The sequence below is a fragment of the Caballeronia sp. SEWSISQ10-4 2 genome (genome assembly GCF_030464885.1).
GTDB lineage: Bacteria > Pseudomonadota > Gammaproteobacteria > Burkholderiales > Burkholderiaceae > Caballeronia.
Genome location: NZ_JALPRJ010000004.1, coordinates 1 through 115,343 on the forward strand (window position 1 = coordinate 1; position 115,343 = coordinate 115,343).

Below are 115,343 nucleotides of genomic sequence, written 5' to 3' on the forward strand. Positions count from 1 at the left end.
CATCGTTCGTCTCGTTGCCTGCAGCATAGCAGGCAGCCTCATTGCGACAAAGCCGTTTGTCGCACCCTACCGCAAGGGTGGCGTTCACGTAAAGAACGACTCACTCGATGCCGAAGCAACCTGCGAAGCGGCAAGCCGTCCCCACATGCGTTTCGTGCCGGTCAAATCACCCGCGCAGCAAAGCGTGCTGGTGCTCCACCGGATGCGCACAGAATTTGTCGAGGAGCGTACCGCGCTGGTCAACCGCCTTCGCGGATTGCTGGCCGAGTTCGGCGTGTTTGTGCCGCAAGGTATCGGCCAGTTGCGCAAGCATTTCGTCGACCGGGTTGAGGATGGCAACAATGAGTTGGCAGGGCCGGCGCGCCAAGCCTTGATGCATGGCTGGGCGCAATGGCAGGCGCTGGACGAGGAGATTGCCTGGTTTGACAGGCAAATTGCCGAGCACGCAAACCACGACCCGCAGGCGCAGCGTTGCATGGACGTATGCGGTGTAGGCCGGCTGACGGCATCGGCCGCAGTGGCGACGGTGGTGGATGCACGGCAGTTCAAAAACGGGCGGCAACTGGCTGCGTGGTTGGGCCTCGTGCCCAGGCAGAAGAGCAGCGGCGGCAAACAGCGGCTCGGGTGCATCACCAAACAAGGTGACGACTATCTGGGAACCCTGCTGTTTCAGGGCGCACGCTCCGCGGTCGTGACGGCGCACCGACGCAACGACCGGCTCTCACGCTGGATCGTCCAGTTACAGGCACGCGTGGGCTACTACAAGACATTGGTCGCCGTGGCCAACAAGCACGCGCGTATCTTGTGGGCGGTGCTTGCCAAGGGCGAACGGTTCGATCCGTCCTACGCGCCCGCCCGCACCAGAATGGCGGCGGGCGCGTGAAGCAAAAACGGAAGATGCCATCTCACCATGAATTGACTTTGTAGTCGAAGACGCAACAGGCAAGGATAGCGACAGGTCAGACCGGCAGCGGGCGAACTCGAACACCCATCAGGCGCTACATCACATGTATTCGCCGTATCCCGGATGGAGTCCTGCTGCGCGGTTACTATCCGGGCCCGGGCATAGCAACCACGTGCCCAACAAGGCCGTTTATAGGTGCGCAGTCTGTCTCGCCGCCGTCCGTGTCCCTGTGGTCTCGACTGGCAATGCAGGAGCTCAATGAATGATTTACTAAACCCAGCTTGCAAAAACGGGGAGGTCTTTATAGGTGGGTGTATTTCACGGCAACCCTGCACCCATGGTGGCCATCGGCATGTTTTCGGGCTATTGCGGTACGCTTCTCACGCCCATGGCCGCGAACTACAACATCGTTCCTGCAGCGTTGCTCGAACTTTCGTACAAGTACGGCGTCATCAAGGCGCAAGTCCCGACGGCGCTCACCATGCTGGTTATCAATATAATATTGCTGAACACTTTCATGTTCTTGTAAGAGGGGTCGTCAGTTGTCGCCGCTCGTACGTGGATTTACGCGCTGGTGGCGACTCTCTGACCGGAGGTTCGCTGCCAAAAACGTTTCAGGCGTCGTTCGTTGAGGTGCAGATGAACCTGAAGTTTCTCGATACTTTTATCTGGGTTGCGCGCCTGCACAGCTTTAGTCTCGCCGCTGACAAGCTGCATTCAACGCAGGCCGCCATATCCAGCAGAATCGCCGTGCTTGAAGAGGAACTGGGCGCTCGGCTCTTTACCCGCGACCCCAAGGGCGTCACGTTGACGCGCGAGGGAGAGCGGGTACTCCAACATGCCGAACAGGTGACGCAAGCCATGCTGCGCCTGCGTGCTTCGCTGCAGGACCAGACCCTTGAACACGGCTCCATTCGAATTGGCGCCATGGATAGCGCGGTGCATACGTGGTTTGTCGATTTTGTTATTGACGTGACGCGCAAATATCCCAACCTCGATATTTCGGTGACTGTCGATACCGCGCTTCATCTCAACGAGCACTTGCGCAAAGGAATGCTCGACGTCGTATTTCATACCGACCTGCTGCGCGAAGAAACCATCCAGAGCGCGGAACTGCTGCAACTTCCGCTTGCATGGGTGGCATCCCGCAACTTCAACCTCAGCGAGCTTGGCAATGAGGGGCCGACCACCGCATTGCGCTTGCTCTCACGCGGTCGGCTGATCACGTTCTCGCGTTATTCGCGGCCTCACCAGGACCTCGTGCGGATGCTTCAGTCGCAGGGCATGGAGTCATCGCAAATCAGCACGGTCAATTCAGTGGCGGCCATGATCAAGCTGATACAAAACGATTTTGGCGTGGCCGTCATGCCACCTGCGCTGGTTCAGGCCGAACTCGCGAGCGGTGCGCTCAAACTGCTGACCAACGTTATTGCACCGCCTCCCATGCCTTTCGTGATGGCGTGGCGCACGGGCTTTGCGTGGCCGGACCGGCTGATCGATATTGCCGTGGAAACCGTGCGGCAGTATGTGGACCGCATTGGCGAATACGGACGTCCGGCGAACAAGCCTGACTAAGCTCCCGAGTGGAACCGCGTCAATAAAGGCGCGAGTTCGAGCCGTGATCTGTTTTGATCTCTTATCGCTTCCTTTCTGAAGGCTTTCGCGCGCGAGCGTGTCTTTGGAACGTCTCTGAAATGAAGCCGGCCGCATAAAGTTTTTTTGTGCCGCTCACTTTTATTTCTGATTCGATTTGTTCCCCAAGCCCGGATAAAAATGCCCTGTCCATGTTATCTGGATGGGTAGCAGAGCCACATGCCAACGACTTCTAAAGACCGGAAATGGCCGGGTCACTCACATGAAAAAAAACATCATCGGGGCGGGCGCAGCATTGCTTTGCGGCAGTACATATGCGCAATCCAGCGTGAGGCTGTACGGACTCATCGATCAGTCGATCCGATACCAGAGTTCGTCCAGCACGTCGTCGCATAGCTTTGTCGGCGTGAACGAAGGACCGATCAATGGCAATCGGTTCGGTTTCAAGGGAAGTGAAGACCTGGGCGGTGGCCTTGCGGCCATTTTCGACTTGCAGGCGGGTTATAACATTGCCAACGGTAAGAGCGACCAGCAGTCCCAATTGTTCGGCCGCTATTCGTGGGTCGGCCTGCAAAGTAACACGTATGGCTCGCTCAAGCTCGGCCGACAGTACGGCGGCATGTTCAACTTCTACGCGTTCCACTTCGATCCCATTGGCGGCGGTAACATCAACAGCACCGACTGGGAGCTTTTCATTACGGGTATCCGCTTCGATAACACCGCGCAATACGACACGCGGGTCGGACCGATCAGCATCTCGTTGCAGCACTCGTTCGGCAACCAGGCCGGAAGTTTTGGAAGCGGTGGCACGACCTTCGGCTCGGCCATCTACACCTTCAGCACGGGCAGCGTAGGCATAGCGGCAACGCAATCAGAAGACGCGGGTGGCCGGAAGCTAAGAGTGGGATCGTTCGGCGGCACGGTGAACGTGGGTCAGTTCGGCCTTTATATCTACGGGATCGACGCCCAACGCGACGCCGGCTTTTCCGTTGCGGGGACGAACACGGGCGGCGCGTTGTCAAACGCCAACATTGTGAGCAACGCGATCACCGCGAGCGGCCCGCAGACCGACAAGCGCACCGATCTTTTTGCGCGTGTCGGTGCAACTTATCAGCCGGGTCCGTTATGGAAATTCATTGTGTCGTACGCGTACGATCATGCGAAGAACGCAGCTCCAGGCAGCAACGGCACGATCCAGACCGTCTGCGGCATGGCGGATTACATCCTGAGTAAGCGTACTGACGTCTACCTGGAGATCGACCGCAGCCATCTCAGCGGCGCTTCTGTCAATGATCCCAATGGGCCGCTGACATTCTCTGGCGAGCGCAATAACCTTGGTGCCGGCCTGAGCCTCCGGATGGTCTTTTAGTTCGGAATGTCTCATCGCTGGACGCGCAGCGGCAATCGCAAACATAAAACGCGCCGGCAGATTCCGCGCCCATGAACCGAGCCGCATTCCTAAAGCGCGAGAATACATGTTGCTCCTGCTGGATCTCGCCCGGGTGCCTTCCGTCTACCAGCTTTAACACCATGCAGTTCATCGCCGAATCCGCCAGCGATTTCGTCGAAGCCCTGCGCACTCAAGCAGGAAGCGTTTCAGATCGCAATTCAGACTGGCGGGTTGTGTTGTTAAAGACAGCGCGCGGTTTTAACTGTCGGTTATGCGCCGCTTTTTCGAGGCAATGGAATATTCACTGAAACTGAATTGTTAAGTGAGGGTGGGACATCGTCTGCGCGGCGACCCGCAATGACAACATGGCTCATGGCGTGATCTCATCGCTCGTGCCTGCGCTGCATCTGACAGGCACTTTTCAAGATTGGTCGGGAGGGGAGGATCGGCTGGAGCAGTCACGGCGAAACTTTTATGACGAGCCTTTGCGGGTAAACCTTTGGCCCGCAATGTGGTTTTTACAAGAGATATCCAACGGTCCTCGGACTGGAGGTGGCATCGTGCTTATCGCTGTCTTGACGAAAAATCGCTTCCTGATGAAGGCCATTGCAACCCGCTCGGTGCAATCCGGCGACCTTGCTGCTCGTCACTTCGAAACTACTGTGGATTTGATCCGGCACATGCTGCATCGCGAAGCGATCGATTTGGTCGTCGTCGACGCGGACACGCATCTGGATGCAATTGGGCGGCTTTCCACATGGAAGGAAAGCCAAGGGCGCAAGGACTTCGCGATCCTCGTGATCGGGCAGTTGCTGCGCCCCGAGTTTATCGCTCGCGCGCTAGAACTAGGTGGCGACGATTTCGTTACCGGCACGTTCGACATCGACGAATTCGCGGTGCGCGCAGCGCGCTGTCACTCCCGCCTGAATACGTCCGTAGCGCAGGCATTTCGGGTCGAACTGGCTAACTACGTCCTCGACAAGCATTTGCAGCGCGTGACACTCGACGGCACAACGTTGCTACTGAGCCCGCAGGAGTTTGAACTCGCATGGTTATTATTCTCCCATCCCGGCGTACTGATAAGCCGGCTGCGCATCGCAGCCGTGATCTGGCAATCAAATGCGATGCAGAACGACTCCGCACTCGGCAAACAGATCCATCGCTTGCGCGGCAAACTAAGAATAGGTAAGGACGGCCCTGTGGTGCTGCGTGCCGTCTATTTGTCTGGCTATCGGCTTGAAGTCGTTGACAACGGTCGTACCGCTCGGGACGTACAAGTGTCGACAATCGCCGATTGTCTTCCGACTTGTAAATACCACTGCTGACCACACATGTGCGCGTGACATAGAGTTAGTCGGGCAAGCTTTACCTGCAAAATCTCCGAAAGCTTCGGTTAAATTTCGAAGATAAATCTGTTTCCTGACTGTGAGCATTCGTAATTATTTTGTAATTTAACGCGTTACAAAAGTCGTATCCGCCGTCAACGTCCGCTATTTCATCGCTAATTTCTATAAGATACTTTCAATAATATAAATTAGTCGAGCCGTGTTGAAACATTTGGTAAAAACAATCATGCACAGACTTTAACGTATTTACACTAATAGGACGATTTCGACGACAGCCGCATTTATGAATGATTTCGGCCATATAAATATGAAACTAGCGGTCATTACGCGTGATGACGAACTATTCCATTTTGTGCGGAATTGTTTTCCTGAAGATTGTCAATGCACTCAATTCGATCAATCCGCTTCTATGATGCCGGCCTTTTCGAGTAATGAATTTAGTGGACTGCTGCTTGATTCTGACCTCAGCCAGGAAGTACAGAGCAGATATCTCAGCCTGGAAAACCGCCGCGTGCCATTGATTGTGTTCGGCGCACTACGGCAACCGCAATTCATGACCTGCTCGCTCGAGGCGAGAGCGGACGAAATTGTGCTGCTACCGCTCGACGCGAGCGAGTTATACCTGCGCACGTTGCATACGCTCAAACGATTTAAGCGAGTGGCCTCCGACCCTCGCGATCTTGAAGTGAGTTTCGCCAACTACCGGCTCGACCGGCGGGGAGGGACGGTCACGCTGCGCGACAATTCGAGCGAAACTAAGGTGCGCCTGACCTCGCGGGAGTTCGCGATTCTATGGGCGTTATCTGTCGCTCCGGGAAATTATCTGAGCCGTCAGCAAATCGCATCGGCGATCTGGGCTAGCAATGAGGATATCGTTGGCCGGACGCTCGAACAGCACATGTATACAATTAGGAAAAAAATGAAAATGAACGAGGAATCCGGCGCGCGGATCCGATCGATATATGCATGCGGCTATCGGCTAGAATCGAATTAGCGGTGATTGGCTGCGTGTTTGGAACAATAGGCGACGAGTTTCTCTATGTCGCCATTCTATTATTTCGGCAATTTCGACTTACGGAAAATCAATTTGACCTGCCCATTTTGGCTGATTTTTCTGCATGATAATTAGCGCAGGCGCCCCGATGCATTGACTTGATGGCGGCAATTAATTACCTGCGCTCAGCTTTACGCCGCTATCCACCCATCCTGCCGCGATCCAACGCTGCAGGACGCGAGCTACTTGCGCGGCATATTGGTCGCGCAACGCGGGGGTTTCGGAGTGGTACGCGCCGACTGCCGTCCACGTGTCGCCGTATTTCAGCATCATCCGGCGTAGCTGCCACGCGGCAATGTAGACGTTTTTGCACGGCTCGAGCAACGTGAGCCTGTCAACACCGTAACGCGACAGCTCGGGCAGGTGAATGGAGTTAATCTGCATCACGCCGTAGTCGACTGAGCCGTCCCTGTTCACATGCGTCGCGTCGGGTCGATTGCGCGATTCTTGCCAGGCGAGCGCGCGCAACACGGTCGGGTTGACATACTGGTAGGCGGCGGCATCGTCGAAGCAATCGGCGCGGGCCGGTAGTGAAACGCACGCCATGCAGCCGGCGAGCGCCACGCTTGCGACGAGTTCCGACGGACGGGCACGCGTCATGTCGGCAGTGCCGAGCGTTCCGGCGAAGCATCCAGCAGTTGCCGCAGATGCTGCATCGACGCGATCACCGCCGCGAGCGACTCCACGGTGAGACCCGCGACCGCCAGCACGCGGAGCAACAGAATTCGCCCATGCGCATCGCCGCCGATGGCTGTCGCGCAGTCGGCGAGCAGTGCGCCGGCGGCCTGCAGGATCGTGACCACGCCGGGTTTCAGCAAGTGATCGAGCTTGACACTCGTTTCAACGCTGATCAGCACACCCCATTCGCCGCCTTGCATGCGGTTTAGCCAGGTCGGGCGCACGGACGTCAGCGCGCCGCTTAGTGAAATCGCGACCACATCGCCAGCAGAATCGGAATCGATCACGAGCAGATGCAGCGCATCGAATGCGGCTTTGATCAGCCGTAGCACGTCGGGCCTGGCTTCGGCGCGCGTTGTTGTTGCCGCTGTCGTTGCAGCCGGTGCTGGGTTTGCCCGCATGCGGAACGAATCGGAAAGGGCACTCATGGCGTGGCCAGGCAGACTGCTCCGCGCGTGAATGAAATGGGCGGCCTGTGCCGGCGCCGAACTGTCACGATCACGCGCGCAGCCATACGTAGGATCCGCTGGCGAGGTTGTCGAACATTTCGTCGGATGAGGAAAGAATGTTGTGCTGCCAGTAGCGCCCATGCTCGGCGTAGTGGTCGAGCAACTCGCCGAGCCACGGGCCGTCGAGGTCGTCGCTGAGCGGCACCCGTACGATCAGCACGATGCCGCCGGTGTCGGCGTCCAGTCCGAGCTGTGCCTGATCCTGGGCGTAAATGCACAGGTTCGCTTCGAGCAGCAGCCTGAAGATCCGCAAGGTTCGTCCTGCGGAGACGATCCCGTATTCGATGTGCAGATAGATTGCCGCCTCGTCCTGCTCGTAGAAATCAATGGCGACGGTGAAACCGTTGACCTCGAGTTGTCCCGCTTCGACGATATCGTCGGGGTTGGGCACACCGAGGTGCTGGCACAAGTCCACGATCAGATGATTGCGCTGTTCCAGACTCATGGCCGTTATGTTTTATCGGATTGTTCGATGGCGGGAAGAAGGGCGAAGGGCCGGCCGCAGTGCGGTGCCCTTCGCAGGTATAAGTCCCGGGACAATGCCTGGCGTACTGTCGTACCCCCGGCATTCCGGCGCCGCAAGCTCGATTAGCCCTGCGTTAAGCTCTTCATGTTCTTCGGACCCGCTTCTTTCAACTGCGCATAGGTCGTTGCCAGGTTGATCTGGTTCATTGCTTCTGCCGCTGCGTTGATCTGTGCAATCGACGAAGCCGTATCTGTTCCCGTGTTGCCTGCTGCGCTTATCGTGTCGCCCACCGCCCCAGCGACGTTTGCACCGGTATTTGCTGCGCCTACTTTCGACATGATCGATCCTTGTTTTGATGGAAATAGAAAGCAACCCAAGATTGGGCCAACTACTCCGCGACCGACCGTTCGGCCACCGGATTCCTGCGTGAGATGCGCGCTATGTTTTGTCTCATCCCAATGTCTATATCGATCAGACCATTCGGCCCGATCTCTGCCGTGTCGCTCAACTGCGTCGGTCTTGCAGACGCAAACAGAGTTCCGCCGCCGCCGAGAGGCCATCGGCGACCGTGTGGGCCGACGAACGGTTGCGCGTGTCGTCCGCGCCTTGAGACCCGCTCACCACACTGGCAACCGTCACCCTCAGGCTCGCAATGACCGCGGCGACGCGCGGATCGTGCGGGTCTTCGGCGGTGATCCGGCCGATTCTTTCCAGCGCCTCGATGGCGTCCGTGGTCATCGCGGAATACATATTCATTTCTCCGTGGCGGTGTTCGAGTTCGCCGGTTTCGAGCCTGCGTTGTTCAAGTCGGTTGCTGCGGGAAGCTCCGCGAAACTTTTGGTTCCATCGGCGAGTTCTACATACCTGAGCGATTCCGTCGCAAGCATCGAACTGACGCTTGTGTCCGGGCTCGCACGTTCCTTCAAGTCGAATGCAACGCGTTTGATCGACGACCCGAAATCGATGCGCGCGCGCTCGGCCCGTTGCTGCACGTTCTGCACGTCGCGCGCTATGCCTGCCACCCGAAACGTGCCGTCGCCCGCATACGTCACGCTCACCTCGGGTTCTCCCAACGACGACTGCAATTCATCCGCCACGTCCTGCGCGATCGTCAACCGGCTGGCAATCTCCAGATTCCTGTAGCGCTCCAGCACGCCCGCCACGCGAGTCTTGTCGTTCGGCGTCGCCACCATCCCGGTCACGAGCGTTGTGTCGCCGTTACGCGCCACATGCACATCCTTCATGCCGAGCTTCGCGATCGCGTCGCCGAAGCTGACCTGCTCCGCTGAGCGCTGCAATGCCTCCGGGCTGCGCATCGCCGCCGCACTCGACACCTGACCCGGCGCGACCAGGATCGCGACGCCGCCAAGCGACGCCGCGGCTAGACCCAGCGTGCTCCAGCGCATCCATCTGCGGTACGGCGAGCGCCTGACCGGCGCTTTACGTCGTTCGGCAGCTACGCGCTCCGACTCCAGCATGCGGCTCAGCAGATCCATATCCGTCGGCCACACCGCATCGCAGGGACCGACGCACAGTACGACTTCGTTCATGCGGCGCGGCACCAGGTTTTGCAAATGCCGCGCGGTACGTCCGCGGCCGATTGTGTCGAGCGTTACGACGCCGTCGTCGCGGTAGTGCAGTTCCATTGCGTTGCCGTTCCAGTCGCTCAGCTGAATGTCCGCATCGGCTTCGCGTCCAATCCGGTAAGCGCCTGGATCTAACTCTAACCGTGCCCCAGCATGGCTTCCGGTCAAAACACGAATTTGCTTTTTCATAACCGAAGTTCCCGATTTTTTGCGCTAGACCGCAAGCTGCGCGGAGTAGCCCGCGATCACTTGCGAGCGCGCGACAGCTGGTCCGATATGGGCGGTAAGACGCGGACGATGCAACTGCAGCAACCACAGCGGCAGAAACAGGTGGAAGCGTTCGATCTGGCGAGCTTGAAGGGCATCGGCCGGCAGACGCGTAGCGAGCTCGGGCGCGCCCGCCTGCTGCAACACGTCGATCAGTTGCGTGCGAACCGCGGCAAGCGTGGTGCGTGGCGCCTTGTTCGTCGTGCGTTGCGAGCAATGCGTGAGATAGAGCTGCATCAACGTCATTGCGCGTTCCACCGGATCGGGCGCGCTTGCACCGGTGGCCGCGGCGATGCGGGTCACGCGCGCGAGTTCGAGCAGACGTGCCTGCGTCCACGGCAGGTCGGCGTGCTTCGCCATTTCAGCGAACACTTGAGCGGTCTGCTGCATCGCCACGCCACGCCGCACAGTGGCGCCGCCCGACTTCGGCTTCGAAAGACCTTTGCCGTCCGGCTGTCCCTCGTGGTTCGACTGCGAGCCGCCTTTCTGGTCTCCACCTTCGCGCGAGCCGACCTTGACCACCAAGCTCTTCGCTTCGCGCGCGTAGGCCTGCAGCACCATCGTCTCGGTTTCCAGCGCCGCTTCGCCCTGGCTTTCCTCGGGATTCTCGACATCGCCTTTGCGGCGCGACGTCTTTCGTTTGGAACTTGTCTGGAATTGGTGATGCTTGTGCACCAGCTCTTCGAGCTCGGCGCTGTGATGCGCTTCCCCCGGCTCGATCGCCTGACCCATGCGCCTGCGGCGGTTCGTTTGCGCGTTGGCCGCCTGCGTGGCCGGGTTGGTTGTTTGCGGGTGGACCTGGAGGTGCGGGTGGCGGTGAACTTTCATTGGAAAATCACCCTCGTGATCGATTGCGCGAACTGCAGGATCGCGGAGGCGCCCCACGGCGCGAACGCGAGAATGACCCCCGTCACGATGATCAGCTTCGCCACCTGCGAGATGCTGCTGTCCTGAAGCGACGTAATGGCCTGCAGAAACGAGATGAGCAGACCCGACACCGCGGCCGTCGCGACGACAGGCAGCGAGATCAGCAGGCAGAGCGTCAGCGCGCTCGTGGTGAGGCTCACGATGTTTTCGTAGTCCATGGCATCACTTGTAAGTGGAAACGAGCCCATGCAGCAGCATCGACCAGCCGTCCATCACGACGAACAGCATCAGCTTGAACGGGATTGCGATGTTGGTCGGCGTGACCTGCGAGAGTCCGAGCGCCATCAGGATGTTGGCAATCACGAGATCGATCACGATGAACACGAGGTACAGCAGGAAACCGATCTTGAACGCCGCGGTCAGTTCGCTGACGGTGAACGCGGGGGCGAGTACGATCAGATCGTCCTCATGCACCTTGTTGGCGAGATTGGGCGGCCAGATTTCCTTGACCGAGCGCATGAAGAACGCTTTTTCACGCGTGCCCGCGTGCTTGACGAGAAACTGCCGGAACGGCTCGCGGACCGACTCGAACATCTGCATCACCTGGCCGGTGCCGTCCTCCTGCGCTTTCTGTGCGGACTCGTACGCCTGCATGCCGACCGGCGCCATCACGAAGCACGTGATGATCAGCGCAATGCCGTTGGTGACCGTGGCCGGCGGGACCTGCTGTGTGCCGAGCGCATTGCGCAGCAGCCCGAGCACGATCACGATCTTCGTGTACGACGTGACGACCATCGCGACGAACGGCAACAGCCCGAGCGCCAGCAGCGTGATCAGCAGGGAGGCGATGTTCAGATTGGGATTCATGCGGTGTCGGGTCGCCTTGTGCTTACGCGCTGCCGATTCGGGCGATCTGCAAACCGAGATGCTCGCCGATCGCCACCAGCCGTCCGGTGCCTATCGTGCGGCCGTGCACGACGAGCCGCACCTGCGCGTCTTCGACTGCGATCGGCAATTCGAGCAGATAGCCGGGCTGCAACGTCGCGAGTGTGGCGAGCGGGAGTTCGAGCGTGCTGATCTCGAGTTGTACGGGTACGTCGAGTTCGCTCAGGGCGTCGAGCGCGGGTTGTTCCGCGCGAATGTCGCTATTGGTTTGCTCCTGTTCGCGCCAGACGGCGTCCGCGTCGGTCGGCGTGTCGTAGGCGGTTGAGTCGTAAGCGCTTGAGTCGAAGGCGTCTTGGGTCATAGTCGGTTCGGTGACAAAGGTGATATGGCTGCCCTGAATGTCGACAGACGCCGCGAGCCGTAGGCCGGTACGCGCGCCCCACGAGATCAGCGCGGTCATCGGTTGCCGGCTCGCGGAAGGATGCGTGACATTCCAGCCCAGCAGCACGTCGCGCGGACGTAGCGCTTTCAGTATCGCGGTAGGGCAGGTGCGCCGCGCCACGCACAAGCGGCCGGGCAGATGGACATAGGCAAACGCCGCAAGACGGTCGGCCGGTGCGTGTTTATTCATTACGGTATTCACTGCGGCATTCGCCACGGATCTGGCCTTCAGTTCGTCGATCAGCCCGACCGGTACGCTCGTGATAACGCATTGAAGCGGTGGCGTCGCGCGGTTGAAGATCAGCGGCAATCCGCTCTCCAGCGCCCGCTCGCCGGCTTGCGAGTGGTCATCGCGGACATCGCAAGGGACGAGGTCGGCCACGCGTAACGTGTCGAGGCCTTCGCGCCGCGCGGTTTCCAGCCACGCGTTCAGCCACAAATTGATCAGCGCGACGCGTCGCGCCGCATTGTCGTCCGCCGCGATGCTCTCCAGCGCAGGAAAACGTTGCGCATCGAAGCGCACGTCGAGCGTGCCGTAGTCGCTGATCAAACTCAGCTGCGTGGGGCAAACGAACGCGTGGCCCGGTTTGCTCCGCCCGCCCGCCGCTGCGGGCATTACACCGGACAGACCGAACGGCGCGTGTTCCGGCGCCTCGCATAGCAGCCGCGATAGCGCCGCCAGCGGCGGCGAGTAGCGTATGAGGCGGTGTGTCAGCTCTTCGAATTGCTGCATCGCGATTTGATCCATTGTGCAGAGCGGCTTCCGCTATGCGGTCACCTCAATGCTTGTCGGCCTTTTTACGCGCGATTCGAGCCGCGCAGCCAATCCGTTGGCATGGGTATAGATTAGGGCGCGTGAAGCGGGCACGGGACTCTGGAAGCGAAGCGACAAGCGCGACCGCGAAATGGCCATGTGCAAAGTCGTCTCGTCGAGAATCTTGGGATCGAGCCTTATCGTGACCGCCTGGTCGTCCGGCGCTGCGCGGGTGAAGTTGATCAGCGACGTGAGGTGGGCGGTGAGCAGGTCGAGCCGCGAAGGGTCGTCGTCGTTCGGTGTATCGGCGGAAGGCATGCGGCTGTCGGCGGCCGCATCGGTATGCGGTGTCAGCGGCCGGCTGCCGCGCACGGAAAAGGACGGCGCACGGTTTGCGGCAATACGATGGTTCGCCGCTAGTCGTTTTTCATGATCGGTCAGCGGCAGCGCGTGAATTTCGTCGTGCTGTGCGCCTGGCTCGGCGTCGGCCGCGGACTCGCGCGGAATAGGCGGGTCCGCGTCGTATCGCTCGGAACAGGCTGGTGCATTGGCCTGCCCGGGCGGGGAAGGCAGGGGCGTAGGCTGCGCAAGCTGCACAAGCGGCAAGCTCTCCGCGGCGGCTGCCGGCGCGTTGCCGTCTTCGTTGTCGGTCAAGATCTCATCCCCGTCATTCGCCTGTACGATCTCGTTCTCGTCCGGTCGCGACGCCGACACCGCTGTCATCAGACTTCTGAAACGCGCGCTGCGGGCCTGATCCGGCGGCGGGTCGCCGGGCGCCGTCGCGGGGGAAAGAATTCGCAGAGGCCGCAGATGAATGGGTTGGTTCAACATTGCGGCTCCGCGTTCGTCAAAGTGGATCGGATTGAAAAAGATCAGAGCGACAAGCTGCCGAACAACTGCAGATCGATCTCGCCGTTGAGTTCCTGAAACGAATACACGTCGAGCCAGTTCAGCCTGCGCTCAATCATCCGGCGAAAATAGCGGCGAATGTCGACGGCGGTCACCACCGCGAGATTGGCGGGCGGCGTGCCGGTCACCATGTTTTCGAGGCTCTGGATGATCATCTCGACCTGACGCGGTTCGAGCGTCAGGTAATTGCCGGCGGGCGTCGGCTTGATCGCTTGCCGGATCGTCTGTTCGAGTTCCTGATCGAGCACGATGGCCGGCATCTTGCGCAAGCCTTGTGACGCGCGATGGCCGATCATGCGGCCCAGATCCGCGCGGACGTATTCGGTCAACATGATCAGGTCCTTCTCTTTCGGCCCCCACACGACCATGCTTTCAAGGATCGAGCGGATATCGCGGATCGGAATTTGCTCTTCCAGCAGACGCCGCAACACCTCCGCGATACGCTGCACCGGCAGCGCCTTCTGCACTTCGGCGACGAGACCGGGGTAGTCGAGTGTCACGCGCTCTAGAATCCATTGCGTCTCCTGCACGCCGACGAAGAGGCGCGCCTCCTGCCGCAACAGCCTGATCACATGCGTACCGATCGCGCTTTCGATATCCACGGTTCCGGGCGCGCCGTCGGGCGACGTGGCGAGCGTGTCTAGATCGGCAGTGTCCACCGGTACGTCATGAATCAGTACGCTGTAGCCGAGGCCGGGCAATGCATCCGAGGCCCAGAACACGATCCCCGGAAATGGCAAGCCGAGTTCCTCGACGACTTGTTGCCGGCCTTTTTCGAACACCTCGTTTAGATGCGCCGAATCGAGTTTCGCCGCGAGCCCGCTGGAGAGCTTCACCGCAAGCGGCGCCGCGAACGCGGGCGCGACGCGCAGGATGCTGTCCGCGGCTTTCTTGATGCCGTCACGCTGCAACGAAGGCAGCGCTTCCTGGGCGGCGGTGCGGCCCGCGCCGCTCTTACGCCGCACCAGATGGCCGCCGCCGAAAATAAACGCGGCGAGCAGCACGAAGATCGTCGACGGAAAGCCCGGCACCAGCGCGAAGCCGCACAGCAGCACCGCCGCGGTAGACAGCGCGCGCGAACTGGTGCTCAGTTGCGACGCGATATCCATGCCGAGCGAGCTCGGCTTGTCATGATCACTCGCGACGCGCGTGATCATGACGCCGGCTGCCACCGAAATCAGCAGCGACGGAATCTGCGACACCATCGCATCGCCGATCGACAGCACCGAGAAACGCGCGGCCGCCTCGCCGGCGGTCATGCCGTGGTAGGACGTGCCCACCACGATCCCCGCGAAGATGTTGACCATTGTGATGATCAGCCCGGCGATGGCGTCGCCCTTGACGAACTTCATCGCGCCATCCATCCCGCCGTGCAACTGGCTTTCGACCGCCAGCATCGCGCGCCGCTCGCGCGCCTCCTCGGCGGTGAGCGAGCCGGCGCGCACGTCGGCGTCGATCGCCATCTGCTTGCCGGGCATCGCGTCGAGCGTGAAACGCGCGCCGACTTCGGCGACGCGCTCCGATCCTTTCGCGATCACGATGAACTGGACTGTCGTGATGATCAAGAACACCACGAGACCCACCACGAGGTTGCCGCCCACCACCAGTTCGCCGAAGCTCTCGATGATATGGCCGGCATCCGCATGCAGCAGAATCGATTTGGTCGACGCAATATTCAGCGAGAGCCGGAACAGCGTGGTGAACAACAGCAACGACGGAAACGACGACAGCGTGGTCGCGTTCGGTATGTACATCGTCGCGGTCAGCAGTACGACGCTGAGCATGATGTTGACCGCCAGCAGAATGTCGATCAGGAATGTCGGCAGCGGCAGGATCATCAGCGCGACGACGGCGACGATCAGCGCGGCGACGCTGACTTCGCCGGACCGGCCTGAAAGCTGAAGCTTCATGATGCTCATGCGTAACCTTTGAGTGCGGCAAAACAGGGAAGGGAACGAGCGCGAACGGCTGCGCGAAAAGTCTTCATGCGGCGCCTGCCTGACTGATCTGGTTCGCCCACACCAGCACTTCGGCGACGCTCTCGAACAGCGCATCGGGCACCGCGTCGTGCAACGGCACCTTGTACAGCGCGCGCGCGAGCGGCGGATCTTCGATCAGCGGAATGCCGGTTTTCTCGGCCGCGCGGCGAATCGCGAGCGCGTCGCCGTCCACGCCTTTCGCGATGATGCGCGGCAGCCCGTGTTCCTCGGGCGCATAGCGCAGCGCGACCGCGAAGTGGGTCGGATTGACCACGACGGCCTGCGCGCCTTGAATGCGTTTTTCCGGGCTCGACTGCGCGTCTTCGCGCGCGATCTGCTTGCGCTTGCCCTTGAGTTCGGGGTTGCCCTCCGACTCCTTGCCTTCGCGCTTGATCTCGTCCTTGCTCATGCGGTGATCGCGGATGAAGAGCCAGCGCTGGATCCCGTAGTCGGCGGCGCCGAGCACGATGTAGGCCGCGCCAGAAATCGCGAGGAAGCGCCAGATCATCGTCCACGACACCTGCACCACGTCCATCAGCGGCTGGTAACCCACGCTCGCGATCAGCGGCACGAGGCCCGTCACCGCCTTGTAGAGCACGACGATCAGCAGGCTCGCCTTGAGCGTCATCTTGATCAGATCGATCACCGATCTGACCGAAAAAATCCGCTGCAGTCCCGCGCCCGGATTGATCGCGGACATCTTCAGCTCGATCGGCTTGAACGAGATGTTGACGCCGGTCTGCAACAGCAGCGCGCAGGCGGGCGTCAGCAACGCGACTCCCAGCACCGGCAGCAACAGCAGCGCGGCTTCCTTCGCCACGGCGAGGATCGACGCGAACGGCGCGAAATCCGCCGCGCTCGCGCGCTTGACGTCGAGGCCCATGCGCATCATCGCGCGCAGATGGTCGCCCATCCCGCCGCCCGCCTGCGAGAACGCGAGCGCGCTCGCCACGAGAAGCGCGCCGGCGGCGAGGTCCGTGCTCTTCGGCACCTCGCCGTCGCGCCGTGCGTCGCGCAGTTTCTTGTCTGTTGGGGCTTCGGTCTTTTCGTCCGACATGGGCGTCGTTCCTCGATGCGGCGTGGCCGGGCTGGGCTGGCTTGCGTTGCGTTGCACCGGTTCCGAACGGTCCGGCCACGTGATTCTGCGGCGGCGCGGCAGCGCGAGCGCCGCGACAAGCGAAGCGCGCGGCGCTCGCGCGAACTTCGGATAAACGGCGGCGTGGCGTCGACGGGAAGCGCGCGAGGCGGGCTTCGCACGGCGTGCTGCGTGCGTCGGTTCGCTCCATGGCGAGCCGGTTCGCTTACGACATAGACCACCGTGCGCCAGTGTCGCTAACGTAGCGCTTGAACGAACCCGACGTTCGTCCATTTCCGTAGCTTCAGCAGCATTCGTAACGAGCGTGCGCCGTTAGTCCTGCTGCCGCTCTCTGGGGGAAACGTGTTGAATCTGACCGCCTGTCCTGACAAGCTTGTCTCGGCGCTGATAGAACTGCTGGTGACCAGCGTGAACAAGGGTTACCTCGATGAATCCGAGCGCCTGCTCGCCGCGCTGCAAGTCATGCGGCCGCGCTTTCGCGAACTGCAGGTCTACGACGTGTGGCTACTGATCGCCCGCAAGCAGTTCACCCAAGCCGCGCAGATTCTGCGCACGCTGGAAGGCCAGACGTTGCAACAGCCGTTCAATGCGTATGTGAGCGCGTTGATGGCGATCTGCCTGTTCTCGATGAAAGATCCGAGCTGGCGCATCTTCGCGAACGAGGTGGTGTCCCGCAACGAAGACACCGAATCCATCGCGCTCGTCAATCTGCTGATGGGCAACAAGCCCGAGCCGCGCATGAGCGAGCCGGTCGAGCGCCCGAGCGTGCAGCAGTTTTCCCATTCCCACTTTCTGCGAGCCTGACACCATGCTGATTCCGCACTCGGCGATAGCGCCCGTTCACGCAATCGAAACCGCCGCTCAGGCCGCGTCGAGGGCCGGCACCGCGACCGCCGAGGCGGTGCCGCAGGTGGCGCCCGCAACGGACGAAGCCGCCGCGAAGTTCAAGGCGCTGATGGACCACGCGAAGCTGGGCGCGGACGCCGGCGTGAATGCGCATCCGCACGACTCGGCGCTCGCGAAGATCGTCGCGCAGCAGGACGGCGTGGTCGGCGACATCGCGCAGGATATCGAGCGCTTCCAGAAGGACGCGCCGACGCTGAACCCGACCGAGTTCGCGGCGCGCTCCGTGGAATTGCAGTTCAAGATGGCGGAGATGATGACCACCATCGAGATGGGAGTGGGCTTCGCGCAGGGCGGCAAGGGCGCGGTCCAGAACTTGATGAAGAATCAGTGAGGCCGTGTGATGCGATCGTTATGGACGCGTAAATCGGTGCTGATGATGCTGGTCGTCGCCGTGCTGCTGACCGGCTGCGACAAGCAGCTGTATGCGCAGCTCTCCGAGGCGGACGCCGACGACATGCTGTCGGTGCTGATGCAGGCCGGGCTGAGTCCCGACAAGAGTTCGCCGGACGGCGGCAAGACGTGGACCGTGACGATGCCGGGCGACGATTTCGCGCAGGCGATCGAAGTGCTGCACGCTCACGGGCTGCCGCGCGACAAGTACTCGAATCTCGGCGAGATGTTCAAGAAGGACGGGCTGATCTCCACGCCGACCGAAGAGCGCGTGCGCTTCATTTACGGCGTGTCGCAACAACTGGCGTCGATGCTCACGCGCATCGACGGCGTGGAATTCGCGAACGTGCAGATCGTGCTGCCGAACAACGATCCGTTGTCGACGTCGATCAAGCCGTCGTCGGCGGCGGTGTTCATCAAGTATTCCGCCGATGCCGACGTGAGCGCGCTCACGCCGAGCATCAAGAATCTCGTGGTGCATAGCGTGGAAGGGCTCACGTACGACAACGTCAGCGTGACGCTCGTGCCCGGCACCGCGGCGACCACGCGCGTGCACTCGCGCACGCCATCGCCGTGGCTTCTGTGGGGCGTGCCGTTGCTGGCGGCGCTGGTGGCGGGCGGGCTGATGTGGTGGTTCCGCGCGGCGCTCGGCGCGTCGCTGAGTCAGGTGTTGCAACGCACCCGCGCGAATCGGCCGGCTGCGGCGGCCAATGCGCCCGCGCCTTCGTCAGGGACAACGACGTGAGCGCCGACGTGGCCGACGCGGTGATTGACGACGTGGCCGACGCCGTGACCGACCTCGGCGAGCCGGCCGCCGCCGCCACGCTGGCGCCCGTCCTCGACGCGTTGCGAGCGTACGACACGCGTCTGCGCCGGCTCGATACCGAGTTGCGCGGCGTGCTGCCCGGCTTGCCGCCGCCAGCCGCCACGCAGGGCGCGGGCTTCGTGTGGCTGCGCGAGCTGCTGTGTCCGCGCCGCGTGCCGGTCGACGCGTTCACGCGTCCCGGCAACCGGCTCGGCGTGCTCGAACCCGCGGCACTGCGCCGCGTTCTGGCGGTGCGTGCGCTGTATGCGCGCCGGACCGCGGTGCGCCGCTGCATCGACCGCCCTGCGCTCGCCGCGATGCGCGCCGCGGTCGGCGCCGCTTCGCTGCACGCGTTGCAACGCGCCGATGCGCGTGACGGCGAAAGCGCGTTGCCGTTGCCGGCCGCGCTCGACGCGGATGCGCTGGTCCGCGAAGGTTTGCTGCTGTTGCGCGCGGACGGCTGCGTCGACGACCCCGGCATCTGGCATCTGATGACGTTACACATCGCGGGCGACTGGCAGCGCGTCGACGCAAACCTGCTGACGCCCGGCCTCGACGGCGCGCGCTTTCTGGAACGCCTGACGGCGCTCGTATCGGGACTCTCATGGTGATCTGGCTCGATCATGCGGCTCGCGACGGTTGGTCGCTCGGCCTCGATCAGGATGTGCTGAGCGGCGACGACTTCGCCACGCTGATGGATCTCGACGCAACGCTCGCGCAGGCGAGGGCGGACGCTGACGCCCTGCTGAGCGCGGCGCGCGACGAGGCGTCCGCGATTCTGCTCGACGCGCAGCAGCACGCCGACGCGCTCAATGCCGAACTCGACGCGAAATTCGCGAGCAGCGGCCGGCTGGGGTACGCGGCCGGCTTGCAGCGCGGCATCGACGAAATGCACCGGACAATTCAGGAACACGTTCGCGGCGAACAGCACAGCGCGCGCCTCGCGCAGGAACGGCTCGCGGGTCTGGTGATGAAGGCGGTCGAACAGGTCGTGCTGGAAAGCGATCGCGACGCGTTGCTCGCGCGTGTCGGCGCGACCCTGGCACGCGTGATCGACGGCGAGTCGTATGTGACGCTCACCGTATCCGCAGACGACCATGCCGCCACGCGCCGGATGTTGACCCAGATCGCGGAGCACGCGGGATGGAGCGGTGGTTTCGACGTGCGGATCGATCCGGCCGCCGCGCCCGGCACCTGCCTGTGCGAGTGGGACTGCGGGGTGCTCGACGCGAGCCTGTCCGCGCAATTCACGGCACTGCGCCGCGCATTGAACGTCAGCGCACGCAGCGTTGCCGCGTCCGTGGAGCAGGGCGCGGAGCAGGCCACGCATGTCGCGCCGCCCTCGGCTGCCCAGCCGCCCACATCCCAATCCGGCATCGAGGCGCAAGCCCGGCAAGCCGTTGTCTATCCCGACGGAGCACGCGCATGAGCACAGGCATGGACTTTCTCGCGCAACTCGACGCGTCGCTGGACGCGATTCCCGCCAGCCGCCAGGTCGGCAAGATCGTCGAAGCCTCGGGAACCCTGCTGAAGGTGGGCGGCATCGATCCTTCGCTGGGCGAAATCTGCGAGTTGCGCGACGGCGCCGGCAAGCGTCTGCAACTCGCGGAAGTAGTGGGCTTCGACCGGCAGTTTGCGCTGCTCGCGCCGTTCCGCAGCACGGTCGGCCTGTCGCGCACCACGCGGGTTCACGGCAGCGGCAAACCGCTCTCGATCGGCGTCGGACCGGGCTTGCTCGGGCGCGTGATCGACGGTCTCGGCCAACCGATCGACGGCGCGGGTCCGATCGAGGCCGTGGCGCAGGCGTCGGTCTACGCCTCGGCGCCCGATCCGATGACGCGCGCGCTGATCGAGGTGCCGTTCGTCACCGGCATTCGCGCGATCGATGGCCTGATGACGCTCGGCGAAGGGCAGCGTCTCGGCATCTTCGCGCCGGCGGGTGTCGGCAAGAGCACCTTGCTCGGTATGCTCGCACGGGGCACGAGTTGCGACGTCAACGTGATCGTGCTGATCGGCGAACGCGGCCGCGAAGTGCGCGAGTTCATCGAATTGATTCTCGGCGAGGCCGGCATGGCGCGCACCGTAGTGGTGTGCGCGACCTCCGACCGCTCGTCGATCGAACGCGCCAAAGCGGCCTACGTGGGTACGGCGGTCGCCGAATATTTCCGCGACCAGGGCATGCGCGTGCTGCTGATGATGGATTCGCTCACCCGCTTTGCCCGCGCGCAGCGCGAGATCGGCCTTGCAGCCGGCGAACCGCCGACGCGGCGCGGCTTTCCGCCGTCCATCTTCGCCGAGTTGCCGCGCCTGCTCGAACGCGCGGGCACCAGCGCGACGGGCTCCATCACCGCGCTGTATACCGTGCTCGCCGAAGACGAGTCCGGCAGCGACCCGGTCACCGAAGAGGTGCGCGGAATTCTGGACGGTCACCTGATCCTGTCGCGCGAGATCGCCGCGCGCAACCGCTATCCGGCGATCGATATCCTGAACAGCCTGAGCCGCGTGATGCCGCTGGTCGTCACCGACCCGCATCGCGACGGCGCGGCGCGGATGCGGCAACTGATGGCGCGCTACGCCGAAGTCGAGACCTTGTTGCAGGTCGGTGAATATCAGAGCGGCAGCGACCCGCTCACCGACCAGGCGATCGAACAGCACGACTGGCTGGAGTCGTTTCTCAGCCAGAAAACCCATGAATCCGTCGATGCCGGCCACACTTCGGCGCTCGTCTGCGAGTTCAGCGGCCAATGAACCAGCGCATGCGGGCGTGGACCGTGATTGTCGGCATCAAGGCGCGCGCGCTGAAAAAGGCCGAGGCGGCGATGACGCAATGCGCGTCGAACGTCGCCGCCGCGCAGCAGGCGATCGCGCAGGCGGATGCGGCGCGGGGCGCGGCGGTGGCGAAAGCCGCCGAGGCCGCCGCCGGGCTGGCCGAAGCGATGCGCCAACCCGGCGGTTTTTCGGCGGCGACGTATCTCTCGCATGAGGCGTCGCGCGCGGTGCTGGTTCAGCACGTCGGCAGCGCCGACGCGAATTGCGCGGCGGCGCTGCAGCATCTGCACGAGCAACAGGCCGCACTCGACGACGCGCGCCGCGCCAGCGCGCGCGCGCAGACCTCGCTCGATGCCTGCCGCGATCTGCGCACGAAGTTGCAACAGGCGTTGCAGCAGGCCGCGGACGCGGAAGCCGACGACGAAGCGGCCGAAACCGCGGCGGGGCGTCAATTGCGCGCGCGCCGCAAGCGCGCCGCCGAGGCGGCGCTGGCGGTAAAGGCCGCGCGGACCCGAACGCGCGGTGCCGCGGCATGATGGATCTCTCGCCTCTGCTGACTGCGCTGACCGGCCTGCACGCGAACGTCGAAGCGCTGCTCTATATGTTCGCGCTGTCGAGCATCCGCGTGATGGTCGTGTTCCTGATACTCCCCGCCACGAGCACCCAGGTGTTGCCGGGCCTCGCGCGGGCGGGCGTGACCTATCTGCTGAGCGGCTTCATTGCCGCATCGCAAACGCCCGACGCGTTCGACCACCTGAGCCCCGTCGCCTTGCTGATGCTCACCGGCAAGGAAGCGTTCATCGGTCTCGTGATCGGCTACGCCGCCTCGACGATCTTCTGGACCGCGCAGGCAGCGGGCGCGCTGATCGACAACCTGGCGGGGTTCAACAACGTCCAGATGACCAATCCGATGCAGGGCGAGCAGAACACGCCGGTCTCGAACGTGCTGATTCAACTCGCTATCACGCTCTTCTACGTATCCGGCGGGATGACGATGCTGCTCGGCGCGTTGTTCGATTCTTACCGCTGGTGGCCGCTCGCGTCGACGCTGCCGCCGGGCGTGGTGACCGCGGGCACCGCGGCGATGGACTTTATGATCTACCAGGGTAATACCGTGCTGGCCACGGCGATCAAGCTGTGCGCGCCGGTGATTCTCGTGCTGGTGCTGATCGACATCGGCCTCGGCGTGATCGGGCGCGCGGCCGACAAGCTCGAACCTACCTCGTTGAGCCAGCCGGTGCGCGGGATCGTCGGCGTGCTGCTGCTGGTCGTGCTGGTGACCGTGATTGCGTCGCAGGTCCGCGCGACCCTGAATATGCGCGGATTCGCTCCGGCCATCTCCGGCCTGCTGACTAATCAGGTCGGCAAACCGAAATAACGTGCATTCAAAAGTCGATAAAAAATTAAAAAAAGACGATAAAAAGTTCGACTCGAAAAAATAATCCCGTCCGTTTCTAAAATATCGCGAATTGCAGTGCGGGAAATGCACCTTTATTCTCGCAGACCCTTGTCCCGCATGGCGGTCCAGGCACATCAATATGACGTTTTCAAGCTTATCCGGAACGGGAATAAAACTTGAGGATTCAGGGCAGGATTGTTGAGAATTGGGATTGTTCATCTGCGTAGTCTTGAAGGCACGCGCTCGCTTGACGTGCAGTTTTCATTCCTGCACTTGCGAAGAGCGATGACTGCTTTCTTTTCAAGGGCTACCCAATGGTAATCAAGATCTATTTTGCGCTGGCCGCGGCACTCGCCGCGAAAGCGACCTTGCCGCGTTATGCAGCGGCGCTGCTCGACGGCGATCCGGAACGCGCTTACGACAGCGTCTCGGACGTGTCGGATCGCGGCAGCCGGCAACTGATCGATGGCGACGAGGGTCGCCTGCTGGCTGTGTCGGACGCGCTGTTGCTGCTCGACCGCGACGAAGATGCCGAGCAGGAATATCGCCGCGCACAGAAAGCCTGCCGCAGCGACGACGATCGCCTGCGCGTGATGTCGTGCCGCAATGCCGGTTGGCAAGCGCTCAAGCGCGCGCGCTATTTCGCGGCCCATAGCTGCTTTGCGCGGATTGTGAGCGACGTCGGCGCGACCCTCGAACAGGCGATCGAGGCGTCGATGGGCGTGGGCATCGTTCATCATCTGATGGGGCAGCAGCGGCATGCGGCCGAGGCGCTGGAGCACGCCGCGCAACTGGCGAGCGAGGCGCTCGATCCGTTGTGGAGCGACACGATCGCGCTGCTCACGCTGGACTGCGCGGTTCGTATCGAAGTGTGCGGCTCGGCGCAACTGGCCGATCATGCTTTCTGGCAATCCGGCCGCGAGTCCGACGCGTTCCTGCACGGATCGGCCGCGCAGCGCCTCGCGCCGGAATCCTTGCACATGCAGCGCGCACGGCGGCCGCTGATCGACAACCATCTCGACTATCTGCGGCAGTTGCTGGCGGTGGCCGACGGCAACCCGGCTGCGTCGTTGCGTCTTGCGGCCATCGCCGCCGACGGCGCGCTCTGGCCGGGCCGCAACGTGCCGGCCGAAGCGAAGATCGCTGCCGTGCTGGCCGCGCTGAGCGGCGGCTTCGGAGCCATGGCCGAACGCCTGCTCGACACGATGACGAAGCGCGAAATGGACGGCATCGCGCCGCGCTGGAATCTCGATCTGCTCTATGCGCGAGCGAAAGTGGCCGCGCAGCGGGGACACATGCAAAGCGCGCTGCAACTGTATGCGAGCTACTCGCGCGAGGCGCTGCATTGCCTGCGCTCGGAAGCGGTCCAGGCGCCCGTCGCCGGTTCGCGGCGCAGCACGGGCGCGCCGACCACCGACGACATCGCGATGCGCCTGCCCGCGAAATACCGGCGCGCTTACCGCTACATCGTCGAGCACATCGCCGAACATGGACTGACGACGCGTGAAGTCGCCGCTCATATCCAGGTCACGGAACGCGCGCTGCAAATGATGTTCAAGCATTCGCTCGGCGTCTCGCCCGGCGCGCTGATCCGGCAGATGCGTCTGGAAGGCATTCGCGACGAACTGCGCACCGACGCGCGCGGCGGCGTGACCGTGCTCGACACCGCGCGGCGCTGGGGCGTGAACAGCCGATCGACGCTAGTGAAGAGCTACCGTAAGCAGTTCAACGAATCGCCGTCCGAGACGCTCAATGGTTAAGCGCCCCCACTCGCACTCCGATCGCGCCGCCACGCCTGGCGGCCGCCCGCGTGGCCGCTTCATGCTCGGCGCACTGCGCGGCGCGGTCCTCGCGCTGTGCACGCTGAGCGCCGCGTCGATGGCCGCGCCGATGCCGTGGCAAACCACCCAGCTCGACTACGTCGCGGACCATAAGGACCTGAAAGACGTGCTGCGCGACGTCAGCGCCAGTTCGGGCGTGCCCACCTGGATTTCGCCGCAGGTGCAGGGCAACGTGTCCGGCCATTTCCAGACCAGCCCGCAAGCGCTGCTCGACCGCCTCGCGGGGACCTTCGGCTTCGTGTATTACTTCGACGGCGCCGTGCTGCGGATCTACGGCGCGAACGAGATCACCAGCGCGACGATCGGCCTGACCGAAGCAAGCACCGCCGAATTGCGCGCGTCGCTGGCGCGGCTCGGCGTCGCCGACCGGCGCTTTCCGCTCCACTTTGACGACAGCTCGCGCACCGTGATCGTGTCCGGGCCGCCGCGTTATGTGGAACTCGTGACCGACGTCGCGCATCTGGTCGACGCCGGTCATACGAGTCAGCAGGCTGATCAGGTCGTGCGCCTCTTTCCGCTGCGCTATGCATGGGCGAGCGATCACCAGGTGTCCATCGACGGCCAGTCGATCACTATTCGCGGCGTGTCGACCATCCTGCGTAGTCTTTACGATCCCGACGCGCGCAACCCGTCGGATTCGCAGACGGCGCCGCAGTCAAACTCACACCGGCTGCGCTCGGTCGGCGACACCGACGGCGGTTCGCCCGACGGCGGCAGCCGTCCGCGTCAGGCACCGGCCGTGAACGACGGCGGCAGCTGGACGACCGGCTTGCAGGGTCTCGTCGGCGGCACGCCCGCCGATGCGACCCCGAGGGGGCTCAATCCACCGTTGCCGCGCGGCGTGCAAGGCGTCGGCGACGCGTCGGACGCCGCCGCGTCGGACAACACCGCGCGCCAGATGCAATGGAGTGGACAACCCGGCGATCGGCCGGTAATCCAGCCCGATCCGCGCACGAATTCGATTCTGGTGCGCGCGCAGCCTCGCCGGATGGCGGCGTTCGCGTCGTTGATCGCGTCGCTCGACACGCGCCCCGCAGTACTCGAAATCGACGCGAGCATCATCGAAATCACTGACGACGCATTGCAGCAGCTCGGCGTCGACTGGCGGGTGCACGACAGTCACGTCGATTTCGAACTGGGCAATGGGCTGAATGCGCAAGCGGGCAATCCCGGCTCGCTGAATCCGCAGGGTTTCAACAACCCGAACAATACGAGCACGCTCGGGGTGCTCGGAACGCCGGCAGGCGGCGTGTTCACCGCGGTGATCGGTGGGGCAGGCAAGTACTTGCTGTCGCGCGTGACGGCGCTCGAACAGACCAATCAGGCGACCATCAACGCGAGCCCGAAAGTCGCGACGCTCGACAACGTTGAAGCGGTGATGGACAACAAGAAGACGTTTTACGTGCCGGTCTCCGGCTATCAGTCGGCGGACCTGTACAGCATCTCGGCGGGCGTGTCGCTGCGCGTGCTGCCGATGATCGTGCGCGGCACCGACTCTACGCGCATCCGGCTGAACGTGCATATCGAGGACGGGCAACTGACATCGGACACGGTGAGCAATCTGCCGGTCGTGTCGAACAGCACGATCGATACGCAGGCGTTGATCAACGAAGGCGAGAGCCTGCTGATCGCGGGCTATGCGGTGGATCAGCAGACCAACGGGACGACCGGCGTGCCGGGCTTGTCGAAGATTCCGTGGATCGGCGGACTGTTCCGCTACAAGAGCAACCAGGGGCAGAAGTTTCAGCGGCTCTTTCTGGTTACGCCGCACGTGATCAACGCGCCGGCCGAAGATCTGCCGGGCTGAGGGAGGTGAGCAGGGCAAAGCGATGCACGGTCCGGCCATTGGAACGGTCGGGCGGTGCATCGTCATCCTGACGACATCGACGACTTCGGTAATGTTGGTGTTCGAGGCGGAACCGTTTAGCCGTCGTCGTCATCGTCTTTTGCGTTGGCCCAGCCGTCCTGGCCGCTCTTGAGGATCTGTTGCCCGACCTGGACGATGAAATTCTGCAACTGGGTGTTGAGATCGCCGCCACTGCCGCCTGCGGCCGCGCCTGCCGCCGCTCCCGCACCGGCGGCATCGCCGACGCCGTCCGATCCGTGCGAGCCGGAGGGCTTGTGTCCCGACGAGGGCGGCTCCGGCGAATCCGAGCCGTGTGTTGAAGTATGCGAGCCGCCCGATGACGAGTGGCTGCTGACATGCATGTTCATAGTGGTTTTCCGGTCAGTTGACGTGAGTGCTCAACATAGCTCTGACGTCTTTTGTCACACGCGCCGTTAGCGAAGCCCAAGCGCCGCACGCGAAATGACGCGCAAATGAACCGGCTCATCCATACGGCTGATTTGTCCGGACGGCTTCGTAACTCGGTCGGCGCTTTCGGCTTCGTGTGTATGGCCAATCGACTCACGTACCTAGAATCTGCTCGACCGACTCTCGCTCAGCTTGCGTCGTCGATCGCCTTTTAACGCCATCTGATCGAGGAAACTCAATGGATACCCGGATAACTGCGCCGCTGCAAAGCGGTGTTGCGAGCATTAAAGAGTCCCTGCAAGGCATCGGTGCGGAACTGCAGGAGGACCAGGAAAAAATCAAGGACATGCTGGGCAATATTTTCGGCGGCGCGCATGCCCAGACGCTGAACAACGACCGTTCAGCCGAACCGCATCTGCAAGTGCGCGAAGGAACCGTGTTGGCGTCGCAGCAGCCCGGCGTCAGTATTCCGGCAAACCAGTTGCCTGGCAAGAACGGCTTTATCGATCCTTCCACGGCCGAAAAGTCGATCGACTCGTCGCTGCAGGCGCCCGGCGGCATCCCCGCGGAGGATCTGCCAGGCAACCACGGCTTCATGGACCCCGCCGCAGCCGAACGCGCGGTCAACGCGTGGTCAACGCCCGCACCGGCGGACTCGACGACGACCGACCCGAGCGCGTCTTCCGCTGCGCCGCCCGCCTCGGGCAGCACGGGCGGCACCGGCAACCAGCCCGCGCCGCCCCAGTTCGTCAACGGCATGGTCAATCCCGACTATGTGTCCTACCTGGAGGCGCAGTCGGCAGCGGCGGCCGCCGCGGCATCATCGGCAGCGGCATCGGCGGAAAATCCCGACGAATTGACCGACGATCAGATCGCGACGCTCTCGGTGCTCGACCGCCACCAGGGTGCCATCAAGGGTTCTATGGCAGATCTGCAAAAGCAGATCGACGATCCGAAAACGCCGCCCGACCTGAAGCAAGCGCTGCAGAACCTGAAGAACGATCCTGATCTGCAGTCGAAGCTCGATGCGGCATCCAACGGCAAGCACGACGACAAGTTCTCGCCGAACGACGTGACGAACCTCGTCAAGAAAAACCCGGCGGTGCAGGCGTACAACGACCAGCAGGCTGACGGCTTCGAACAGAACTACATCCCGTCCGACAACACCGATCCAAATGCGCAACCGCGCGAAATTGACGCGAACGACGCGATGCGCGAGTTCTATCGCTACTCGGACAATCTGCCGAAGAACCTGTCGCCGCAGGACCTGCAGAATATCGTCGACGGCACCGGCGGCGAGGGCAAAATGCCGCCGCAGGTGATCGCGGCCGCGAAGTACTTCCTTGACAATCCGTCCGCATGGCAGACCATCGCCGGGCCGTCGGGCAAGGTGTCACGCGGCCACATGGAAGACGCGATCTCGAGCCACGTCAGCCTGAACGACGATGAGAACGCGACCATCAGCACGATGCAGGCGAATCAGAGCACGTTCTTCGGCGGCGGCAATCTCACGCGCGACAAGCTCTCGCAGATCGCAAACGACCCGAAGAACAGCCCTGAAGTGCAGGCGGCGGCAAAGCAGTTGCTCGGCGACCCGATGCTGTTCGGGATGCTCGACAACGGCAAGCACGGCAATAGCGGCAGCATCCTGCACGGGGCCGACGACGGGAAAATCGGCGGCGGCGACTTCTCCGCATGGGTGAAGAACTCACAGACGCTCGGCAAGCCTGCGCCGCCGACGCCGCCCACGCACACGCCGACCGCGCCAGCCGACGTCGCCGCCACCCAGGCCATGGAAGCGGGCGAAGCCGATCAGCCAGACCAGAAAAAGGAGAAGGGCGGCGGTTTGCAGAAGTTTCTCCAGGGCCTGCTGCACATCCTGTCAAAGATCGCCGACGTGTTCTCGACGGTCCTCAGCGCGCTCGCCAAGATTCCAGGTATCGGTGAAATCTTTGCCGGCGCGTCGATTGCGATGGAAGGCGTGTCCGGGCAACTGGAAGTCGGCGCGGTCGCGGTGGGCGGCGGCAGCAAGACCGACATTGAAAACGCCGAGAAGGATGCAGCGATCGGTCTGGCAGGCGCTGCGATCGGCACGGTAACGGTGCCGGGCATGGGCGGCGCGATCGTCAAGGGCGCGGAGAAGGGGGTCGAAGCGGGCGTCGAGACGGCCGCGGAGAAGGCGGGTTCGTCGGAGATCAAGGACGGCGTCAAGGACGGCTTGAAGGATGCGGCCAAGGACAACGCGAAGGACGCGGTGTCGGGCCAGGTTCAGGGCGCGGTCATGCCGCAACAGAACCAGAATCAGAAGCAGAGTGAACCGGTGCCCGCCTGAGTAGCGTAGTAGAAAAGCGCGGTTCAGCAGTCAGAAAAAGCATTGCCGCCAGACAGGCGGCAATGCTTTTTTTACGGGCGTTTTTTAAGGCCGGTGACGAGCCGGCCGGGCAGACGTTCAACGCCGGGATGCTTCGTCATCCAGACGATCCGCCAGCGCGAACGGGATGCTCAGCGAGAACAGTTCGCGGTCGCCGGTTGCCGTGGTCCGCGCGTTCAGTTGCACACCGGCGTTCAAGCCGGGGTTGCGTGCGCTGGTCGTGCGTTCCTTGACCTTCAGCTCGGCAGGCAGCCACGACGCCGGGTTGTCGAGAATGCGCGTGATTTCGGCATCGAGCGCGGCGCGTCCGGCCGGCCCCTGTTTCGCGCAGGCGTTCAGCACATCGATTTTCACGGCGGCGCCGCGGCTTAGGCGGTAACGGTGGAACCAGGTCTGGTTGGGCCGCCGGTTCGCCTTGACGTCGCCGAGATGACTGTCGAGCCGCTGTTCGGCGAGCTTGTCCGGCGTGTCGAAGACAGGCGGCGGGTTGCCGGCGCGTGCCGCCAGCGCGCGGGCCGCCTGTTGATCCTCGGCGATCTCCGCGGCGAGCAACGCGACCCATTGTGGCCGCGACGCATCGAGTGCCTCGGTGTAGGTCGACGCGCTGGAATATTCGGTGTCGAGCAGACAGGCACGATGCACCAGCGTGCCGTTTTCACGCACGAGCTGGACCTTGGAGAGCCGGCTGTCGTCCTGAAAGGTCAGCGTGGCGGCCGGCGCATCGAACGACGTTATGCCGACCGCGACCGACGTATGCGGCGAGCCCGCCGCGATACTCGCGCCGAGCGTGCCGCTCAGCCGCCCGAGCAGGCGCGAACCGGCGCCGCTGCGATGTTGTTCGACTTGCAGCCGGCCGCTGGTTTCGTTCGAATCGAACGTCTGCTTGCGGGTCTTTTCGTAACCCACGCCCAGGTTCGCGCCGGCCCGCCACGCCTTGACCGGCCCGACCAATTTCGCGGACAGCGTCGCGTCGACCGAGCCGCCTTGCTTCACCGAGCGCGCGACCGTGTCGGTCCAGCTCACCGACACATCGGGATCGTCGAAGCAGTGTTCGGCCAGGCGATTCCACGTGCCGCGCGCGCCGGTCTCGGCGCCGTCGCGCGCGCGCGTGGTCTCGTCGAAGACGTGGCCGATCAGGTCGTCCAGTTTCTCGCGCATCCGGTTGTCGTCGTAACCGGTGGCCCGCTCGTTGACGCGGCGGGCAAAACGCAGCGACACGCCGCTCGGCTCCACCAGCTCCTCCGAATGCAGGACGCCTTGCATCACGACGCCCGCCCGCAACTGCGTCAGACCGACGTCGACGTCATAGCCGACCAGCGCGCCGGCGCCCGCATGCAGCGCGCGCGTCTTTGCGGTGCCGATGAACATCTCGACACCTTGCGTCGCGCGGCTGAGTTCGACCACCGCTTCACGGGTGCGCGACGCGCGCAGGTCCAGACGCGGTGCGAACGGCACCCCGCCCGAATGCAACACCTTGCCGAGATTCGCCGACAAGCCGCGCGTGCTGACGCCGACGCGGCCGCCGTCGGTCAGCCGCAAACGCGCGCTGCTCTGCAACTGGTTCGCCACGGCCCTGAGACCGTCGCGCACCGCCTCGCGATCGCGTGAATCGATCGCGTCCGAGCGCGGATCGGCGGCGCGCGACAGCGCATCGAGCTGGGTCCAGAATGGGGATTCCTGCGGAATGCCGGCGACTTTGCCCCACGCGGCGAGCCGTTGGTTGTCGAAGCTCTGTTTGACAATCGACTTGAACGGCCTGGTGCGGGCGAGTTCGTGCGGATCGGTTTGCGCCCAGCGCGCGCTCAGCGCTTTCATCCGATCGAGCGCTTCGGCGGAGCCGACGTCGGCCCGTTGCAGCGCCGCGCACAAGCGCTGCGCATGCCGGGCCGCTTCGCCCAGACGCGTCGCGTTGATCCGGTTATCGGGGAAACCGCCGCTGTCGACCCATGCGTGCAGCGTCGCGAGCTCCGCGAGCGACTGTTCCGGACGCGCATGCCTGAGCGCGCTCGCCGCCGAGAGTTCGGGACGGGCCGTGAGCTCGGGCGCGGTTGCCTGCAACGCCACCCGCATCGCTTGCCCGAGCGCGGCGCGTTCGGCCGCCACGCCGACGCGCGGCACGCCCTGCGTGCCCATGTCGAGCGCCGACAACGGCGATTTCTGATGACCGACGAGCCGCGATGGCAGCGTCTTCCAACGGTTTTTCGCGGTGCGGTCGATGGTCTCGCCGGAGAATTTCTGCAACCGTTCGCGGGCGCGCGCGAGATCGGTGCCGGGGCCGTCTTCGCGAAAATTCTGTTGCCAGGCGAAATACGCGCCTTTCTGGGCGGGCGTCATCGCGAGGCTGCCGTGATTGCGCAGCGTCAGCGCCGCGTGATACGCGTGCCACGCGAGCTGCGCCTCGAGCAGCGGCTGGCCCGCCCGGGGCGCTTCGCGCGCGGCGACCGCGGCGGGCGCGGGATCGAAGCCGGGATGCGGATCGAGCGTATCGGCCGCCTGCAGCATCACGCGATTGGCCTGCCGCTGCGTCGGCGTGAGGTTCAGATCGGCGCCCGCGCCGACCGTGCGCAGTTGTTCGAGCGCGTCGAAACCTTCGTTCGTGCGCGACAGCACGCGCGCCGCGAGCCACGCATTGGCTTCGGCCGGGGTGCGGGCGCTCGCGGTTTCCATGTGCGCGAAGTCGAGGCCGCTCAACGCATCGAGTATCGCGTGGGCGCTGCCGGCATCGCCGACGTTGGTTTGCCTGAGCGCATGCGCAACGAGCGCGCCGCGCGTGGTGGCCGGCGAACGCGGCGTGGCGCCCAGTTCGGCGAGCCGCGCGGACAGTTGATCGAGCCCGCGCTGGCCGTGCGGGGCGGGCGTGAACTCGCGATCCAGATAAGTGGTGAGGCCTGCCGCGCCGTCCATCGCCGCGTTCAGATGCAGCGCGTGCGCCGCGTGCGCGCCTAATTTGCCGAGCACCTCGTGCGCTTGCTGCGCGCCTTTGAGCAACGGCGTGCCGGCGGTCGTCGAGACGACGGCCGGCTTGCGCTCGTAACGCTCGCCGTCGGCCTTGAAGCTGCCGGGCGCCAACGGCTTGCGCTGGCGACTGTACTGATAGAGGGCGGTGCTGATGTCGAGCTTGCTGGTCCGCAGGCGCGCGGCTGTTCGCGCCACCGCGGTGCCCATCCGCGCGGTGGGCGTGTCGGGAACCAGCGGCGCAGCGGGGTTGTGCCGGCGAGGCGCCGCGTTGAGCGCATGTCTGAGGTTCGCGTTGGCGTTGGCGTTGGCGTTCGCGTGAGCGTGAGCGTGGCGGGGCGCCGGCGCCTGCTGCTGTGCTGCGGGCGCTGGCCCGATCGCTGCGGTTGCGTCCTGCGCGGCCGGCGCGAGGACAGCAGGAGGTGCGTTGAGCAACGGATTGCGCGTCGGAATTCCGGCCATGGCGGAGCGATCCATGTTGAAGAAGGATGGCTCAGCGTAGAAGCGGGATGTGACACCCCTAAACCTCATGCGAAGCGATGGTGCTCGATGCGAAGCGACCCGCGTCATCCCATCCGTGTCGCGATGGCGATCTGCGCCGATACGTTGTGATTGCGCGGTTTTCGCAGGAAAACCGACTGGCGGACCGCGACTTCGCTGTGTTCGCCGTGTTTTCGCGTTGGCTCACCGCGCTGATTCATCGCGTCGGCTCACCGCGCTGATTCATCGCGTCGGCTAAGGCCGCGTGCATGACCTGAAGATCGGCTTCGCAAATTGCCTCGGAGGCTCGCGCTGGCGCACGTGCGTGACGCAACGATCGGCTAAGTTAGTCACCTCGGGCCGCAATGGTCACGCCCATGATTTTCGGAGAGTTCATGCCAGCATCATCGATAGGATCCCGGCCAGCCAGCCCGATTCAGCCGCGCGAGGATGCGCCCGTCTCGCGTGCGTCCACCGCGACGAAGCCGCTCGCGGAAAAAGCAACCCGAGGTAGCCCCGCAGGCGTCCTGTCCAATCTGACGAGCCGTCCCAGACGCACCGACATCCAGTCGAATCAGGCGCGACTGGGCACGCTTCAACGTTTGAACGACAGCAAGCTCCTCAACGACACCGGCCACTACGAAAAGGCCGCGCCGATCGCGAAACAGATCAGGGCGCAGTTGCCGGCTTACGAGAACGAGCTGGACGGGCAGGTCGTCGCGGGGGAAATCGCGGCAGAGGACCGCCTCGAATTGATGAGTTCGATGACGGCCTCGCTGAAGAACGTCGAAGGAATCGGTTCAAAAATTGCGGATATCGACGCTGGTGGACAAGGTCTTGCGCAACAGGTCGGCAACCTGCTTCGAGCTCTGGCGCCGGACCTCGCCGAGCGCGCCACGCCCGAACGTCTTGAAAGTCTGGGGCGAGATCTGACGCTCAGCGCGCGAACCCGAATCTTGCCTGACGACCCCGCGACCCAGTCCGCGATCGATGCGCTCGATCTGATCAAGGCATTTCAGCAAACACAAGACAAATCGCTGATTTCGCAACTCCAGAACGCGCTTCGCGGGAGTTTTCCCGAAGCGTGATAGGCGCAGCGCGTCTCTTCGAACCTGTCCGGGTGCCGATAGAGACGCGCGGTACACAAGTCGTCGGACCGCTTTTTTTGGGTAAGCGATCGATCGAACACGTCACCGGTCGATCGCCGGCCTTTGCCTTCTCACTCTCCCTGCAGGCACGCCATGAAAACTCCCGGAGTTTCCGCCCCCCCGACCGGTGCGTTGTCGCGGGAGCGCCCAGTCGAGACGTCCACGCCCGCCCGCCAGGCCCCGGCTCGGCCGGCCAACGCCAAAACACGGCCCGACGCGGCGTTCAGCGGACTGACGCCGAGGGTCAAGGGACCTCGGTCGGCTGCGCCGCCGCCGCGCGCGGCGGGGCTGACGAAGAGCCAGGCGCAGTTGCAGACGCTCACGCAAAAGGGACGCCCGGTCAGCGCGGAGGCGCTCGAACAGGCCGACGAAGAAGCGCTTCAGACGGCGTTGCTGGTTAGCATGCAGGCGCCGCCGCGGCATACCGGCGCGATGTCCGGGCAACAGGCGGGAATCGTCGGCGGACAGGCGGCCGGCTTCAAGGTCGGGCAGCATACGATCGAGCAGGCCAACCGCGCGGCGTTCCAGGCGGGGCTGGCGGTCAGCGGCGCGCGGCCATTGCCGCCGATTCCGACAGGACCACGGCCCGAAGGCCCGCGATCATCGGCGCAGTCCCCGGCGGCGATGAGTCCGCTGCAGACGAGAATCGTGAACGCGCAACTCGCCGGGCGCCCTGTCACGTCACGCAAGCTGGAGCACGCGAACGATGCGGCGCTCGCCGCGGCGCTTCAGGAAAGCCTCGATTCGCCCGCGCATGACGGCGCGATGAGTCCACATCAGGCCGGCGTGCTCAACGCGCTGGAGGCGGGGCACGGCGTCGACGCCGACGCGCTCCAGATCGCGGACGACGAGGCGCTCGCCATGGCCATCGCGCAGAGTCTCGGTGAAGAGCAGGGCGCGCAGCCGGCGCAGCATCCGGCGTCGCACGCAGCGCCGACATCGCCGCCCGAGTCGCGACCGGAGCACGCGCCTTCGGAGGCACCCCCGCACGACGTCGCTGCGCAGATGAAGTCGATGCAGGACTTCCAGAGCCACCAGATGGCGATCACGCACGCGCAGCACAAGGTTCAGGCGTCAACCAAAGGTGCCGAAGCGATGGTGCAGCTCACCAGCCACATCTGAAACGCGCTTCCGGCTCAAGCGACAAGCGACAAGCGACTTCGGCTCGCCGCGCGCGATCCCGCCTGAACGATCACCGCGTCGCTCGCCGGTGCCTTTGCGGCGCCGGCGTTCTCACACTTACACTTCGTGAAGGTCTTGTAGGCGCGAAGCCATCTGCGGATCGCTGGGCTGTTCAAAGCTCGACGAGAATGCCTCGGTCGCGGCGTCCGCGCTACTGGTGCCCTTGACCGCGGCGATCGCGTTTGCGTGATCCGTCTGCAACTCCTGTTTCAGATAACCGTAGTTAGCCGCCTGGCTCGACGGATCGAGACCGTTGGCATGCGCGAAGTCGATCAAGCCCTGCTTGCGCGAGCCGCCCCATTGCGCGATGCCGTAGCCATTACCGTTGTCGTCGGCCATGTTGCCGCTCGGCTGGCCGATCGCGCCCCCCTGGTTGATGCCCGAGTTCATCCCGCCGCTCTCGTGCCACAGATTGGCGACGATGCCCGCCGCCTGATCGTGCGTCAGACCGAAGTCTTTCTGCAGGTTGGCGATGTATTGCTCCGCGACAGCGTGGCCTTCCGGTTCGCTTAGCGCCGTTGTCTGCGGTGCGGTGCTCAAGGCGCCCCACGAGGAGTTGCCGGCGCCGCTGACGCTGTCGGCCGGCGCCGTGGCGGGCGCGGCGGCCGTGGCAGGCGCGGCCGACGTCGCGGGCGCCGCGAATGAAGCTGTAGCGGGAGCGGGCGTCGAAGAATCCGAATCGTCGTCGGATAACAGGTCCTCCTGAATGTGCCGATGACGATGCCCGCCCATCGACCCGATACCCGACGCTGCGTTGTCGGTCGGGTTCTGCTGCGTATTGCCGTGCTGAAGCATGTTCATCATCTGGTTGATCTGATTGATCAGCTTCATCAATTCCTGATCAACTCCGGCGAGTTCGGCGTTACCCGAGGCCGACAGATCGTCGATCCCCGATGACGACGCGCCAGATGAACTGCGTATCGACCCTACGGCTGCAACCATGTGTTTTCTCCGTGAGTTCGGCTAGACGGGCCGGAAGATGCCGCGCGGCCATGAGAAGGCCGGACGTGTCTACGTCAAGGATCGCCGGGCGGCGCAAACCCGGTGTTCGCGTGCGCGAAACCGCTATGCCAAATACGAAAAAGGCGGCGCGCTCGCGTTGCTCGCGCCGTTTGCGTCCTTTGCACCGCTTGCACCGTTTGCGAAACGTTGTTCGCGAGCGCTCATGCGCCGCCTCTTAAAGGCCGTCCCGTTTCCGCCGGAATGCATCGACGAAACCCGTGAAATTCAGATTCGCGATCGCGTCCAGATCCGCCGCTCTTTCATAGGCCGAATCCAGCGCAAAGGCAGGGACATCCTTCCACAGAACGATCACGCCCTGTTCCGCGGACACGACGTGAAATTGCCAATAGGCGAAGATGCCGGACAACGTCGCGACGAAGTCGCCGACCCAGTCGGTACGTGGACGCAGGATGTTGACGGTCATCACGCCGCCCGCGCGCAATTTACGGCGGCAGGCCTGATAGAAGCTCGCCGTGTGCAGCGCATCGACCATCAGGTTGCCGTCGCCGTAGGCGTCGGACACGATCAGATCGTAGTGCTTGTTGTCATCGTGCACGTAATCGACCGCGTCGCGCACGACCACCTGCATTCGCTCGTCGTCCTCGGGCAGGCGGAAGTGCGTTCGCGCGAGTTCGACGACGGTCGGATCGATTTCCACCGCGGTGAGGTTCAGCGCCGGAAAGTATCGGTGCAGAAACTTTGCCTGCTGGCCTCCGCCGAGCCCGATCAGCAACAGGTCTTTCGGCGTCGGCAGGAAGACGAGCGGGTGCAGCATCACGCGGGTGTAGTCATCGTCGAGCGCAGCGGGATTGGTGGGATCCATGGTGCTCAGATCGCAGACTTCGTCGTCCGTATAACGCAGGACGGTGCGACCGTCTATGTCCGCAATCCTGTATTTGCCGATCTCTGTAGCGCTCATTGTGGTGCCCCTGAATGTGTCGATAAGCCGATAGCGAAAGAATTCGCGGCCGCTGCCTGGAAAGGCGAAGCGGCCGCGCTTGGGTCACTCAGTGTCCGGCACGTCGAGCCATTCGCACGACGCTCAGGACCCCGATGAAGGTCAGACGCCGGACGGCAACTTGCTGCCGTTCAGATCGACGCCCGCCGCTGCGAAGGCGGCGTCGCGATGCGCCCGCAACGCGTTCGGATCGATATGGGGCCCGTCGTTCACGCGGCCTTCGCTGGCACGCAGTCGTTCCTGCATGAACGTGTCGGTGAGCGCGTGGGTCTCGAATGCCCGAACCTTGGGGCGCGCGCCGGCGATCAGGCGGTCGTAGTTGCCGGTGAACAACGCATCTTTGGTTTCCGGCTTCAATTTATCCAGGAGCGGCTTGTAAAGCTCGGCAGTCTGCGTCCACGTCTCCGTCGCCTGCGGATTCAATGCATCCGATCCAAACAGAAAGCGGGTCGGGTGTTCGTTGATCAGATCGGCAAAGGCCTGGATCGATTTTTCGTCAGGGATCTGCTTGCCATGGTCATCAAGCTTGAAATTGCCCTTCTCGTCCTGCTTATAGACGATCTGTTCGGCCACGCGTGACCACGAGATGTCGAAAACAACATGCTTCATGTCCGGGTCTTTGACGATGCTGAGAAGGTTGTTGTGGTGCTCTTCCGGTTTGGCCACGAAACGGCCAATACCGCCGAAGTGTGCCCAGATCAGCGTCGTATCCTTTGCTTCCGGCGACTTGAAGAGACGCTTGAGACCTTCCAGGTGTTCTGGCGCATTGAGCGGGCGGCCTTGTTGGGCGAGCGTCCTCTGGTTCTCCAGCGAGTCGATGTCGCAATGGAGAACGACCGGCAAACCGGCCACGCCCGCCGTGGCAAGAATGTTCTTGAACGACTGGACGTTGTCGGTCAGGTTCGCCTGACGGGCGCCCTCGTACTGCTTTTCCACCAGTTCCTTGTGGATGGTGACCTCGCCCACGCCGGTAAACATGCCTTTGTGGGTGGTCAGCTTGTACAGCAAGGCCTGCGCGCTCAGCGGCGAGCCGAGATGCAGCCCGGTGATCATCGGATCCAGACGATCTCGCTGGGCATCATTCAGTTTCGCCATGTTCATGAACATGGCGGTATCCGCATCGACCTGCTGGTTCAGGATCAGGTGCCCCTTCTTCGCAAGCCGTTCGAGTCCGCCGCCGTCCAGCATCTGTTCGCGCGTGATGTCCTTGTCGCTCGTCGGCACGTAATACGATTCTTGCGGGATGTGGTTGTGATCGGGGTTGCCACACGGCGCCGCGTCGGTGGGAATCGGCATCAGAACGCTGCGATTCACGCCAGCCTCGTCCATCATCTTCAACATCTGGTCCGGGGTCATGCCTTGCTGGACGTAGTTGGTCGGATGGAAATGGGAATCCGACCAGCTCGGATTACCGTTCTTGCCGATCAGCTCCGGCAACGTGAAGTTGTTTGTTACAGCGCCGGCAGGACTGAGCAGCGCGGACGGTGCCGGTGTCGTGCGGAACTGTTGCGTTCGCGCGCTGCCGTCGGGGAAAACCTGGGTTTTTTGCATAACCAGTTCGCCGAGCTGATTTCGCTGCGGAACTCTCAGACCTTCGCTTTGCGGCTTCTTCGACTCGCGCGAGAACGTGCTTTTAACGCTGCTGAGCGCACTCATCACAGCATTTCCCTTGGGACGCTTCGGGATATTCTCGACAGGCGTTTTGTCCTGTTGATGAGGCTGGGCTTCCGGCGCGGTCAGGTGCGCCTGGGACGATGAAGTGCTTCTGATACTCGGAGTGGGCATGATGTTTCTCAGTCTGGTGTGTTCATTGGAAATGCGAGGAACAGCAGCGCCTCGCCGCGTGGAAGTCGATTCCGCCGCATCATTCTGGCAGTCATACTGCTGCAATAATCGTCAATGCCGAATTCATCGACCAAAACAAGAAGACAGCACCGATCTGGCAATCAGGCCGGCGTTCGCGGCAAGCAATGACGCCGTCGCCATGCAACGGCTCGCGACAGAAGGTATCTATCCGCGCGATAACTTCGTATAGGCATGCAGAATTTCGCCTCCGGTTATCGACCGGCGCGCCGCCTTGCTACGCTGGGCAGGCGAAAGATAAGAACTATCACTTTAAGTCAATTTATTGGCACGGCACTGACCAACGACAGGCCCGGGCTTAGCCGGCCCTGTCGCCATCGGTGACGGCCCGGAAGATCACCATGCCTATTTCGTTACCCACTTTGTTCCGCTCGAGAGCGACGACGTCGACCGAGCAGCAGGAAACGCCTTCGACCAACCGCTTAGGCAAGCGGCGAGCTAGTGGCACGACTCTCGCAGCGGACTCGGTGCCTACGGAACTCAGGGGCTTGAAGCCCGCGCGCCCCCGCACGCCCGACACCACCGGACAAGCGCCGGGCGACGCGGACATGACGCGCACGGTAGAAGCCGGACCCGGAACCGATGCGGCGTTCGAAGCGGCGCCCCGCGCTGCACCGAACAGCGCGGGCACGCAGCGGCGGGGATCCGACACGTCCGGCAAAAAGCCTCCGACGCTGCCGGAGAAAACCACGTTGTCCGAGCGCAATTTCATGCGCGGCTTCGGCATGACGTCGAAAACCGTGGCGCTTACGCCGTTTCACAGCGTGACGACGTCGGCGGAACCCAATCTGAAAAGCTCGGTCAGGAAGGACGGCGACGAGCCGCTACGCGCTTCGCCGCTGTTGAAAAATGGCGGACGACCGAAGACCGCGGTCGGCGCGAAACCGGGCAAGACCCTGACGAGGCTCGAAAACGAGCGAGCGCGCACCGCAACGGATACCGCAGTCGACGACCTTTTCGCTGAACACTCGCGACTGTTTGCATCGGCTGCGACGCATACCACAACGGGCGCTGCAACCGCCGATAGACCGCGCGCCGATATGCTGGCCGAACTCAAAAGCACCATGGCAGCAAACGCACTGAGCACGGCCCAGGTGGACAAACTGGCTAAAACGCTAAACCTGGCGTTCAAGGATTCAGCCACGCCGGTCAGGGACGGCATCGAGGCATTGCAGGCACTGAAGAACACCAATCTGCTGCAAACACTCCGAAGCGATCCGCACCTGGCGGGTCCCGCCCCGGCGGCGCAGAGCAATGCATGGATGCTGGCGCAGCGGCTCGAAGCCGTGCCCGGCGGCATGGGCATGGCGCTGCTCAACAAGTTGACGCCGTCCACGCCGCGACCGGCCGGCGTCGACGCGACGGTGACGGCGGGCGACCGGGTGATGCTGCGCACGTTTCTCGCCGCGTCGGCCGCGGTGGCGCGCGACGCGAAGGCCAATGGCCGCACGGTCGGCCACGATCCGCAGTCGCTGTTCACCCAGCCGGACTCGACTCTGAGCGCGGCGATCGCTGCGGTGGGCACCGATAACTGGCCAGGCAGGAACGGCGCGGCCACGCCGCCAGGCATCCCGCTCACCGATAACGAAAAAGCGCTGCTTGCGGCGACGGACGAACTGAAGGCACTCGATCGGCACGTCGCGGCGACGCCGGGCCAGCCGTTCGTTAAAGGCACGCACGGCTGCGCGTATGCGATCGGCGTGGTGCACAACGGCCTGACGGAGAACATCGGGGGCAGCAAAGGCGAGACGGCCGCGAAGAAGGCGAAGGGCGGTGCGGTCAAGAGCGAGTTCGAGTGGATCGACGCGTTCGCTGAAAAGTCCTTCGGCAAGCACCTGGGTCGAACGCTGAAAACCACGCAGCCCGAAAAGCTCAAGGGCATCGCGCGCATGAAGCGCGCGCTGAACAATCACCTCAACGTCAATAGCAACAAGAGTGCTTTCCACGCCTACGACTCGGTGGTGTCGAGCAAAGGCCTCAACCGTGGGCTGGTGCTGCCGCATCGTTCGCCGATCGCGGACGGCCGCGCGTTCGGCAAGATGCTCACCACGTTCAGCAACGAAGCGGAACGCGGGCTGCGGGAAGACTTCGCGGAAGAGCCGCTGATGGACGCCAGCGGCAAGTTTTCTGCCGAACGGCTGATGTCGAACGAACCGGCATTGCGTTCCCTCGTGCGCGCCACCATCGTGGCGACCACGCGCGATCAGGAAAAGATGTTGCCGGACCTCAGGCATCTCGACGCGCGCTCGGATTTTACGAAAGAGACCATTTTCAAGGCGGTGCGCACGCGCATTAGCGATCCAGCCGAGGGCACGACAATAGGCACACTGGAAGACCGGATCAAGGATTTCATCGGGCAGGACAACCAGCCGCTCACCGCCCAACGCATCCTGCAGTGGGCCGGCGAGATCGGCGGCCCGGCAGACGATGCCGCCGCGACGCGCATGGCCCGAGCGCCGTCGGCGAACGGACCGACCGTGTGGCATGAGTTCGCGAAGAGCTTCGACCGGGTCGAAAACGGCGCGATTGCACCGCTCGATACACCGCCGCTCAAGGGCATGACGCGCCACGAAGCAGCCAATCTGATTCGCAGGCTGGTCGAGCGCGATGAACTGGGATCGGGCTTCACGCTCAGCAATGGCGGCAACGTCCAGATCAGCACCAAAGGGGTCTCCGGTGCGGTGTCGAATGCATTGCTCGGTATCTCCGCGAACGTTCGGATCAACCTGACCGGTGGCGCGCTTCGCGTGGTGTCATTCGAAGACTTCGTGTCGGCCGACCGCAGCGGAATAAGGATCGCGGTGTCCACGTTGAAGAAGGTCGAGGTCGGGGCAGGCGGTTCGGTCGGGCATTCGTTCGACGAACATACGCCGGTGACGCTGAGCGCCGGCGGCGATGTCAGCTATAAATACCAGGTGACGAACCAGGAAGGGGTCGTCTACGGTTTTGCGCGGCACGCGACCGGCGGCGTTGGCGGGGACGAGGCGCTCAGTTTGAAGAAAGGAGAACTGATCCAGATCCTGCTGGACGATCTGCCGGCGCGCGACCCGGCCATTCCCAATCCAGACTTGCCGGGCAACGACGAAGATTTCTCTTCGCGCACGAAACGCGCGTTGCAAGCGTTTCCGTATGAACTCTCGGTGGGCAGCTTCGAGTTCTCGCAATCCGACCATGCGCTGAGCGCGGCGCTGACCGGCGGCGCCGGTATCCGTTTCGGCGATTTCCGTCTCGGTTTGCCAGCCGGCCATGTGGGCGGGGAAGGGCATCGCACCACTAGCAGCTATCGCGACAACTCAGGGTGGCTGCGCACGGAGAGAGAGACCGAATCGTTGAGCTGCAAGGCGACCGCCGACCTCACGCTCGCCACGCTGGGCGGTCTCGAACCGATTCAGGGCGGCAATGTCAGCAGCAAGGCGCAACTAGTGGCCGGCAGCTTTGCGACGGGCAGTGTTGACTTTTATCATCACTCGATCAAGGACTCGACCACGCTAATCGTGGCGGAAGGGGAAGAGCTTTCCACGAGCTTCCAGCAGCGCTTCTACGGAAATGGGCAATCTTACCTGAAGGGCATTTCGCAGAACATTCAGAAGGCTTCCCATGACAAAGCCGCCAAGTTCCACGGTCCGAATGAATATCAGAAAAATGGCGAAGCGGATACGGATCATCCGGCGCGCGAGGCCGATGTCGTTGCACGTGTGTCGACCCGTCTCGAACACATCAGCAATCGTTTCCTGGAAGAGAAGGACTTGACCGCAACCCCTAATTATTACTCGGAGTACGATCAGTCGGAGGTCATTGAAAAGGCCAACGACTGGAGAGCCGACCGATATATCGCCGAGCAGAACAAGGACAAAGCCAGGGGCAAAGATATCACTCGTGCGATCTGGGACATTCACGCCGATCCCGTCAACCATCAAGCTCGCTTCGTGATCGCGACAAAAGAGCGTTCGACCATTGAGAACAAAGGGCCCAATAATATTCTCGGCGTGACGGCTGGAATCCAGAACCAGGTCGTCGAACACAACATCACGTTTAGTTGAGCGACGGCTCACGTTCGACGTTGATTCATTTCTTGGGTTGGAGCCGGACGTTTCCTGATGATGGCTAAGGTACCGCGTTCGCAGCCGAAGACCTATCTGCCTAGCTGAATTATGCGGGCCCCAACTGCTCGGGCTCGCGAGTTTCATCACAACGGAAAGCCGGAGCCGAGGCGAAGCCCGCGCGGCACGGCGAAATTGCGCATGTAGACATTACTGGTACGTATTTGACATAAATAGAATCAATTTTTCGACATCGACACGTCTGTTTGATCTTGTGCGAATCGTAGTCTCGCACGACCTCTCATAGGTCACGATTCGGTGGGTGTTCATCAAGGAGGGAGAAGACCCACTTCGAGCAATCGCGACATCCGGCCGACAACTCGCTCGCGCCGATCTAGTTTTCCCCCTTGATCCGGCAGTGTTAACACTGTGTCTTCACGGTAAGCCAACACCGTATGCGAGGCGCTCACCGCGGCATGGTGCCCAAAACCGGCGGTAGCCTGTCCCGCCATCACTTTTTCAATGTCGTATTTCGGCTTCGAAGTTCGACATTTTCTGCGAGGTTGATCCGCTGAGTTCGTGACGTTGACTGTCCGATTCCGTTAGTTATGTGCCAAGAGTCTGTCGGTGCGCCGGGGTGATTGGGACTATTACGTCTACCGGGTCGGCGGAATCGACAATGTCAGTATGTCGGCTTCTATCCCGAAGTTCCTGAGGTCATCCGGGCGAATTTGAGCCGGACTACTCTGCTGGTCGCACCGGTGTATAGCCTCAGTCTGACGGGTTCGCGCCCTGTGTCGGCCAGCTCACATTCGCCGGTTTGCGAGGTGCGCGCAGGAAGTCTGCGGAGCTATCCGATCAAATTTGCCGGTATGGTCGATTAAGCTTTGCAGGTGCTCCGTTGGGGACTGCTCACTACGGTATGCAGGTTGGTGGGTGTAGCGCTATGGCCGCACGTCGCTGCGCACCAGTTCGCTAGCTCATTAGCTCTGGCCTGCGATATGCCCTCCCGAAAGCTGATGGCTCGGGCAGGGTGCCAAAAATATTTCTCTGTTCCATCGTTTTCCTGAGTATTCCGACCGATTCCGATCATGCAGTTCTACCGTCAGAAGGGGTATTGACGAGCCGTTTCGCGATTCGCATGATGGTCCCGAAGGCGATGCATGGGAGCGAATCGTGCCGGTTGCAAAGAGCTACACACGGGCGCAGTGGGATGAGTTTGTCCATGCCCTTGGGGCATTACCGGAGAAACCCCGGAACGAACAACGCATCACCGTCAGCGATGCGATGAAAGAGATTCGGGCGCATATCACTGCCACCCAGGCAAAGGGCTATACGCTCGAGGAAATTGTCCAGGAGGCCGGGCGTAAGGGGCTCGATGTGACCATTGGCGCATTCAAGTACGCGCTGTACCGCCCAGAACCTTCTGACGCAGCATCCAGAACGGCCAATCCGCAGGCAACGCGTGAGGCCGACCAGTCGCCCCGTCCGAAGCAGGCTGTAAAGCAGAAGGGCAAACGCGTGGACAACGCACATGACGTCGCGCGACAACAAAGGGGAAGGGGTGTCAACCAGCCGGGATCGATGGAGATTCAGGACACGTTCTCGTTTGAGATCAGGCCTGATATTGAAAACCTGTAGGAGGTCGGTGATGGATACGGTGCATCCCATTTATCTGGTCGGTGGCAGCAAGGGCGGTGTTGGAAAAAGCATGGTGACGCTTGCCATGGCGGATTATCTGCAGCGAAAGGGTACCCACGCGGTACTGCTGGAAACCGATACGTCGAATCCCGATGTCGTGAAAGCACTCAGGGACGAAATCAAATGCGCGGCCTATAACCTCGATGATGCAGACGGCTGGATCGGATTCGTCAACTTCTGCGATACGCACCGGGGTGCGGCAGTGATCGTCAATACTGCCGCACGCAATCAGGCCGGGGTTACACGGTACGGCGGGACGCTGGCCCGGACGCTGGCCCGGACGCTGGCCGAACTGGAGCGGCAACTCGTCGTGCTATGGGTGATCAACCGCCAGCGCGACAGCCTTGAGTTACTGCATATTTTCGGGCAGACGTTTCCGGATACCTTGACGCATGTCGTTCGCAATGGCTACTTCGGTGAGCCGGACAAGTTCACGCTGTATCAGGAATCGCAGCTTCGCAAAACTATCGAGACGAAAGGGCGGTCGCTCGACTTCCCCGATCTGGCGGATCGGGTCGCGGACGAAGTGCGCAGTCAACGCATCTCGATCCGCAAGGCGGCTGAAGTCATGCAGATTGGACAGCGTGCGGAGTTGTTTCGCTGGCGGGAACTGTGCGATGACATGTTCTCGAAAGTGATCAGCATCGAGGGGATCGGCCATGAGCAATAGGCGGTCGAGGTCCGTCGATCCGCTCGTACGCCTGTTTCGCGAGGTATCGGGGGACGTTCCTGACGGGGCCAGTCTCGCCCGCATGCACCAGGTATCGAGCGCACTGAACCTGCGTGACAATGACGCGTTATGGTCGATTATCGCTGCGCTCGAATACTACGCGCGCCTGTATGAAGCCATGCCGGAGCGTATCCGGTGGGCGAGCGAGGGTAGTCTCGAAGCCGCGCGCCGGGAAGTCGGTGGCGCGACCGATGCGCTGATGCAGCAGCATCGGGATGCGCTGGAGCGATGCAAGGCGACGATCCAACTGGCGGAAAACCTGATGCAGGAGCACGAGGGGCGGTACCGGGCAGCACTCGCGCAACTCAATGAGACCGCAGTGATGGCCTTGACTGAGCGCATGTCACATCAGATAGCGCGCACTGCTGGCAATCGGTTGATCGGTGCCGCAGCGGTTTCGGCTCGTCAGCAACGCGAGCGACTGGACAGTGCGATGACCACGTTCGGGCAGGCGGTTGAGGCAGCGACGGCGCGCGCGGAGGCAATGGCCGCACGTATGGAAAAGCGTTTTGCACGCTCGATACGTCGCCTGTTGCTGGTGGGCGGTACCGTCCTCTGCGTGCTGCTGGTTTCCGGCGGGCTGGTCGACTGGTGGAGCGCGTGTCATCTGGCGGGCGCGGACTGTCGCGCGGGGCAGTTGCGCCAGGCAGACGGCAGGCCTTGAAGGGGCTGCCGTCTGCGTTGCCCTGTTAGCAGGGCAAGGGGTTGGGCTTACGCGACGTGCCGGTCGGCTTGCGCGGTGCTCACGCTGGCAGTTGTCGGGCCATAACGATTTCCCCGAACTCGATCACCCGATACCACCAAAAATACCACCCGATACCACCAGATGTCCACGGAACAAGCCCGACCAATCAGGACAAAAAAACCCGCGAAGCCTTGTGCTGTCGCGGGTTTGTGTACTTCTCTGGAACTTACCGGAATATTTTGTGGTGCGGGGCCGGAATCGAACCACCACGCCTGCGACGCTGGATGTTGAGCTTCGTTATGCGGTCAAGGGTTTGCAGGAAAACTTCGTCAGGGCAGTCGTCACCGTCATGCTCGACCTTCGAGGCCAGTTGATCGCCTCGTCCGAAGAGGACATGAACGTCGTCAAGTAGTCTGCGCAGCCCTGCAGCATTGGATGCATGCTGGCGTCGATTTTGAAGCAGGTGGTGAGGATGCACTGCGATGACGACGAGTGCCGCAGCGGTCAGCGATCCGACTTTAAGGTCTCAGTACAGGCATTGCGACATCTCCTGGTCGCTGCGCGGCAAGTTCGTGAGTAGTGTTAACAGCGGGTCGAGTCTGTCGCACGCTTTGATGCAAAGTAATTTCTCAAACTGCTCATCGGATAAGGATAGTGTCTCAATAGCACTATATTTAGACAAATTTGGCCTACAAGACTCTCCGGCCGGATTGCGAGTCGCACCCGCGACGGCCAACTGCGCTGAGGTCATCGAGTCGGCATCAGTCGCGACCGGTGCCGCTGGATCGGCCACGGCAGCGCTTGCGCGCGGTGTTTTTCGCCGCCGCCGTCCTGCCCGCAATTGCGGCTTCTTCGCGCTGACCTAGTTGGCTGGCGCCTTGGCGTTCACAATCTTCTCGGCGGCGCCTCTCGTTGATGTTGCCTTGATCTCTACTGTCTTCTTCGCAACAGCGCCGCTTGTAGTCGAAGGCTATGACTTACCGGCTTTGTTCGTGGCATTGGTCTCAGTCGCGACGGGGACCGCGTTGTCAATCAGAAATTGCGAGCGGTCTTTTGCCGCCGCAAGCCATGCGGGCGCCGGGCCACGTCCGCTCCATTTTGCGCCGGTCTTGGGGTCGAGGTATTTCGCCGGCTGCGGACCTTTGCGCTGTCCTTTGTGAGCCACTGCACCGCCAACTACTTCGGTTTTCTTGGTCGCAGTCTTCGCCTTTCTCACGGCGCCACCGTCCGTGCCGTCAATCAAGAACTTGCTACGGTCCTTAGCATCTGCAATCCATCCCGGCGCGCGCCCGTGTCCGGTCCACGTGGCGCCCGTTTTAGGATGGCGATATTTCGGCGGCTTGACTCCGGTGACAACCGAATCGCTCGCTACCTTTCGCGTCGCGGTGGTATTGGGCTTGGAGCCGGCCGGTCGGCCGCGCTGCTTCTTTACAGTCGAGTGAGCGGCGATGTCCGCGGTAGTAAGACCATGTTCTTCCATTAGCTTGCGGATGTCGGTCAGGACAGACTGCGCGCGCTTGGCAATCAACTTTTCGGCTTGCTCTTGAAGCTTCTTCATCTTGTCTTTGATTTGTTCGAGTGTCGGCATCGTGGTTTCCTTAATGGATGTGCCTGCAATATGCCACGCGCGCTTCAATTGCGAAAGGCTTGAAAAGCCTTCGCACTGCGTACGTGTAACGAACAACTATCATAGAACCGTTGAGGATCGTCAGCGAGTCAAGGTCTGTGTGGCACTGCCCACGTACCCCACATAGCGCTGAGTCGATCGCGAAATGAAGCGCTATTTTTGCAATGTAGTGACTGTCCGAGAGCAGGGCTGTTGTCTAGTTCGGACCATTTTAAGGGCGCTCGAAGCCATATCCGGTAAGGGTTTTACTGGACCCACCCGCATGAAGCAAGGTACAGGTCACCATTTTCGTGACTTTCATGCCAAAAACCCCTTAATTCATGGCCTCAGACGTTGCGTCATCATGTCGGTGTTGGTACGCTGGCGCCCAACCCGAGAATTTGTACCTTTGCGCTAGTCGGTGACGGCGCAAAGGCAAAGGTCTTGGGCAACCTTTGACTACAAGAGAGGAATTCATGGCAACAACCGCTATCAAGAAAAGTGCGGCTGCCGCTACCAAGAAAGCGGCAGCACCCGCCAGCAAAAAAGCTGCTGCGCCAGCCGCGAAGAAAGCAGCCGCGCCCGCTGTAAAGACGACTGTTGAGGCCGCTCCCTTGAAACCGATCAAGGATACGTTCACGAAGGCATCGCTGACCATTCACTTGGCCGAGCGTTCAGGGGTAGAGCCGAAGGCTGCCAAGGCGCTGTTGGCGGCGCTCGAAGAAACGGTGCTCGCATCGATTCACAAGAAGGGCGCGAAGGAGTTCACGCTGCCGGGCTTGCTGAAGGTGGTCGCACAAGATGTGCCGGCCAAGAAGAAGCGCTTCGGCAAGGACCCGTTCACGGGTGAAGACAAATGGTTCGCGGCGAAGCCCGCTTCGGTGCGCCTCAAGGTGCGCCCGCTAAAGAAGTTGAAGGACGCCGCGCTGTAAGCGAAAGTGCTCTGACGTGATAGCGCCCCTCGCGACGAAAATCCGAGGGGCGTTTTCGATTTCCCGCCGGTGGCCCATGACGTCGGCGCCGATATCGAAAAGCGGGTGTTTCGTCCATGGGCCGAGCGGGGCATTCTTCGGTCTGTTTGACGGAATTGCGGGTTGGTTCGCCATCGCCCCAACTCACGCGCCTGCTTGCAACACAGGCATCCGATCGGGTACTGTAAGCGTCGACATGTCGCTGTCGAGAGGTCTGGAGAGGTCGCCGAAGGACCGTTTCCTTCGGGCACGCTGACATTTTGTAACGATTATCCAGGAGGGGTGCCAATTGATTGATGCCGTCGCGTCGTCGACCGGAACGAGCAAGTCGGCAACAGGAGAAGCGGTCGATGCGCTGATTGGGACCATCACCACCGCGCTCGTGAAGGGCGATACTATCCAACTGATTGGCTTTGGCTCGTTCGGCGTAGGCGCGCGGGCGGTGGGAGATCGCCCTGCCGGGATGCACCGTGACGACCGGTCTTCCGAAAATGAACCTCGCTGAGGCCAAGAAGCACGGCGCAACGCGCTTCGTCCGTCCATAGCGACCGCGGTAGCCAGTATGCAGTCGTGACTTCCAGTACCTGCTTAAGGGCTACGGCATGCGCAGCTCGATGAGCCGTCGAGGAAATTGTTGGGACAACGCGCCGACCGAGAGCTTGTGGGGATCGCTCAAGCGAGCACGCGTCCTTGGCCAGCGCTTTGCAACGCGTCGGGAAGCGATGGACGAGGTAATCGACTGGTTGACCTTCTACAATCATTCGCGCTTGCACTCGACGTTGGGCTACGTCAGCGCGATGCAATTCGAGCAGGACTGGTACGCCGCCCAGAACAAACGGGTGGCATAATCTCCGCTCAGTTAGGGATCCGAAATTCTCGGGCAACGTCAGTTATAAACGAATCCAGAATGGCGAGTCGCGAGTCGATGAGTGCGATCAAGGCCGCTAAAGTCGTTTATGAGTGCGGTCGGAAGCTTTACCATCTGGAGGCAGTGCGCCTCAATTTCGGTGAGAACGCGGCGGTTGGCCATGTCAGGGAAGTACTGCAGCATGAAGAAGGCCTGACTGCGGCCGACGCCGCAATTCCCGCCGGCCCGTTTCTGAAAGACGTCGACCGGCTGCGCGGAGGCTTCTACGGCTTCCGCGAGCTGCATCGGCAGCTCAACAAACAGGCCGTGGAACTGACGGCGGACGAGACGGGGGAGGCGTGCCGAAAATCGCCTAGCTGTGCCACTGAGGATGATGCGGCACACGTCGCATTATTCAGGGAGGATGGGTTGCTGCCGTTCGCGAGCGAGGATTGCGCTCACTCATCTGTAGATCAGCGGGAAAGACAGACGGGACGAGAATACGAGCTCTGCGTTACTTCGATCGTCGACGCACTGTTGCACGGCAAAGAGAAGCTTCTCCCCCTCGGGTACCGAGCATGGTTTCTGCCAGTTCTGCCGGGATCGCGTTGGAACGAGCCTGGCGGCATCCGTGACGGTATCTCCGAAGGAATTGTCTTCAGATGCCAGGCTTTCGTGGTTTTTTTCGAAAACGCACGTCGGATTTCCCAGGGCAGTCCGTGTGAAGCCGATAATTGCCAACGTGATTTTTCGGTATCGGTGACGGTATCGTCGCTTTCCAAGCGGGCGGAAGGGCCGTCTCCACAAGGGGCTCAGTCATCGATTGACAATCGAGTGGGAATGCTAATCCGAAGACAGAACTGGAACCTCAAGTATGAACAGACCGGACATTGACCTTAGGCGAGACGATTTTCTGCTGGGTGATCTCCGAAATCTGGAGCAGCTAGCAAAACTGGAACATCCGGAACGAGATCAGGTCAGGCTCTATGCTGCAACCGTACGGCGGCTACTGCTGGACGGGGAGTTGGGGGCTGCGGTTGGTCGGCGCGGGCTGCCGCTTGAATTTACAGTTCCCGATTCGCAGCCACTTGTTCGATCAGCGCGCGGGAACCATATTGCCCAGTTTTATTTGATGGGAATGAAGGGGTATGGGCACCTTACGGCGTTCATGTCACCGGGGCCTAATGGCTACGACTCTGATGCAGATGAGTTTAATCCGGATGGCGTTGTTGATCTCAATCTGAAGGAATTCCTCCGACAGGAGGTGGCATTTTGCGGCAGTGAATTCCTTACGCGGTATGACGCTATCACTTATGTAGCGAACAAGGTTGCCGGCGGTCATTACGACACGTCTTCAATCGGGCGCCTCAATGAATCCAAGATGCGTGCCCTCGGTGAACTGATGGACTGCTTTCGGATTCGTGCGGAAGGTAGCTCGCTCCTTCTAGACACTGGGCGGCGAACTACCAACACCGAACCGGGGGGCTTTAAGTACGAGCCTGGTTACATCGGTGGAGTGTTCTTGGAGCTCCTCGCATGTGTCACGTACATTCTGGAAAACGAATGCGTCCACGTGCTTAGACGTACCATCGAGCGAGATCTGTTGCACCACTGACACCGTTGCCCACTTTTCTAGCAACTCGGGGGCTGCGCGCGAAACGCACGGCCCGAATCTCGCGTGCAGCTTGACAAATGGGGTGTGCGGACCAGCAAGTCCGGTCCGCACGCCTTCCTTCGTGCGGCTTCTGTGAGCCGCTGTGACGGGATGTCCGCTAAATTCGACGCCATCTCTGATTTTCATATTTCAGAACCACGCCACTGGGTCTTGCCATGTCGATTTCTATTGATCGACTTCGCGCAAAGACATCGTGTTTGCCCGTCTTAGGGCGTGACCCATTCAGAGCCCTGGTATTTCCGAGTTGCCGCGTTGACTTTCGTCAGGTCGATCTCCACTGCGCGGCTGCGCGCCGTGCTGAAGATAGTGGACGTTTGGATGTTCTGCTCGAACCAGACAAGCACGGTTTCGATCGGCGTCAACTGAGCGGTGCCCGATACCATCGTGTCCGGGGCGACATAGATCGGCGTGCTGGTCTGAGTGCCGTCGATGTTGGTCGACAGTTGATTCACGCCGGGGTGAATGTTGCCGTAGTCGTTCTCGAGGGTGACGCACGTCACGTCGCCACCAGTCTTCGGTTCCCCAAGAATGCCGTTCGAATCAAGCACGCTCGTTTCACCCAGACCGATGTCAACGATGTTCGTGCTGACGTCTACCTGGATGTTGGACTGGAACGTGTTCGAGCCGAATAGTTGATATTGCGGGGTCCACGAGAACGTGTTTGTGGCGAGGTACAGATCCGAGCTTTGCCAGACCACGTTGTAATCGCCTTCAGCGACCTTTTTGGCAAAGCACAGCTTGTACTTGGCGGTTTTCAGCGTCTTGAGATCCTCGAGTGCGATTTCGATCCTAACGATCTTTTGAACCGCCGCGAGCGCGGCCTGGAAGACGGAGACCGAGCGAGCGTGGGCGTGCTCTTCGCTCGACAGTACGACTAAGCTCCGCTTCGCAAACTTCGCGGTTTCACCCTTGACCGCGCCCGTTAGGCACGGATACCGGTCTGTCGGTGGTTGTATCGTTCCCTGTGTGACTAGATAGGAAGAACCGCGGTTGACCTTGCCCCAGGAAATGGTCGCGTTCCACTCTCCTGTCTTCGAAATGTCGCCTTGACCGTCCGCGACTTTGAGCGGACCCTTGGTGCCATTGACGTAGAAATGCAGCATTGACATGACTTACTCCTCTAGTTGGCTCAATAGGAACACATGCGACGCGAGCCCGGAATCGCATGCAACGCGCGGTGTCGTCCGTTCCCGATGCGACGGCGCTAAGGCATCGTCGCATTGGAGAACAGATGACATTAATCTAAGAATCAATATTACTAAGGTATCTTTATTAATAGAAATCGGCGTACGCCGTCGGCATGAGCGCGCATTAACACGTGTTGATCAACGTTGCTGGATGAAGCTGAGAGCCCAGATGCCAGGTTCCGAACTGAATCTTGAACTGACACACCCGGCGCACAGTCTATGCAAGGCCTGTGCCATCACGCGGCGGGCGCGGCGGCGGGGGTACCCGCATCCCTGCCGCGCCCGCGACGGACGATTGCGTCCGCGCCAGCGGTGAACATCGGACGAGTTCGTCCACACCACCGCAAGCGGCGCTGGTCCTTTAGCCCTTTGCCGGAAGCTTGCCGTAAGTGATGCGGCTCGGACGCACATGCATGCGCACCAGCGAAACGAGGAAGCTGAAGCCCGCGTGGTTCGGGTCGATCACGGGCACGTACGCACCCAGCGCTTCTTCCAGCAGCGCGGACACGCGGGCGGCAACATCGACGAACCCGGTACACCCCAGCAAGATCGATTGCGCGCCATGCTCCTGGATGGCCTTCATTGCGAGGTCGAACGTTCCTACCACGACCACGTCCAGGTTACTGAGCTGATCGACCGGGCAGTTCAACGCATGAATGGACGCGAACGATTCCGACAGACCATACGTCAGCACATGCTCCTGCTGCATGGCCAGCGTGCTGGGCAGAATCGTAATGATCGAAAAGCTCTGACTCAGCGCCAGCGCGCTGAATGCCGAGGTCGGAAAGCCGCCAATGATCGGAATGTCGATGCATTCCCGCGCGCCTTCCACGCCACACATGTCGAAGTCGGTCAACCAGATGCCGTCGAAGCCTTCACTGGCGATCTCGCGCGCGAGCTCGATCACCGGCATGCTGTTTTCGAGCAGATTGGTGCGGTTCTCGATGCAAGGGTGGCCGCGCGTGATGTTGCGGATTTCGACCGTCACGTCCGGCGGCACGACGGGCGCAACCGCCTTCATGATTTGTTCGTTGAAGTGGTCAGTCGCGACCGGGACCAGTACGCAAATGCGAATCGTCGTGCTCAAGATGCCTCCCCGCGTGTCATTCGATTGAGCTTTTCCACCGGCACATAGGGACCGAGATAGCCGAGCGTGTTGAGTTGCTCGATGAAACTATCGAGAATTAAACCACCCGGTTCGGTCAATTGCGGCTGCGCTTCCCACGCAAGCAGCGTCACCGGGCGCTGGCCCACGACGGGATTGAGTGAACCGTCGGCCATGACCAGATCGCCATTGGTGAAGACATTTTGGCCCTTGCCTTCGACAAAGTAGGCGATGCTGTCCGGCGCCAGCACGATCGGATTAGGTTGCTGGCTGTTCCACGCGAGCAGCGACTCGTTCTGGTACATCACCGTATAGTTGCTGCGCGGCCCACGAATGCAGATCTTGCCGACATCGAAGCCACCGCTCGTATCGACTTCAGCCGACGCGAGCTCGCCCGGCTCCGACACCGCGCGCACAGCGAGCCGGCAATGCTCGGCTAGATAGCGGAGCATCGCGGCCGGCGTCTCGAGCTCGCCGCGCTGTACAACGCGGCCAAGCGCCAGCGCACGGGACAGCGTGCCCCTGATCGGCAGCGCCTGGTTCATCTGCGCCGGTGTCATCGACCAGATCGCGAGGCCGCCGAACTGACCGAATTCCGGATCGCCGACGATTGGCCGCATCATCTGTTCGACGATAGCCGACACGTCGCGCTGGTGAGCGGGCGCGCCACTGTTGCCGTCGCGCGGCTTCACGTCGAGTTCGACGCTGAGGCCGCCCTGGCTGACGAGAAACGCCGGGCGCGGCGTCATCGCCTGCGCGGCGAACGTCAGCATCGGCAACGACGGTACCGCGCGCCCGGCGCCGTCTGCGTCGACCACCATGAGCCCGAGCTTTGCGGCGACGAGGCAGGCGACCACGAAGCCCAGCGCACCGCTCTCGGGCGGCACGATGTACGCGAGTTTGCGTCCCTGTTCGTCGAGGCGCGCCTGGATGTTCTGGACGGCCATCACCGGGCCGCTCGGGTACAGCGCGGAGTTGATCGCTTCCGGCGCGCCGAGATACGCGACCATCACGCCGTCGCCGTCGATCGCTTCGTCGACACTGACCACGTGCACCGACTCGCGCGGATAGTAGCTGCCCTCATGAAATTGTTGCGACAGGTGGCGCGCCGACTCGATAGTGCCGCCACCGCCGCTGCCGAAAAACGCGCCCCCGAGCAGTAGCGGTTCCAGATCGGAGGAAGTCAGGTCAAATGCCATGGAATGATCCTTATTCGTGCGGGTTGAGGGAGCTGGCACTGCGTAAATCAGCGAGAAGCTGGGTCGCTTGAATTATTCCGGCCGTCGCGCGGGTCAACCGCGGCAGACGCAACGCGCGCTCGAGCGTTTCGATCGCGAGTGCGGTTCGGTTCGTTTTGTGCAGCAGATCGGCGAGGTATTTCGCAGCGTCGATCCGCGCCGGCACGGAGCCGAGCGTGAGCGCCGTCGACATGGCCGTGCGCAGCCCTTGTTCGGCGACGGTCAGATCGCCGCGTGCCCATTGCGTGCGCGCCTTGATGATCAGGAGCTCGGTGAGATACGCACGTTCTTGTCGTTCGAAGACGAGGTCGATGGCGGTTGTCAGAATCGCTTCGCCTGTCTCGAGACGGCCCGCGCGCAGCAGCAGTTCGCCGTGCTGCCAGATCATGAACGAGTAGAACAGTGCCCCGCCATGGCCGACCAAATGCTCGTAGCCGTCGAGCAGCAGCGTTTCAGCTTCCTCGAATGCGCCGAGTGCACTCAGGTGGCAAGCCCGGAAAATCTGCCCCACGCCCCGATAGAACGCGAAGCCATTCATTTCGGAGAGCGCTTCGAGTTCGGCCGCGAGTGTGCCCATTCGGTCGGTGTCGTTGAACAGGCACGCGAGCCAAACCGCGCCTTGCAGGTCCATCGCGTGGTCGAGCGTATGGTGAGCGCTCGCCGCGGCGCGTGCGACCAGTGTTTCGAGGGCCTGCCACGCTTGGTCGATCGCGCCGGTCTGATACGCGGCGAGCCCTTCGAAAGTCAATGCGAGGCCGGTGAGATCGAAACCTTGAACACCGGTATGGGTATCCGTGCTGCCGAGGCCGAGCAAGCCGCCGCGCGCGAGGCACGCCAGGACTTCGTCGCTGTCGCCGAGCCAGAAAAGCGTGTTGGCTAGCGCGAGGTGCGCTTCTTCGCGAGCCGCACACGAGTCGATACCATGCGCGCGCAGCACCATGTCTTGCGCCGTGGCGCGCGCATGACCCAATTCGAGCGTGGTCAGTTGCGTGGTCCAGATGCCGAATTGCACCGACGCGAGCTCGGTCGGCTCGCAGAGACCTTCGCCGGCTACCAACGCAGCCGCGTAGCAGGCGGTCGCTTCCGCATACAGCCAGCCGTGCACGCTGCGCAGGCAAACCCCGAGCGACCGGTACGCTTCGAACCGGACGCGCCGCGTGTCGCCATGATCACTGTTCTTCTCGATGATGTCGAGGCAGCGCCGCAGCAGCGGAATGGCGCCACGGAATCGCGACTGCTCGACAAGGGCGTTGCCTCGCTCGAGGCAGGACCTCGCTTCCCGGAAGCTCTCTTCGCGAGATTTGAGCCGCCGCTCGATGGTCTTTCTGCTGACGCCGAGTAACTCTGCCGCGGCGCTTTTATTATTGGCGTTGAGCTCGAGCGCACGGTCGATCATCAGGGTTTCGGCGGCCGCGAGCTTGTCCGTGCCCTCTAGTTGCAACAACGTATCGGCCAGACTCGCGCGTGACGTGGTTTCACCGGAGTGGATCGCGAGAAACGGTTCGAGAATTTCGACGTCGATGCGTGTGCGTTCAGCCAGCACGCTGAGCTGGCTGACCAGATTGCGCAACTGGCGAATGTGTCCGGGCCAAGGCTGCTGGCACAGGCGCTTGAGCGCCGCCGGCGCGAACTCGATTCGGCGCGACTGTTTCGCTGCGAAATGGGCGACCAGGCCTGGAATATCGTCTTTGCGCTCTTCGAGTCCCGGAACGGTCAGCACGAAAACCGCGAGCCGGTAGAACAGATCCGCTCGAAACGCGCCGTTGCGGGCGGACTCGCGCAAGTCTCGATGCGTGGCCGCAACAATGCGGCCTTCAAAGTGGAGGTTGGTCGACGAGCCGACCGGGCGAAACGTGTGGGTCTCCAGCACACGCAGCAATTTCGGTTGCAGCGCAAGCGGCAACTCGCCGACTTCATCGAGAAATAGCGTCCCCTTACCTACTTGCTCGAACAGTCCCGGGCGGTTTTCCGTGGCGCCGGTGAAGGCGCCTTTGACGTGACCGAACAGCTCGGTCTCGACAAGATTCTCCGGAATCGCGCCGCAATTCAGATCAACGAACGGGTGTTCGTTGTTCAGGCCGCACTCATGCACGCGCCGCGCGACCAGTTCCTTGCCCGAGCCGGTGGGACCGAAGATCAACAGCGCGTGGTCGGTGGGTGCGACCCGCTCGATCATCCGCACCAACTGAGTGAACGCAGTCGACGTGCCGACGAATTCGCGATTCGTGTCTGCCAGCGCCGACGGCGATGGTGCACCGGCAGCAGCAGGCGCCTCGACAGTGCGCCGGTTCATTGCGCAAGATGCGGCGGCATGCTCGCATGACGGCCTTCATACGGCGCGCGACTGCGATGAGACGCGTGTAACGCATACGCTGACGAGGTCGCAGTCGGCATCTTCTTCTCCAGCACAGGGAACAGACGCGCCTGGTCCTCGCGCGCCTGTTCGGTCATAGGGGGGCATACCAGACGCCCAGTCGTACTTGGGGTCCGCGTGCCCGCGCGCGGGCGACGTTTCCCTACCATCGGCACCGCAATCGAGCGACAGTGGCGCTATGACACGATGGAAAAGTCGCGAGTTACCATGTCTCGGCGAAAGGGCGAATGATGTAGTCGAACGACCATGCCGACGCATGCTGATGCGCGACATGAAACACTTCGTCGGCAATGGCATCGGGCTGGGCGAAATACTCGTCTCGCGAGAACGGCCAGTTAGTGGGCGGCTCGACCCACGTCGGTCGGGTGCGGCCGCGTTCTCCCAGCCAGGGTGCATCGATCGCAGCGTCTACCATCACATAGCCTACGTGCACCCGCTTCGGCCCGAGGTCCCTGGCCAGTGCTTCGGCGAGCACGCGTTGTGCGGCCTTGGTTGGCGCAAAAAGCGCATAGTTCGGCTTGCCGCGCAATGAGGCGGTATTACCCGTTACGATGATGGCACCCATACCTGCTTCGATCATGTCCGGCGCACAGGCTCGTGCGAGATATAGGAGGGCGGTCGTATTGACGCGGAAATTCCGCTCAAGCGCCGCAGGGTCGCCATCGAGAAATGGTGCAAACGTTTCGGAAACGGCATTGTGGATCAGGACCGACGGCTTGCCGAGCTCGGCGCGCACGGCGTCGATGGTAGTCGCCAGTGCGTCAAGGTCCCCGACATCGCATACGTACGCCTCGCTTCCGGGGATTTCCTGTTTGAGGCTTTGCAGTCGCTGGCGGTTGCGGGCCAGCATGGCGACGCGGTAGCCATCCCGAGCGAACCGGCGAGATATCGATGCGCCCGTTGCGCCACCCACGCCGGTAATCAAGCAGATTCGATCGGTCATTGCCCTCATCCTTTCATGAATAACGATTGATTCACGATAGCCGCGTCAGCTTGCAATATGGGCGGCGGTCTGCATTTACCTAAACTACTTCGCCTGCGCCCAAGCGGATGTCGTCCAGCGCATCTGTATGTGTACCGCGTAGCACGACCTGGCCGTCGACCATGACGTAGGCCGGCTCGTTCTTCGCGAGCATCGATAGAAACGCGGCACTCCCATTGACGGATGCATCGAAGTCGCTCCTGTCGAACAGACAGAGATCGGCTTTCATGCCCGGTGCGAGCGCGCCGACGTCCGTAAGTCCGAGCGCGGCGGCGGCGGACTTCGTTAGTGCACTGACGAAGCCATTCAGCGTGTCGGTGGCAACACCGTCCAACAGGTCAAGCAGAAGCGCGCGCATGTCGCCCTGCCTGATTCGGATCGCCGCCTGCCTGTTGCCGAAAAGCAGTGAGCAAGTCCACGTCGACCCCCGGACGTCGTGCTTGCGTGGAAAGTCGATCGACACTGCGCTACGGGTGCGTAACAGAGCGGCGACGTCGCGGCGGTCGAGACGGCCGGCGTTGAACACCGTGATGTTCGGTTCCTGAGGCATCAGATATGCAATGAGGGCGCTCTCCGAACAGTAGAAACGCCCGCGAAATTCAAACGCTTCGTCCGCGCTCGACGACAGCTCGATGCCGAAGCGGCTACCCATCGTTTTCGCGAACCTCGCAAACTCGACGACTTCTGTCGCGGAAAGCAAGGTGCCACTTGCGATGACGGGTAGCAGCGACGTGAGTCGCGCGGCGCATGTGTCGGCTGCGGTGCGCTGCGCCGCAGCCGACCAGTCAAGCATTGCGTTGACCTGTTCCAGGTATCTGCCGTTGAAACGCAGCAGCGCGACGCGCCGGACCGGCCCGAAGGAGGCATGAGAGGTGACGCTCTCGATGTTCGAGCAATAGAATCCGACCGTCGTGACATACGACGGCGATCCGCCCGCGCGCAACCCACGTTCGGCGGGCGAGCCGTCTGGCCGCTCCACATCCACGACGCCAGGCGTGCACACGAACGACGAGCCATCGACGCCTTCGACCAGCCGCGATGTGCCGGCCGGCAATATGGCGCTGATGCGCGAGCCGGTGACCTCGATATCGCCGGGTTCGAATGTATAGGCCGCGCTATTGAAGCGAATCGTTTCCCTGATGACCCACGGCTGAGCGACAGGTGGCTTCCACATAAACATGTTGTTCGAGAACCCTGGTTTGGCCACATGACGTCGGTGACATTCGAGCTGGAGCACCCGGAACGCTTAGGTATACGATTAGACGATTCGTTGTTCCGGGCCCACCTCATCGCGTTTCACGAAACAACCGAGATCCTCAGATCATGGATCTGCCCGAAATGCGTGCGGATATCCACTTTTTGACCCGCCTCGAAATCGGTTCGAACGCGGGCCCGGCTATCCTTGCGCAACACGTTTGGCCAACTGATCGTTAGCTGATTGAGACCGCTATTGACGATCTGCGCACCAGCTGGAGAGCGCAGCGAAGCCCATTCGTCCTTGAGCGTGGCCCGCGTGACCAGGTTGCCGTTCAGCTCGATCACGATCTCTCCGGCATCGGCCGCGCCCGGGATTCGCGACGTGAGATCGATCGACAGATCGAGCGGCGATGCGCAGGAAAACGTGAACGTGCGCTTGATCCCGTAGACCGCTGCATACGAGCGGCGATACCAGCGATTGCGGTCGGTCAGCTCGGTCCAGTGCGATTGCAGCAGATCGACTTCCGTGACCTCGCCGAGCGACAGGTCAGGATCGGGCGCGACCGATGCGAATTCCGGGAACGCTGTCGAGATCGCGCTCAGCAACGCCTGCTCCTTGATGATGCCCCGCGCGAGCGGGCTGTAACCGACTAGGCAGACCTCCGCGATATCGTTCTTGACGAGTTGGTCAAATGCCGGAAGCAGAACGGGTGGTGTCTTGCGCCTGTACGCCTCATACACAAGCGGAATCCCGTTTGTGACGATGTCAGGATGGAGCTCTCCCGCGCGCCGGAAGTGATAACTGCAAATCTCCGGATCCTGACCCCAGTGAGCGTTGTGGATACCCGCGAGCACGTGCGCCCATGCTTCATGTTCGGGTGCCGGCGTTGACGCTGCGTCGATCAGGTCGTCAAGATGCGCGTCCTTCCTGAACAGGATCGGCAGCAGCTTTTGCGAGGTGGCCGCCATTGCGACGCGAATGCCTTCGGACGTGTGATGACAAAAGTCCAGGTATAGGCGCCTGCCTGGAATTTCATGCTCGTAGCGGTCGCGAAACAGTTGCGGCAGATCCACGACAGTCGCGCCAACCTGAGGGGCAACGCGACGGATTACGTCCGCCACGTTCACGAAGACGCTCGGGACGACGCGCGTATCGTCGATGATGTCGCGGCTCTGGCGCAAGGTCCGGTAGGCTTCGTCATTCTGCTTGCCCAAACCCCGCTGGGTGCGAGCCAGCAGATCGAGGCTCGCCGATGACGTGCCACCGTCGAGTTCGATGGCCGTGAGGATGAATTGCCCGGCGTTTGCGAAAGCACGCTGGTCAAGTGCCTCGCTCGCGGCCTGATAGGCGCGAACCCAGTTCTGCGTGTCCTCCGCGGACATCAGCGGAACGTCGAGTGCGCCGACCGGGGCGTTCGTCCAGTCAGCCACATTGATTTCCGGAATGACGAACACTACCGGAATGCCCGATTGCTTGAGCGACGCTGCCAGTTGCGTGACAACCTGCGTCGCGAAGTGCTCGAGGTCCTGCAACTGTTTTTTCAAGAGTGTCGAGAAGCCATGCTGTTGGGCAATCAGCTCGCCGTCGGCCATGAACGCTTCCATCGACGTGTTGGCGAGCGCGCCGACACGCCAGTTGTTCCCGGCGAAGATCACGACAGCGTCCGGTTCCAGCAATGGCGTCGACGCGGCGACCTTAGATAGCCACCACGGATCGCAGTTGCTTTGGGCCAGATCCACGATTTCAACCGCTTCCGCGGACGCCCCAATCTGTTCGCCTAGCACCTGAGCCGGGCAATACACTGGATCGAAGAAGAAACCGCGTGCGACCGACTCGCCCAGCAGCACAATACGTTTCTTGTCACCCTTCTTTCCGATCCGCTCGATATCCGCACAGAAGCGCCATAGATCGACGTGCTTGCGCGCCCGGACGAATTCGCCCGTGTCTTCCTCTTCTTCCCAGATGCTGACCGACCGCTTGAGCGTTTCTTGTCCTTTCAGGTTCGCGAAATCTTCGGCGAGAGCGGCGAATGGGCCGGACCAGTGATCCGAGTTGCGCGAGTCCACTTGCTTCGAATCGTCGCCGAGAAGCTGGAGCAGAGACAGCGCAGCGTTGTCTTGCTTGAGTAATGTTGCAAACCGCCCGGCCAGTTCCTGTCGCAAAGAATTGTCTGCCATGTTGCGTGCTCCGGTAATTTATAAGAACGAGTAAACGTTGACGGACTCGGGCACTGCGCGCTTCTTCGCCGACCGCGCACCGAAGATTTCCTTGAGCTTGTCCCACGTGTCGAGCCTGAACCCGCGGTCGACGATGTAGTCGCCGATCACGAGAGCGTCGATGTCCGACACGACAAAGCACCAGATCGCATCGACTGGATCGAGCACAATCGCATCGCCGCGCATGTTGAATGACGTGTTCAGCAGGATTGGGCAATCCGTGAGCCTGTCAAACTCTGCAAGGAGCGCATGAAAGCGGGGATTGCTCTGTGCGCTGACGGTTTGAACGCGGGCGGAACCGTCTACGTGGGTGATCGCGGGCAGTGACAGTGGCGAGATGACCTGGCACGTCTCGAGCATGAATGGTGATGCGTGATCGAGATCAAAATGCTCGGCCGCTTTCGTGTCGAGCACCGCTGGCGCGAACGGGCGAAACGCTTCCCGCATCTTCACCAGTTCGTTAATGCGATCGCGCATCCCCGGTTCGCGCGGATCGGCAATGATCGAGCGTGAGCCGAGCGCGCGCGGCCCAAACTCCATGCGGCCCTGAAACCAGCCGATGACCTTGCCGCTCGCGAGACGCTTTGCGGTTTCTTTAATGAGGTTATCGGGGTTTTTCGTGCAGTCGACGATCGACGTCTCGGGAAAGATCGCAGAGACGGTCTGGCGGATGTCCTGATTCGAATAGCTCGGGCCGAGATAGACGTGGGGCATCGGCTTTAGCTCAGGGCGTTGTCCGGTGCGCCGGATATGGGCGATGGCCGCTGCGCCGAGCGAGCCGCCCGCGTCGCTTGCTGCCGGTTGGACGAACAGCTTGCTGAAGGGGCCTTCGCGCAGAATCCGGCCGTTCGCAACGCAGTTAAGTGCGACGCCGCCCGCCATACACAGATTGTCAACGGGATGGGTGTCGTGCATGTAGCGCACCTTGGCGAGCAGGATGTCCTCGAGGGACCGCTGCAGGCTCGCGGCTAGATCCATGTGGAACGTCCCCAGCTCGGATTCGGCTTCACGCGGTGGTTCGTCGAACAGATCTGCGAGCCGGTCCGAATACATGCGCTCGCCATTCAGGAAATCGAAGTATTCCATTTTCAGGCGATACTGGCCGCCGTCGCCAATCTCGATCAGCTGGTTGATCTTGTCGACATATCGCGGATTTCCGTATGGCGCGAGTCCCATTACCTTGTATTCGGCGTCGTTCACATCGAACCCGAGGTAGGCCGTGATCGTGCTGTATAACAGGCCGAGTGAATTGGGAAAGGAGACTTCCTCGAAAAGATCGATCTTGTCGTTCTTGCCAAAACCGTATGTCGTGGTCGCCCATTCGCCTACGCCGTCGACCGTCAGCAGAGCCGCCTCCGAAAAGCCGGAAAAAAAGAACGAACTAGCGGCATGCGACAGATGATGGTCAACATATTCGATCGGGCCGTCGAAACCGAGGCTCTGCCGGATATCGCGCTCAGCGCGGGCGGGATCGATCTTGAAGCGCCGTTTCGGATTCTGGATCAGGTCCGTCAGGTTGGTCGAGATCTGCCGCGAAGCCTTCTTGTACGGATCCTCGTAATACGCGATGCAGTCCACATCCCGGATGGTCGCTTTCGCCTCGCGCAGGCAGTAGCGGAACGCTCCGGTAGGAATGCCGCTGTCGTGCTTGATCTTTGAGAACCGTTCCTCCTCCGCAGCGGCAATGAGCTTTCCGTCCTTAATGATGCAGCAGGCGGAGTCATGGTAGTGCGCGGATACGCCAACAATTATGCTCATGATGTCACCCATCTCTGATGTGAATGAATCGGTTATTTGACCTAGTGCTGCCGACATCCGGGCGGGAACCCATAAGTGATCGGGTTCGAGGTAGTGCCAAAGTGAAGCCATACGAGGCAACAGCTATCCGGCGCGTTTATTTAAAGATGAAGCAGACGCCGCTGAGACGGTTTAAGCGATATTGAAGCGGCAGATCGCCCACGCTTCGCGCTAGTGCGTCATTGCAATGCGTCGAGCGCTCTTCTTAGCGAATCAAAGATGCGCGGCACGTCCTGTTCACTCGTACGCCAGTTACTAAACGCGACGCGTAGCCCCCAAGTGCCGCAGTAGAGCGTGCTCGTGATAAAGACGTCGCCAAGATCGCGCACCGCCTGAACATAGGCGTTGATGCGGGCCTCCGTCGGTTCGCGAGCTAGCGTGAAGCAGACGACATTTAGCCGGGTCAGTGCAAGGAGTCGAAGACTGCTTTCAGCATCCACCAGCACGCCGAGCGCGCGAGCGAGCCGGACGTTGCGCGCGACGATCTCCGCATGCCCCTCCCGGCCGTACGCTGCGAGCGAGAACCACGTCGCGAGTGCACGTAGCCGACGCGAATTTTCAGGCGTCAGGTGAACGAAATCGGGATTGTCGGTCGGTACGCCGAGATAGGCGGCGCTGTTTTGAAACACGCGGACCTGTAAGTCGCGCCGCCGTGTGAATTGCACAGCGGCGTCATATGGCACATTGAGCCACTTGTGCAGATCGATGCAGATCGAGTCGGCGGCGTCGAGTCCGGCGACAAGCGCAGCGTGTTCAGGGACCAGTGCAGCGAAGGCGCCGAAGGCGGCATCTACGTGAAGCCAGAACGGGTAGCGTTGTTTCAGTGCATGGATGGCGACCAGATCGTCGAAATCGACGGTGTTCACGGTACCTGCGCTTGCCACAACGATGACAGGCTCGCCATCCAGCAAGGCAAGCTCCGCTTCAAGCGCCGCGATGTCGATGGCTTCTCGTTCGGGTAGGGTGGCGACCTTACGCACCGCCTTGCGGCCGAGGCCGAGTACGGACAGAGCCTTGAAGATGCTCGAATGCGTGGTGGCAGATAGGACTGTCACCTGGCCGAGCGCGACCACTCCCTGGTCGGACACGCTCACGTTTTTTTGTTCTCCGAGCCACTCGCGTCCGAGCGCCAGGCCGACCAGGTTCGACATAGTCGCCCCCGTGACGAACACGCCTTGCTGTGCGTCGCTCAAGCCGAACAATTGCCGTAGCCAGCTGACCGCCTCGCGTTCAAGATCAGGGGCCGAACTGTCGATGCCCGCGGTCGGATTCTGATCATAAACGCTCGTGAGCCAGTCGCCCGCCAGTGACGCGGGCGTCGCGCCGCCCGTCACGAAGCCGAGATAGCGAGGACCCGCGCTGCCCGAAAATCCTGGTGCCCATCGGCTGGTGAATTCATCGAGCGCGGCATGGAGGCCGCGCCCTTCGTTGGGCAACGGCACCGGTTGGGCCGGGGGTGGCACGAGCGCGGCGGGACGGCGCTCGAGGCTGGCGAGCGCCACCACGGCGTGCCGCCACGTGTGCTCGAGCAATAGGTCGAGATTGGCGAGATCGGAAGCTAGCGTTGGATGCATGGCGAAAGTCAAAACCGAAAAGGTTCGTGAACGTGGAAACCGCGCCCCGGCACTTGGTGTCCCCAGGGCAAGGGGCGTCAGTGCAGTTGGCGATCCATGACAGAACGCGCGCCGGCGTAATACTCTTTCTCGATGCCGTAACGAATCAGGCAGCCTTCGCACAGGTCGAGGATGATGCGTGGATTCTGGCGAGCGAGCGGCAGCAGCACGCGTGCGACCAGTTGCTTACCGTGGTTCGCGTCGACCGGAACGTGCAGGTCGTGGTAGTACCTGTGTTCCTTCGGCACGTTGTGACGATCCATCCCCTTCAGCATGCGCGTGAAGCGATAGGGAACGGTCTGCTCAAGCAAGGTCAGCGCGCCGAGGAGACGCCCGACATGCTGTCGGCGCAGCGCGTACATCAACAATAGATTGCCGTTCTTGAGCGCGGAGATGGGCATGTGCACGTCGAGATCTAGGTCGCCCAGCTGCTCTTTGAAATACGGCGCCGCCCGCGTAAAGACCCGGGTGTGCATCTCGTCCACGTCGCCGAGGCCCATTTCGTCCCAGTAGTTTTCGGCGAGCGCGAGCTTCATGTCGCCGTCCATGCCGAGTTGCGATAGCGCGATGATGTCATCGAAGCGGCCGTCCACTTGTGCTTCCAGGCTGACGAATAGCGAAAGCTGGGGCAACGATGCGTCTTCGGCAAGGAAGTCGAAGAAGGGCGCGACTTCCTTGCGGTGCGTATTTCGCAGCGCGATGTACCATTCTTCGAACTGCTCCGCGTTCGCGGGAACGTCGGTGAGTTCGATCCTCGACGCTTCATAGTCGTTCCAGGCGGTTTCCAGACCGAGAATGCCCGCATAGTCGGCTGCCAGAGGGATCGTCTCGGGCGCGCTCGGCGGAGCGAGCTCTCTCAGATAGAACGCATTCAGTTGCAGTTGTCCCGCGAGCGTGTTGCAGGCGATGGCGTCATCAGTGATCAATTTGTTAGTCATACTATTCACTCCGATAATCGTCAAGTGGCTGGAGATACATGGCTTGCGGCGGACGCGATGCAGCGGCGTTAAATCCCTGCGACCGGAGCTGCTTGGCGTCGTGGTATGGCGAACGCGGGCGGGACCGGAGTGCGTAGGACGCTTGGGCTTGTGCTTACCGCGGAGAACAACGCCCGAATCCAGTCGCGTGTGCCTTGCCAGGTAAGATTGGCCACGATGCCCGCCAGTGGCGCTTCGTGCGCCGAATAGGTGACCTTGCGCGGCAACGGGGCGCCGGCGCCGAGTTCTGCCCAGCGAACCAGCGCGGGATGTCCGCGAAAGGCGTCAATTTCGCCAAGGCCCCGGTAACCGTCGTCGTCGAGGGTATGACCCGGGAACACAAACCAGCCATGCCAGCGGTCATCGATCTGCGTCGTGGGCAACGCGCGGGAAGGTTCTCCAAGCAGCAGGCGTAGTTCTTCGGACGGCAAGTGCACGCCGGTGGCATGCTCGAAGGTCGCGACGACGTCAGCACCGCCGACGCGATTGCCCACCTCTAGAAAGACCAGATCGTCGCCGCTCTCGATGGCTTCGAGGTGAAAACTGCCCTGGCGGATACCGACGGCCTTCAGCGCGGCGGCGACCCAGGCTTGCGCGCCGTCCGACATGGGGAAGTGATAGGAGCCAAGCGGCTGCCCCTTCGCATAACCCAGGCAAGTGCCGATGTAACGACTTGCCATGAGCGTGACAACTTCGCCGTTCGCGACGAGACCGTCGAAATGCAGGATATCGCCGCTGACGAACTCCTCGATCTCGTATGCATCGACGGACTGCGCGTGACTGTCGAGGCGGGAGACCCCTGACGTGCGCTTCGCCAGGGCACGGGTCACGTCGTCGAGTGCATCGAAGATCACCACGTCCTCGCTCGACGCGCCGCTCAGCGGTTTGAGCACCGTGCGGCCCTGCCAGTTGGCGGCATGTGGGGAGTCCAGAAAATCAGCGAGCCCGGTGAAGCGTGGCACCCGTAGACCGGCCTCCCGCACGACAGACTTCATTGCGACCTTGTCGCGCACGAGAATGACTTCGGCTGTCGTTGGCCCTACCACAGCTAGCCATTCGCGCAAGCGCGCGGCGTCAAGCAGATCGTATTCGGACAGCGCGATCACACGCTCGAAGGTGCGCGGCTCACGCGAGAGCCACGCGAACGCTTCGTCGAAGGTACTCGCTTCGCCCGGCCGCTCGACAGCTTCGTGGCGCAAGCCGCGAGGCAGCGTGGCAAGCAGGGCTGCTGTGCCGAAATAAGTGACCTCGTGCGCGTCGTGATCAATGCCCCTTGCATATTCAATCCGCGGATACGGCACACGGTGTAGAACGAGTATTTTCATCGACAAGCTCCGTTGTTTAGACAGCGACGAAAGGAGAGTGATCGGTCGCGGATATCTCCGTTGCAGGCAGATCGAACACATCCGGCATCTCGGTCACCAGTGACAGCCAAGTGGCACGTACCACGGCTACCGCGCTGCCAATATCGATCGTGTCGCTGTCAAGGACAAAGCAAGCTTGCGCGGCGAAATCGGAGTTGTCGCGTGGTATGGCGGGGATAAAGTGCGTGTCCTTGGCGAGCCAGGAAAACTCCAGGCGCCTCATCGATTCAGCGCCGAGCAATGCAGCCGCACGCGCGAGCGTTCGGTCGAACAGGGCCACGCCTTGCGCACTGTCAGGCGGCGTAAACACGCAATTGAATGGCACGCCGAGCATGACTGTCGCTGCTTGCCGCGCAGCCGGCACTAACGCAGGCTCTCGGAACACGCCGAACGCGGCATCGACCCAGAGTGCATAGAAATCCACGCCGTAGACATCCGCGGCGATTGTCCAGATCTTCATTCCGGCCGGCCGCCGGTTCGGCTCGATGACGGCCGCCTGAAGCCCTGCGTCGTCGAGCTTGATCTCATTGTGAAACGGGCCGTGGCATTGTCCAACCAGCATGTTGGCGAGCCGCCCGGTTCGGACGAGAGTCGCGCGCTCAGTTGCGTTGATGCGAGCGGGCAGAATTTGTGCAACTTCGACTGGATAGCACCCGCTTGCACTAACTTTCTCCGTGATGAATTCGGTCGCGCCGACGCCATCGAAAGAAAACTCCCGCCTGAACGGAATTAACGCTTCGCAGATCGCACCGTGGTTCAGGTACGGCTCAACGGCTGAAAAGCCGGCCCGGAAAGTGTCCCCCGAGCTGTCGCCCGGCTTTACAATGACGACGCCGCGATTATTGCCTTCGCAGGACGGCTTCACGACGAAACCGTCCGGGTGCATCGTTGCGAAGCGCTGCAGATCGTCGACTGAGGACACTTCAATGTACTCAGGCACCATTACGTACTGCGATGCAAGCAAGTCGCGGATGCGCGCCTCGCTGATCCGGTAATCGCGCTTGCTGAACGCACCCGCAGCGAGTGTGGCCGAATCGACCGGTAAGCATAGGCGCTCGAGCAGTTCGGCGCCGCGCTGAACCGCGTTGTCGGAGAACACCAGGCCGGCTTTTAGCCCGTTGCGCCAAGGCTTGAGGCAGCCGAGCGCGGCGTCGACAAAGCCGTCGGCAAGTGGGTCGAGATCGATCAGATGGTCGCACAGCTGCGCGTCGGCTGCAGTTGGATTCGGACGGATCAATATCGTATGAGCGCCGTGCCGTTCGCGCGCGTAACGGGCGATATGTGTGACATCGGAAATTCTCGACAGGTTGTAGTCGACGATCAGCAGAAAACGGGCATGTGCATTCATGATTTACGCTTCCAACGCTATGGAGCTGGTTTGATAATGCACATCGATGGCGCTAGCGGATGCCTCGAGCAAACCGGACAGCTCCGCGTCGCGCTCCTCCAGCGTCATCTCCCAGAGCAGTTGTCCGAGAAACACCTCGCGCGACGCTTCGACGACGACATCACCCGGCTTGAGCAACACCTGCTTGATGGCTGGGGCACGCGCGACAGGCCGGATCTCGATGCTGTCGATTAGTCCAGGGGACGCGAAATAGACGCGAAAGAACGTGGCACGTGCGGTCGGCGGCGTGCCGTCGACGGAATAGGCGAGGCGGGTCAGGGTATCCTTCAACGGCGCGTGCGCGTGCTCGGAGGTTTGCTGGAGCAAGAGGTCGAGCCACAGTTCGAGTACGCCTGCTTCACCGTTCAGCGCTTTCACGCTGTGCGAAATGAGACTTCCGCCGACGCGCGGATTGATCTCGATCAGCTCCCAGCATTTGCCGTCAAAGCGCGCCTCGACGTGGTAACAGCCCCAATCGAGCGCTAGATGATTGAACACCGCGCGCAACCATGCTATGCCCGCCGCGACCTCGGATGCCGCTAGCGACGCAGGTGGGCTGGTGCAACTGTTTTCGAGCACGGCGTCCCGCGTTTCGGTGAGTTCGCACTTCTCATGAATACCCACGACGAACGCTTGGCGTTCTGCCACCAGCACTTCGAAGCTGAATTCCGTGCCGGCCACGTAGTTCTCGGCGAGGAACTTCACGTGGTGACCGAGTGCCGACGAGTAGATCGTGTCCTCTTGCGCCCGCCTCGCGATAGCGTCGAGCGCGGACCATGTTGTGTCCTGCGACAGACGGAATGCGCCGTAGGAAGCGATGCCTTGCACCGGCTTGATAAAATACGCAACACCATCGCGTTTCAGTTCGTCGAGTACATCGGGGGTGACGAGCCGAGCGTCAATGCCGGACAATCCCGCTCTGCGCAATTCATTGCGCACGAACAGCTTGTTACGTAGGCTGTCCGCGCGCTGCGCCGCCAGATCGCTGACGCCGAGCAGCGCATTCGCATGAGCCATCAACACTCGGTACCCCTCCCAGACGCTGATACACGCCTTGACGGTGTATCCCGACGCGCGCAACGAAGCGAGGGCATGGGCGACGTCGTCTTCATCGAGCACGTGCGAGTCGCTCGACAGAACAGCTTCAGCGCTTTCCCGCAGCATCTGCAGCCGATTTTCGCTGTGCTCGGCAAGCGGCTTCGAGCTCAGCACAAAAGGTTGCAGGTCGCGTGCGCGGATTGCCGCAATCAGATCTTCTGCGAACGAGAAGCCGCAGTGACTCAGTATGAGGACGCCATCGAATGTCATCGCTAGGTCTCCTTATTATTAAGCGGCCGCCTGAAGGTGCGGTTCGATCTTGTCTTCGTAGAGCTCCTTGAAGTAGAGCGCCAGTACGGTCTGATGCTCCTTCAGGTAGCGTTTCAATGACTCGATGTCCTGTTCGTTGCGCAGCAGGTAGCGTATTGCCTGCCAGACTTCGCCCGGATGGTCGTCGTTGATATCAGTATGCGAGTGTGCAACCTGGCCCGTGATGTTGTTTTCGCCAACCGATTCCTTGAGCGCCTTGATTTTGCGCGGCTCAAGCTTCACGTTGACGTACTCCACGAGGTACGAGTAGGACACCACGCCGAGCGGCCCCTCGTGATCGAGCAGGTAGGAGAAGAAACCGGTCAGGAGCTTGGTCGAGAGGTACGGTTCCGTGGCGAGGAATTGCTCGCGCGTGACACCCGCGCGCTCCAGATCGTGAATGAACAGCTCGTCGTGGAGCATCTCCTCGCGCTCGTAGTTCGCCCAGATCTGAGCGGCTTCTCGGCTTTGCTTGGCGATCTCCGCGAGCGCCTTTGATTCCGACACACGCAGCAGACGAATGCGCCAGGCCGTTTCTATAAGGTGGCGCTGGTAATACTGGGAATCCACCTTTTTCCCTTCCAGGTGGGCTGCGTAAGGCACTGTTTCATACCAGTTTTCGATTTGCGTATCGATAATAGAATCGATTTTCTGTCGAAGATCGGTCGAATCCTGCGAGTTAAGGAAGGGCGTACGTGTTCCAAAACCAACGTTTTTTACGCGATTGCTCATGATCCTATCCTTTCTGGATTGGGTTAATAAACAACATAGGAAGGGCACAGCGGTTCTGATGAATCAGGAGTTTCTTGCAGCTGCTCGAATTGTTGCTATTCCGTTAACCCGACATTGACATGCCAACCTGAAGGAGTCTCCTGAATAGCCAAGCATATCGAGAAATGATGCTTCTTCTTCCGTCTTGTTGCCAAGGCACGCCACACCGTCTATCACTTCGATGACGCAAGCACCACAAGCGCCAACTTTGCAGCCAAATGGAATCGACTCTTGTCCATATAGTTCAAATTCAAGATCGGTCAATGAGCTTCCTTTCGACAACATCACTTCGATACCCTGCGGCATGAGCTTGACGGTAGGCATGGTGGATTCCGGATTGATTGATGTCGAATAAAGCGAGTTAGCGCATTATTGTTATTAATATAATTAATTCACCCATCAAAATAGATAGGCGCCTCTGGGCGAGATGATACTAAGCAATGCTAAGATAATATGACAAATACCAATCTTGCATTTAGCTTTCGAGACAGATGTGTTTCTGTGCTCCTCTCAGTCTAGCTTTATATGCTGCGTTTCTTGTTATTGTTGAGTATCTAGTTTCAAATAGCAACCTCTTATTTAAGATTTTTAGGAGTCAATCGACGTCTTGTTGTTGAAATTGATGTCAATGCGAGAAGTCGACCCATTTTGGAGCAACTGCTTCATTTTGCATCAGGGAAATTCGAAAAAACGTATGCAATAACGGCATACTGGCTGACCAAATACCGCTATTAGCCGCTATGAGTAATACAAGGTAAGGAATATCGGTAACTCAATTCTCGCTCGCTCAAAGTGTATTTTTACTTTCGTTCGAGAGCGCTCATGGATATCACTTTTAGCGAATTTATTATTGGATATGTAGTTTCAAATAGCAACCAGTTATTTGTGAAGTTTTTGTGACAAAAAATATGTCATCTAACTCAAATCGACGTTGAGACAGAAATCCAAATGTGTTGCTGATGGTGGATCGCTATGAGGGTTGATCGACAACGATCGATAACAACAGTTGCTATGCGATCGATAAATTGACGCAGGTACGCTTATCCCGGCTCGTGCACACGCGTGTAACGCGACCGCATCGGACGGCAGCATTTCTGAGGGGCATTCAGGATGGTTTCGGAATACGCGCCGCAACGGCGGAAGATGGGGAACGGAATTGAGCAGACGGGCAGGTCGTGATCGACCTGCCGCACGCGGCAATCTGAAAAATGTGGTCGTGACAGCGGCAGGTACAGGATTTCTTGACGGGGGATTACGACTGGCGGATTTTCCTAATCGCCTCCAACCACGATGGGAGAAAAATCGGCAAGAAATGACATTGCAGTTGTGAGTCAAGTAAACGGACCGGCGATGCGATCCGAGGCAGCGGGGCGGTTCATCAGGTTGGAACGCCGCGCTTCGGTGCGGAGTATTCAGTAGCCCGCTTTGCCCGCGTCTGCATCAATACAGAACCGACGCGGAGCCGTCGGCTGGTCGACGACATCGCTCACGACCCAGCCCACAAGCCTTTTGACGAAATGCCATCACGTGGGCCGGGCTTTGGGATCCGAGTCATATATCTCTCCATCTCTGGATTCTCCGGAACGTGGACGTCTACTTCTTCCAGCCGGCTTCACTAGCGTATCAGCCGGTCCCAGCAGCCGTCCGTCTTGTGAACGAAGCTCCAGTCGCTTAACGAGCCGCCCTTGCTTCCGATCAACTAAACGCACATGAGACTCGTGAGGCTCAAAAAAATAATCCTCGCCCCACTGTCTTAGTGCCACTAGAAGCGGGAAGAGCCCGTTCCCTTTTTCAGTCAACACGTACTGCTGATACGCGCTGCCGTCGGATGCCGGGACCGTCTCGAGAATGCCATGCTCGACCAGGTTGCGAAGCCGCGTCGTCAGGATGTTTTTGGCGAGACCGAGACTCTTCTGAAACTCGCCGAAGCGATGCAGCCCGTCGAAGACATCGCGAATGATAAGGAGCGACCACCAGTCTCCGATTGCATCCAAGGGCCTTGCTATAGCGCAAGGCGCTTCCTTGTGGCTCGTCCGCTTCACCATCGCGGTCCTCCAGTTTTACCTTAATGCCGGTCCAGCTTCTTGAGATCGAACACGGTGCGCAGACGTGACGTTTGGCATCGTAATTTGATCTTGATCGAAGTTGCGGGACCAAGAGCGCCCCGCAACTTCGAACGATAAGTCACACGAAAAAGCAAAGCATGTGGTTCCATTATAAAACTTCTTTTGAGTCGGAACAATCGAATTCCTACGCGTCCTATTTAAAATCACGTGACGGCGTCGCCCCCCCGGTCTCCCCGCGCATTTCGGGGCCAACAGTTCGATCTGCGAGTGCTAGCTTAGCTGGAAATCATGGAACCGGATCCACACCAGTAGCTGATTACGATCCGGTTGTTCGTTGGTTTGGCGAACAAACGCGCGTCTCCTCGTCGGGAACCGGAGCCCCTGCACTTCGACAAAGTCGGACACATAGTGTGCGACTCGCGTGCCACCCGATACATCGATGTGGTAGTCCTGGCGCCGCTGTAGGAGGTCTGGACCGAAGTAGAAATTCTGCTCGGCACTATGGCTCGCGATTGCGGATGGGAAGATGACGTTTAACACCCGCCACACCTCGCCATCTTCGTACCACGGCGCGATTTCCTTAACCTGGACGCCAGGCAGCGTAAGCGAGAACGGAGAGGCCAAGTAGGTCCACAATGCATAACCGTTGAAATATGCTTGGTGAAGTACGTCCCAGTAACCGTGTTGTCCGTAGCCTGCGAAAGCGGCTCGGGGGTCAATCAGTTCTCCCACAATCTGGTGGTCGTCGTTTTCGATCGCCACGCGATTTGGGACGAACGTCATCCGATGATCTGGGGCATCGTATGGAGCGATACGCGTCCATTCTTCGCTAGTCCTGATCGTGACGTTACTTGGCGCGCGGGTTTCAAGGATACCTTTTGACGCCCAGAAATTACCACCTGTCTCGCTTTTTACGTTCAGTTCCGCAAAGGAGTTCCAGCGGTCGAGGCCGCCGTAGGCATTCAGGACTTTTTTCAAAAGATCATTCATTAGACACCCCGCGGGATAGGAGAAGCTTGCGATTTGGTTTCCATACAACAGTGCCGATAGATAGAGTCGGTAACTGGCAACGTAGATCTTGATCGTCCTTGGCCCTTCGGCGAGTTGAGTCGTACGCACAAACCTGACCGCGCGTTGTCGCCACAAAATCGCCCGGATCTTTTCAAAAAATGCTCGATCGCAAAGCGTCACGCCTCTGTCGAGGCGCAAGCATCAGGTGCCGGCATATCACTGGGCCTTTTTGCCACCAAAAATCATGAAACTGATCGCACCCAAAGCCCAAACACCAACGCCGCCGTATAGCATTACCCACCCAAAACCATGCACTAATGCTGCATGAACTACGGATCCAGATGCGTCAACATTGAGTAATTCCGGGAAGCTTTGGCCAAGAGATTCGAGGTTTCCTGCAGCTATGTTCTCTGCCAAAGATCGCAGATGCACGACATTGAAAGAACCAGGTAAAGATTTTTCCAGATAATAGATAATTCCTGTTAGCAAGATGAATCCCATTGCGGCGATGTTGATGGCGAGGGTAATTAATCGTGCGCTTATGTCCATTCCGGAAGCCATGCCTGCTCGGTTAGACGGAACCGAGCCCGTGGTTGTATTTGTTACGGGCGTGTTGGTCAAGCCCAGTCCGATACCCGCAATCAAAGAACCCGGCAGCATAGTCAATCCACTGGCGTGTGCAAAGCTTGAGCCGTACCACATTAAAATAAAACCCAGGCCGATTGTGAACATACCCAAGGGGATAATCGTACCAGGTTGATATCGATGCGAAAGACGTTCTGCCAAGGGAGGAATCACCAAGGTGGGAAGCGTATAAGCCAACAGCGAAAGTCCAGTAGTGACAATATCGTAATGGAGAGCGCTTTGATAAAATATTGGCAAGAAAATAATGAATGGCCAAAAACTGAAATTCATGCCGATTGAGCCCATGATGGCGCCTGAAAACTTTCGTATCCTGAATACCGAAAAATCGAACATAGGATGGGGATTGACCTGTTCCACAAAAAGGAACACGACGAAGCTGACCAAAGTGGCGACAATGGTGAAGATGGCAACATGACTGGTAAAGCCGAGTTCCGATCCTTGCGTAATGAAGTATGTTAAGCCAAAAACAGTCAGCGAAAGAGTTGCCATGCCAAGAATATCAAGCTTTTTCGCATCGGGGTCATTAGACTCTTCCACACTACTAAAAACCAGAGCCAGGGTGAGAAGGGTTAGCGGAACGTGAATTAAGAAAACCCATTGCCAACCGGATAGTGCAGCGATCACGCCACCGATGATAGGCCCAAAACCCAAGCCGAAACCCAGGAAAATTCCCCATATACCAAAGGCCTTCATTCGTTCTGGCCCCGCTTTAAACTGATTTGAAAGAATCGCGATCAGACAAATAAACATCGAACCACCACCCATGCCCTGAATAAACCTGCCGGCAATCAACAACGGCGTACTTTCCGTCAGCCCACAAATCAGGGACGCCAAACCGAACACGATCAGGCTGATGACGAAAATAAGTCGCCTACCATACCGGTCTGCCAGAGTTCCAGCCGCCATTAGCACAGTCGTACAGGCGATGGTGTACGCATTCATGATCCATTGAAGGTCTTTGAAATCGGCATGCAGTACTCTTTCGAGGGTCGATAGTATTACGGGCACACTGGAAATTTCCAGGGCAAACATCAGTTGGGCCAAGCAGATAGCCACCAATGCAATGGTGTTTTTGCCGGAGCGGGAATAAGAGAGGTCCATTGGTCATTTTTCCAAGTTTGATATTAACAAGCAGACGGCGCCAACAACCGGTATTGATTTCTGCTGTGCAGGGATTTAGTGCAACCAGCAATGCTGGTAATAGAGAGCGAACCGTTCGACCTGTTCACGCATTGATGAAATCGTTGCGAGTACCTGGAGCGCGCGAGCGCCGATGACACCATCCACGCGGGAAAAGGAGAATCTCCGGCCGAAGCTCACGATGCGCAGTTGAGCACAATCGACGTTTGCGTTTGCGATGCCGCCGGAATCCACCGGGAACGGCAAGATGACGCGCCTGACGATCAGCGGTGCTTCTTTCCCCAAGACAGTGAGGCACGTCCAGCGCTGCAATCCGGCCGTGGCCGGCCAAGTGGAGTTGTGCACCACCACGGGTTTGATCTGGCTGGGCATGACTTGATCTCATTCAAGTGGTTGTAAAATGAAACTATGTGAATCGTAGTCAAAGAAGTCTCAATTTGCAACCATGTTTTTGTCATGGATATTCTGTGCACTGGCTGCGATGCGTGAGAAGTTGTTGAATGCACGGATTCCCGACCCGGGATGGAAGTGGTGCGCGACCCGACACGAGCAGCGCCGTTAGTCATCTTTACGTCAACAAACACGTTCCCCACTGGAAGAGCTTAGGCGGGTGTGGAAGGTATTCTCACGTTGTTGAAGGGCATGCCAACGAAAACGTAAGTAGTCCTAATTTATGCGGAGAGGCGATCTACGATTGGTTTTCCCGTTACGGTCTTCCGTGTCTCGAGGTGTTGTCGAAAAAATCGATCTCAAGCCCGAGGGCAGGCGATCTGCCATGATCCGCAGTGCGTTCACCTGCAGAAAAGCCGATGCCGTATAAACACAACGAAAGCCGCCGTCACAAGATCGAAAAAGCCCGTTGCAAAGTAACCAACTGGCCTGAATATAACAAAGCTCTGCGCCAGCGTGGCGATATCGCGATCTGGTTCACCGAAGAGGCAGTCGCTGTCGTCAGAACGTCCGGTGCTGTTCATTCCGTACACGGGCTCCTTTCTCGATGTGGGCGAGCGATCAATCGTCGCCTGGGACGAGAGCTGCTAAACCGCACGCCGTTCCCCTCCCAGTGCAATCTTCGGTTCGTACGCAGATCGGCAATCGGGTGATGTGCATTTATGCGGACTTGCCCTCGGCCCCACGAAAATTAGCCTTTACGGGATTGGCAATCTGCGCATCCACGAAATCCGCCCATAATTGCATGATGCGTTTCCGTTCCTGCGCATAGCCAGCCCGGTTGTAGACCCCCCGCACGCCTTTGATCGAGTGCGCGAGGGCCGTTTCGATGGCATCCGACGAACACCCCATCTCATGCAGGTGAGTCGAGGCCGTGCGCCGGAAATCGTGCAGCACGAAATCCGCTACATCCAGCTTCAGGACATCGACGGCAACGTTCAGCGCAGCGCGGGAGACCGCGCGCGGCTCCCGGCTTCTAGGCGAGGGGAACACGTAGCCTTCGCCTCCGGTTAGCTTCTCCAACTCCCGCAGGATGGCGACGGCTTGCGTCGGCAGATAGACCCAATGCTCCTTAGACTTTTTCATGCGGCCCGCCGGTATGCGCCACACAGCCTCTTTCAGATCGAACTCCGACCACTGCGCCGAGGTTAGTTCGGTTTTCCGCACCATCGTGAGCATGAGCAAGTGCAGCGCCAGTTTCAACTCATGGCGCATGTTCGAGCGGTAGATCGCCCGCAGGATCGTGCCTATCTCGTCGGGAGACAGGACGCGCGTGCGACTTGATTGCGTCGCAACGTACTTGGCCTCGACCGCCGCAGCCGGGTTGGTTGTCATCATTCGGCGAAAGACGGCGTATGCGAACATTCTTTTAAGCAGATTGCGAACTGTTAAGGCCATCTGCGGAGCCCCCCGCGCTTTGATGCGGTCGGTGATCGCCAGCACGTCTAAGGCGGTGACTTCGGACAGCGGCTTGTTGCCGATGGCGGGGTAAATGTCCTTGTCCAGGGCTCGCGTGATGGTCCGCTGATACCCGGATGACATATGCGCGACCCTCTCGGTGTAGTAAGCGGCTCCGAACAACCGAACGGTATCGAGCCGGATCACGGTTCCCCGGTCTTCTCGGGCCGTCTCAACGGGAGACTTGCCGCTTTCCACAATCTTGGCGTACTTGCGCGCTCTTTCACGCGCTTCCGATAAACTGATGGCGGGGTAGTCGCCTATGGTTGTCATCGGCTGTTGCTTGCCGTGGAGGGAGTAGCGGTAGCGCCAGACTTTAGACCCCGAAGTTAGCACTTCGAGAACGAGACCCCCGCCGTCTGACACCAGATAGCGTGCCACCTTGGACTTGAGGGCTTTAACGCGAGTGTCCGTAAGGGCCGTAGCGAGTTTGGGCATAGTTTTATGTACACAAGGACAACCTCAAGGGCGGTTTGTAGTCGAAACGGTGTACTAAAAAGGAGCGGAAGTCAATGGATGGTAACGGATGCGCCAAGACTTGAAAGCCTTTACCTGCCTGGCCTCCAGCCGTGTATGTGGATGCTATTGGATTCATCGTTAGTCGGGCCTACATTCCATCACAAGAGCGCAGAAGATCATGACAAACGACCGGACTCAAGCCAGCCATTCCACGCCTGCCAACAACTTCCCGACGGAGTCTTTTGACGACCCCGTGGCCGCGGTCGCGCGGGTATCGGCAATCTACGAAGCCAACACCTCTTTCCTGCGCGATGCCTTTGCGCGTTATAGGAAGAGCGAACCTTTTTCACATCGCGTGCGGGCGTGTTATCCGTTTGTGCGCGTGCGTACCGAGTTGAATACGCAAATCGACTCACGCCGCTCATATGGTTTTGTCGCGGGGCCGGGCATTTTCGAAACCACCCTGACGCGGCCGGATTTATTCGGCCATTATTATCGCGAGCAATTGCGGCTTCTTACCAAGAATCACCACGTAGGGATTGAAGTGGGTGTGTCGGCGCAACCGGTGCCCATTCACTTTGCGTTTGCAGAGGGCATTCACCTGGAAGGCGACCTGGATCGGGACCGGCTGCTTGCCATGCGCAATATCTTCGATATGCCCGATCTCGCGCTGCTCGACGACCGCATTGTGAACGGCACCTACGAACCGGGTCCGGGCGAACCGCATCCGCTTGCGTTGTTCACGGCGGCGCGGGTGGACTTTTCTTTGCATCGGCTGAAGCATTACACCGCGACTTCGCCCACGCATTTCCAGAACTACGTGCTTTATACGAACTACCAGTTTTATATCGATGAGTTCGTGAAGCTCGGACGCCGGATCATGTCGCGCGCGGACGATGAAGAAACGCGGGCGTATAGAAGCGAATACATGTCGTTCGTGGAACCCGGCGACGTGATTACGGGCAACGAGAATCTTGGCGATTCGCAAGAGGAACAACAGGGCGTCGCCCCTGCGCGCCTGCCACAAATGCCCGCCTATCATTTGAAACGTGCCGATGGCAGCGGCATCACGATGGTGAATATCGGCGTGGGTCCGTCGAATGCAAAGACCATCACGGACCATATAGCAGTACTTCGGCCGCATGCGTGGATCATGCTCGGGCATTGCGCGGGATTGAGGAATACGCAACGTCTTGGCGACTATGTTCTGGCGCACGGTTATGTGCGCGAAGACCATGTGCTCGACGCCGACCTGCCGCTATGGATTCCTATTCCCGCATTGGCCGAAGTTCAGGTAGCGCTTGAAAAAGCCGTCGCGCAAGTGACGAAACTCGAAGGCGTGGATCTGAAGCACGTGATGCGCACGGGGACCGTGGCGAGCGTGGATAACCGTAACTGGGAGTTACGCGATCATCGCGAGCCGGTGCAGCGTTTGTCGCAAAGCCGGGCCATTGCGCTCGATATGGAAAGCGCCACTATTGCCGCCAATGGATTCCGCTTCCGTGTGCCCTATGGAACCCTGCTCTGTGTCTCCGATAAACCTCTGCACGGCGAATTGAAATTGCCCGGCATGGCGGACCAGTTTTATCGCGCGCAAGTGGATCAGCACTTGCAGATCGGCGTGAAGGCGATGGAGTTGCTGCGCATGAACGGGCTATCGAAACTGCATAGCCGGAAGTTACGAGGTTTTGCGGAAGTGGCATTCCAATAACGCAGAAAGCGGCTCCGAAAGGAGCCGCTCATCAAGCGATCACGCCATCAAACCATCACAGATAAAACATCCGGTCTTCGTCCGACTTGCCTTCGGCCGGTTGTTCTTCGGCTGTCTCGCGGTCTTCGTAGAACTGCAGCACCGCTTCCAGCACCTGGTCCGGGTCGTCGATAACCTGCATCAGGCCGAGATCCTTCTCGCTGATCACGCCGGTCGGAACCAGCGTGTTGCGGAACCACGAGAGCAGGCCTTCCCAGAATTCGGCGCCGACCAGCACAATGGGCACATGCCGCGACTTCTTGGTCTGGATCAGCGTCAGCACTTCAGCCATTTCATCCAGCGTACCAAAGCCGCCCGGCATCACGACCACGGCATCCGAGTTCTTCACGAACGTGACTTTGCGCGTGAAGAAGTGCCGGAAGCGCAGCGAGATGTCCTGCCACTGATTGCCCGATTGCTCATGCGGCAATTCAATGTTCAGCCCCACCGACGGCGATTTGCCCGCATGCGCGCCCTTGTTGGCCGCTTCCATGATGCCGGGGCCACCGCCGGAGATGACAGCGAAACCCGCGTCAGAGAATTTTTGCGCGATTTCTATGGTGAGCTGGTAATACGGCGACTCCGGTTTCAGGCGCGCCGAACCATAGATGCTGATAGCAGGGCGGATCTCCGACAGGTACTCGGTCGCCTCGATAAACTCTGCCATAATCGTGAACATCTGCCACGATGCGCGGGCCTTCTTGGCCGTCGCGCGCTCTTGATCTGCGAGCGATCGCAGACTCGGAATCACTTTTCTTTTGTTCATAATGCCTGAAGAACTTAATCTTGAAGGTAAGACCCTGCTATTGGTCGACGGATCCAGCTATCTCTATCGGGCCTACCACGCCATGCCGGATTTGCGCGGCCCTGACGGCGGTCCAACGGGCGCGCTGTACGGAATGATCAACATGCTGCGGCGTCTGCGAAAGGACATCAATGCAGAGTATAGCGCGTGCGTATTTGATGCCAAAGGCAAGACATTTCGTGACGACTGGTACGCGGATTACAAGGCCAACCGGCCGTCCATGCCCGACGACCTCTCGAAACAGATAGAACCCATCCACGTGACCGTGCGCGCGCTCGGCTGGCCGCTCGTGATGATCGACGGCGTGGAGGCCGACGACGTGATCGGGACGCTTGCGGTGGCCGCCGAAAAGCGCGGCATGAAGGTGGTCGTGTCGACCGGGGACAAGGATCTGGCGCAGCTTGTGACGGATCATGTCACCCTCATCAATACGATGACCAACGAGACGCTCGATCGCGCCGGGGTGCTGAATAAGTTCGGCGTGCCGCCGGAGCGGATCGTCGACTATCTCTCGCTCATCGGCGATACGGTCGATAACGTACCGGGTGTCGAAAAGTGCGGGCCGAAGACGGCATTGAAGTGGCTCGCGCAATACGAAACCCTCGATGGCATCGTGGCACATGCCGACGAAATAAAAGGTGCGGTGGGAGACAATCTGCGCAAGGCTTTGCCCTTCCTCCCCATGGCGAAAAAGCTCGTTACCGTACATACGGAATGCGACCTGACGGCGCAGATCGCGTCGATCGACGAAACGTTACCGGCACGTCCCGAGGCGCGCGACGAATTGCGCGACCTGTTCACACGCCACGGTTTCAAGACCTGGCTGCGCGAAGTGGAAATTGCGGACGCGGTGGAGGGTCCGGTTGACACGCCGCCCGCACCGGCCACCGAGATCGAACGGCATTACGACACCGTGCAGACGTGGGAGCAATTCGACGAATGGCTTGCGCGCATCAATGCCGCCGAGCTGACTTCCTTCGATACTGAAACCACCTCGCTCGACCCTATGGTCGCGCAACTGGTCGGGTTGTCGGTGTCGGTCGAGCCGGGTCATGCCGCTTATATTCCGGTCGCGCATCGCGGACCGGACGCGCCTGTGCAACTCCCGCGCGACGAAGTCCTGCAAAAGCTTAAATCGTGGCTGGAAGATCCGTCGAAGAAGAAGGTCGGCCAGCATCTGAAATACGACGAGCAAGTGCTGGCGAACTACGGCATCGAAATGAATGGTGTCCAGCACGACACGTTGTTGCAATCGTATGTGCTGGAATCGCACCGGCCGCACGACATGGACAACCTTGCGCTGCGACATTTGGGCGCGAAAACCATCAAATATGAAGAGGTGGCCGGCAAGGGTGCATCGCAGATCGGCTTCGACGAAGTCGCGCTGGACCAGGCCGCGCCCTACGCCGCGGAAGACGCGGACATCACCTTGCGGCTGCATCAGGCGCTGTATCCCCAACTCGCCGATGAAGCACAATTGCTCAGTGTGTATCGCGACATTGAAATGCCGACTTCACGCGTGCTGCGCAAGATGGAGCGCAATGGCGTGCTGATCGACGGCGAGTTGCTGCGGGTGCAAAGCGGTCAGATTGCGACGCGCTTGATTCAGCTCGAAGCCGAGGCGTACCTGCTCGCGGGCGGCGAATTCAATCTCGGTTCGCCGAAGCAGATTGGCCAGATTTTCTTCGAGAAGCTGCAATTGCCGGTGGTCAAGAAGACCCCGAGCGGCGCGCCTTCCACCGACGAAGAAGTGCTGCAGAAGCTGGCTGAAGACTATCCGCTGCCGAAGATCCTGCTGGAACATCGCGGGTTGTCGAAGCTGAAGTCGACTTATACGGACAAGCTGCCGCGCATGGTCAATGCGAAAACCGGCCGCGTGCATACGAACTATGCACAGGCCGTGGCGGTGACGGGACGCTTGTCGTCGAATGAGCCGAACTTGCAGAACATCCCCGTGCGGACCGCTGAAGGCCGGCGGATTCGCGAGGCGTTCATCGCGCCGCCGGGCAGCAAGATTGTTTCGGCGGATTACTCGCAGATCGAGTTGCGGATCATGGCGCATATTTCCGGCGACTCATCGCTCATGCGCTCGTTTGCCGAGGGCGAGGACGTGCATCGGGCGACCGCCTCGGAGATTTTCGGCGTTACGCCGATCGAGGTATCGAGCGACCAGCGGCGTATCGCGAAGGTCATCAACTTTGGGTTGATCTACGGCATGAGCGCGTTTGGGCTGGCATCGAATATCGGCATTTCGCGCGACGCGGCTAAGCTTTATATCGACCGGTATTTCCAGCGTTATCCGGGGGTCGCCAACTATATGGACGAAACCCGCTCGAAAGCGAAGCGCGACGGATTTGTCGAGACGGTGTTCGGGCGGCGCCTGTGGCTGCCCGAGATCAACGGCGGCAGCGGACCGCGCCGGCAAGGCGCTGAACGCGCCGCGATCAACGCGCCGATGCAAGGCACCGCGGCCGACCTGATCAAGCTTTCGATGATCGCTGTGCAGGACTGGCTGGAAGCCTCGAAGATAGAGGCCAAGATGATCATGCAGGTCCACGACGAACTTGTGCTCGAAGTGCCCGAAGCCGAGTTGCCGGAAGTCCGCAAGCGCTTGCCCGAACTGATGTGCGGCGTCGCGAAGCTGAAGGTTCCGCTGGTGGCGGAAGTGGGCGTGGGTAATAACTGGGAAGAAGCACACTGAGGGCGCACTGAGCGCGATGAGCGGCCTGCCCAGCGAGTTTTAATGATGTCATAGGGAGTTTTAATGCATCGCTTCATCATCGTCGGCGGCGGCGCGGGGGGGCTTGAACTGGCCACGCGGCTCGGAGACAAGTTCGGCAACGCCGGCGGCAAGCGCGCGCCGCGCGCGCAGGTCACGCTCGTCGACCGGAATTCCACGCATATCTGGAAGCCTTTGCTGCATGAAGTCGCAGCCGGCAGCCTGGACCCGTTCTCGCAGGAATTGCCGTATGCGGCGCAGGCGCGCTGGCATGGTTTCGAGTTCCAGCAGGGTGATTTGCTGGGCATCGACCGGACTGCAAAACGGGTAACGCTCGGTCCTCTTCTCGACGACGAAGCCGGCGAGTTGATGCCGCAACGCGATCTGGAATACGACACGCTGATCGTTGCAATCGGCAGCACGACGGCTTTTTTCGGCGTTCAAGGGGCGCAAGAAAATTCGCTCGCCCTCGATACCGTCGCTCAAGCCGAACTGTTCCGCAAACGGCTGATCGCGGCGTGTATTCGCGCTGAATACCGTGCGCCGGAACCGGGTGCGCCGAGCGCCGATGTCGATGCCGCTGGTCAAAGGCAGCCGCGAATTCAGGTCGCCATCGTCGGCGGCGGGGCGACTGGCGTGGAGTTATCGGCGGAATTGCGCAATACGGCGCAAGTGCTGCACGCTTACGGGCTGCACAAACTGGATCCGAAACACGATATCGGCATTGTGCTGATCGAAGCGGGGCCGCGGATTCTGCCGGCATTGCCAGAGCGCGTGTCTACCGCGACCGCCGAGTTGCTGGGCAAGCTCGGCGTCAAGCTGATGACCAGCGAGACGGTGGCCGAAGTGTCGCGCGGTTCGATCCGCACGTCGAGCGGCAAGACCGTTGCGGCGGATTTGACGGTGTGGGCGGCAGGCATCCGCGCGCCTGCCGTGCTGTCCAAACTCGATGGGCTCACCACCAACCGGCTCGGCCAACTGATCGTGCGTCGCACACTGCAGACCGAAATCGACGACAACATCTTCGCCCTCGGCGATTGCGCTGCGTGCGCGTGGCCGGGCGGCGAGAAAGAAGGGCGCAATGTGCCGCCGCGCGCGCAAGCCGCGCATCAGCAGGCAAGTTTCCTGCTGAATTCGCTTGAACGGCGGCTTGAAGACAAACCGTTGCCCGACTATACGTATCGCGATTTCGGATCGCTCGTGTCGCTCGGGCACTTCAGCGCGGTCGGCAGCCTGATGGGCGGGTTGATCGGCGGCAATATGCTGATCGAAGGGCTGTTTGCGCGCTTCATGTACCAGTCGCTGTACCGCATGCACATCGCGGCGCTGCACGGCTGGGCACGCATGACGCTCGACACAGTCGCGCACTGGCTGCGGCGCTCCACCGCGCCACGCGTCAAGCTGCATTAAAGCTGTTTAGAATGGGCGGTCGGCATTGGAGCGCAGTAAGCGCTTCAATGCCGTCATCGTGTAGCCGTTGCCGCGCTTTCCGCTGCTTGGCGCTTGTCAGCCGGTCGGGCGCGGCTTATCCGTATTGGATCGTCTGGTTCGCCAACACCGTGCGCCGGTGGTCCTTCGCGGCCCATGCCGCTGGAGCTTTGCATGCTTACGCCTGAAATCGATAGCCTCGTTCCGCATGTCCCGTTTAACCGGCGCACGTTCATCAAGGCGGCGGTCGGCAGCGGTTTTGCCGCCTGTGTGATGCCGGTGTCCGCGCAAACCATCATCACCGATAGCGAAGGTCTCGAAGCCGGCCCGGTCGGTTTCAAGGCCGCCGACGGCACGCTCGTGCCTGCGTATCGTGCGCAGCCTAAAGGCAAGACGAACTTGCCGGTGATCATTGTGATTCACGAGATTTTCGGCGTGCACGAACATATCGCCGATGTCTGCCGGCGCTTCGCCAAACTCGGTTATCTGGCCGTTGCGCCGGATCTGTATGTGCGCGAAGGCGATGCCTCGAAATTCCCGTCGATGCAGCAATTGAACGACCAGATCGTCTCCAAAGTGCCCGACGACCAGGTGCTTTCCGATATCGACTCGACCGTCGCGTGGGCGGGCGAGCATGGCGGCGATTTGCGTCGGCTGGGGATTACAGGGTTTTGCTGGGGTGGACGGATCACGTGGCTATACACCGAGCGCAATCCTCACCTCAAAGCCGCAGTGGTGTGGTACGGGCGCGTGGTGGGGGCCAAGACGGCTAACAACCCGGCGAATCCGCTTGATCTCGCGGCCAATCTGAAGGCGCCGGTGCTTGGACTGTTCGGCAAGCTCGATCAAAGCATTCCGCAGGACTCACTCGAGCAGATGAAGCAGGCGATTGCGACGGGTCCAGCGGTCGCGCGCGGCTCGCAAATCGTGGTCTACGACGACGCGCCGCATGCGTTTTTCGCGGATTATCGGCCGAGTTACCGGAAGGCCGATGCGGAAGATGGCTGGAAGCGCACGCTGGCGTGGTTCAGGGAGCACGGCGTGAAGTGAATTGAGGCGTCGCGTAATGCACTCGCCATGGGCGGCTTCGGTCTTTGGTAGTAGCCGCCCATTTGCATTACGTCATTCAAGCGTATTTCTCCGCCAGGCCAGCCAAACGCTCAAGCCGCCGCGCCCGTTGCCACCGGTCGCGATGCGTCCGAGCACCATTCGCTCCACGATCCGCCATAAAGCGCGGCTCCATGCAGCCCGGCGATTTCCATCGCCAGTGCGTTGTGGCAGGCCGTCACGCCCGAGCCGCATTGCAGCACCACCCGATCCGGCGACGTTGACCCGAGCAACGCGCCGAACGTCTCGCGCAATTCATGCGCGGTCTTGAAGCGGCCATCGGCGTTCAGGTTGTCCTTGAAAAAGCGGTTCAGCGCGCCCGGAATGTGGCCGCCGACCGGATCGAGCGTCTCGTTCTCTCCACGATACCGGTCCGCCGCGCGGGCATCGATCAGCACACGCTCGCGCGTCGTCAGATTGCGCACGACGGCGTCGACATCAACCGTGACGGCCAGCGGTGCGCCGGCCTTGAACGTGCCCTCGGATTCGGGCGGTGTTGCTGTATCGAGGGGCTGGCCGGCCGCTTGCCATGCCTGCAGGCCGCCGTCGAGCAGTGCGACGGAATCGTGTCCGAGCCATCGCAGCAGCCACCACAGCCGTGCCGCATAGATGCCGCCCTGGGCATCGTAAGCAACAACTTGCTGGCCTTCGTTCATGCCCAGGCGCTTGAGCGCGGCGACCAGCGTCGCACGTTCCGGCAACGGATGACGACCGTTCTTGCCGGTCTTGGCGCCCGACAAATCGCGGTCGAGATGCAGATAATGCGCGCCCGGAATATGTCCCGATGCATAAGCGGCTTGCCCGGCTTCGGGCGCGGCGAGATCGAAACGGCAATCGACGATAAGCACGCTGCCGGGCGCGGCGGCGAGCCGTTCGACGAGATTGGTCGCGGAGATAAGCGTGGTGTAGTGCGTGTGCGGCATGACAGCTCCCGGAGCGAACGCGCGGCTTGGTTTGCCGATGGACGGCGCGTTGCAGTAGTTGAGATTCAAGTCTAAACAAAAAAGACGGAAGGATTGAGCGTATCGGCGATCTTTGTCGTTGCCGATCGAGCGGGAAGGCTTGCTCCTGATGTCATTTATCGTCTGATACGCATTGGGGTAATTCAAAAAATCGTCCCTGAATTAGGACATTTCGCGTATCTGCGACCGTCCCTCGTCGCCAGTATGAGTCGCCGCCCAACTTTTCCGGGGCGGGAAATCCATGTGCTCTATTCGCTTTCCTTCAGGCTTGGCACAAGTCCAGCGAGTCACCGCGCATTGCGCAACTAGTCGAAAACCAAGGATTGCGAATGGCGACAAAATCACCCAGTCCCGCCGGCGCGACCGTTATAAACTCCGGCTCAATGAGCAACTGCGAACAATTCCACGTCGTCTACGACGGCCCGGCGCTTGACGAGCACCGGATGAATATCCGCGACCTTGCGCCCGCGCTGGTCGCGATTGCCGATTTGTTTTCCGCAGCCAATACGGAACTGAACGGCAACTCGGCGGAAGTACGCGTCGAGGTCAAAGGCAACTTCAAGTCAGGTTCCTTCCAGATCGAATTGATCTTCACGCAGGTACTGCTCGTTCAGTTGCGTGACATGTTTGCCAGTTCGACCGCGACCGCCGTGTCCAATGCTTCGGCCATCCTGGCGGTAGTCGGCCTGAGCATGTTGAAGACAGCCGCCAATCCTGCAGTGTCTGGATGACCGAAACCGAAGTGATCGAGGTAATCAAGCCTGTTTTTCGGCTTTATAAAACGAGAGCAGTGCGCGTTTTCTTGCAAAAGGCGCTGTCTCCGCTCGAACTTGAGGGCATTACAAGCTTCGGCGTGGTTCGGGGGAACGATATCGATCTGGATATCGACAAGATGGAGCTGGAGGCGTTTGCCTTCTTTGAGGAACAAGAGGACGTGGTCTCCGATTCCACCGCACGAAAAATGCTGCTGATCGAGTCAGTAACCTTTAAAGATCAGAACAAGTGGCGCGTACATGATGGCCAGTCAGCCCTCTTTTGCTCCATGGATGACAGCGATTTCCTGAAGGAAGTCAACGCAGGGGAGCGCTTCGGAAAAGGCGACGTGCTAGTAGTGGACCTTCAGCAAATCCAGACCGTCTCCACCGGCACCCTACGAACCGAGTTCCGCATCCTCAAAGTCCACGAGCATCACGCACCCTTGCAGGCTGCATTGATCTAAACGCGGACCAAAAAAATGCCCATCGTTTCGGATGGGCATTTTTCATCTACTTCCGTTATCCAGGCGTAAAACCCTCAAATCTCGCCCAATTGCCGCCGCAAGAATTCATGAAAGTGCTGCATGCCTGATTCCATCGGGCTCTGATACGGGCCAACTTGCGACTCGCCGCGATTCATCAGCGCGCGCCTTCCGGCGTCCATGCGCTCAGCGATCTCGTCGTCCTCGCGCGCCGTTTCCATGTACGCCGCCCGTTCCGCCTCGATGAATTCACGCTCGAACAGCGCGATTTCCTCCGGGTAATAGAACTCGACGATATTCGTCGTCTTCTGCGGACCCTGCGGAATCAGCCACGACACCACGAGCACATGCGGATACCACTCGATCATGATGCCCGGGTAATACACCATCCAGATTGCGCCGAACTCGGGCGGTTTGCCGTCACGGAACCGCAGCACTTCGTCGTGCCACTTGCGGTACGTCGGGCTACCTGGTTTTTCCAGATTCTTGTGCACGCCAACCGTCTGAACGCTATACCAGTCGCCGAATTCCCAGGTCAGGTCGTCGCAGGAAACAAAACTGCCCAGACCCGGGTGGAAAGGCGCGACGTGGTAATCCTCGAGATACACCTCGACGAAGCTCTTCCAGTTGTAATTGCACTCGTGCACTTCGACGTGATCGAACATGAAGCCCGAAAAGTCGAAATGTTGCGCCGGGCCAAGCCGGGCCAGATCCGCGGCAACGTCGCGGCCGCTCGCCTCGAACAGCAGCCCCTGCCAATTCTGCAAAGGCGATTTGCCGAGGTTGAGGCAGGGTTTGTCGGCGAAATGCGGCGCGCCGAGCAACTGGCCGTCGAGGTCATAGGTCCAGCGGTGCAGCGGACACACGATGTTGTCCGCCGTGCCGCGGCCGTTGAGCATGATGGCCTGACGATGACGGCACACGTTCGAGAGCAGCTCGATTTCGTCCTGCCGGTTACGAACGAGTAGACGCCCTTCGCCTTCGCCGGGCAAAGCAAAATAACTTCCCGCCTCGGGCACCATGAGTTCGTGCCCGATATAGCGTGGACCGCGTTTGAACAGCGTGTCGATTTCGCGCTTGAGAAGCGCTTCGTCAAAGTAAGCCGTGACTGGCAACTGACTGTGAATGGCGTTCAGTTGCAATGCATTGCTCAGATTGGACATTCCCACTCCCGTGAAGACGTGAAAGCAGTGAACAACCCAACCATCGAAAATTCGATTTAGGGAGCCCGCGATTATACCGAAAACCCTCTCATCGGGGCACTTAAGGCCTTGATTTGGGTCAATTCCGGGTGAAGAGTTCCGCGCGGCGACGCCGTTTTCCGGACTTTTCAGAGATAGGCTGTAACGCCCCGAGACAGGCCACAGGCATGGGTGAGAGCACGGTTGAGGTAGGAAAAGCAGCTTTTGCCGTAGAATGTCCGACTTGTTTCCCAAAATCTGACATTACACCCACGATTCATGGCGAAGACCGCAACGCAGGAAGGCTTGGCAAGCGCGGAAAACGCACCGCTCCCGGAGAATTACGAGGCGGCGCTGGCCGAACTGGAGGGGCTCGTGGCGCGCATGGAGGGCGGCGCGCTGAGCCTTGAAGAATCGCTCGCGGCGTACCGGCGCGGCGCGGCGCTCGTTGGCTTTTGCCAGCAACAACTAGAGAAGGTCGAGCAGCAGGTTCGCGTGCTCGACGGCGACACACTAAAACCGCTGCCCGCCGAGGTCCAGCGTGCCACTCAGGGCACAGGAACCGCGGCAGATAACGGGGATGACTTATGACTTTCGATCAATGGATGCGCGCGAGTCTCGACCGCGTGGAAACGGCGCTGGAGCATTATTTGCCGGGTACGGACGTCGCGCCCGCCAAACTGCACGAAGCCATGCGCTACGCGGTGCTCGGCGGCGGCAAGCGGGTTCGCCCGCTGTTGTGTCACGCGGCCGGTGAGCTGACCGGCGCGGGCTCGCAACAGCTCGAGGCGGCGAGCGCGGCGCTCGAGATGATTCACGTGTATTCGCTGGTGCATGACGACATGCCGGCCATGGACGACGACGCCTTGCGTCGCGGAAAACCAACGGTACACGTGCAATATGACGAAGCGACGGCATTATTAGTCGGTGACGCATTGCAGTCCCAGGCTTTCGTTGCGCTGACGGTGGACAACGGTTTGAGCGTGGCGCAGCAGGCGGCGCTCACGCGCGAACTGGCGTTGGCAAGCGGTTCGGTCGGCATGGCGGGCGGCCAGGCGATCGATCTGGAGAGCGTGGGCCGTAAGCTCTCTCGCCCGGAACTGGAAACCATGCACCGCAAGAAAACCGGCGCGTTGCTGCGCGCGTCCGTGCGAATGGGTGCACTCTGTGGCGAAGCGCCGGATGCGGCCGCCATGAGCGCGCTGGACGCCTACGCTGCGGCTGTCGGTCTCGCGTTCCAGGTAGTGGACGACATTCTCGACGTCACAGCCGACTCGGCCACGCTGGGCAAAACGGCTGGCAAGGACGCGAAGGACGACAAGCCGACCTACGTGTCGATCATCGGACTCGATGCATCGCGCGAACTGGCGGCGCAACTGGGCCGCGACGCGCACGCCGCGCTCGCGCCTTTTGGCCCGCGGGCCGGTCGGCTCGGGGAATTAGCCGACCTGGTTGTAAACCGGGTGCACTGAAACATACGATAAAACGCGGGACCGGCGGGCGTGCCTTATGCATGCTGCGTTAAGCAACACCGGGCAAAAACCGAACGGCTTCCGCCAGTTTTCCTAAAATGGGACGACGATGTACGACTTGCTGAAAACCATCGACGATCCGGCCGCCTTGCGCGCCCTGGACCGCCACCAACTAAAACCGCTGGCCGAAGAGCTGCGTGCCTATGTGCTCGACAGCGTGTCGCAGACGGGCGGGCATTTGTCGTCGAATCTCGGGACGGTCGAACTGACGATCGCGCTCCATTACGTCTTCGATACCCCGCACGACCGCATCGTGTGGGACGTCGGTCATCAGACTTATCCGCACAAGATCCTAACGGGTCGCCGCGATCAGATGAAGACGCTGCGCCAGGCAGGCGGCATTTCCGGCTTCCCGCGCCGTAGCGAATCGAAATACGACACCTTCGGCACCGCGCATTCCAGCACCTCCATTTCGGCGGCGCTCGGCATGGCGATCGCCAGCAAATTGCAGGGTGACAACCGTTATTCGATCGCCGTGATCGGCGACGGCGCGATGACCGCCGGCATGGCCTTCGAAGCCATGAACAACGCGGGCGTGGCCGACGACGTGCCATTGCTCGTGATCCTGAACGACAACGACATGTCGATCTCGCCGCCGGTCGGCGCGCTGAATCGCCATCTCGCGCGGTTGATGTCGGGGCGTTTCTATGCGGCGGCGCGTGCCGGCGTCGAACGGGTGCTGCGCGTGGCTCCTCCCATGCTCGATCTCGCTCGCAAGCTCGAGGAGCATGCGAAGGGCATGATCGTGCCGGCCACGCTGTTCGAGGAATTCGGTTTTAACTACATCGGACCGATCGATGGTCACGATCTCGAATCGCTGATCCCGACGCTGCAGAACATCAAGGAATTGCGTGGCCCGCAGTTCCTGCATGTGGTGACGAAGAAGGGGCAGGGTTACAAGCTCGCCGAAGCCGATCCGGTCCTCTATCACGGCCCCGGCAAGTTCAATCCGGCGGAAGGCATCAAGCCGTCGACGGCGCCATCGAAGAAGACCTACACGCAAGTATTCGGCGAATGGCTGTGCGACGCTGCCGAGCAGGATTCTCGGGTGGTCGGCATCACGCCGGCCATGCGTGAGGGCTCGGGCATGGTGGAGTTTGAAAAGCGTTTCCCGGACCGCTATTTCGACGTGGGCATTGCGGAACAACACGCCGTGACGTTCGCGGGCGGTCTCGCCGCCGACGGCATGCGTCCGGTTGTCGCAATTTATTCCACGTTCTTGCAGCGCGCCTACGACCAGCTGATTCACGACGTCGCGTTGCAGAACCTGCCGGTGGTATTCGCCATCGACCGCGCCGGTCTGGTTGGCGCGGATGGCGCGACGCACGCTGGTAATTACGATCTCGCGTTCCTGCGCTGCATCCCGAATATGACGGTGATGGCGGCTTCAGACGAAGATGAGTGCCGTCAGATGCTTTACACGGCTTTGCAGCAGCCGAATCCGTCCGCCGTGCGTTATCCGCGCGGTGCGGGCACGGGCGTGAAAATCGTCAAGAAGATGACGGCGATTCCGCTCGGCAAGGGCGAGATCCGGCGCGAATCGTCGCAGAAAGCGGGTTCAGGCAAGCGCATCGCGATCCTTGCGTTCGGCACGATGGTTGCCCCCGCGCTGGCGGCGGCCGAGGAAATCGACGCCACCGTCGCGAACATGCGCTTCGTGAAACCGGTCGATGCCGATCTGCTGCGTGAACTCGCCGCCACCCACGACGCGCTCGTGACCGTGGAAGAAGGCGCGATCATGGGCGGTGCGGGCTCGGCGTGCGTGGAAAGCCTGTTGGCGAGCGCGGTCATCAAGCCTGTGCTGCAACTCGGCTTGCCTGACCTGTTCATCGATCACGGGGACCCGGTCAAGCTGCTTGCATCGTGCGGGCTGGATGGCGAGGGTATCGCCAAGTCGATTCGCGAGCGCTTTCTCAATAATGCTGTCGAAAGCGATGCGGGCAAGCTGACAAAACGCGTCGCCTGATCGAAGGACGTGTGGTGAAGGCGGGCGTCGGGGACGCCCGCCGGGTCTCATCCGTGCGCGGCAAAATTCGCGCGACGGGCAAGGAAAAAGAATGAATCAGATGAATCCCGCCTTTGCGATGCCCGACGTTCAGAGTTCGCTCGACGTCCGGCAGATCTCGATCCAGCGCGTGGGCGTAAAAGCGGTCCGATATCCGCTTACCATCCGGACCTCCAGCGGCGAATTGCAGCCGGGTGTCGGTCTCTGGAATCTCGACGTTCATCTTCCCGCCGATCAAAAAGGCACGCACATGTCGCGGTTCGTCGCGTTACTCGACGAGCATCGCGCGCCGCTCGATCAGGCCGCTTTTCGCACCATGCTCGTCGCGATGCTGGCAAAGCTTGAAGCGCATTCCGGGCGTATCGAGGTGTCGTTTCCGTACTTCGTCATGAAGACAGCACCGGTGTCGGGCGTGCAGAGCCTGATGGATTACGAGGTCACGCTGACTGGCGAAATGCGTGGCGGCGAATGTGGCGGCGAGACGCGGATCTCGCTGAAAGTGCTCGTGCCGGTGACGAGTTTATGCCCGTGCTCGAAGCAGATCTCGCAGTACGGCGCGCACAACCAGCGATCGCATGTGACGATCGCCGCCGAGTTCAAGGGTGATGTCGCGATTGAAGATTTGATCCGGATTGCAGAAGAAGAGGCGTCGTGCGAGTTGTGGGGCTTGCTGAAGCGGCCCGACGAGAAGTTCGTGACCGAGCGTGCTTACGAGAACCCGAAATTCGTTGAAGACCTGGTCCGCGATGTGGCCACGCGCCTGAATGCGGACGAACGGATTGTGTCGTATGTGCTGGAAGCCGAGAATTTCGAGTCGATCCACAATCACAGCGCCTACGCCGTGATCGAGCATGACAAGCGGGTTTCGTAAGCCTTGGTAGTCTGAAGAACGCGCCGCTTTGGAAACTTACGCGGCCGCCAGGGAAGTCAGATCCCAGCGTGGTTTCACCGTGAACGCGTAGTCCCGCACGGCCTGATCGGGCCAGCGCGCCAGCCTCAAAGCACCCGCGAGCGCGATCATTGCGCCGTTATCGGTACATAGCGATAAATCGGGGTAATGCACTTCGAAGTGGCGCTTTTTCGCGGCGGCGGACAGTGCCTCACGCAACTGCCGGTTCGCTCCCACGCCACCCGCCACGACCAGCCGCTTCAGTCCCGTTTGCTTCAACGCTGCGATGGACTTTGTAGTCAGGACATCGACTGCTGCATCCACAAAACCACGCGCCAGATCTGCTTTCGATTGCTCGCAGACGTTCGTGCCCAGCTTGCGGCTGTGAGTGAGTACCGCGGTTTTTAACCCGCTGAAACTGAAATCCAGGTCGCCGGAATGCAGCATCGGGCGCGGCAGTTTAACTGCGCCGGGCGTACCGAATTCGGCGAGCCGCGAGACTTCCGGGCCGCCCGGATAGCCGAGACCGAGGAGTTTTGCGGTTTTATCGAAGGCTTCGCCGGCGGCGTCGTCCAGCGTCTCGCCGAGCGTTTCGTACTCGCCCACGTCTGTGACACGCATCAATTGCGTATGGCCGCCCGACACCAGCAACGCGACGAACGGAAACGGCGGAGGCTCGCTCACCAGTAGCGGCGACAGCAGATGCCCTTCCAGATGATGAATCCCGACGGTCGGCAGATCCCACGCCATGGCAAGCGCGTTCGCAATGCTTGCGCCCACCAGCAGTGCACCGGCGAGGCCAGGGCCTTGGGTGAAAGCGATAGCGTCGATGTCCGTTGGCGCTGTCCCGGCTTCCGCCATCACTTGTTCGAGCAGCGGCAGCGCCCGGCGGATATGGTCGCGGGAGGCCAGTTCCGGCACTACGCCGCCGTATTCCCGATGCATCGCGATTTGCGAATGCAGTGCGTGCGAAAGCAGGCCGCGCTCGGTGTCGTAGAGTGCAAGGCCGGTTTCGTCGCAGGAGCTTTCGATGCCTAGAACAAGCATGGGGCGGAGGTGTTTAGAGTAACGGATAAGTATAACAGTGGGCGGGTTCGGGTTCGTTCGCCCAGAGGCGTTGTTCTTGGGCGGTTTGGCAGCGGCCAATGTGGGCCAAGGACGGACCGCTGCGCCCGGAAGCCGCAACGCGAGACTCACGTTGGCTGCCAGCCGAACCCGCCTAACCCCGGAACGCGAGCAAGCCACCCGTTACAATGCGCGCCATGGAAACCTACGATATCGCAGTCATCGGCGCGGGCGCGGCCGGCATGATGTGCGCCGCCGTGGCCGCGCAAAACGGCCGGCGCGTGGTGCTGATCGACCACGCGGAACGGCTCGCGGAAAAAATCCGCATCTCGGGCGGCGGCCGCTGCAACTTCACGAACATCAATGCTGGACCGGCGAACTTTTTGTCGGCGAATCCGCACTTTTGCCGTTCCGCGCTCGCTCGCTATACGCCGCAGGATTTTCTCGCGCTGCTCAAGCGTCATCGCGTCGCGTGGCACGAGAAACACAAAGGCCAGCTTTTCTGCGATGACTCCAGCGAGTCGATCATCCAGCTCCTGAAAAGCGAATGCGACGCGGGCGACGTGACCTGGCGACGGCCAGTCACCGTCGACACGGTCCGCCACGACGGAACCCGTTTTTTCCTCGACAGCACCGCCGGTACGATCTCGAGCGCCGCGCTCGTCGTAGCAACGGGCGGCTTGTCGATCCCGAAAATCGGCGCGACGGATTTTGCGTATCGGCTGGCCAAGCAATTCGGCCACAAGCTCATCGATACCCGTCCCGCCCTGGTACCGTTGACCTTCGCTCCGGTCGACTGGGAGCCGTTCGCGGCGTTGTCCGGGTTATCCGTGCCAGTGGAACTCAGCGCGGGCGCGGGTCGCGGCCGGGGGGAGTTCGCTGAGGATTTGTTGCTGACGCATCGCGGTTTGTCGGGTCCGGGTGTGCTGCAGATTTCCAGCTACTGGAATCCATCGGAGCCAATTTGCATTGACTTGTTGCCCGGCGTCGATGCCACCAGCGAGCTGGTGGCGGCCAAGCGGGAAACCCGCAAACAAGTCGGCACGTTTCTCGCCGAACGTGTGCCTGTCCGCCTCGCGCAAACCTGGCTCGACGTGCAGCGCGTCCCCGCGGACGCAAGGTTAGCCGATCTCCCCGATAAAACCCTGCGCCAGATCGGCGAATCGTTGTCGCGCTGGACGCTAACGCCGAACGGCACGGAAGGGTACCGGAAGGCCGAGGTCACGCGCGGCGGCGTGGACACCCGCGAGCTTTCATCCACGACCATGATGAGCTCGCGCGTCGCGGGTTTGTATTTCATCGGCGAAGCAGTCGATGTCACCGGCTGGCTCGGTGGATACAACTTCCAGTGGGCGTGGGCATCGGGCGTCGCGGCGGGCAAAGCAGCGGCTGAACTGGCCCGCACCTAGAACTGCAAAGGCATGACCAGTATGGCTTTCACCGATAACAGCCGGTATCCGCGGTGCGCGCTTTCCCCTGGGAAATCCTGTTTTCGACCTGCTATACTGTTTCGTTCGTAGCGGCAATCGGCGCAAGCGCAAATGAGTGACAACCGGGCGGTGATCCATGCAAAAAAGAGGTCGATCCCTGCCGCGAGCAAGCACTTGGCATCGTGCCTGCCGGCTTCAAAAGGTCCCGAATCACCCCTGTTCATGATCCCGCTTGAGGAAACGTCCCAAGCGGGTTTTTGCTTTAGCGCCTTGAACGGCCAGATGTTCGCATTCTCTCAACACAGCACCAGCAGAGTTCCCAAGCGATGAGCCTCAAAGACCAGATCACCGACGACATGAAAACCGCGATGCGCGCACGTGAAACCGAGCGCCTCGGCACCATCCGGCTGCTGCTCGCGGCGATCAAGCAGCGCGAAGTCGACGAGCGTGTGACGCTGGACGACGCGGCCATCACGGCGGTCATCGACAAAATGATCAAGCAGCGCAAGGATTCGATCAGCCAGTTCCAGACGGCGGGACGCGACGATCTCGTGGCGAAGGAACAGGCCGAGCTGGGCGTGCTGGCGGCCTACATGCCCGAGCAATTGTCGGATGAAGCCATCAACGCCGAGATCCAGGCGGCGGTGGCGGCAACCGGCGCCGCCGGGCCGCAGGACATGGGCAAGGTGATGGGCGTGCTGAAACCGAAGCTGGCGGGCCGGGCGGACATGACGGCAGTGTCGGGCCTGGTAAAAGCCGCGCTCGCCAAATAAGCTCCCTTGTAAAAGCCAGACAAGAAAACTCAATTTAGTGATTCCGCATTCGTTTCTTCAGGACTTGCTGAACCGCGTCGATATCGTCGACGTGGTGGGCCGGTTCGTCCAGTTGAAGAAGGGCGGCGCGAACTTCATGGGCTTGTGCCCGTTCCATAACGAGAAGAGCCCGTCGTTCACGGTCAGCCCGACAAAGCAGTTCTATCACTGCTTCGGCTGCGGCGCGCACGGCACGGCGATCAGTTTCCTCATGGAGCACACCGGGCTCACATTCCCGGAAGCAGTCAAGGAACTCGCCCAGTCGTGCGGCTTGACTGTGCCGCAGGAACCGTCCATGCGCGGCGGCGGTGGATCGGGCGGCGAGGGTTACGCGCCCGCACCGAGCAAGGCCGTCAGCGCCGCGTTGACCGAAGTGATGCAGGCCGCTTGCGAGTTCTATCGCAAGCAATTGCGCGGGGCGCCTAACGCTATCGAATACCTGAAAAAACGCGGGCTCACAGGTGAAATCGCGTTGCGCTTCGGGCTCGGTTATGCGCCGGACGGCTGGCAGAGTCTGGAAGCGGCGTTCCCCGATTACAAGAACGACAACCTGGTGGAAGCAGGGCTTGTGATCGTCAGCGAGAAAAGCGACAACCAGGGCCAATCCCGTCGATACGACCGCTTTCGCGAACGGGTCATGTTCCCCATCCGCAACGTGAAGGGCAACGTGATCGGCTTTGGCGGGCGCGTGCTCGACGGCGGGGAACCGAAGTACCTGAATTCGCCGGAAACGCCGTTGTTCAGCAAGGGCAGCGAGTTATATGGACTCTTCGAAGCCCGGCTGGCCATTCGTGAACTTGGGTATGCGCTGGTCGTCGAAGGCTACATGGACGTTGTCGCGCTGGCGCAACTGGGTTTTGCGAACGCGGTCGCCACGCTCGGCACGGCTTGCACGCCGATCCACGTTCAAAAGCTGTTTCGTCAGACGGATACCGTCGTATTCAGTTTCGATGGCGATTCTGCCGGCCGCCGCGCTGCGCGCCGTGCGCTGGACGCGTGCCTGCCGCACGCCGCCGACAACCGCACGATCCGCTTCCTGTTCTTGCCAAAGGAACATGATCCAGACAGCTACGTGCGTGAATTCGGCACGGACGGTTTCGGCGAGCAGGTCGATCACGCGATGCCGCTGTCGCAATTCCTGCTGAACGAAGTCCTGAACGACAAGGAACTGGACCAGCCGGAAGGCCGGGCCAAGGCGCTCTTCGACGCCAAGCCGTTGCTCCAGGCGTTGCCGGCCAACGCGCTGCGCGTGCAGATCCTGCACATGCTGGCCGATCGGCTGAATACACCGTTTGGTGAAATCGCGGCATTGTGTGACATCGATTCGCGTGCGGCGGCCGTCGCACGCGCCGCGTTGCCGAAGAGCGAGCGTCGTCGCGTAAAAGGCCACGAGCAGCGCGCGTTGCGCAATCTCGTGATGTATCCGGCCATTTACGCAACGCTCGACCACGAAAGCGAGCAGACGCTCGTGACCATGACCGAGCATGGCGAGTTGTTCAGCGAGGTGATCGGGCACGCGCGGGAACTGGGCGAGACGGCGGAATTCCAGATGTTGTCGGATCTCTTGCGCAACGCCGCAAATGCCCCGACTTACGAGGATATCTTCCAGGAAATTCTCGCCTATGATGAAAATGTACGGGATCTGTTGATGCGCGATCCAGCGGACGAAAGCGCCAACGAACGCGTGCAGGAGCAGAAAAAGCTGCTCGCGGAAGAGTTGCATGCCACGGTTGTCAAGCTGCGTCACGACAGCTATAGGAATCGGCTGGATCAACTGGCGCAGCAATCGAGCTTGACTGCGGAAGAAATTGCCGAATTTTCGGATTTATCGGCTAAAGCTGCTCAAATTAAGGCCTTGCGTGGGGTGAGCCGGGACATTTAAGACACGCATGCTACAATTAAAGGTTTTCAGCAAGTTGTTTTTTTGACATTTGTGCTCATTTGCGAGAGAGGTGAGGCACGCATGGTTAAGACTACTAGCGGGAAGAAAGCGACGGTACGCGGCTCGAATGAGCCGAAACGGGCGGTGGCCCACAGCCGGTCAGTTCCTTCCCCCGGAGTATCCAAAACCAGGGCGATCGCCGTTCCCTCTCCGCCATCGGGTGCGAAGAAAAAAAACTCGGTTGCTTCGGCAGTGAGTGCGGGGTCTGCCAGGACGGCGAAAGTCGTGAGGCCGGCAGGCAAGAAGACCCCGGGTCAGTCGAAGGTTCAGGTCGGCCTGATGGCGGGCGAGACTGGCAGGATTGGCAAGGCCGGAATTTCGGCCGGCAAGCAAGCGAGTGCAACGGAAGCGGCTGCTAATGCGGGCCGGAAACGCAACACGAAGCAGGGGTCGAAGCTGGCTCGCGTACGCGTCGTGAAGCGGGGGCCGGCGCAGGACTCGGGGCGGCGCACTGCCCAGGGTTCGCAGGACAAGGCAGCGCGCGCATATTCTGTATCCACGGTTCCATCGGCTGTCGTCCAGCAGCCGCGAGTCGAGACTAATGCCGGTACGGCGAACTCCATGACGAAAAAGCTGAACGAAGTACCCGTCGATGACGACGCAACGCAAAACGTGCAGGCCGACCCGGCCGCGGCCACCGCTGCGGATGCCGTAGCCGCTCCCCCGGCCAAGGTCGAGAAGGTCAAGGCACGCGACCGCCGCGCGAAGGAAAAAGCGCTGTTGAAAGACGCGTTCGCCTCGACCGCGCCCGGTACGGTTGAAGAGCTTGAAGAGCGGCGCGCGAAGCTGCGCGCGCTGATCAAGCTCGGCAAGGAACGCGGTTTCCTTACCTACGCTGAAATCAACGACCACCTGCCCGACAACTTCACGGAAACGGAAGCTATCGAAGGGATCATCAGCACGTTCAACGACATGGGCGTGGCGGTCTACGAGCAAGCGCCGGACGCTGAAACGCTGCTGCTCAACGACAACGCACCGGCAGCTTCGTCGGACGATGAAGTCGAAGAGGAAGCCGAAGTCGCGCTTTCCACTGTCGATTCCGAATTCGGCCGCACGACCGATCCGGTCCGCATGTACATGCGTGAAATGGGCACGGTCGAACTGCTGACGCGCGAAGGCGAAATCGAGATCGCGAAGCGGATCGAAGACGGCCTCAAGCACATGGTCATGGCCATTTCCGCCTGCCCGACGACCATCGCGGACATTCTTGCGATGGCCGAGCGTGTGCAGAACGAAGAAACCCGCGTGGACGAACTGGTCGATGGCCTGATCGACCCGAACGCTGCCGACGCCGACGGTTTCTCCGAGCAGGAAGCGGAGGCTATCGAAAGCGAAGAGGAAGAAGAGGAAGAGGCGAGCGAGGACGAGGAAGAAGTCGACGAAACCACCGCTCAGGCCAATGCCAACGCCGCTCAGCTCGAAGCGCTCAAGCGTGCGTCGCTCGAGAAGTTCTCGCTGATCAGCGAATGGTTCGACAAGATGCGCCGCGCGTACGAGAAGGAAGGCTACAAGTCGAAGGCCTATCTGAAGGCGCAGGAAGCCATTCAGAGCGAACTGATGACTATTCGCTTCACCGCGCGGACCGTCGAGCGTCTGTGTGACACGTTGCGCGCGCAGGTGGACGAAGTGCGTCAGGTTGAACGTCAGATTCTGCATACCGTTGTTGATAAATGCGGTATGCCGCGTGCCGAATTCATCGCGCGTTTCCCGGGCAGCGAAACGGATCTCGAGTGGTCGGAGAAAGTCGTGGCCGAGAATCACGGCTACAGCGTGGTCCTGGCGCGGAACATTCCTGCGATTCGCGAACAGCAGCAGCGTCTGCTCGACTTGCAGGCGCGGGTTGTGTTGCCGCTCAAAGACCTGAAGGAAACCAACCGCCAGATGGCGGCCGGCGAACTGAAGGCGCGTCAGGCTAAGCGCGAAATGACGGAAGCGAACTTGCGTCTCGTGATTTCGATCGCCAAGAAGTACACGAACCGTGGCTTGCAGTTCCTGGATCTGATCCAGGAAGGCAACATCGGTTTGATGAAGGCGGTGGACAAGTTCGAATATCGTCGCGGTTATAAGTTTTCGACGTATGCCACATGGTGGATTCGCCAGGCCATCACGCGATCGATTGCCGACCAGGCACGCACCATCCGGATTCCGGTTCACATGATCGAAACGATCAACAAGATGAACCGTATTTCGCGGCAGATCCTGCAGGAAACCGGCCTCGAGCCGGATCCGGCAACGCTCGCTGAAAAGATGGAAATGCCGGAAGACAAGATCCGCAAGATCATGAAGATCGCGAAGGAGCCGATCTCCATGGAAACGCCTATCGGTGACGACGACGATTCACATCTTGGCGACTTTATCGAAGACACGAACACGGTGGCTCCGGCCGACGCCGCGCTGCACGCCAGCATGCGCGACGTGGTGAAGGACGTGCTCGACTCGCTGACACCGCGTGAGGCGAAGGTGTTGCGGATGCGCTTCGGTATTGAGATGAGCACGGATCACACGCTCGAGGAAGTGGGCAAGCAGTTTGACGTGACGCGTGAGCGGATTCGCCAGATCGAGGCGAAGGCTCTGCGCAAGCTTCGCCATCCGAGCCGTTCAGACAAGCTGAAGTCGTTCCTGGAAGGGAACTGATGTTTGGTCGTGACTGAAGCACTAAAGCGCGGCGGACTGAGATGGTCCGCCGCGCTTGTTTTATAGGCCGTTTCAAGGCAAACTCGCAAACCTTCGCGAGTGCAGTCGAATCGAATTCGATGCATGCCGGAAGCGTCGCCCGGCGCCTTTCCTTCATTCGCGGCAGGGCGTTTTCCTGCAAAAGGGCCGGAAGCTTAATTGGTATAAGCTGTCGACTCATAATCGACCGATAGTGGGTTCGAATCCCACCCGGCCCACCAAGCACCGCTCCCAGCGGTGACTTAAGAGCACAAGGAAGTCGCTGAAATCCTTGCTGCATAGGGCTTTATCTCTAACCTGTGCCAAGTGTCGCCCACCCCCCCGCGGATTGTAGATCGCCGCGGGCGATACGTTTGTCCGCTTTTCGGCGATGGGTGCTCGGGATACGGTTGGGCTGGACGACTCAACGAGTGTGGGGCCGAATAATGGCGTCTTTCGGAGGCGTGCGATCTGTTGGCGCCTCGTCGGTAGACTGCAACGCATCGATGCTCGTGTCGGTACGGTTGAGCATCGCGCGGGCCTTGTTCATATCAAGCGCTCCCTCCCATCGGGCCACGACGATGGTTGCCACGCCGTTGCCGATCAGGTTGGTGACTGCGCGCGCCTCGTTGAGGAAGCGGTCAACGCCCAGCAAAAGCACCAGTCCGGACACAGGGATTTTGTGCATGGTGGCCAGCGTCGCAGCCAGCGCCACGAACCCCGCTCCGGCGACACCTGCAGACCCCTTGGACGTCAGCAACATCACTCCGAGTAGCAGCAACTGGTCCCAGATCGTCAGATGGATATTCATCGCTTGCGCAATGAACAAGGCGGCCATTGTCAGGTAGATCGCGGTCCCATCGGCATTGAAGGTATAGCCCGTAGGCAATACCATCCCGACGACGGATCGTGAACACCCCAGCCTCTCCATTTTGATAAGCATCTGCGGGAGCACCGCTTCAGTCGAAGCCGTGCCGAGCGTAATGAAGATTTCGTCCTTGATGTAGCGGAGATACTTCCACAATGACAGTCCGCACATCCGCATGACGAGACCAAGCACCACGACTACAAAGAAAATCGAGGTCAGGTAAAGGCACAGCATCAACTGGCCGAACGATGCCAGCGTGCCGATCCCATATTTGGCGACTGTGAATGCCATGCCGCCGAAGGCGCCGATAGGTGCGACATACATGACGATTCGAACCACGCCAAACATGCCTTGAAGAAACATGTCGAGCATGTCTACGAACGGCGCGGTGCGGGGGCCAAGCTTGGCGAGAGAGATTGCGAGCAGAAGCGAAAAGAAGATGATTGGCAGAATCTCGCCATTCGCGAACGCTCCGACAATGCTGTTGGGAACTATGCTCATGAAGAAATCAAGCATCCCGTGCTGTTGCGCCGCGTGGGTGTAGGTGGCAATGGCCGAACTGTCGATTTGCGCGGGATCAATGTTCATGCCACTGCCCGGCCTGATGACGTTCACGATCACCATGCCGACCGCAAGGGCAATCGTTGATGCGACTTCGAAATACAGGACCGCCTTCACGCCCACTCGACCCGCCTCATGAAGGTCATTCATGCGGGCAATACCGACGACGACGGATGCGAAAATGATCGGAGCAAGCAGCATCCTGATCAATTTGATGAACAGGTCTCCCAGCGGTTTTAGTTGTGAGCCGATGTCAGGGTAGAAATGCCCGACGAGGACGCCCGCGACAATGCCGATCAAAACCTGTACGTAGAGCTTGGAAAGAGATTTCCTAATCTTTGAAACCAGCATGCCTGTCTCCTATGCGTGGCACTTTTAATAAAATCTGGACGAACGCCCGCAGCGGAGTTAACCGCTGCGGTGGGCACGGCCGGATTTCGCGTGCGTTCTTTTGTTTTTTTGTGAACGCTGCGTCGACGCTTTGTGTCGGCGCTTTTGCCGGTTGACGGCTTATGCGGACAGCTTTCGCATCTCGGCAAAGAGATCTGCCTTTCCTTCAAAGCCGATGCCGGGCAAGTCGGGCATGGTGATATAACCGTTTTCGACCTTGACACCGTCTGGGAAGCCGCCGAAAGGCTGGAACAGGTCCGGATAGGATTCGTTGCCACCCAGCCCAAGGCCAGCCGCAATGTTCAACGACATCTGATGCCCGCCGTGCGGAATGCAGCGCTTTGGTGACCAGCCGTGTTCCCGCAGCATGTCGAGCGTACGCAGGTATTCGACGAGGCCGTAGCTCAGCGCGCAATCGAACTGCAACCAGTCGCGGTCGGCGCGCATGCCGCCATAGCGGATCAGGTTGCGGGCGTCCTGCATCGAGAACAGGTCTTCGCCGGTTGCCATCGGCTTGTCGTAGTAGTTGCGCAGGGTCGCCTGCAATTCGTAGTCGAGCGGATCGCCCGGTTCCTCGTACCAGAACAGGTCGTATTGCGACAGCGCCTTCGCATATTGAATGGCGGTGTCGAGATCGAACCTGCCGTTCGCGTCGACTGCAAGCTTCTGGCCATCGCCGAGAACGCTCAGGATCGAATCGATGCGGCGCAGGTCTTCATCGAGCGACGCCCCCCCGATCTTCTTCTTCACGACGGTGTATCCCCGGTCGATATAGCTGCGCATCTCGTCCTTGAGCTTTTCGTGATCCTGGCCCGGATAGTAATAACCACCTGCTGCGTACACGAAGATCCTGCGATCCGGCTGACCATTGCCATAGCGGTCGGCCAGCAACTGAAACAGCGGCTTGCCTTCGATCTTCGCCACGGCGTCCCACACGGCCATGTCGATAGTCCCGATAGCGACCGAGCGCTCACCGTGGCCGCCGGGCTTCTCGTTGGTGAACATCGTCGCCCAGATCTTGTGCGGATCGATGTTGTCGCCTGCATCGTCGACGAGCGTGGCGGGGTCGGCTTCGAGCAGACGCGGAATAAAACGCTCGCGCATCAGCTTGCCTTGGCCGTATCGGCCGTTGGAATTGAAGCCGTATCCGACCACCGGTTTTCCATCACGGATCACATCGGTTACAACGGCGACGAGACTCAGCGTCATCTTGCTGAAGTCGATATAGGCATTGCGGATCGGTGAGCTGATCGGGATGGTCTTTTCGCGGATTTCGACAATTCTCATGGCTGTGTCTCCTGAGTTTTGGGTTACGTATTGCATGCATCTGTCTGCAATGGAACCTAGCTTATCTGCGAAAAGAGGCGTTAAAATTCTCTTAAATTCATTTCATTTTTTACTTTAGGTGAACAACTGAGGTGACAACTGACTCGACGTCCGATTTCGAATTTTTCATCCTCCTCGCCAAACTGAAGAGCCTGTCGGGCGCGGCGCGGGCGCTTGACCTCACACCACCGGCCGCGACCAAACGCCTGGGAGTCATAGAGCAAAGACTAGGGGCGCGGCTCGTCAACAGGACGACGCGGAATGTCAGCCTGACGCCAGAGGGTGAGACTTATTTGCGCTATGCAACGCAAATCGTCGGACAGGTACGGCAGATGGAAGACGAGATATCGGGAGCGCGGTCGGATCCTCATGGTCTGTTACGCATCAATGCAACGCTCGGCTTCGGGCGCACAACCATCGCGCCGCTTGTGTCTGAATTCGCAAAGCGCTTTCCCAATGTGGAGATCCAGTTTGAAGTGACCGACCGGCCCATCGATCTGGTTGAGGAAGCGTTTGATATGGCGATCCGTTTTGGAACGCTTCCCGACAGCCGGCTTAGCGTCCGGCGCATCATGAGCAATCGTCGTTTTCTTTGCGCCTCACCGAAATACCTTGAGCGTTTCGGAACACCGGAGCGTGTGGAAGACCTTGTTCGTCACCGCTGCATCATTCATCGCCAGAACGATGATGCCTATGGCGTGTGGCGGTATATGCAGGGGGACCACACCGAAGCGTTGAAGGTCAAAGGCGCTCTTTCAAGCAATGATGGAGATATCGTGCTGCGATGGGCGCTCGACGGGCATGGGATATTGATCCGTTCTGAATGGGATCTGGCTAAGTACGTTCAAAGCGGGCGGCTCAAATTAGTTTTGCCCAACATAGTACTGCCGTCAGCCGACCTGTTTGTCTACTATCCCAGCCAGCGAAATCAGGCAGCACGCGCCAGAGCATTTATCGACTTTCTGATCGACCGTTTTCAGGCGCCGTTCATCCCAGTCGAAACTGGCGCATTGATTTACGATCAAAAAAAGAGCGCAGGTCGCAAGCCATAGGTCGTCCATGACGGATGTCCGCTTTCGGTGGAAATCAGCTATCGGGCCGCCGTCCGCTGCCGCACAGCGGGCTACTGATCGGTCGGTTTTTGCTCTACGCGGGGTCGTCGGCTACGCTCACCGGGATAGAAAATCCGACCTTTACCCGGTCCATGATGACCATCGTTTTGAAACCCTTGATGTCCGGGTTTTCATAGAAAAATCGGCGGGTGAATTTCTCGTAGTCCTCCATGTCTTTCGCGGTAACGACCAACGCGAAATCCGACTCTCCCGTTACGTAGTACCCGTTCATCACTTCAGGCGTTGAACGTATCGATTCCTTGAAGCGGTCCACGATGTCCGCGCGCTCTCGCTCAAGGGACACCAGCACAAACATCGAGATGTGACGGCCGACCGCTTTCGGCTCGATGACGGAAACGTCCGCTTTAATCACTCCTTCCGCACGGAGCCTCTTCAATCGACGTTGCACGGCCGTTGAAGACAGATTCACCTCTGCAGCGAGCTCATCCGATGTGAGGCGGTTGTTCGCTTGCACGGCGTTAAGAATGCGCGCGTCAATTTGGTCAATGTTCGCCATTATTGCCAACGCAGTTTTACTGCGTATTCCCGTTTAATACACCTGAATCCTGCGTCAAGAGGAATTTTGTCGCTGCTTTCCGCATTATTGCCCAGCTAATCTAACTCATGTGAATTCTGTCGACTACCTCAATTTCTTCAACGGTGCTTGTGGATGTGACTGAAGAAATGTTGATCGCGCATGAGGAGACCTTCGGCCTGGTCGCCGCGATCCTTTGCTTCGACGACGAAGCCGAGTTTCTCGCTCGGGCGAACGACAGCGAAATGGGGCTTGCCGCTTACGTCTACGCACAGGATCTGAACCACGCAATGCGGCTTAACGATCGCCTCGAATACGGCATGGTCGGGGTGAACACCGCGTCCTTCGGCGGCGCTCCGATTCCGTTTGGCGGGTGGAAGCAATCCGGCCTCGGAAGGGAAGAATCGCGCCACGGTGTCGATGACTACATGGAACTCAAATACGTCTGCTTCGGCAATCTGGCCGGGTAGATCATCGGAGAATTAGAAATGACATTCAGTAGCAGCATAGCCGAGCTGGACCGCGCGAACGTCTTGCATCCTTTCACAAACCTCAAGGACTTTGCCAACGGTACGCTGGGTGACCCGACCATCATCGAAACCGCCAAGGGTGTGAAGATCAAGGACTCGACCGGGCGGGAATTCATCGACGGATTCGGCGGCTTATATTGCGTCAACGTGGGCTATGGGCGCACCGAGGTCGCGGACGCCATTGCACGGCAAGCGCACAAGCTTGCGTACTACCACAGCTACGCCGCGCACACGACAGAGGAGCTGGCGAAGCTATCGAGCCGACTGGTGACGATGGCGCCGGGAAACATGAGTAAGGTCTTTTACGGACTTTCCGGTTCAGATGCCAACGAGACTCAGGCCAAGCTGGTTTGGTACTACAACAATCTGCTAGGCCGGCCGAGGAAGAAAAAAATCATTTCGCGAGACCGTGGTTATCACGGCTGCACGGTGGTATCCGGGTCCATGACGGGAATGAGCTTCTATCACGACCACATGGACTTGCCGTTCCCTGGAATCTTGCATACCGGTGTTCCGCACCATTACTGGGGGGCTGTGCCAGACGAAACCGAGGAAGCCTTTTCCTTGCGGCGTGCACAGGAACTCGAAGCACTGATTCTCGCGGAGGACCCCGATACCGTAGCTGCTTTCATCGCCGAGCCCGTGTTGGGTACCGGCGGTATTACACCACCGCCGAAGGGTTACTGGCCCGCAATTCAAGCGGTGCTACGCAAGTACGACATCCTGCTCATTGCCGACGAGGTGATTTGCGGATTCGGCCGTATCGGAACGCCCTTCGGCTGCGACATGTACGGGATCGTGCCTGATCTCGTTACCGTCGCGAAGGGATTGACCTCGGCGTACTTCCCCCTGTCGGCCTCGATCGTAAGCGAGAAAATTTATGCGGTGATGGAGGATGGCGCAGAACGGGTTGGTGCGTTCTCGCACGGTTACACGTACTCAGGCCATCCGATCGGTGCTGCAACGGCTAATGCGGTTCTCGACATTGTCGAGCGGGAAAACCTCGTCGAAAAAGCCGCCTCGACAGGCGCCTATCTTCAGGCACGCATGCACGAGCGCTTCGCTCACCTTCCGATAGTTGGCGAGGTGCGGGGCGTGGGCATGCTCGCGGCCATCGAGTTCGTAGCCGATCGCGACAAGAAGCAGCGGTTTGATCCTGCTTTGAAAGTTGGGGCACGGATATCCAAGGCTGCCCGCGACCGGCAACTGATCGCGCGAGCAATGCCTCATGGAGACATCCTCGGCTTCGCGCCGCCGCTGATCATGACGGAGAGTGAAGTTGACGAAATGATGGAGATTACGGCCGCCGCCATCAAACAAGTGACCGACGAACTGGTCCGCGACGGCTTGCGGTTCTGAACCTATAGCAGTCTACCGTCTCTTCCTGGAGTATTTTCATGTCAGACGAGATGTTCGCTTCAGACGCTGTCGCTGGATCGGTTCTTAAACGGGTCGCACACTATCCCGGCGTTGGAAGTAGTCCAGAAAGCTTCTGTCCTATCGGGCAGGCCGCGTCGGGCGTAGGCCGTGCCGTCGCCGTCCGCGGGCTGACTAAGAGCTATGGGGACGTCCCTGTACTGAAGGGTATCGACCTGACGGCAAATCAGGGAGACGTCATCTCGATCATCGGGGCGTCGGGATCGGGAAAGAGTACGGCATTGCGCTGTATCAATCTGCTCGAGACGCCCGATGCTGGCGAAATCGAGATCTGCGGCGAGGTGGTCAGGATGCGATCGGGAAGCCACGGGCGAAATGGGCCTGCGGACCGGCACCAGATCGAGCGCATTCGCCGAACCGCGGGCATGGTGTTTCAGAGCTTCAACCTGTGGTCGCATTTCACCGTGTTGCAAAACGTGATCGAGGCTCCGATTCACGTGCTTCAAAAGCCACGGAAGGAGGCAATCGACCACGCGTTGCACCTGCTGGAAAAGGTCGGACTTTCCGACAAGCTGAACCACTATCCCAGCCGGCTTTCGGGCGGCCAGCAACAGCGGGCCGCCATCGCTCGCACGCTTGCCATGCAACCGAAAGTCATGCTCTTCGATGAACCGACGTCCGCACTCGATCCGGAGCTCGTTGGCGAGGTACTACGCGTCATCCGAGGTTTGGTCGAGGAGGGCCGCACGATGCTTCTCGTTACGCACGAAATGCGTTTCGCTCGCGAGGTATCGGACAAGGTCGTGTTCCTGCATCAGGGACGTGTGGAGGAAGAGGGAGCGCCCGACCAGCTGTTTAATCAGCCGGTATCGGACCAGACAAGGAAGTTCCTGCGACAACAGTTCTGATTTCGTCGCAGGCTCATCGCAGGCAATCAGTTTTCGTTTGATGCAACCAAGGGCGACCAATCGTGGCCGCCCGAACAATCTGGAGAATGGACATGTCGAAAGGGAAACTCTTAAGTTGTCTGTTGGGCCTGTTGTTCGCCTCCATTTCCACCTCCGGTATGGCCGCGCAAGGAACCCTGACCGTCGGGACCGAGGGCGACGCGCCTCCGTACAGCATGGCCGACGCCAGCGGTAACGTAACGGGGTTTGACGCGGACGTTGCGCGATCGATTTGCACAAAGCTAAATGTCACCTGCAAATTTGTGGTCCAGGGTTTCGATACATTGATCCCGGCACTCGATGCGAAGCGGTTCGACATCATCATCTCTGGTCTGGGAATTACCGAGGAGCGAAAAAAGAAAATCGGCTACTCGATCCCCTACGCCTCGGCGCCACAATATTTCATCGTGCCCAAGGGGTCGCCGCTTGCGAAGATCACTTCACTGCCTCCGCTTCTCGCGGCGCTGAAGGGGAAATCCATTGGCGTCGTCACAGGGACGACCTACTCACGATTTATTGCGAAGAACATTCCTGATGCAACGATCAAGAGCTACGATTCTTTGACCCAACTCGAGAGTGACTTGAGCGCAAGGCGGTTCGATGCCGCGTTCGATGACGGCTCGTCTTGGACCGACTACCTGAAAAAACCGGAAGGGGCGAATTTCGAACAGGTTCCGGTCAAGGTCGTAGCCACTGACGACCCGACCACACTGGGTCATGGCATGGGCGTCGGCATTCGCAAGGACAATCAGGACCTGACCAAGAAGATCGACATTGCACTCTGCGACATCATCAAGAGCGGTCAAATGAAAGCCATGAGCGAGAAGTAGTTCAGCGACGACTACTCGCTCACCTGCAAGTAACTTATCTCTGGAGCCATCATGGATATCGCCCTTTCACGCCTGCTATGGGAGGACGGATGGGGCTTGTCCATTCTTCGCGGGAGTGCTGTCACCGTTGCAGTGGGGGTGCTCGGGATGGGTCTTGGGATGCTGCTCGGACTCCTCCTGGCCGCGGTGAAGTGGGCTCGTGTTCCCGTCGCGTCGCAAGTGGTCGATGTATATACGGTGATCGTTCGAAGCGTTCCGGGGCTGTTAGTGGTGTACCTGATCTTCTTCGGATCGGTCGAGTTCGTAGCGAGAGTCGGCACGTTCTTTGGCTATGCCGATGCGTTTCAAAGCGCTTACTCGTTCATCGTCGGGGTGGTTTCGGTGGGAGCCATCGCCGCAGCATATGCGGCAGAGGTATTCCGCGGTGCGCTCGATGCTATTCATCCGGGACAGATCGAGGCAGCCCGGGCCGTCGGGATGCAAACGCGCAAGCTCTACACACGAATCATTGGTCCCCAGATGTTCCGCTACGCATTGCCCGGTATCAGCAACGTCTGGCAGGCGACGATCAAGGATACATCGCTCGTTTCGGTGACAGGACTGGCAGAACTCATTCGCGTTGCTTACATCGGCGCAGGCACAACCCGGCAACCGCTGATCTTCTTCGTCATCGCAGCAATCGTGTTCTTCGTGATCACCCTATTTAGCCAGGTCGCCTTCGGTCTGGTCGAGCGCAACTTGAATCGCGGCGTGAGGGTGGTGTAAGCATGGACCTCGAACTTATTCAACGCGCAATCCCTCTGCTTCTCAAGGGACTGGTGACGACGCTCGAAATAGGTCTCGTGGCGATCGTTATCGGGTTTCCACTTGGCCTTGGCTTTGCACTCGCCAGACTATCGTCGAACCGCAGCCTCGCGGCATTTGCCGTGCTCTATAGCATGGTGTTTCGAGGCACCCCACTGCTAGTGCAGATTTTCATCATCTATTTTGGACTGGGACAGCTGCAGTTTCTCAGGGACCAGACAGCCCTCTGGTGGTTCTTCAGCGATGGATTCAACTGCGCGACGCTCGCCATTACGCTGAATACGGCAGCCTATACGTCGGAGATTCTCAGGGGTGGCCTGATGGGGATTCCTGCCGGTGAGATAGAGGCTGCTCGTGCATGCGGAATGTCGAACTGGCTATGCTTCCGGCGCATCAGATTTCCGATCGCATTTCGCCTGGCGCTCCCGGCATATACGAACGAGATCACTGTTATCGTCAAGGAGTCCAGTCTCGCATCGACCGTTACGGTTCTCGAGATTACCGGCCTGGCCAAACGCTTGATGAGCGAGACGTTCGCGGTTATTGAAGTCTTCACGTTGGCCGGCTTGCTTTATCTGGTTGTCAACTTTGCGGTCTTGCTCGTGATGCGATCGTGGCTCGAACCGAAACTGTCTATGCATCGGACTACGAGTAGAGCGGTTTTTTGGTTTCGGCCCCATCGCCGACGAGTGTGAAGACCAGGGCGCGGCGCGTAGCGTGTGTCGCAACGTCGTCGTCGCGTGATCGCTCGAAACTTGAGAAGCGGTTGATTGAATACATCCTTGGAGCGCTTTCCTTATGGGCCATGTTGTCGTTGTGGGAGCTGGAATCGTGGGTCTTTCTGTGTCCCGTGCTGCATTGCTGAACGGGCATGCGGTCACCCTTCTTGAGCAAGGCACTATCGCCAACCCGAGCGCCGCGTCCTACGATCAGCATCGAATGATCCGCTACCAATACGGCGACGCAGAAGGCTATACCCGGATGGTGGGTGACGCATTCGATGCGTGGGATCGTCTGTGGGACGATCTTGGCGTCCGGCATTTCTCCAACACCGGAACGATGGGTATTTCTCTGGCGGCCGAAGACTACACGGACCGGAGCCTGTCGACGTTTCGCAAGCTAGGCATCCCGCACGAAGTGCTCGATCGGGAAGCCGTTGAACAGACATGTCCTCAATTGAGCTTGCCCGTAACCAGTTGGGGGCTCCTGTCGCGAGCAGGAGGTGCGCTTTTTGCCAGTCGCATCGTTGATGACCTGGCCCGCTGGGTCTCGGACAGGGGCATCGAGAATCGAATTCATAGCAAAGCGGTGCGGGTTGATCCAGCGCGTGGCGAGGTCGTATTGGAGGATGGGTCGGCTGTGTCAGGCGATCTCGTGGTCGTTGCCGCCGGTGCGTGGCTTCCCGAACTCCTACCCGGCTATGCAGGGATGCCCACCTTCCGGCAGGCTGTCTGCTACGTGGAGCCGCCAGAAGAATACCTCGACGCCTGGCGCAACAGCCCCTGCCTCACCGATCTCGGCCCCGGCGATAACTACGCAATCTCGCCCACGCAAGGAACGGGATTGAAGTTCGGCTCTGGCAGTCACAGGAGGCGCGGGCGACCCAGCGATGGATTCCAAGCTCAGCCATCCGAAGGGCATGAGGTCATTAGCCACTTTTCCCCGTTTCTTCGGCAGGCCGACCGATACAAGCCGGTTCGCATGCAGGTTGGTTACTACGTGATGGACGCGAGTGGGCGCTTTCGCGTGGAAGCACAGGGACGCACCGTGGTGATCACGAACTGCGACGGACAGATGTTCAAGTTCGGTCCACTCATCGGAGTGCGCGTCATGGAGAGCTTCGACGGCAAGCAATCCGCGGCAGAGTTGAACCGGTGGGCCGCGGGGTATTGATCGGATTGATCCCGGTCTCGCGGGTATTCAAGTGCCTGAGCCATCAAAAATTAGAAAAGCCAGGGCAGCGACATGACCATTCTCTACAAGGCCGACCCGGGAGATGCACTGTTACCGCCTAAGGGCGCAGCACTACTATTATCGATAGTCGCAAAGAGGTTGACTGAGTCTGTTTTATATGTAACCATTGCAATTACACATGGTGAGAATCAAAATGCCTACGAGTACACGTTTTGCCGTGGCCATCCACACCCTTGCCGCACTTGCGGTGAGCGACCACAAGCCCATGCGCTCCGAGGACTTGGCATACAGCGCCAATACCAACGCCGTCGTTATTCGAGGGCTACTTTCGCGCCTGATCGAAGCTGGGTTGACAACATCCCAACTCGGGGCTGGCGGGGGTGCCATGCTTGCAAAACCCGCGGCGCAGATCAGGTTGCTAGACGTATATGAGGCGGTGGAAGATACCGAACTTTTCACGCTGCATCGGACGCCGCCCTGCGCAACTTGCGTTGTGGGCGGGAACATCCAGGCTGCGATGGGGCCTGCCCTGAATAGGGCACGTACGGCGCTTGAAAACGAGCTTGCAGGGGTGACGATTGCCGATATAGCTGCCGAAGTTGCGCGGCTTGGTAAATTTACTATGCCCTTAGTCTGGTAGTTTTTTTATCTCTAAATGTCACTGTGTAAATTACACACATTTAAGTGAGGCACTACATGATCTGATCACGATCTGCAACCCTCTCGCTCGTTCGCGCGGCGACGACAGTGCTTGTCCACTGATAGAGCGAGGCGCTTCACCATATCTAGCCAGCAGGAATGCGGGCTTCGCTGGGAGGGATATTCATCGGTTTTTCCTAACCTCTGTCTCTCACACCACATCCGCAATCGTTTCGACAGGTCCAACATGCCAACACTTCTCGCAATCGAGGTTAGCCCTCGTCTCGACTATTCCACCTCCCGCAAACTGACTGGGGAGTTCATCGAAAAATGGAAGCTTGAGCATCCCGGCGGCTCTGTCATCATTCGCGATCTGATCAAGACACACCTTCCATTTGTTGATCTACCGTGGATCGGCGGAGCTTTCACTCCGCCAGAACAGCACACACCGGAACTGGCGGCGGCGATCAAGGTTTCTGACGATCTCATCGCGGAATTGAAGTCGGCGGACCAGATCGTCATCGGCACACCGATGTACAACTTCTCTATTCCGGCCATCCTGAAGGCCTATATCGACCAGGTTGTTCGCGTTGGCATCACGTTTACCATGGACTATGAAGGCTTGTTGACCGACAAGAAAGCAACCGTCATTGTGACGTCCGGAAGCGACTTCGCTCCCGGCACGAAATATGAGTCCTTTAACGTCGCAAGCGGCTATCTACGACAGATCCTTGGATTGATTGGGATAACTAATGTTGATGTAGTACTCGCGGGACGAGCGTTGACCGTGGACTACGGCGAGAAGACGATGGAAGAGTTCGTCGGTCAATTCGCCCACGCACTTTCACTTGCTGCGCAAGCCTGACTAGGGAAGATGAACCATTGTGTTCGATGTTCAGATGAGGACGTCGCCAGCAAATTCCATCAGGGCCCGCAGGCGCATACCGGCCCGCGCAAACGGGCCGGACATAAGCGTGTTGCTTTTACCTGCCAGCCAACATCGCAACTCTGTTTCCAATCCGGGAGGCGTCCGCATAAGACCTTCCCTAAAGCGCATTTACGACGATGCCTTCAACGCAATGCCCTACAAAAAATTGCGCTTACGCGGATTCGCGTAAGCGCGCATAAAAACATCCGTCCTCGTTTGACGTGAACAAACGCGGACCTTAGGGCAGATTTAGTTGGCTCACCTCGGAAACGGGCCCTCGGCCGCCGCCATGTCGACGGTCGGATGCGGATCTTTCAAAAAGCGCAACGCTGCTTCGTTCTAGCTTCGACACGGCCCCGTCCTGCAGACCGTGTTCCCAAACACACCGGATCACGATGGAGAAGAGCGATGAGCAGCTTCGACGATGCATTTAAGTCCCTGATCGGAAGCGAAGGGGGCTATTCCTTCAACCCGGCCGATCCGGGTGGGGAAACCATGTGGGGCGTGACCGCACGCGTCGCCCGTACGTATGGATATGCCGGACCGATGAAGGACCTGCCTCTCGCCACGGCAAAGGAGATTGCCAAGACGAAATACTGGGACCCGCTGCGCCTAGATGAATTCGATCCGCGCGTGGCGTTTCAGATCTTCGACGCCAACTACAACGGCGGCCTTGTCGTGCTCTGGATGCAGAAGGCGTCTGACGCGGAACCGGACGGCAAGTTTGGCCAGCAGACGGTCGATGCGGTGAAGAATGCCGATCCGCTCAAGTTCGTGATGCGGTTTGCGGCCTTTCGCCTGCGCTACCTGAAGGGTCTGCATGCCTGGCCCAGCTTCAGCCGCGGATGGACCGACAGGATGGCCAAGAATCTCTTACTGGGAGCAATCTGATGGACTGGACCAAGGTAGCATCAACGATAGGCGGGACGGCGCCGCTTCTCGCCGGACTCATCGGCGGCCCGGTCGGACTGGGGGTGAC

Annotated in this window: 100 protein-coding genes, 1 tRNA gene and 4 pseudogenes (1 of these 105 running past the window's edge); 57 read left to right on the top strand and 48 right to left on the bottom strand. The window is 60.3% G+C overall.

The window, feature by feature from the left end; translation table 11 throughout:
* The 6 genes and pseudogenes from M0D69_RS03585 to M0D69_RS03610 all read left to right on the top strand — a co-directional run.
* The coding region (locus M0D69_RS03585) for an IS110 family transposase (RefSeq protein WP_301780701.1) at positions 1 to 883 on the top strand (883 nt) is incomplete at its 5' end.
* A gap of 322 nt (positions 884 to 1,205) precedes the next feature.
* Positions 1,206 to 1,433: pseudogene (locus M0D69_RS03590) on the top strand (DUF979 family protein); the annotation flags it as partial.
* 110 nt (positions 1,434 to 1,543) lie between these two features.
* Entirely contained in the window at positions 1,544 to 2,479 is a 936-nt protein-coding gene (locus M0D69_RS03595) for a LysR family transcriptional regulator (protein WP_301780702.1), read from the top strand.
* 280 nt (positions 2,480 to 2,759) lie between these two features.
* The gene (locus M0D69_RS03600; protein ID WP_301780703.1) at positions 2,760 to 3,866 is read left to right on the top strand and encodes a porin; all 1,107 of its coding nucleotides are present in this window, start codon (positions 2,760 to 2,762) and stop codon (positions 3,864 to 3,866) included.
* Between the two features lie 386 nt (positions 3,867 to 4,252).
* Positions 4,253 to 5,212, top strand: coding sequence for a response regulator transcription factor (locus M0D69_RS03605; RefSeq protein WP_301780704.1), 960 nt, complete (start codon positions 4,253 to 4,255; stop codon positions 5,210 to 5,212).
* Positions 5,213 to 5,516: 304 nt separating this feature from the next.
* Positions 5,517 to 6,227, top strand: coding sequence for a response regulator transcription factor (locus M0D69_RS03610; protein ID WP_301780705.1), 711 nt, complete (start codon positions 5,517 to 5,519; stop codon positions 6,225 to 6,227).
* Between the two features lie 171 nt (positions 6,228 to 6,398).
* Here the strand turns inward: M0D69_RS03610 and M0D69_RS03615 are convergent, their stop codons facing one another.
* From M0D69_RS03615 to sctU, 13 genes are all read right to left on the bottom strand, one after another.
* On the bottom strand, positions 6,399 to 6,833 hold the full coding sequence (locus M0D69_RS03615; protein ID WP_301780857.1) for a lytic transglycosylase domain-containing protein: 435 nt from the start codon (positions 6,831 to 6,833) through the stop codon (positions 6,399 to 6,401).
* 50 nt (positions 6,834 to 6,883) lie between these two features.
* A complete protein-coding gene (locus M0D69_RS03620) occupies positions 6,884 to 7,393 on the bottom strand; it encodes a hypothetical protein (protein ID WP_301780706.1) in 510 nt (169 codons plus the stop codon).
* 70 nt (positions 7,394 to 7,463) lie between these two features.
* Complete coding sequence (locus tag M0D69_RS03625; protein ID WP_301780707.1) at positions 7,464 to 7,919, bottom strand: CesT family type III secretion system chaperone; 456 nt, start codon at positions 7,917 to 7,919, stop codon at positions 7,464 to 7,466.
* Positions 7,920 to 8,062: 143 nt separating this feature from the next.
* On the bottom strand, positions 8,063 to 8,278 hold the full coding sequence (locus M0D69_RS03630) for a hypothetical protein (protein ID WP_301780708.1): 216 nt from the start codon (positions 8,276 to 8,278) through the stop codon (positions 8,063 to 8,065).
* A 166-nt stretch (positions 8,279 to 8,444) separates the two neighbouring features.
* Complete coding sequence (locus M0D69_RS03635) at positions 8,445 to 8,696, bottom strand: hypothetical protein (protein WP_301780709.1); 252 nt, start codon at positions 8,694 to 8,696, stop codon at positions 8,445 to 8,447.
* Positions 8,693 to 9,586, bottom strand: coding sequence for a hypothetical protein (locus tag M0D69_RS03640; RefSeq protein WP_301780710.1), 894 nt, complete (start codon positions 9,584 to 9,586; stop codon positions 8,693 to 8,695). Before M0D69_RS03640 ends, M0D69_RS03635 begins: the two co-directional genes overlap by 4 nt.
* 153 nt (positions 9,587 to 9,739) lie before the next feature.
* Entirely contained in the window at positions 9,740 to 10,621 is an 882-nt protein-coding gene (locus M0D69_RS03645; protein ID WP_301780711.1) for a hypothetical protein, read from the bottom strand.
* Positions 10,618 to 10,878: a type III secretion system export apparatus subunit SctS gene (gene sctS, locus M0D69_RS03650; protein WP_301780712.1), complete on the bottom strand. Its 261-nt coding sequence runs from the start codon at positions 10,876 to 10,878 to the stop codon at positions 10,618 to 10,620. The genes M0D69_RS03645 and sctS overlap by 4 nt, the downstream gene beginning before the upstream one ends.
* Positions 10,879 to 10,882: 4 nt before the next feature.
* On the bottom strand, positions 10,883 to 11,527 hold the full coding sequence (sctR, locus tag M0D69_RS03655) for a type III secretion system export apparatus subunit SctR (protein ID WP_301780713.1): 645 nt from the start codon (positions 11,525 to 11,527) through the stop codon (positions 10,883 to 10,885).
* 22 nt (positions 11,528 to 11,549) lie between these two features.
* Positions 11,550 to 12,734 carry a type III secretion system cytoplasmic ring protein SctQ gene (sctQ, locus tag M0D69_RS03660; RefSeq protein WP_301780714.1) on the bottom strand — a complete coding sequence of 395 codons (1,185 nt, stop codon included), beginning with the start codon at positions 12,732 to 12,734 and terminating at the stop codon, positions 11,550 to 11,552.
* Between the two features lie 18 nt (positions 12,735 to 12,752).
* Entirely contained in the window at positions 12,753 to 13,571 is an 819-nt protein-coding gene (locus tag M0D69_RS03665; RefSeq protein ID WP_301780715.1) for a type III secretion HpaP family protein, read from the bottom strand.
* A gap of 41 nt (positions 13,572 to 13,612) precedes the next feature.
* Positions 13,613 to 15,568: an FHIPEP family type III secretion protein gene (locus M0D69_RS03670; protein WP_301780716.1), complete on the bottom strand. Its 1,956-nt coding sequence runs from the start codon at positions 15,566 to 15,568 to the stop codon at positions 13,613 to 13,615.
* Between the two features lie 64 nt (positions 15,569 to 15,632).
* Positions 15,633 to 16,685, bottom strand: coding sequence for a type III secretion system export apparatus subunit SctU (sctU, locus tag M0D69_RS03675; protein WP_301780717.1), 1,053 nt, complete (start codon positions 16,683 to 16,685; stop codon positions 15,633 to 15,635).
* A 381-nt stretch (positions 16,686 to 17,066) separates the two neighbouring features.
* Here sctU and M0D69_RS03680 point away from each other — a divergent pair, with 381 nt between their 5' ends.
* From M0D69_RS03680 to sctC, 10 genes are all read left to right on the top strand, one after another.
* On the top strand, positions 17,067 to 17,528 hold the full coding sequence (locus M0D69_RS03680) for an HrpB1 family type III secretion system apparatus protein (protein ID WP_301780718.1): 462 nt from the start codon (positions 17,067 to 17,069) through the stop codon (positions 17,526 to 17,528).
* Positions 17,529 to 17,532: 4 nt separating this feature from the next.
* The gene (locus M0D69_RS03685; RefSeq protein WP_301780719.1) at positions 17,533 to 17,961 is read left to right on the top strand and encodes a hypothetical protein; all 429 of its coding nucleotides are present in this window, start codon (positions 17,533 to 17,535) and stop codon (positions 17,959 to 17,961) included.
* Between the two features lie 9 nt (positions 17,962 to 17,970).
* On the top strand, positions 17,971 to 18,765 hold the full coding sequence (sctJ, locus tag M0D69_RS03690) for a type III secretion system inner membrane ring lipoprotein SctJ (protein WP_301780720.1): 795 nt from the start codon (positions 17,971 to 17,973) through the stop codon (positions 18,763 to 18,765).
* Positions 18,762 to 19,436, top strand: coding sequence for a type III secretion protein HrpB4 (locus M0D69_RS03695; protein ID WP_301780721.1), 675 nt, complete (start codon positions 18,762 to 18,764; stop codon positions 19,434 to 19,436). Before sctJ ends, M0D69_RS03695 begins: the two co-directional genes overlap by 4 nt.
* On the top strand, positions 19,430 to 20,254 hold the full coding sequence (gene sctL, locus M0D69_RS03700; RefSeq protein WP_301780722.1) for a type III secretion system stator protein SctL: 825 nt from the start codon (positions 19,430 to 19,432) through the stop codon (positions 20,252 to 20,254). Before M0D69_RS03695 ends, sctL begins: the two co-directional genes overlap by 7 nt.
* 8 nt (positions 20,255 to 20,262) lie before the next feature.
* Positions 20,263 to 21,573 carry a FliI/YscN family ATPase gene (locus M0D69_RS03705; protein WP_301780858.1) on the top strand — a complete coding sequence of 437 codons (1,311 nt, stop codon included), beginning with the start codon at positions 20,263 to 20,265 and terminating at the stop codon, positions 21,571 to 21,573.
* A complete protein-coding gene (locus tag M0D69_RS03710; RefSeq protein ID WP_301780723.1) occupies positions 21,570 to 22,130 on the top strand; it encodes a hypothetical protein in 561 nt (186 codons plus the stop codon). Before M0D69_RS03705 ends, M0D69_RS03710 begins: the two co-directional genes overlap by 4 nt.
* Positions 22,127 to 22,972: a type III secretion system export apparatus subunit SctT gene (gene sctT / locus M0D69_RS03715; RefSeq protein ID WP_301780724.1), complete on the top strand. Its 846-nt coding sequence runs from the start codon at positions 22,127 to 22,129 to the stop codon at positions 22,970 to 22,972. Before M0D69_RS03710 ends, sctT begins: the two co-directional genes overlap by 4 nt.
* Before the next feature lie 335 nt (positions 22,973 to 23,307).
* Positions 23,308 to 24,753, top strand: a complete 1,446-nt coding sequence (locus M0D69_RS03720) for a helix-turn-helix transcriptional regulator (RefSeq protein ID WP_301780725.1) — start codon at positions 23,308 to 23,310, stop codon at positions 24,751 to 24,753.
* Entirely contained in the window at positions 24,746 to 26,641 is a 1,896-nt protein-coding gene (gene sctC / locus M0D69_RS03725) for a type III secretion system outer membrane ring subunit SctC (RefSeq protein ID WP_301780726.1), read from the top strand. The genes M0D69_RS03720 and sctC overlap by 8 nt, the downstream gene beginning before the upstream one ends.
* A gap of 116 nt (positions 26,642 to 26,757) precedes the next feature.
* Here sctC and M0D69_RS03730 read toward each other — a convergent pair whose 3' ends face one another.
* The gene (locus tag M0D69_RS03730; protein ID WP_301780727.1) at positions 26,758 to 27,048 is read right to left on the bottom strand and encodes a hypothetical protein; all 291 of its coding nucleotides are present in this window, start codon (positions 27,046 to 27,048) and stop codon (positions 26,758 to 26,760) included.
* Between the two features lie 278 nt (positions 27,049 to 27,326).
* Here M0D69_RS03730 and M0D69_RS03735 point away from each other — a divergent pair, with 278 nt between their 5' ends.
* Positions 27,327 to 29,420, top strand: a complete 2,094-nt coding sequence (locus M0D69_RS03735) for an HrpF/NolX family T3SS translocon protein (protein WP_301780728.1) — start codon at positions 27,327 to 27,329, stop codon at positions 29,418 to 29,420.
* A 117-nt stretch (positions 29,421 to 29,537) separates the two neighbouring features.
* Here M0D69_RS03735 and M0D69_RS03740 read toward each other — a convergent pair whose 3' ends face one another.
* Positions 29,538 to 32,876 carry an autotransporter gene (locus M0D69_RS03740; protein WP_301780729.1) on the bottom strand — a complete coding sequence of 1,113 codons (3,339 nt, stop codon included), beginning with the start codon at positions 32,874 to 32,876 and terminating at the stop codon, positions 29,538 to 29,540.
* A 413-nt stretch (positions 32,877 to 33,289) separates the two neighbouring features.
* On the opposite strand from M0D69_RS03740, the gene M0D69_RS03745 reads away from it, so the two are divergent.
* Both M0D69_RS03745 and M0D69_RS03750 read left to right on the top strand, forming a co-directional pair.
* On the top strand, positions 33,290 to 33,982 hold the full coding sequence (locus M0D69_RS03745) for a hypothetical protein (RefSeq protein ID WP_301780730.1): 693 nt from the start codon (positions 33,290 to 33,292) through the stop codon (positions 33,980 to 33,982).
* 153 nt (positions 33,983 to 34,135) lie between these two features.
* The gene (locus M0D69_RS03750) at positions 34,136 to 35,164 is read left to right on the top strand and encodes a hypothetical protein (protein ID WP_301780731.1); all 1,029 of its coding nucleotides are present in this window, start codon (positions 34,136 to 34,138) and stop codon (positions 35,162 to 35,164) included.
* 117 nt (positions 35,165 to 35,281) lie between these two features.
* On the opposite strand, the gene M0D69_RS03755 is transcribed toward M0D69_RS03750, so the two are convergent.
* The 3 genes from M0D69_RS03755 to M0D69_RS03765 form a co-directional block, all read right to left on the bottom strand.
* Positions 35,282 to 36,166, bottom strand: coding sequence for a phage tail tip lysozyme (locus M0D69_RS03755; protein ID WP_301780732.1), 885 nt, complete (start codon positions 36,164 to 36,166; stop codon positions 35,282 to 35,284).
* Between the two features lie 235 nt (positions 36,167 to 36,401).
* Positions 36,402 to 37,145 (bottom strand): fused MFS/spermidine synthase, encoded by a 744-nt coding sequence (locus M0D69_RS03760; RefSeq protein WP_301780733.1) that lies wholly within the window; start codon positions 37,143 to 37,145, stop codon positions 36,402 to 36,404.
* A gap of 141 nt (positions 37,146 to 37,286) precedes the next feature.
* Positions 37,287 to 38,969, bottom strand: a complete 1,683-nt coding sequence (locus M0D69_RS03765) for a hypothetical protein (RefSeq protein WP_301780734.1) — start codon at positions 38,967 to 38,969, stop codon at positions 37,287 to 37,289.
* 419 nt (positions 38,970 to 39,388) lie between these two features.
* Here M0D69_RS03765 and M0D69_RS03770 point away from each other — a divergent pair, with 419 nt between their 5' ends.
* The 5 genes from M0D69_RS03770 (at position 39,389) to M0D69_RS03790 (ending at position 46,615) form a co-directional block, all read left to right on the top strand.
* Entirely contained in the window at positions 39,389 to 43,087 is a 3,699-nt protein-coding gene (locus M0D69_RS03770; RefSeq protein ID WP_301780735.1) for a hypothetical protein, read from the top strand.
* Between the two features lie 1,176 nt (positions 43,088 to 44,263).
* Positions 44,264 to 44,728 carry a hypothetical protein gene (locus M0D69_RS03775; RefSeq protein ID WP_301780736.1) on the top strand — a complete coding sequence of 155 codons (465 nt, stop codon included), beginning with the start codon at positions 44,264 to 44,266 and terminating at the stop codon, positions 44,726 to 44,728.
* Between the two features lie 10 nt (positions 44,729 to 44,738).
* Positions 44,739 to 45,458 (top strand): P-loop NTPase, encoded by a 720-nt coding sequence (locus M0D69_RS03780; protein WP_301780737.1) that lies wholly within the window; start codon positions 44,739 to 44,741, stop codon positions 45,456 to 45,458.
* On the top strand, positions 45,448 to 46,182 hold the full coding sequence (locus M0D69_RS03785; protein ID WP_301780738.1) for a hypothetical protein: 735 nt from the start codon (positions 45,448 to 45,450) through the stop codon (positions 46,180 to 46,182). Before M0D69_RS03780 ends, M0D69_RS03785 begins: the two co-directional genes overlap by 11 nt.
* Before the next feature lie 262 nt (positions 46,183 to 46,444).
* On the top strand, positions 46,445 to 46,615 hold the full coding sequence (locus tag M0D69_RS03790) for a hypothetical protein (protein ID WP_301780739.1): 171 nt from the start codon (positions 46,445 to 46,447) through the stop codon (positions 46,613 to 46,615).
* Positions 46,616 to 47,173: 558 nt separating this feature from the next.
* Here the strand turns inward: M0D69_RS03790 and M0D69_RS03795 are convergent.
* Positions 47,174 to 47,839 carry an H-NS family nucleoid-associated regulatory protein gene (locus M0D69_RS03795; protein ID WP_301780740.1) on the bottom strand — a complete coding sequence of 222 codons (666 nt, stop codon included), beginning with the start codon at positions 47,837 to 47,839 and terminating at the stop codon, positions 47,174 to 47,176.
* Between the two features lie 446 nt (positions 47,840 to 48,285).
* Between M0D69_RS03795 and M0D69_RS03800 the strand changes: the two genes are divergently transcribed.
* The 5 genes and pseudogenes from M0D69_RS03800 (at position 48,286) to M0D69_RS03820 (ending at position 51,242) form a co-directional block, all read left to right on the top strand.
* Complete coding sequence (locus tag M0D69_RS03800) at positions 48,286 to 48,741, top strand: HU family DNA-binding protein (RefSeq protein ID WP_301780741.1); 456 nt, start codon at positions 48,286 to 48,288, stop codon at positions 48,739 to 48,741.
* 328 nt (positions 48,742 to 49,069) lie between these two features.
* On the top strand, positions 49,070 to 49,285 hold the full coding sequence (locus M0D69_RS03805; protein WP_301780742.1) for an HU family DNA-binding protein: 216 nt from the start codon (positions 49,070 to 49,072) through the stop codon (positions 49,283 to 49,285).
* 32 nt (positions 49,286 to 49,317) lie between these two features.
* A pseudogene (locus M0D69_RS03810) lies at positions 49,318 to 49,628 on the top strand (integrase core domain-containing protein); the annotation flags it as partial.
* A gap of 77 nt (positions 49,629 to 49,705) precedes the next feature.
* Positions 49,706 to 50,521 carry a hypothetical protein gene (locus tag M0D69_RS03815; protein ID WP_301780743.1) on the top strand — a complete coding sequence of 272 codons (816 nt, stop codon included), beginning with the start codon at positions 49,706 to 49,708 and terminating at the stop codon, positions 50,519 to 50,521.
* A complete protein-coding gene (locus M0D69_RS03820; RefSeq protein WP_301780744.1) occupies positions 50,502 to 51,242 on the top strand; it encodes a hypothetical protein in 741 nt (246 codons plus the stop codon). The genes M0D69_RS03815 and M0D69_RS03820 overlap by 20 nt, the downstream gene beginning before the upstream one ends.
* Positions 51,243 to 51,508: 266 nt before the next feature.
* Here M0D69_RS03820 and M0D69_RS03825 read toward each other — a convergent pair whose 3' ends face one another.
* From M0D69_RS03825 to M0D69_RS03920, 20 genes are all read right to left on the bottom strand, one after another.
* Positions 51,509 to 52,411 (bottom strand): hypothetical protein, encoded by a 903-nt coding sequence (locus M0D69_RS03825; RefSeq protein WP_301780745.1) that lies wholly within the window; start codon positions 52,409 to 52,411, stop codon positions 51,509 to 51,511.
* Between the two features lie 439 nt (positions 52,412 to 52,850).
* Positions 52,851 to 53,576, bottom strand: coding sequence for an aspartate/glutamate racemase family protein (locus tag M0D69_RS03830; RefSeq protein ID WP_301780746.1), 726 nt, complete (start codon positions 53,574 to 53,576; stop codon positions 52,851 to 52,853).
* Positions 53,573 to 54,793, bottom strand: coding sequence for a DUF917 domain-containing protein (locus M0D69_RS03835; protein WP_301780747.1), 1,221 nt, complete (start codon positions 54,791 to 54,793; stop codon positions 53,573 to 53,575). Before M0D69_RS03835 ends, M0D69_RS03830 begins: the two co-directional genes overlap by 4 nt.
* A 10-nt stretch (positions 54,794 to 54,803) precedes the next feature.
* Positions 54,804 to 57,125 (bottom strand): sigma-54 dependent transcriptional regulator, encoded by a 2,322-nt coding sequence (locus M0D69_RS03840; RefSeq protein WP_301780748.1) that lies wholly within the window; start codon positions 57,123 to 57,125, stop codon positions 54,804 to 54,806.
* On the bottom strand, positions 57,122 to 57,283 hold the full coding sequence (locus M0D69_RS03845; RefSeq protein ID WP_301780749.1) for a hypothetical protein: 162 nt from the start codon (positions 57,281 to 57,283) through the stop codon (positions 57,122 to 57,124). The genes M0D69_RS03840 and M0D69_RS03845 overlap by 4 nt, the downstream gene beginning before the upstream one ends.
* Before the next feature lie 125 nt (positions 57,284 to 57,408).
* The gene (locus tag M0D69_RS03850; protein WP_301780750.1) at positions 57,409 to 58,149 is read right to left on the bottom strand and encodes an SDR family NAD(P)-dependent oxidoreductase; all 741 of its coding nucleotides are present in this window, start codon (positions 58,147 to 58,149) and stop codon (positions 57,409 to 57,411) included.
* Positions 58,150 to 58,228: 79 nt separating this feature from the next.
* Complete coding sequence (locus M0D69_RS03855; protein ID WP_301780751.1) at positions 58,229 to 59,362, bottom strand: amidohydrolase family protein; 1,134 nt, start codon at positions 59,360 to 59,362, stop codon at positions 58,229 to 58,231.
* A gap of 122 nt (positions 59,363 to 59,484) precedes the next feature.
* Complete coding sequence (locus M0D69_RS03860) at positions 59,485 to 61,563, bottom strand: hypothetical protein (protein ID WP_301780752.1); 2,079 nt, start codon at positions 61,561 to 61,563, stop codon at positions 59,485 to 59,487.
* A gap of 18 nt (positions 61,564 to 61,581) precedes the next feature.
* Positions 61,582 to 63,360: a carbamoyltransferase N-terminal domain-containing protein gene (locus tag M0D69_RS03865; RefSeq protein ID WP_301780753.1), complete on the bottom strand. Its 1,779-nt coding sequence runs from the start codon at positions 63,358 to 63,360 to the stop codon at positions 61,582 to 61,584.
* Positions 63,361 to 63,578: 218 nt separating this feature from the next.
* Positions 63,579 to 64,973 (bottom strand): pyridoxal-dependent decarboxylase, encoded by a 1,395-nt coding sequence (locus tag M0D69_RS03870; RefSeq protein WP_301780754.1) that lies wholly within the window; start codon positions 64,971 to 64,973, stop codon positions 63,579 to 63,581.
* Positions 64,974 to 65,050: 77 nt separating this feature from the next.
* Entirely contained in the window at positions 65,051 to 65,950 is a 900-nt protein-coding gene (locus tag M0D69_RS03875) for an iron-containing redox enzyme family protein (protein ID WP_301780755.1), read from the bottom strand.
* 68 nt (positions 65,951 to 66,018) lie between these two features.
* Positions 66,019 to 67,314: an acetyl-CoA carboxylase biotin carboxylase subunit family protein gene (locus M0D69_RS03880; protein ID WP_301780756.1), complete on the bottom strand. Its 1,296-nt coding sequence runs from the start codon at positions 67,312 to 67,314 to the stop codon at positions 66,019 to 66,021.
* Positions 67,315 to 67,330: 16 nt separating this feature from the next.
* Positions 67,331 to 68,701 carry an acetyl-CoA carboxylase biotin carboxylase subunit family protein gene (locus M0D69_RS03885; protein ID WP_301780757.1) on the bottom strand — a complete coding sequence of 457 codons (1,371 nt, stop codon included), beginning with the start codon at positions 68,699 to 68,701 and terminating at the stop codon, positions 67,331 to 67,333.
* Positions 68,702 to 68,704: 3 nt separating this feature from the next.
* A complete protein-coding gene (locus M0D69_RS03890; RefSeq protein WP_301780758.1) occupies positions 68,705 to 70,048 on the bottom strand; it encodes an acetyl-CoA carboxylase biotin carboxylase subunit family protein in 1,344 nt (447 codons plus the stop codon).
* 18 nt (positions 70,049 to 70,066) lie between these two features.
* Positions 70,067 to 70,819, bottom strand: a complete 753-nt coding sequence (locus tag M0D69_RS03895) for an iron-containing redox enzyme family protein (protein ID WP_301780759.1) — start codon at positions 70,817 to 70,819, stop codon at positions 70,067 to 70,069.
* A gap of 63 nt (positions 70,820 to 70,882) precedes the next feature.
* The gene (locus tag M0D69_RS03900; RefSeq protein WP_301780760.1) at positions 70,883 to 71,182 is read right to left on the bottom strand and encodes a 2Fe-2S iron-sulfur cluster-binding protein; all 300 of its coding nucleotides are present in this window, start codon (positions 71,180 to 71,182) and stop codon (positions 70,883 to 70,885) included.
* A gap of 1,199 nt (positions 71,183 to 72,381) precedes the next feature.
* Entirely contained in the window at positions 72,382 to 72,903 is a 522-nt protein-coding gene (locus M0D69_RS03905) for a helix-turn-helix domain-containing protein (protein ID WP_301780761.1), read from the bottom strand.
* Positions 72,904 to 73,194: 291 nt separating this feature from the next.
* Positions 73,195 to 73,914: a hypothetical protein gene (locus M0D69_RS03910; protein ID WP_301780762.1), complete on the bottom strand. Its 720-nt coding sequence runs from the start codon at positions 73,912 to 73,914 to the stop codon at positions 73,195 to 73,197.
* A 237-nt stretch (positions 73,915 to 74,151) separates the two neighbouring features.
* Entirely contained in the window at positions 74,152 to 75,681 is a 1,530-nt protein-coding gene (locus tag M0D69_RS03915) for an MFS transporter (protein WP_301780763.1), read from the bottom strand.
* Between the two features lie 75 nt (positions 75,682 to 75,756).
* The gene (locus M0D69_RS03920; RefSeq protein WP_301780764.1) at positions 75,757 to 76,092 is read right to left on the bottom strand and encodes a hypothetical protein; all 336 of its coding nucleotides are present in this window, start codon (positions 76,090 to 76,092) and stop codon (positions 75,757 to 75,759) included.
* Between the two features lie 437 nt (positions 76,093 to 76,529).
* Here M0D69_RS03920 and M0D69_RS03925 point away from each other — a divergent pair.
* A pseudogene (locus M0D69_RS03925) lies at positions 76,530 to 76,670 on the top strand (IS5/IS1182 family transposase); the annotation flags it as partial.
* A 160-nt stretch (positions 76,671 to 76,830) separates the two neighbouring features.
* Here the strand turns inward: M0D69_RS03925 and M0D69_RS03930 are convergent.
* Positions 76,831 to 78,066, bottom strand: a complete 1,236-nt coding sequence (locus M0D69_RS03930) for an integrase arm-type DNA-binding domain-containing protein (protein WP_301780765.1) — start codon at positions 78,064 to 78,066, stop codon at positions 76,831 to 76,833.
* 199 nt (positions 78,067 to 78,265) lie between these two features.
* Here M0D69_RS03930 and M0D69_RS03935 point away from each other — a divergent pair, with 199 nt between their 5' ends.
* Positions 78,266 to 79,798: an AMP nucleosidase gene (locus M0D69_RS03935; RefSeq protein WP_301780766.1), complete on the top strand. Its 1,533-nt coding sequence runs from the start codon at positions 78,266 to 78,268 to the stop codon at positions 79,796 to 79,798.
* Positions 79,799 to 79,853: 55 nt separating this feature from the next.
* Here M0D69_RS03935 and M0D69_RS03940 read toward each other — a convergent pair whose 3' ends face one another.
* The gene (locus M0D69_RS03940) at positions 79,854 to 80,603 is read right to left on the bottom strand and encodes a TIGR00730 family Rossman fold protein (RefSeq protein ID WP_047847519.1); all 750 of its coding nucleotides are present in this window, start codon (positions 80,601 to 80,603) and stop codon (positions 79,854 to 79,856) included.
* Between the two features lies 1 nt (position 80,604).
* Here M0D69_RS03940 and polA point away from each other — a divergent pair, with 1 nt between their 5' ends.
* The 3 genes from polA (at position 80,605) to M0D69_RS03955 (ending at position 85,839) form a co-directional block, all read left to right on the top strand.
* Positions 80,605 to 83,343: a DNA polymerase I gene (gene polA, locus M0D69_RS03945; protein ID WP_301780767.1), complete on the top strand. Its 2,739-nt coding sequence runs from the start codon at positions 80,605 to 80,607 to the stop codon at positions 83,341 to 83,343.
* A 63-nt stretch (positions 83,344 to 83,406) separates the two neighbouring features.
* Positions 83,407 to 84,771, top strand: coding sequence for an NAD(P)/FAD-dependent oxidoreductase (locus tag M0D69_RS03950; RefSeq protein WP_301780768.1), 1,365 nt, complete (start codon positions 83,407 to 83,409; stop codon positions 84,769 to 84,771).
* A 192-nt stretch (positions 84,772 to 84,963) separates the two neighbouring features.
* A complete protein-coding gene (locus tag M0D69_RS03955) occupies positions 84,964 to 85,839 on the top strand; it encodes a dienelactone hydrolase family protein (RefSeq protein WP_301780769.1) in 876 nt (291 codons plus the stop codon).
* 110 nt (positions 85,840 to 85,949) lie between these two features.
* On the opposite strand, the gene M0D69_RS03960 is transcribed toward M0D69_RS03955, so the two are convergent.
* Positions 85,950 to 86,819 carry a sulfurtransferase gene (locus tag M0D69_RS03960; protein WP_301780770.1) on the bottom strand — a complete coding sequence of 290 codons (870 nt, stop codon included), beginning with the start codon at positions 86,817 to 86,819 and terminating at the stop codon, positions 85,950 to 85,952.
* A 368-nt stretch (positions 86,820 to 87,187) separates the two neighbouring features.
* On the opposite strand from M0D69_RS03960, the gene M0D69_RS03965 reads away from it, so the two are divergent.
* Positions 87,188 to 87,589 (top strand): hypothetical protein, encoded by a 402-nt coding sequence (locus M0D69_RS03965; RefSeq protein ID WP_301780771.1) that lies wholly within the window; start codon positions 87,188 to 87,190, stop codon positions 87,587 to 87,589.
* Positions 87,586 to 88,077 (top strand): hypothetical protein, encoded by a 492-nt coding sequence (locus M0D69_RS03970; protein WP_301780772.1) that lies wholly within the window; start codon positions 87,586 to 87,588, stop codon positions 88,075 to 88,077. The genes M0D69_RS03965 and M0D69_RS03970 overlap by 4 nt, the downstream gene beginning before the upstream one ends.
* A gap of 74 nt (positions 88,078 to 88,151) precedes the next feature.
* Here the strand turns inward: M0D69_RS03970 and M0D69_RS03975 are convergent, their stop codons facing one another.
* Positions 88,152 to 89,258 carry an aromatic ring-hydroxylating dioxygenase subunit alpha gene (locus tag M0D69_RS03975; RefSeq protein WP_301780773.1) on the bottom strand — a complete coding sequence of 369 codons (1,107 nt, stop codon included), beginning with the start codon at positions 89,256 to 89,258 and terminating at the stop codon, positions 88,152 to 88,154.
* A gap of 297 nt (positions 89,259 to 89,555) precedes the next feature.
* Between M0D69_RS03975 and M0D69_RS03980 the strand changes: the two genes are divergently transcribed.
* The 4 genes from M0D69_RS03980 to folE2 all read left to right on the top strand — a co-directional run bounded on the left by M0D69_RS03980 (position 89,556) and on the right by folE2 (position 93,684).
* Complete coding sequence (locus M0D69_RS03980; RefSeq protein ID WP_301780774.1) at positions 89,556 to 89,867, top strand: exodeoxyribonuclease VII small subunit; 312 nt, start codon at positions 89,556 to 89,558, stop codon at positions 89,865 to 89,867.
* Entirely contained in the window at positions 89,864 to 90,748 is an 885-nt protein-coding gene (locus tag M0D69_RS03985) for a polyprenyl synthetase family protein (RefSeq protein WP_301780775.1), read from the top strand. The genes M0D69_RS03980 and M0D69_RS03985 overlap by 4 nt, the downstream gene beginning before the upstream one ends.
* A gap of 109 nt (positions 90,749 to 90,857) precedes the next feature.
* Entirely contained in the window at positions 90,858 to 92,774 is a 1,917-nt protein-coding gene (dxs, locus tag M0D69_RS03990; RefSeq protein WP_301780776.1) for a 1-deoxy-D-xylulose-5-phosphate synthase, read from the top strand.
* 91 nt (positions 92,775 to 92,865) lie between these two features.
* A complete protein-coding gene (gene folE2, locus M0D69_RS03995) occupies positions 92,866 to 93,684 on the top strand; it encodes a GTP cyclohydrolase FolE2 (RefSeq protein WP_301780777.1) in 819 nt (272 codons plus the stop codon).
* Between the two features lie 36 nt (positions 93,685 to 93,720).
* Here folE2 and tsaD read toward each other — a convergent pair whose 3' ends face one another.
* Positions 93,721 to 94,749 carry a tRNA (adenosine(37)-N6)-threonylcarbamoyltransferase complex transferase subunit TsaD gene (gene tsaD / locus M0D69_RS04000; protein ID WP_301780778.1) on the bottom strand — a complete coding sequence of 343 codons (1,029 nt, stop codon included), beginning with the start codon at positions 94,747 to 94,749 and terminating at the stop codon, positions 93,721 to 93,723.
* A 215-nt stretch (positions 94,750 to 94,964) separates the two neighbouring features.
* Between tsaD and M0D69_RS04005 the strand changes: the two genes are divergently transcribed.
* The 5 genes from M0D69_RS04005 (at position 94,965) to M0D69_RS04025 (ending at position 101,845) form a co-directional block, all read left to right on the top strand.
* The gene (locus M0D69_RS04005) at positions 94,965 to 96,176 is read left to right on the top strand and encodes an NAD(P)/FAD-dependent oxidoreductase (protein WP_301780779.1); all 1,212 of its coding nucleotides are present in this window, start codon (positions 94,965 to 94,967) and stop codon (positions 96,174 to 96,176) included.
* A 347-nt stretch (positions 96,177 to 96,523) separates the two neighbouring features.
* Positions 96,524 to 96,970, top strand: coding sequence for a GatB/YqeY domain-containing protein (locus M0D69_RS04010; protein WP_047847531.1), 447 nt, complete (start codon positions 96,524 to 96,526; stop codon positions 96,968 to 96,970).
* Between the two features lie 37 nt (positions 96,971 to 97,007).
* Positions 97,008 to 98,891 (top strand): DNA primase, encoded by a 1,884-nt coding sequence (gene dnaG / locus M0D69_RS04015; protein ID WP_301780780.1) that lies wholly within the window; start codon positions 97,008 to 97,010, stop codon positions 98,889 to 98,891.
* A gap of 339 nt (positions 98,892 to 99,230) precedes the next feature.
* Positions 99,231 to 101,585: an RNA polymerase sigma factor RpoD gene (gene rpoD / locus M0D69_RS04020; protein ID WP_301780859.1), complete on the top strand. Its 2,355-nt coding sequence runs from the start codon at positions 99,231 to 99,233 to the stop codon at positions 101,583 to 101,585.
* Between the two features lie 183 nt (positions 101,586 to 101,768).
* Positions 101,769 to 101,845 (top strand) — tRNA-Ile (locus M0D69_RS04025).
* A 182-nt stretch (positions 101,846 to 102,027) separates the two neighbouring features.
* On the opposite strand, the gene dctA is transcribed toward M0D69_RS04025, so the two are convergent.
* Complete coding sequence (dctA, locus tag M0D69_RS04030; RefSeq protein WP_301780781.1) at positions 102,028 to 103,383, bottom strand: C4-dicarboxylate transporter DctA; 1,356 nt, start codon at positions 103,381 to 103,383, stop codon at positions 102,028 to 102,030.
* Between the two features lie 159 nt (positions 103,384 to 103,542).
* The gene (locus tag M0D69_RS04035) at positions 103,543 to 104,709 is read right to left on the bottom strand and encodes a mandelate racemase/muconate lactonizing enzyme family protein (RefSeq protein ID WP_301780782.1); all 1,167 of its coding nucleotides are present in this window, start codon (positions 104,707 to 104,709) and stop codon (positions 103,543 to 103,545) included.
* 131 nt (positions 104,710 to 104,840) lie between these two features.
* Here M0D69_RS04035 and M0D69_RS04040 point away from each other — a divergent pair, with 131 nt between their 5' ends.
* Positions 104,841 to 105,800, top strand: coding sequence for a LysR family transcriptional regulator (locus M0D69_RS04040; protein WP_301780783.1), 960 nt, complete (start codon positions 104,841 to 104,843; stop codon positions 105,798 to 105,800).
* Between the two features lie 94 nt (positions 105,801 to 105,894).
* On the opposite strand, the gene M0D69_RS04045 is transcribed toward M0D69_RS04040, so the two are convergent.
* Both M0D69_RS04045 and M0D69_RS04050 read right to left on the bottom strand, forming a co-directional pair.
* Complete coding sequence (locus M0D69_RS04045) at positions 105,895 to 106,233, bottom strand: Lrp/AsnC family transcriptional regulator (RefSeq protein WP_301780860.1); 339 nt, start codon at positions 106,231 to 106,233, stop codon at positions 105,895 to 105,897.
* 3 nt (positions 106,234 to 106,236) lie between these two features.
* Positions 106,237 to 106,377: pseudogene (locus M0D69_RS04050) on the bottom strand (Lrp/AsnC family transcriptional regulator); the annotation flags it as partial.
* Between the two features lie 143 nt (positions 106,378 to 106,520).
* Between M0D69_RS04050 and M0D69_RS04055 the strand changes: the two are divergent.
* From M0D69_RS04055 to M0D69_RS04105, 11 genes are all read left to right on the top strand, one after another.
* Positions 106,521 to 106,865, top strand: a complete 345-nt coding sequence (locus M0D69_RS04055; protein ID WP_301780784.1) for an aldehyde dehydrogenase family protein — start codon at positions 106,521 to 106,523, stop codon at positions 106,863 to 106,865.
* 18 nt (positions 106,866 to 106,883) lie between these two features.
* Complete coding sequence (locus M0D69_RS04060) at positions 106,884 to 108,284, top strand: aminotransferase (RefSeq protein ID WP_301780785.1); 1,401 nt, start codon at positions 106,884 to 106,886, stop codon at positions 108,282 to 108,284.
* Between the two features lie 38 nt (positions 108,285 to 108,322).
* Positions 108,323 to 109,210 (top strand): ABC transporter ATP-binding protein, encoded by an 888-nt coding sequence (locus M0D69_RS04065; RefSeq protein WP_301780786.1) that lies wholly within the window; start codon positions 108,323 to 108,325, stop codon positions 109,208 to 109,210.
* 92 nt (positions 109,211 to 109,302) lie between these two features.
* Positions 109,303 to 110,079 carry a transporter substrate-binding domain-containing protein gene (locus M0D69_RS04070; RefSeq protein WP_301780787.1) on the top strand — a complete coding sequence of 259 codons (777 nt, stop codon included), beginning with the start codon at positions 109,303 to 109,305 and terminating at the stop codon, positions 110,077 to 110,079.
* Between the two features lie 51 nt (positions 110,080 to 110,130).
* The gene (locus tag M0D69_RS04075; protein WP_301780788.1) at positions 110,131 to 110,844 is read left to right on the top strand and encodes an ABC transporter permease subunit; all 714 of its coding nucleotides are present in this window, start codon (positions 110,131 to 110,133) and stop codon (positions 110,842 to 110,844) included.
* A gap of 2 nt (positions 110,845 to 110,846) precedes the next feature.
* Positions 110,847 to 111,578 (top strand): ABC transporter permease, encoded by a 732-nt coding sequence (locus tag M0D69_RS04080; protein ID WP_301780789.1) that lies wholly within the window; start codon positions 110,847 to 110,849, stop codon positions 111,576 to 111,578.
* Between the two features lie 103 nt (positions 111,579 to 111,681).
* On the top strand, positions 111,682 to 112,776 hold the full coding sequence (locus M0D69_RS04085; RefSeq protein WP_301780790.1) for an FAD-binding oxidoreductase: 1,095 nt from the start codon (positions 111,682 to 111,684) through the stop codon (positions 112,774 to 112,776).
* A gap of 214 nt (positions 112,777 to 112,990) precedes the next feature.
* Complete coding sequence (locus M0D69_RS04090; protein ID WP_301780861.1) at positions 112,991 to 113,437, top strand: Rrf2 family transcriptional regulator; 447 nt, start codon at positions 112,991 to 112,993, stop codon at positions 113,435 to 113,437.
* Between the two features lie 246 nt (positions 113,438 to 113,683).
* A complete protein-coding gene (locus M0D69_RS04095) occupies positions 113,684 to 114,301 on the top strand; it encodes an FMN-dependent NADH-azoreductase (protein ID WP_301780791.1) in 618 nt (205 codons plus the stop codon).
* Positions 114,302 to 114,772: 471 nt separating this feature from the next.
* Positions 114,773 to 115,255: a glycoside hydrolase family 108 protein gene (locus M0D69_RS04100; protein ID WP_301780792.1), complete on the top strand. Its 483-nt coding sequence runs from the start codon at positions 114,773 to 114,775 to the stop codon at positions 115,253 to 115,255.
* A protein-coding gene (locus M0D69_RS04105; protein ID WP_301780793.1) for a hypothetical protein crosses the window boundary here: on the top strand, positions 115,255 to 115,343 show its 5' portion. Its footprint extends 619 nt past the window's final position; 89 of the gene's 708 nt are visible here — the first part of the coding sequence; its start codon is at positions 115,255 to 115,257; its stop codon lies off the right edge, out of view. Before M0D69_RS04100 ends, M0D69_RS04105 begins: the two co-directional genes overlap by 1 nt.

What these genes read in the sequence shown, in the direction of transcription:
- M0D69_RS03840 (WP_301780748.1), bottom strand. Translation starts at nt 57,125, where the DNA reads ATGAACCGGCGCACTGTCGAGGCGCCTGCTGCTGCCGGTGCACCATCG.
- M0D69_RS03765 (WP_301780734.1), bottom strand. Translation starts at nt 38,969, where the DNA reads ATGCCCACTCCGAGTATCAGAAGCACTTCATCGTCCCAGGCGCACCTG.
- M0D69_RS03935 (WP_301780766.1), top strand. Translation starts at nt 78,266, where the DNA reads ATGACAAACGACCGGACTCAAGCCAGCCATTCCACGCCTGCCAACAAC.
- sctR (WP_301780713.1), bottom strand. Translation starts at nt 11,527, where the DNA reads ATGAATCCCAATCTGAACATCGCCTCCCTGCTGATCACGCTGCTGGCG.
- M0D69_RS03940 (WP_047847519.1), bottom strand. Translation starts at nt 80,603, where the DNA reads ATGAACAAAAGAAAAGTGATTCCGAGTCTGCGATCGCTCGCAGATCAA.
- M0D69_RS03965 (WP_301780771.1), top strand. Translation starts at nt 87,188, where the DNA reads ATGGCGACAAAATCACCCAGTCCCGCCGGCGCGACCGTTATAAACTCC.
- M0D69_RS03910 (WP_301780762.1), bottom strand. Translation starts at nt 73,914, where the DNA reads ATGAATGATCTTTTGAAAAAAGTCCTGAATGCCTACGGCGGCCTCGAC.
- M0D69_RS03915 (WP_301780763.1), bottom strand. Translation starts at nt 75,681, where the DNA reads ATGGACCTCTCTTATTCCCGCTCCGGCAAAAACACCATTGCATTGGTG.
- sctS (WP_301780712.1), bottom strand. Translation starts at nt 10,878, where the DNA reads ATGGACTACGAAAACATCGTGAGCCTCACCACGAGCGCGCTGACGCTC.
- M0D69_RS03815 (WP_301780743.1), top strand. Translation starts at nt 49,706, where the DNA reads ATGAGTGCGATCAAGGCCGCTAAAGTCGTTTATGAGTGCGGTCGGAAG.
- M0D69_RS03645 (WP_301780711.1), bottom strand. Translation starts at nt 10,621, where the DNA reads ATGAAAGTTCACCGCCACCCGCACCTCCAGGTCCACCCGCAAACAACC.
- M0D69_RS03710 (WP_301780723.1), top strand. Translation starts at nt 21,570, where the DNA reads ATGAACCAGCGCATGCGGGCGTGGACCGTGATTGTCGGCATCAAGGCG.
- M0D69_RS03620 (WP_301780706.1), bottom strand. Translation starts at nt 7,393, where the DNA reads ATGAGTGCCCTTTCCGATTCGTTCCGCATGCGGGCAAACCCAGCACCG.
- M0D69_RS03780 (WP_301780737.1), top strand. Translation starts at nt 44,739, where the DNA reads ATGGATACGGTGCATCCCATTTATCTGGTCGGTGGCAGCAAGGGCGGT.
- M0D69_RS03890 (WP_301780758.1), bottom strand. Translation starts at nt 70,048, where the DNA reads ATGACATTCGATGGCGTCCTCATACTGAGTCACTGCGGCTTCTCGTTC.
- dctA (WP_301780781.1), bottom strand. Translation starts at nt 103,383, where the DNA reads ATGCTGGTTTCAAAGATTAGGAAATCTCTTTCCAAGCTCTACGTACAG.
- M0D69_RS04085 (WP_301780790.1), top strand. Translation starts at nt 111,682, where the DNA reads ATGGGCCATGTTGTCGTTGTGGGAGCTGGAATCGTGGGTCTTTCTGTG.
- sctC (WP_301780726.1), top strand. Translation starts at nt 24,746, where the DNA reads ATGGTTAAGCGCCCCCACTCGCACTCCGATCGCGCCGCCACGCCTGGC.
- M0D69_RS03825 (WP_301780745.1), bottom strand. Translation starts at nt 52,411, where the DNA reads ATGTCAATGCTGCATTTCTACGTCAATGGCACCAAGGGTCCGCTCAAA.
- M0D69_RS03865 (WP_301780753.1), bottom strand. Translation starts at nt 63,360, where the DNA reads ATGAGCATAATTGTTGGCGTATCCGCGCACTACCATGACTCCGCCTGC.
- M0D69_RS03610 (WP_301780705.1), top strand. Translation starts at nt 5,517, where the DNA reads ATGAATGATTTCGGCCATATAAATATGAAACTAGCGGTCATTACGCGT.
- sctU (WP_301780717.1), bottom strand. Translation starts at nt 16,685, where the DNA reads ATGTCGGACGAAAAGACCGAAGCCCCAACAGACAAGAAACTGCGCGAC.
- M0D69_RS03970 (WP_301780772.1), top strand. Translation starts at nt 87,586, where the DNA reads ATGACCGAAACCGAAGTGATCGAGGTAATCAAGCCTGTTTTTCGGCTT.
- M0D69_RS03900 (WP_301780760.1), bottom strand. Translation starts at nt 71,182, where the DNA reads ATGCCTACCGTCAAGCTCATGCCGCAGGGTATCGAAGTGATGTTGTCG.
- M0D69_RS03985 (WP_301780775.1), top strand. Translation starts at nt 89,864, where the DNA reads ATGACTTTCGATCAATGGATGCGCGCGAGTCTCGACCGCGTGGAAACG.
- M0D69_RS03595 (WP_301780702.1), top strand. Translation starts at nt 1,544, where the DNA reads ATGAACCTGAAGTTTCTCGATACTTTTATCTGGGTTGCGCGCCTGCAC.
- tsaD (WP_301780778.1), bottom strand. Translation starts at nt 94,749, where the DNA reads ATGCTTGTTCTAGGCATCGAAAGCTCCTGCGACGAAACCGGCCTTGCA.
- M0D69_RS03730 (WP_301780727.1), bottom strand. Translation starts at nt 27,048, where the DNA reads ATGAACATGCATGTCAGCAGCCACTCGTCATCGGGCGGCTCGCATACT.
- M0D69_RS03615 (WP_301780857.1), bottom strand. Translation starts at nt 6,833, where the DNA reads ATGGCGTGCGTTTCACTACCGGCCCGCGCCGATTGCTTCGACGATGCC.
- sctQ (WP_301780714.1), bottom strand. Translation starts at nt 12,734, where the DNA reads ATGGATCAAATCGCGATGCAGCAATTCGAAGAGCTGACACACCGCCTC.
- sctT (WP_301780724.1), top strand. Translation starts at nt 22,127, where the DNA reads ATGATGGATCTCTCGCCTCTGCTGACTGCGCTGACCGGCCTGCACGCG.
- M0D69_RS04065 (WP_301780786.1), top strand. Translation starts at nt 108,323, where the DNA reads ATGTCAGACGAGATGTTCGCTTCAGACGCTGTCGCTGGATCGGTTCTT.
- M0D69_RS03770 (WP_301780735.1), top strand. Translation starts at nt 39,389, where the DNA reads ATGCCTATTTCGTTACCCACTTTGTTCCGCTCGAGAGCGACGACGTCG.
- M0D69_RS04035 (WP_301780782.1), bottom strand. Translation starts at nt 104,709, where the DNA reads ATGAGAATTGTCGAAATCCGCGAAAAGACCATCCCGATCAGCTCACCG.
- M0D69_RS03950 (WP_301780768.1), top strand. Translation starts at nt 83,407, where the DNA reads ATGCATCGCTTCATCATCGTCGGCGGCGGCGCGGGGGGGCTTGAACTG.
- M0D69_RS04010 (WP_047847531.1), top strand. Translation starts at nt 96,524, where the DNA reads ATGAGCCTCAAAGACCAGATCACCGACGACATGAAAACCGCGATGCGC.
- M0D69_RS03870 (WP_301780754.1), bottom strand. Translation starts at nt 64,973, where the DNA reads ATGCATCCAACGCTAGCTTCCGATCTCGCCAATCTCGACCTATTGCTC.
- M0D69_RS03960 (WP_301780770.1), bottom strand. Translation starts at nt 86,819, where the DNA reads ATGCCGCACACGCACTACACCACGCTTATCTCCGCGACCAATCTCGTC.
- M0D69_RS03975 (WP_301780773.1), bottom strand. Translation starts at nt 89,258, where the DNA reads ATGTCCAATCTGAGCAATGCATTGCAACTGAACGCCATTCACAGTCAG.
- M0D69_RS03800 (WP_301780741.1), top strand. Translation starts at nt 48,286, where the DNA reads ATGGCAACAACCGCTATCAAGAAAAGTGCGGCTGCCGCTACCAAGAAA.
- M0D69_RS03740 (WP_301780729.1), bottom strand. Translation starts at nt 32,876, where the DNA reads ATGGCCGGAATTCCGACGCGCAATCCGTTGCTCAACGCACCTCCTGCT.
- M0D69_RS03625 (WP_301780707.1), bottom strand. Translation starts at nt 7,919, where the DNA reads ATGAGTCTGGAACAGCGCAATCATCTGATCGTGGACTTGTGCCAGCAC.
- M0D69_RS03860 (WP_301780752.1), bottom strand. Translation starts at nt 61,563, where the DNA reads ATGGCAGACAATTCTTTGCGACAGGAACTGGCCGGGCGGTTTGCAACA.
- M0D69_RS03835 (WP_301780747.1), bottom strand. Translation starts at nt 54,793, where the DNA reads ATGGCATTTGACCTGACTTCCTCCGATCTGGAACCGCTACTGCTCGGG.
- M0D69_RS03600 (WP_301780703.1), top strand. Translation starts at nt 2,760, where the DNA reads ATGAAAAAAAACATCATCGGGGCGGGCGCAGCATTGCTTTGCGGCAGT.
- M0D69_RS04005 (WP_301780779.1), top strand. Translation starts at nt 94,965, where the DNA reads ATGGAAACCTACGATATCGCAGTCATCGGCGCGGGCGCGGCCGGCATG.
- M0D69_RS03855 (WP_301780751.1), bottom strand. Translation starts at nt 59,362, where the DNA reads ATGTGGAAGCCACCTGTCGCTCAGCCGTGGGTCATCAGGGAAACGATT.
- M0D69_RS03845 (WP_301780749.1), bottom strand. Translation starts at nt 57,283, where the DNA reads ATGACCGAACAGGCGCGCGAGGACCAGGCGCGTCTGTTCCCTGTGCTG.
- M0D69_RS03755 (WP_301780732.1), bottom strand. Translation starts at nt 36,166, where the DNA reads ATGGTTGCAGCCGTAGGGTCGATACGCAGTTCATCTGGCGCGTCGTCA.
- M0D69_RS03895 (WP_301780759.1), bottom strand. Translation starts at nt 70,819, where the DNA reads ATGAGCAATCGCGTAAAAAACGTTGGTTTTGGAACACGTACGCCCTTC.
- M0D69_RS03705 (WP_301780858.1), top strand. Translation starts at nt 20,263, where the DNA reads ATGGACTTTCTCGCGCAACTCGACGCGTCGCTGGACGCGATTCCCGCC.
- M0D69_RS03750 (WP_301780731.1), top strand. Translation starts at nt 34,136, where the DNA reads ATGAAAACTCCCGGAGTTTCCGCCCCCCCGACCGGTGCGTTGTCGCGG.
- M0D69_RS03980 (WP_301780774.1), top strand. Translation starts at nt 89,556, where the DNA reads ATGGCGAAGACCGCAACGCAGGAAGGCTTGGCAAGCGCGGAAAACGCA.
- M0D69_RS03785 (WP_301780738.1), top strand. Translation starts at nt 45,448, where the DNA reads ATGAGCAATAGGCGGTCGAGGTCCGTCGATCCGCTCGTACGCCTGTTT.
- M0D69_RS03955 (WP_301780769.1), top strand. Translation starts at nt 84,964, where the DNA reads ATGCTTACGCCTGAAATCGATAGCCTCGTTCCGCATGTCCCGTTTAAC.
- M0D69_RS03685 (WP_301780719.1), top strand. Translation starts at nt 17,533, where the DNA reads ATGCTGATTCCGCACTCGGCGATAGCGCCCGTTCACGCAATCGAAACC.
- M0D69_RS03850 (WP_301780750.1), bottom strand. Translation starts at nt 58,149, where the DNA reads ATGACCGATCGAATCTGCTTGATTACCGGCGTGGGTGGCGCAACGGGC.
- M0D69_RS03735 (WP_301780728.1), top strand. Translation starts at nt 27,327, where the DNA reads ATGGATACCCGGATAACTGCGCCGCTGCAAAGCGGTGTTGCGAGCATT.
- M0D69_RS03760 (WP_301780733.1), bottom strand. Translation starts at nt 37,145, where the DNA reads ATGAGCGCTACAGAGATCGGCAAATACAGGATTGCGGACATAGACGGT.
- M0D69_RS04060 (WP_301780785.1), top strand. Translation starts at nt 106,884, where the DNA reads ATGACATTCAGTAGCAGCATAGCCGAGCTGGACCGCGCGAACGTCTTG.
- M0D69_RS03820 (WP_301780744.1), top strand. Translation starts at nt 50,502, where the DNA reads ATGAACAGACCGGACATTGACCTTAGGCGAGACGATTTTCTGCTGGGT.
- M0D69_RS03880 (WP_301780756.1), bottom strand. Translation starts at nt 67,314, where the DNA reads ATGAAAATACTCGTTCTACACCGTGTGCCGTATCCGCGGATTGAATAT.
- M0D69_RS03920 (WP_301780764.1), bottom strand. Translation starts at nt 76,092, where the DNA reads ATGCCCAGCCAGATCAAACCCGTGGTGGTGCACAACTCCACTTGGCCG.
- M0D69_RS03640 (WP_301780710.1), bottom strand. Translation starts at nt 9,586, where the DNA reads ATGGAACTGCACTACCGCGACGACGGCGTCGTAACGCTCGACACAATC.
- M0D69_RS03605 (WP_301780704.1), top strand. Translation starts at nt 4,253, where the DNA reads ATGGCTCATGGCGTGATCTCATCGCTCGTGCCTGCGCTGCATCTGACA.
- sctL (WP_301780722.1), top strand. Translation starts at nt 19,430, where the DNA reads ATGGTGATCTGGCTCGATCATGCGGCTCGCGACGGTTGGTCGCTCGGC.
- M0D69_RS03665 (WP_301780715.1), bottom strand. Translation starts at nt 13,571, where the DNA reads ATGTTGAACCAACCCATTCATCTGCGGCCTCTGCGAATTCTTTCCCCC.
- M0D69_RS04100 (WP_301780792.1), top strand. Translation starts at nt 114,773, where the DNA reads ATGAGCAGCTTCGACGATGCATTTAAGTCCCTGATCGGAAGCGAAGGG.
- M0D69_RS03905 (WP_301780761.1), bottom strand. Translation starts at nt 72,903, where the DNA reads ATGGTGAAGCGGACGAGCCACAAGGAAGCGCCTTGCGCTATAGCAAGG.
- dxs (WP_301780776.1), top strand. Translation starts at nt 90,858, where the DNA reads ATGTACGACTTGCTGAAAACCATCGACGATCCGGCCGCCTTGCGCGCC.
- M0D69_RS04075 (WP_301780788.1), top strand. Translation starts at nt 110,131, where the DNA reads ATGGATATCGCCCTTTCACGCCTGCTATGGGAGGACGGATGGGGCTTG.
- M0D69_RS03930 (WP_301780765.1), bottom strand. Translation starts at nt 78,066, where the DNA reads ATGCCCAAACTCGCTACGGCCCTTACGGACACTCGCGTTAAAGCCCTC.
- M0D69_RS03670 (WP_301780716.1), bottom strand. Translation starts at nt 15,568, where the DNA reads ATGAGCATCATGAAGCTTCAGCTTTCAGGCCGGTCCGGCGAAGTCAGC.
- M0D69_RS04070 (WP_301780787.1), top strand. Translation starts at nt 109,303, where the DNA reads ATGTCGAAAGGGAAACTCTTAAGTTGTCTGTTGGGCCTGTTGTTCGCC.
- M0D69_RS03745 (WP_301780730.1), top strand. Translation starts at nt 33,290, where the DNA reads ATGCCAGCATCATCGATAGGATCCCGGCCAGCCAGCCCGATTCAGCCG.
- M0D69_RS03885 (WP_301780757.1), bottom strand. Translation starts at nt 68,701, where the DNA reads ATGAATGCACATGCCCGTTTTCTGCTGATCGTCGACTACAACCTGTCG.
- folE2 (WP_301780777.1), top strand. Translation starts at nt 92,866, where the DNA reads ATGAATCAGATGAATCCCGCCTTTGCGATGCCCGACGTTCAGAGTTCG.
- polA (WP_301780767.1), top strand. Translation starts at nt 80,605, where the DNA reads ATGCCTGAAGAACTTAATCTTGAAGGTAAGACCCTGCTATTGGTCGAC.
- M0D69_RS03720 (WP_301780725.1), top strand. Translation starts at nt 23,308, where the DNA reads ATGGTAATCAAGATCTATTTTGCGCTGGCCGCGGCACTCGCCGCGAAA.
- sctJ (WP_301780720.1), top strand. Translation starts at nt 17,971, where the DNA reads ATGCGATCGTTATGGACGCGTAAATCGGTGCTGATGATGCTGGTCGTC.
- M0D69_RS04090 (WP_301780861.1), top strand. Translation starts at nt 112,991, where the DNA reads ATGCCTACGAGTACACGTTTTGCCGTGGCCATCCACACCCTTGCCGCA.
- M0D69_RS03875 (WP_301780755.1), bottom strand. Translation starts at nt 65,950, where the DNA reads ATGACTAACAAATTGATCACTGATGACGCCATCGCCTGCAACACGCTC.
- M0D69_RS03635 (WP_301780709.1), bottom strand. Translation starts at nt 8,696, where the DNA reads ATGAATATGTATTCCGCGATGACCACGGACGCCATCGAGGCGCTGGAA.
- M0D69_RS03630 (WP_301780708.1), bottom strand. Translation starts at nt 8,278, where the DNA reads ATGTCGAAAGTAGGCGCAGCAAATACCGGTGCAAACGTCGCTGGGGCG.
- M0D69_RS04095 (WP_301780791.1), top strand. Translation starts at nt 113,684, where the DNA reads ATGCCAACACTTCTCGCAATCGAGGTTAGCCCTCGTCTCGACTATTCC.
- M0D69_RS04080 (WP_301780789.1), top strand. Translation starts at nt 110,847, where the DNA reads ATGGACCTCGAACTTATTCAACGCGCAATCCCTCTGCTTCTCAAGGGA.
- rpoD (WP_301780859.1), top strand. Translation starts at nt 99,231, where the DNA reads ATGGCGGGCGAGACTGGCAGGATTGGCAAGGCCGGAATTTCGGCCGGC.